Source organism: Rummeliibacillus stabekisii, from assembly GCF_007988965.1.
Lineage (GTDB): Bacteria > Bacillota > Bacilli > Bacillales_A > Planococcaceae > Rummeliibacillus > Rummeliibacillus stabekisii.
The window spans coordinates 1-90,744 of the sequence record NZ_BJVD01000010.1 but is presented as its reverse complement, the minus strand read 5'-3'; the positions used below and the strand labels follow the sequence as shown (position 1 = coordinate 90,744).

Below are 90,744 nucleotides of genomic sequence, written 5' to 3'. Positions count from 1 at the left end.
CGTTGCGTCGTCATCTTAACGACTTAATTAGTATATAATACTATTAAAAGATTGTCAACGCTTTTTTAGAATTATTTTTTCAATATAATTCATTGCTTTTTAGAGGCAACTTAAATAGAATACGCCAAATAGATATCAAAGTCAACTCTTTTTTAAAAAAGGTAATTAATATCTCTGTTCACTGAGTAAGAATGTGTAACTCGATCTAAAGAATTGGATTTAGACAAGTGTTTTATAGACATGGCCATACAAAAAGAACTGCAATCAAACTTAGTATAGTTTAACTGCAGTTCTATGTTTTTCAATAGCTATGTTTATTTAATTAGATTCATTAATTATTTAAAATTAAACGTTCAATATATATATTTCTATTTTTAGATAGATCAATAATTTGTTCTGTTTCATGCAACTTAATGACAGGCCTTACTGGTGACGTTTTATTAGCAAAGATAATGGTCCCTTCTTCACCATTTGATAATTCTACACTTGTGCCAAGAGAAAGGTTTGCTACACAAGTATTAAGAGCCTGTACAACTTCTATATTAAACTTTCCAAAGTCATTTTCTCGGATCATTTCTAACACTTTGAATGGAGATTCTTTGGAACGGTAAATTCTTTCACATGTCATTGCATGGAAAACATCTGCAACCGCAATGATATGGGAGTGAATTAACACCTTACTACCTTTTTCTCCTTTTGGATAGCCGCTGCCATCTAACCTCTCATGATGTTGGTAGATCGCTAGTTTCATTTCTTTCTTTAAGGTAGATATATGATTTACCATCTGAAGACTGTAATATGGGTGCTCTTGAATTTCCTTAAACTCATATTCTGACAGTGGACCATTCTTTTCACGAATTTTTTTATTAATTTTTGCCATACCAGCATCCGCTACTGCCGCTGCAATTGCTATTTGTGTGATATCTCCTTTAGAGTAATTCATTTTTTGAGCAATAACCGCACTAATTAAACTGATTGCAATTGAATGATGGTAAAAATAGTCCTTTGTTGTCGAATATTCATTTAGGATAAATATCTTTTCTTTATTCAACAATACTTCATCAATTAATGGCAATATGCTTTCACGAACTTTTGAAATATTTACATTGCTACCAGCATCCCAATTTAAAAATTCCTGTTTAAATTTTGCTACTGATTCATTGTATTTTCTTTCAAAGGAATTTTTAAACGTTTCTTTTATGGTTTCAATGGATGATGACACACTTTGAACTTGCTGTGCTTTATCTGCTTCTTTTATATCAACGATAGGTATCTTTTCAATCTGAAAAGCCTTTAATACTGGAAAGTGTTCTCCTGTAATCTTTGTATTTTTGTACAGAATAGGATATTGTGTGTTAGCCATAATATCTTTAGCAACCATAGCGCCTAACTGTAGATCAGACAACTTAACTAATTGGTAATCCACTTGTAAACCCCCTTGCATTCAAATGAGTTTCTCTCCCGTTTCTTATGAAGAAATTGAATCTATAGTTATTTTATCTCAATTTTTTTGTCCAAGGTAAACTTTTTTATAATTTTCCATAAAAAAAGCCCCAGATTATTTCTGGGACCTTTTTCTCTTATTCTATTGTGTCATCAGCAGGAGATTCAGTTGAATCAGTATTTTCTTCCTCTTCGCTGATTACCTCTGCTTCAATTGCTTCTTCTTTCTTAACTTTCGCCACTGTTGCTACATGTTCATCTTCCGCTAGGCGGATTAAACGAACACCTTGTGTGCTACGACCAGTAACCGAGATATCCTCAATATCCATCCGTATCAGCATACCATTTACTGTGATAAGCATAACATCTTCTGATCCATCAACTGCCTTAACAGCAACAAGAGGACCGTTCTTATCAGTGATTTGGCATGTTTTGATACCAATGCCTCCTCGGTTTTGTAAGCGATACTCTACTTCAGGTGTACGTTTTCCATAACCTTTTTCAGTAACAACGAGGATTTCTTGATTTGGTTCAATAATCTCCATACCTACTACATAGTCATCTTCTCTTAAACGAATGCCACGTACGCCCGTAGCGGTACGGCCCATTGACCGAATATCATTTTCATTAAAGCGAACGAGCATACCTGTATGAGTACCAATAATGATTTCTTGTTGTCCATTTGTAAGTCGGACTGATATCAGTTCATCGTCTTCTTTTAAGGAAATTGCAATTAAACCGTTTGTTCTTATATTCGCAAAGTTGGATAGCGGTGTACGTTTCGCCACTCCAGTACGTGTGGTAAAGATAAAGTAAGCATCTTCTTCGTATGAAGCTACACGAATGACAGCCGTTACCTTTTCACCTTTATCTACATTCAGTAAGTTAACAATAGGAAGCCCTTTTGCTGTACGACCAAACTCAGGGATTTCATAACCTTTTGCTTTAAATACCTTCCCTTTTGAAGTAAAGAAAAGAATGGTGTCATGTGTTGATGTGTATAGAAGATGTTCTACAAAGTCATCTTCATGCGTTCCCATACCTTGTACGCCTCTGCCGCCTCGACGTTGACTTCTATATGTGTTAGCTGGTAGACGTTTAATATACCCATTATGTGTAAGGGTAATAACTGAGTTTTCACGAGGAATTAAATCTTCGTCCTCAATCATTTCCATGCCACCCGCTGTAATATCTGTACGACGAGCATCATTGAAGCGTTCTTTAATCTCAAGAAGCTCATCATGAATAATTTTTCTTATTTTTGATTCATCTGCCAAAATATCTTTGAGCTCTTGAATTAATTGAAGCAATTCTTGGTACTCTGCTTCAATCTTATCACGCTCCAAACCTGTCAAACGTTGCAAGCGCATATCTAAAATAGCTTGAGATTGGCGTTCACTCAAATTAAAGCGTTCCATTAAGCCATTTTTCGCATCTTCAGCTGTTTGAGAAGCTCTAATCAAACTAATAATCTCATCGATATGATCAAGAGCAATACGCAAACCTTCTAAAATGTGAGCACGTTTTTCAGCTTTGCTTAATTCAAATTTAGTTCGTCTCGTAATAACGATCTTTTGATGTTCCAAGTAATGGAATAAAGCTTCTTTTAAGCTTAAAACTTTTGGCTGCCCACCAACAAGAGCCAACATGTTAATACCGAAGCTAGTTTGCATAGCAGTTTGTTTATATAAATTGTTTAGGACTACATTTGCATTGGCATCTTTTCGTACATCAATGGTAACCCTCATACCATTTCGATCTGATTCATCGCGAATGTTGGTAATGCCATCAATCCGTTTATCTCGTACTAATTCTGCAATTTTTTCAATTAAGCGGGCTTTATTGACTTGGTAAGGAAGTTCATTAATTACGATAACTTCTTTTCCGCTAGACTTTGTTTCAATTTCCACGCGTGAACGAATGACAATTGAACCGCGCCCTGTTTCATATGCACGGCGAATGCCGCTTCTACCCAAAATCAAACCACCAGTAGGGAAATCAGGACCTGGAATAATCTCCATCAACTCTTCCGTTGTAATGGCTGGATTATCAGAAATAGCCAAAACGCCGTCAATTACTTCACCCAATTGGTGTGGGGGAATATTTGTAGCCATACCAACAGCGATCCCTGAAGCCCCATTCACTAGCAGGTTTGGATAGCGAGCAGGCAATACAACTGGCTCTTTTTCATTGCCGTCATAGTTGTTTGTATAATCAATTGTATCTTTATTGATATCTCTAAGCATTTCCATGGCGATTTTAGACATGCGGGATTCCGTATATCGCATCGCCGCAGCCCCATCTCCATCGACAGAACCAAAGTTACCGTGGCCGTCAACAAGCATATACCGGTAGCTAAAATCCTGTGCCATGCGGACCATTGCTTCGTAAATAGAAGAGTCACCATGTGGATGGTATTTCCCCATTACATCCCCTACTATACGAGCTGACTTCTTATATGGCTTATCCGAAGTACTTCCCAATTCCTGCATTCCATATAGAATACGCCGTTGAACTGGTTTTAGGCCATCTCGAACATCAGGCAATGCCCGGGAAACAATTACACTCATCGCATAATCTAAAAATGAGGTTTTGATTGTTTTTGTTATATTAACTCCTTTAACGCCAGAGTTATTTGTTTCAGCCAAAGTGTGGAACCCCCTTCAAAAGGAACTAAATATCTAAGTTTTCTACATAAACAGCATTTTCATGAATAAATTGGCGTCTTGGTTCTACATTATCGCCCATTAATTGCTCAAAAGTACGATCTGCTTCAATCGCATCGTCCAATTCGACTTGCAATAAAACACGATTATCCGGGTCCATTGTAGTATCCCACAATTGCTCCGCATCCATTTCACCAAGACCTTTATAACGTTGGATACCAGGCTTTGGTTGGCTTGGTAAACGCTCTAAAATTTCCTGTAATTCTTTATCGCTATAGCAATATTCGACATGCTTACCTTGCTGTATTTTGAATAGCGGCGGCTGTGCAATGTACACATAGCCTGCTTCGATTAACGGCCGCATAAAACGGAAGAAGAATGTCAATAATAACGTTCGTATATGAGCGCCATCGACATCGGCATCCGTCATGATAACGATTTTATGATAACGTGCCTTCTCTAAATTGAACTCTTCACCGATACCTGTACCGACAGCTGTGATCATGGCACGGATTTCTTCATTCGACAAAATGCGATCTAGACGGGCTTTTTCGACATTTAAGATTTTACCGCGAAGTGGAAGGATAGCTTGGAAGTGACGGTCACGTCCAGACTTCGCCGAACCGCCGGCAGAGTCACCTTCAACGATGTATACTTCACACTCTTCAGGATGGCGAGAAGAACAATCAGCCAACTTCCCTGGCAAACTTGAAATCTCTAACGCAGATTTACGACGTGTCATCTCTCTAGCTTTCTTTGCTGCAACACGTGCACGTGATGCAATTAAACCTTTATCGACTATTGTTCTAGCAACTGTTGGGTTTTCTAATAAAAAGCGTTCAAAGCGTTCGGAGAACAGAGAATTCGTAATGGAACTAACCTCTGAATTACCAAGCTTTGTTTTTGTTTGACCTTCAAATTGTGGGTCTGGATGCTTTATAGAAACAATTGCTACAAGACCTTCACGTACGTCTTCTCCGGATAAATTGGCATCAGAATCCTTAAGCAGGTTATTCTTTCGGGCATAGTCATTGATCACACGCGTCAACGCTGTTTTAAAGCCCGATTCATGAGTCCCACCCTCATACGTATTGATATTATTTGCGAATGACAAAATAGTAGAGGCAAAACCTGAATTATACTGCATGGCAATTTCAATGGAAATTCCATCTTTTTCGCCTTTTAAATCAATCGCTTCATGCAATGGCTCTTTATTTTCATTAAGCTGTTCTACATAAGATTTAATACCACCTTCATAGTGATAGACATCTTTACGAATTTCTTCATTTCGCTCATCCATAATTATAATCGTAATACCGCGGTTTAAATAAGCTAATTCGCGGATACGGTGTGCTAGAATGTCATATTCATAAACAGTGGTTTCTTTAAAAATGGTTGGATCTGCTTTAAAACGGGTAGTAGTACCATTATGGTCCGTATCACCAATGATGGTAAGCGGCTGGATTGTTCTGCCGCGTTCAAATTTAATTTCATGGATGTGTCCGTCACGGTGTACTTGCACGTCTGTTTCAATCGAAAGCGCATTTACAACAGATGCACCTACTCCGTGCAAACCTCCTGATACTTTATATCCGCCGCCGCCGAATTTACCACCAGCATGCAAAACAGTCATGATAACTTCTACTGCCGGCTTGCCGACCTTCTCTTGAGTATCAACAGGGATGCCTCGTCCGTTATCTTCTACTCTGATCCAGTTGTCCTTTTCAATCGCAACAGTGATTTCAGTACAATAACCAGCTAATGCTTCGTCAATACTGTTGTCGACGATTTCCCATACAAGATGGTGCAGCCCCTTGGAACTTGTCGAACCAATATACATACCCGGACGTTTACGTACTGCTTCTAGTCCCTCTAATACTTGTATCTGGTCTGCATCATAAGCTGCAGGGCTTTTATCTTCAATCGCCATTATTGTTCCACCTACTCTTTCATGGCATTAGTATGCATTATTTGTAAATTTCTTAAACCTTGAAATTTGCGTCTTAAAGCGCAGAATACCTGGCTTTCAATGCAATTAATTAGCAAGGTCAGAATTCCCATATTAATAAAATCCGCAAATACTAAGATCACTCAGTATCCACGGAGCCTTGTTTCACATGAAACATTTCTGACTCGCGAATGGTTTCATGTTCTATGCCTTCCACACTTGTCGTTGTGACAAATGTTTGGACTTCACCTTTTATCGTGTTAAGCAAATGAGATTGCCGATAATCATCTAATTCTGAAAGAACGTCATCAAGCAAAAGAATAGGCGTATCATTCACTTCTTGTTTGATCAACTCTATTTCTGCTAGCTTTAATGACAGTGCAGTCGTTCTTTGTTGTCCTTGAGAACCATATGTTTGGACATCATAGCCATTCACAATGAATTGCAAATCGTCACGATGTGGACCAACCAATGTTACGCCTCTTTCCAACTCTCTTCGAGACTGTTCCTTTATTTTTGCAGCCAAGTGATCTGCCATTTGTTCAGCAGACCAATCTACATCCATACCGCTGACAGGGCGATAACGAATCTCCATATTTTCAAGTTCTCGTGAAATTGAATAATGAATTGGCCCTGCCCAGGCTTGAAGTAATTCCATAAAGTGGAATCTTTTTTGGATTACTTTGACTGCTGCTTCAATATACTGCTCTGTATAAACATCAAACATTACATCATTGAATGTTTTTTTTCCTTGATTTTGTTTAAGTAAATGATTCCGCTGTTTTAATAGCTTCTGAAAGGTTAACAGATCATGCAAGTAGACTGGGGAAATCTGGCCAATCTCCATATCTAAAAAACGCCTTCTCGCCTGAGGACTACCTTTTACTACGTTTAAATCTTCCGGAGCAAACATAACAACATTCATTTGCCCTATATAATCGCTTAATCGGCTCTGCTCCAAATGATTTACTTTAGCTTTTTTACCTTTCTTGGAAATAGTTAATTCCATTGGCAAGCGACCATATCTATTTTGGATGTCCCCTTCTATTTTAGCATATTCTTGCCCCCACCGTATCAATTCTTTCTCACTTGATGTACGATGCGATTTTGCCATAGCTAGGACATAGATTGATTCCATTACATTTGTCTTCCCTTGTGCATTTTCGCCAATAAACACATTGATTTTTGGAGAAAAGGACAAATCAAGAGATTCGTAATTACGATAGTCTTTAAGCTTTAGTTGCTCAATATGCATGCTACTCCTCGCTTTGTGGCTCTACAAGGTTAAATCTCCCGCAACCAGGTATATTAATCAGGTCGCCAGCATAGAGTTTACGGCCACGTCTGCGATCTACTTCACCGTTCACATATACATCATTTTCTTGTAAAAACCATTTAGCCATTCCTCCTGAGCTAATAGCATCGGCTATTTTCAAAAACTGTCCAAGTGTAACAAATTCACTTTCTAAAATGATATTCTTCACTTCACTTCATCCTATCTGCTCTTATCTTATTCTATTTTACCGAACTTTTGTTCATAAGTAAAAAGGATAGTCGTGCATTTGACTATCCTTTTCGTACAAAAAGACATTTTTAGTACCTGGTACTAATATATTTGGGAAATAATTTTTACCGGAAGTTATAGTAAAAAAATATTAATATGTGCGAACAGGTAAAATTAGTTGCAATATCGCATCATCATGGATTGAACGGATAGTGAAAGGTCGCATAGCACCCGTAAATTGAATTACAACTTCTTGACCGTCAATGGCTTTTAAAGCATCCATCATATACTTCGCACTAAAAGAAATTTTAAGTTCTTCCCCTTCAAAAGAGTCGATTTGAATTTCTTCTTCCACCTTACCAATTTCAGGTGAATTGGATGATATCTCTACTGTGCCACTATCAATTGTTGAGAAACGTACAACGTTATTCCGATCTTCTCTTGCAAGGAGTGAAGCACGATCAATACCTTGCAATAAAGCTTTCCCATTAATTGTAACAATAGTAGATGATTCTTCCGGAATAAGGCGTGATGTATCCGGATAGTTACCTTCCAACAATCGAGAGAAAAATAAAACATCAGGTGTTTTGAATAAAACTTGCTGATTTGTCATAAAGATATCTACAGGGTGTGGTGAATCACTAAGGATTTTACTTAATTCAGTTAAGCTTTTCCCTGGAATGACAACATTCATTTCTTCAGATGGCAATTGTTCAAGCGTTACTTTCCTTTGAGCTAGACGGTGACTATCTGTTGCAATACAGACTAAACTGTTATCTTTAATTTCCCACTTTACACCTGTCAACACGGGGCGACTTTCAGTGGTTGATACAGCGAATACAGTTTCGCGAATAATCGTTTTCAATAAATCAGCAGGTAGTGTAATCTGACGGTCCGCAGAAATATCAGGCAACAAAGGATATTCAGATGCATCCGAGCCAATAAGGTGGAAATCCGATTTACCAGATTGGATACGTGTTTGTAATTGTTCACTAACCTCTACTACTACTTCGTTTGTTGGTAGTTTACGAATAATTTCGTTAAACATCCGTGCTTGTAGAACAATTGAACCTGGTTCTTTTACTTGGACGATTTCTTTTCCATCTTCTTCAACAGGAATAAAGGTTTGGATTGTGATATCTGCATCACTACCTGTTAAAGTCACTCCTTCAGAAGAAATATCAATTTTGATTCCAGTTAAAATTGGAATGGTTGTTTTTGAACTTACAGCTTTCATTACATCATTCAATCCATCTAACAAACGGTCCCTCATGATACTAAATTTCATTGTTACAAACCTCGCTTATATATTATTTATTATTTATTAAATATTAATAGATATAGTAATAGGGCCTGTGGATTTGTGGATAAGCCCTCTCTAGCCAAATAAAATCAGTCTATCCACATGTAGATAGACTGTGTATAAGTTTGTTGTTAACATTTCGTGTTATCCACAAATAGATTACTTGCCTAGCATACTTTTTATTTGTTTAATATCTTGCTGTAAACCCTGATCACTTTTCAAAAGAGTAGAGATTTTTTCATGCGCATGGATAACGGTCGTATGGTCTCGGCCGCCAAACTCATCGCCAATCTTAGGAAGTGAACAATCTGTCATTTCACGCGATAAGTACATAGCGACTTGTCTTGGAAATGCAATCGACTTTGTTCGCTTTTTTGCAGAAAAATCTTCGAGTTTAATGTGAAAATGCTCACCAACAGCTTTTTGAATGTCGAGAATAGTCAAGGTGCGTGGAGAGGCATTCGGTATGATATTTTTTAATGCTTGTGCAGCCAATTCTGCAGTGATGTCCTCATTAACGAGTGAGGAATAAGCGACAACACGAATAAGCGCGCCCTCTAGCTCGCGTATGTTGGAATCTATTTGGTTAGCAATATAAAGCATCACTTCGTTTGGTATATCAAGATTATCTGCTTTAGCCTTTTTACGTAATATAGCGATCCGCGTTTCAAGATCTGGAGGAGCAATATCAGTAATTAAACCCCACTCAAAGCGTGAACGTAAGCGGTCTTCCAGCGTTGGAATTTCTTTAGGCGGACGGTCGCTGGAAATAACAATTTGTTTAAATTCTTCATGTAACGTGTTGAATGTATGGAAAAATTCCTCTTGTGTTGATTCTTTTCCAGCCAAAAATTGAATATCGTCAATCAATAGGACATCAACGCTCCGGTATTTATTGCGAAATTCCTCTGCTCGGTTATCACGAATTGAATTAATAAATTCATTTGTAAATTTTTCAGATGACAAGTATACAACTTTCGCTTTTGGATTATGCTCTAATACATAATGGCCAATCGCATGCATCAGGTGAGTTTTTCCTAGACCCACTCCTCCATAGATAAATAATGGATTATAAGCTTTGGCCGGCGCTTCTGCTACGGCCAAGGATGCAGCGTGTGCAAAGCGGTTGCCCGAACCAATTACAAATGTATCAAATGTGTTTTTTAAATTCAGCATTCCAGAAGGTGTTTCGGATTGCTCTTTTGAATTCCCTGAAATGGGAGGTGTCGGGATATCAAAGTTCTCTGAGTTCGAATCTTGCTGAACAACAAAGCGAATATGCAAATCTTTCCCTGTCAGTTCAGCTAAAATAGCCGCTATTAGGTGTACGTAGTGATTTTCAAGCCACTCGCGGCCGAATGAATTGGGCGCTGAGATTGTCACAGTATCACCGTTATAAGCCAATAGTTTCGTTGACTTCAACCAAGTTTCAAAGCTTGGTTTGGATATTTTTTGTTTCGCTTCAGAGAGTACTTTGTCCCATAATTCTTCAATATGTTCCAAGGCGCTTCTCCTTTTCTAAAATACTGGTCTATGATTTTTTTCATTTTTTCAAGATAGTAGTTTGTCTATGAATTAAAAATAATAACGAATTAAGTAGATTAATGATATATTAATCACAGTAAACACATCCTGTGGATAAACACTGTCCTGATAGCGTGGATATCATTATCCACAGGTTATTAACATTTGTGGATAAAATCTGAAGCTATAAATTTATCGACAGAATGAAGCACAACAATTGTAGCAAGAAAAATGTTGTCTGACAAGTGTTTCTGAGATGTTATCCACACAATGCATAATTATGCAAATCACTTTATCCACACGGTTTGAACTTGTGCAAAAGTTGTCAGCAAGTGTTGTGGATAAAATTTAGCGAAAAAAATATGTTCACAGGTTTATTTGAGAGAAGAGGGATAGATCTGTGGATAATTTTAAGCAGAGAAATAAAACAGTTGAGATTAAGTATTTACAGAAGACAGTTGACAAAGTTGGCTGCTAATAGCTATAATATGCAAGACTGTCTGTAGTATTGAATTAATAGACTTTCATCAGGAGGTGTCATATAATGAAACGCACATACCAACCAAAAAAACGTAAGCATAGTAAAGTACATGGCTTCCGCGCACGTATGGCTACTAAAAACGGTCGTAAAGTGATCGCTGCTCGTCGCCGTAAAGGAAGAAAAGTATTATCAGCATAACCATGAGTCCACTGAATAAACTCAGTGGTCTTTTTTTCTTTTATTATACGGAGGAGAAGAAAAAGAGGAATAAGCAGGTGAAAAATGAAAAAACGCCGCAGAATTAAAAAGAATGAAGACTTTCAAAAGGTATTCAAAAAAGGAAAGTCATTCGCCAATCGGCAGTTTGTCGTTTACTTCCTTGAAAAGGAGAAGCAAACTGAGTTTAGGATTGGTTTATCCATTAATAAAAAAGTAGCAAAGGCAGTCACAAGAAACCAAATTAAACGTTATGTCCGCCAAAGTTTTTTAGAACTAGATGGTGAATTGCAGCAGCATATGGACTACGTCATTATCGCCAGGAACCCGGCGGCCGATTTAGATTTTCACGAAACAAAGAAAAGCCTAATGCATGTATTAAAAATTGCAAAGGTAATGAAGAGAAGCAGTAGAGACCAAAAGAAACCGCATGGTAGAATAAAGTAAATCATTCAATTTTGCAGGGATTTCTGCTAATGGCCACATGGCGAAGAGCCATGCTAATGAGCTTTTAGCACATCAAACAAAGCCTGCGAAGAGGAGGAGCCCAGATATGAAACAGGTTACGCAAACAGGCGCAACTGTAGAGGAAGCACTTTTGCTTGCCTTGCATGAGCTTAACCTTACCCGTAAACAAGTAGATGTTGAAATTCTCCAAGAAGCAAAAAAAGGTTTTTTAGGTTTTGGTTCTAAAAAGGCGCAGATCCGAGTCACAGAAAAGCAAGCACAAAAACCCTTTGCTGTACAAGAGGCTGCAGAACCGCTTCAAGAAAAAGCAGAGCCGGTTGAGAATGGTCAATCTGAAGTGGCAGAACCGCAGATTGGCAGTAGTTTAAGTACTATTGAAGAAAATCTCGAAATACAAACAACCAGCGAAAATGCTGAAGTTCCGTTTGAACGCAATGATTATGAACTAGCTATTTCTAAAGTAGAGGAATATCTATCCGATATTTCCAAGCAGCTTTCCATCTCTGATCTCCATATAGAGACAGTACAACAAGGTAAAGTGATACAATTTAATCTATCAACCAACTCAGCTGCATTGCTTATTGGTAAAAGAGGTAACACATTAAATGCTCTACAGGAATTGGCACAATTAGTTGCCCACCAGTATGTCAAACGCTTCATTATGGTGAAACTGGATGTAGGGAATTACCGTGAAAAAAGAAAGCAATCATTAGAAGTATTGGCGAACAAAATGGCCGATAAAGCAGTCTATACAGGCAAAAAGGTAGAACTAGAGCCAATGCCTTCAAATGAGCGTAAAATTATACACCATATTTTGGCAGACCGTTTAGACGTTGAAACCTACTCAAAAGGCGAAGACACCAAGAGGCATTTAGTCATTGAACCTATACGAGCTTAACTTAAGGATTGTGAAAGAGTCCTTCTCCCCAGACGAGAAGGACTTATTTTTTTGCACTTTTATGGTAAGATTAAGTGCTAGAATAGAAAAATAAAATTATCCACATGTGGATAATTTTTATTGAGCTAAATATTGAACTGTTCAACTAATACGCTGTGGAAAACACAATCCACAGATTAAAGTTTTATTATATATAGGAGGTTTGTTCACTAATGGAATTTGATACTATTGCAGCGATTTCGACTCCGATGGGAGAAGGAGCGATCGCCATTGTTCGATTAAGCGGTGACCAAGCGGTAGAAATTGCAGACCGGATTTTCAGTTTGCCAAGTGGTAAAAAATTATCCTCAAAAAAATCCCATACCATTCATTATGGGCATTTAAAAGAGGTAGAAACGGGTGAGGTAGTAGAAGAAGTTATGGTCTCGCTCATGAGAGGGCCAAAAACCTTTACACGTGAAGATGTAGTAGAAATTAATTGCCATGGCGGATTAGTCTCTGTCAATCGAGTACTGCAGCTTGTCCTACGTAATGGTGCAAGAATGGCAGAGCCAGGCGAGTTTACAAAACGGGCATTTTTAAATGGCCGTATCGATTTATCGCAAGCAGAAGCTGTGATGGATTTAATTCGTGCTAAAACAGACAGAGCGATGAACGTAGCGCTAAATCAAATGGATGGTAAATTGTCACGATTAATTAACCAATTAAGACAAGCATTGATTGAGGTATTAGCACAGGTAGAAGTAAATATTGATTATCCCGAATACGATGATGTAGAAGAAATGACCATTCCACTAATGTTAGAAAAGGCCACATGGGTAAAGAGCGAAGTCGAGAAACTTCTTCAAACTTCGTCACAAGGCAAAATTTTGCGTGAGGGTTTATCGACCGTTATATTAGGGCGTCCAAATGTGGGAAAATCTTCTCTCTTAAATAGTTTAGTACAAGAAAATAAAGCTATTGTCACTGATGTTGCAGGAACAACACGTGATATTATAGAAGAATACGTCAATGTACGCGGCGTTCCATTACGCTTGGTAGATACAGCGGGGATACGTGAAACAGAAGATATTGTCGAACGTATCGGAGTAGAAAGATCGAGACAAGTTTTAAAAGAGGCAGATCTTATATTGCTCGTTGTCAACTACCATGAGGAATTGACCGAAGAAGATAGACGTTTATTTGATACTATTCAAAACATGGATTATATTGTTGTAGTCAATAAAACAGATTTGACTCAAAAAATAGATATAGATGAAGTAAAACAACTTGCAGGAGAAAGAAGAGTTGTGACGACTTCATTGTTGCAAGAAGAGGGTGTAGCAGAACTAGAGGAAGCAATTGCAGCACTATTCTTCGAAGGTTCTGTTGAAGCAAATGACTTAACGTATGTATCGAATGCTCGCCATATTGCATTGTTGCATCAAGCACTTGATCGTATTCAAGATGCGATTACTGCAGCGGAAGCAGGCGTGCCTGTCGATATGATTCAAATAGATGTAACACGTGCATGGGAGATTCTCGGCGAAATTGTCGGGGATACGGTGCAAGATAGCCTTATTAATCAGCTTTTCTCTCAATTCTGCTTAGGAAAATAACTCCCTAGCAAAGAGAAAGCATCAAACTAATTCTTACTATAGAAAGGAAGTAACGAGCATGCCAACAAATTATGAAGCAGGCACGTTCGATGTTATCGTCATAGGCGCTGGTCATGCAGGTGTTGAAGCAGCATACGCTTCCGCTCGCATGGGCGCTAAAACATTAGTGTTAACGATCAACTTAGATATGATAGCCTTTATGCCATGCAACCCATCAGTAGGAGGACCGGCAAAAGGTATTGTTGTCCGTGAAATCGACGCAATGGGCGGAGCAATGGGCAAAGTAATTGATAAAACGCATATTCAAATGCGTATGCTCAATACCGGTAAAGGTCCTGCTGTTCGTGCATTACGTGCACAAGCAGACAAAGTCTTATACCAACAAGAAATGAAAAAGCTATTAGAGGAACAAGAAAATCTGACAATTCACCAAGCTATGGTTGATGAACTGATTATTGAAGATGATGAAGTAAAGGGTGTTATTACACAAGTAGGTGGAATTTATCGCGCTTCGACTGTCATTATTACAACAGGAACTTTCTTGCGCGGTGAAATTATCATTGGCGACTTAAAATACTCAAGCGGACCGAACAACCAACAACCATCTATCAAACTTGCGGATAACTTGCGAGAAATCGGTTTTGAAATGGTACGATTTAAAACAGGTACGCCACCGCGTGTGAACAGCAAGACCATTGATTACAGTAAAACGGAAATCCAACCTGGAGATCCTGAACCACGTGCATTCAGCTATGAAACGACAGAATTCATCACAGATCAAATTCCATGCTGGTTAACCTATACAAGTCCAGAAACGCATCAAATCATTAATGATAATTTAGAACAATCACCAATGTTTACTGGCGTGATTACAGGGACAGGCCCACGTTATTGTCCGTCAATTGAAACGAAGATTGTACGCTTCAATGACAAACCACGCCACCAATTATTCTTGGAGCCAGAAGGACGCAATACACAAGAAGTCTATGTACAAGGACTATCAACAAGCTTACCTGAACATATCCAACGCAAAATGCTTGAAACCATACCAGGGCTTGAAAAAGCAGAAATGATGCGCGCTGGTTATGCGATTGAATATGATGCGATTGTACCAACACAATTATGGCCAACGCTTGAAACAAAGCGCATCCAAAATCTGTACACTGCTGGCCAAATTAACGGTACATCTGGATATGAGGAAGCAGCAGGTCAAGGTTTAATGGCTGGCATTAATGCAGCTGCAAAAGCTCTTGATAAGGAAGAAATGATTCTAGGTCGCGCAGATGCTTATATTGGCGTACTTATAGATGACTTAGTGACAAAAGGGACAAATGAACCTTATCGTCTTCTTACATCACGCGCGGAATATAGATTGCTGCTTCGCCATGATAATGCTGACATTCGTTTATCAGAACGTGCTTATCAAGCAGGTCTTATCTCACAAGAACGCTATGAACGCTTCTTAGTTAAAAAAGAACAAGTGGAGAATGAGATTGCAAGATTGCACGATATCATTATAAAACCAAATGAGCAAACACAAGCTGCTCTTGCAGAAATAGGCAGCAGTCCATTAAAAGATGGCATCCGAGGAACAGATTTATTAAAACGTCCAGAAGCAAATTATGCATTCGTTTCAGCCTTCGCACCATCTGAAGTGGAACTGAATGAAGAAGTAAAGGAACAAGTTGAAATTCAAGTAAAATATGAAGGATATATTGAGAAAGCTCTTCAACAAGTCGAAAAGCTGAAGAAAATGGAAGGCAAAAAGATTCCTGAGAACATCGATTATGATGCCATTTCAGGGATTGCAACAGAAGCAAAAGAAAAACTTAAAGAAGTCCGTCCGCTTTCAGTTGCCCAAGCTTCACGTATTTCAGGAGTAAATCCTGCCGATATATCAATTTTACTAGTGTATATAGAACATGGTAAGATAGCAAAAGTATAGATAATAAATCCTAGACATGCATGCCTACTTGGCAGTGCATGTCTACTATTAATTAGATGAGAGCCTTCGCAGCACTATGAAAGGGGAATAACATGAACGAAGAACAGTTTATGCAATCATTAAAAGAGCAAGGAATAGAGTTATCAGAGAAGCAAGTACAGCAATTCCATTTATATTTTGAAACATTAGTCGAATGGAACGAAAAAATGAATTTAACTGCGATCACTGATCAACCTTCTGTTTATTTAAAGCATTTTTATGACTCGATTAGTGCTGCTTTTTATATAAACTTTAACGATATCGAATCACTCTGCGATGTAGGAGCTGGCGCTGGGTTTCCGAGTATTCCGATTAAAATTTGCTTCCCACATTTAAAGGTGACGATTGTTGATTCATTAAATAAAAGGATTCAATTTTTACATCACTTAAGCGATGTATTAGAACTAGAAAATATGCAATTTGTTCATTCTCGTGCTGAAGACTTTGGACAAATGGCGCAATACCGTGAAAAGTTTGATCTAGTAACTGCACGCGCAGTCGCACGGCTATCTGTATTGTCAGAGTTGTGCGCACCACTTGTAAAGAATGATGGCATCTTTGTTGCGATGAAAGCTGCCAGTGGTGAGGAAGAATTAACGGATGCTAAAAAGGCAATTCAAGTACTTGGCACTAAACTGATGGATCAATATAAATTTTCACTCCCAATAGAAAATAGCGAACGTACAATATATGTATTCAAAAAGATAAAAAGCACACCAAAAAAATATCCACGTAAGGCCGGTATGCCTAATAAATCTCCAATTCACTAGAAATGTTTCACATGAAACGAAAAAGGAATCTATCGTTTTTGATTAAAAGACACTATAATATAATTGGACATACTTACTTTTTGTATAATGTTAGAAAATATATATAGATAGATAGTCGCCTCTATTCTTCATCCATAATGGATTAAAGAAGGAAATATTGCTAAAAGGTGGTGCCAAGGGATGAAAAGTGCTTTTTCACGTTTTTTTGGAAGTGGTGAGAAAGTAGAAAATACCTCAAAAACCGAGGGTAGGGATAAAGAGACAGTTTCCAATATCCCCATTGATAAGATTAGCCCCAATCGATATCAACCCCGCACAATTTTTGATGATGCCAAGATTGAGGAATTAGCCCGGACAATTCATACGCATGGGGTAATTCAGCCAATAGTTGTTCGTAAATACGAAGAAGATAAATATGAGATTATCGCCGGCGAACGACGCTACCGCGCGATGAAATCATTAAACTGGTTAGAAGTGCCTGCTATTATTCGCGATATGAATGACAAGGAAACTGCTTCGGTTGCTTTAATTGAAAACTTGCAGCGAGAAGAACTGACTTCTATTGAAGAAGCTCAGGCTTACCAAAGACTTTTGGAGCTTCATGAGCTGACGCAGGAAGCGCTTGCTCAAAGATTAGGTAAAGGTCAATCAACGATTGCCAATAAACTGCGCCTATTAAAGCTGCCTCATTCGATTCAAGAGGCCATTTTAAAACGAGACATTTCCGAAAGGCATGCAAGAGCACTGGTGCCCATTAAAGATGAAGAATTGCAGCTTCAATTATTGGAAGAAATAATTGAAAAAGGATATAACGTGAGGCAGCTGGAACAAAGAATTGTTGAAATTGCCAATCCGGTTGAAAAGGTAAAAAAACCTAAACCAAAACGTAAAGCGATTAGCAAAGATATCCGAATCGCCCTTAATACAATTCGACAATCTTTAACAATGGTAAATAAAACGGGGATTTCCGTGGAAACGGAAGAAGAAGAACACGACGAATTTTATCAAATTACTGTAAAGATACCAAAAAAGAAGCAATAGCCCATCTAAAACTCTTACTCTAGCAATAGAATAAGGGTTTTTGATTATTTAAGCGTTCTTTTACATAGTGAACTCAAACAATAGATTGCAGCCAAGTCAAACAGCATATTCCCTTAAAATTTTGCTATGAAAAATCCAGATAATGATTAACTGAGCCTTTTAAATTTTTGCATTTTACTCTTTTAAATTGGAGCCGAACACGTATTTTTTTGATAGAATGTAGAAAAAGGTATGTTTGTTACACTCAATAATGTTATTGAAAGCAGGTGCACCATGGGAAGAACAATAGCAATTGCAAATCAAAAAGGCGGCGTTGGCAAAACAACAACATCTGTAAATTTAAGCGCGTGCCTTGCTGAATTAGGAAAAAAGGTATTATTAATCGATATGGATCCGCAAGGAAATGCAACAAGTGGTGTAGGAGTCAATAAAGGGGAAGTAGAAAAGTGCATTTACGACGTACTTATTGATGATGAGCCTATACATGAAGCTATTACCCAAACAAAAATGGAAAATCTCTATGTTGTACCAGCTACGATAGCGCTTGCTGGGGCAGAAATTGAGTTGGTTTCTACAATCTCTAGAGAAGTGCGTTTAAAGCATGCCATTGATCAACTGAAAAAAGAATATGATTTTATTATTATAGATTGTCCACCTTCTTTAGGTTTATTAACAATTAACTCACTTACAGCAGCAGATGCAATCTTAATCCCAGTGCAATGTGAATACTATGCACTAGAAGGCTTAAGCCAATTGTTGTCTACTATACGTTTAGTCCAAAAGCATTTGAATAACAAGCTTGTCATTGATGGTGTTTTGCTGACAATGCTAGATGCCCGTACGAATTTGGGACTTCAAGTAATTGAAGAAGTAAAAAAGTATTTTCAAGACAAAGTATACAAAACAATCGTGCCAAGGAATGTACGTTTAAGTGAAGCTCCGAGCCATGGTGAACCTATCATTATATATGATCGCAAATCACGTGGAGCGGAAGTTTATATGGAGTTGGCGAGAGAGGTGATTAAGAATGGCTAAAGGATTAGGCAAAGGTTTGGGCGCGCTTTTTCAAGAACAAGATTTATCTGAAAGAGATCAAGTAACGCAAATCGCTATCAAAGATATCAAAGCAAATCCTTTTCAGCCTCGTAAGATATTTAATCAATCCGCATTAGAGGAGCTAGCTCAATCAATAAAGGAACATGGTATTCTACAGCCGATTATAGTAAGGAAGAAAAGAGTTAAATACGAAATTGTTGTAGGCGAACGACGCTTCCGTGCAGCACAATTAGCGGGACTGATAGAGGTGCCGGCTGTTATCCGTGAATTAGATGATGCGCAAATGATGGAGTTGGCCATTTTAGAGAATCTTCAACGAGAAGATTTATCGCCAATTGAAGAAGCAGAAGCGTACCAAAGTTTATTGGAGGCTCTAAAGCTGACACAAGATCAGTTGTCTCAACGATTGGGAAAAAGCCGTCCTCATATTGCCAATCATATACGATTGTTGTCACTACCAAAAGATATTCAGCAATATATCAATGATGGTGCCTTAACAATGGGACATGGAAGAACGTTATTAGGATTGAAAAATAAAAAGCAAATACCTCTTGTGGCAGAAAAGGTCATAAAGCAACATCTTAATGTCCGCCAAGTGGAAGAACTTGTTCAATCTCTTAATGAGGATGTTTCACGTGAAACAAAGAACAAAGGAAAGAAAGATATATTCTTAGAAGAAAAAGAATCGCAGCTACGGGATTATTTTGGCACGAATGTTTTAATCAAAAAAACAAAAAATAAAGGTAAAATTGAAATTGAGTTCTTCTCAGAAGATGATTTAGAACGCATATTAGAATTACTAGAGGATTGAGAGGATGTTCATTGGTATTATTAGGTACATTAGTGGATGCGCTATTAATCATTGTAGGAACAATCATTGGTAGGTTCCTGCAAGGCATCCCTGATAAAATGAAAGAAGCTGTCATGCAAGTAATAGGGCTATCGGTAATACTGATGGGCATTCAAATGGGAATTAAAAGTAACAACTTTATTATTGTTATTGTTAGTCTTGTTATTGGCACGTTATTGGGCGAGTGGATTGACCTGGACTTGCAGTTAAATCGATTCGGAAGATGGATCGAAAGCAAAATCAGCAAAAAAGGCGATAATGGAGATATCGCCCAAGCATTTATAACAAGTACATTAATCTTCGCGATAGGCTCTATGTCTATCTTAGGGGCGCTCGACAGTGGATTAAGAAACGATCATTCTGTTCTAGTAACAAAGGGAATTATTGACGGATTTACTGCGATATTCCTAGCATCCACGTTAGGTATCGGTGTGATTTTGGGTGCCGTGTCAGTCTTTATATACGAAGGAGTCATCGCCGTATTTGCTGGCCAAATTAGCCGCTTTGTACCCCCTGACGTTTTAGATACATTTGTTCAACAGCTCACAGCTACTGGGGGAGCTATGATTATAGCCATTGGATTAAGCATGATGGGACTTGCTAAAATTCGCATTGCCAATATGCTTCCGGCTATTTTAATTGTGGCTCTCATAGTGACGCTGATGCACTTTTTTTAATGAATGGCGATGCCATGCAAGATACAAGGCACGGGCAATTCGGTTGCTCATTTCATAGGTGATATTGAGTCTTGTTGTTTGCAATATAGTGTGTTCCATGAAGCCGCCAAAGTTGACGATTCCCTTAATTGAGACGTCTCCTATTGGTGGCAATTCTTTTTTTACAGCCTTTCCAGGAAGCAAAGGTCCAGGTTGGAAAAGAATTTCGCCGATTCGCTTTTGATCACCAAGGCATGCATCAATTGCTACTACAAAAGGTGGTACTTTGTGATTTTCAAATGAATCTACTGTTTGAGATAAATTCAGTGCGTGAAGCGGTTCTTCTAATGAACCAATGATTTTGTAAGGAAATGATACAAAGTTTGACAGGATACTGCCGGTTAAAGGGCCTAATGCATCTCCTGTAGAACGATCAGATCCGATACAGCAAAATACGAGATTTTCATGATGGAATGGTATATGCTCTAATAGAAATGAACTTAACCGCCAAGTGGCGCCAGAGTCTTCATAATGCAATGCGTATGAGAATGCCGAATTAGATATAGGGAGTGTCATAGGTAATCTCACTTTCTCTTTTTTCAGCAGTATACGTATATTCGAAACTTTTTATACTAAAGGAGACATATAATTGAGTTTACAAAAGTTTTTTAGTAACCCCACAGAAGAGTTAACCAAGCTTTTGCATAATGAGGAATTTTGGGAAAACATAGGATGGGGCACAATTAGAATTGTTACAATCGCTATCTTATCCATGATACTTGTGCGAATTGCTAAAATAGCCATAACTAAGTTTTTCAACCTACGTATAAATGGTCCTATTGCTTTAAATCCTACAGCAGAACGAAGATATAGAACCATTTTACGGCTATTACAAAGCATCATCTCATATGCTGTATACTTTTCAGCTATTATAGCTATTCTCTCAGTTATGCATATTAAAGTAGCTGGTTTGCTGGCAGGTGCTGGGATCGTCGGTTTAGCAGTAGGGTTTGGCGCACAGAGTTTGGTAAAGGATGTTATCACCGGATTCTTCATTATATTTGAGGACCAATTCGGCGTTGGCGACTATATCAAAATTTCAGCTGTTGAAGGTACCGTCATAGAAATTGGGTTGAGGACAACAAAGATTAAGGGTGGCGCTGGCGAAATCAATATTATACCGAATGGGACTATTTCAGAGGTTGTGAATTATTCTATCAATAATTCAGTGGCTGTAATTGATGTCAGCATTGCTTATAATAATGATATAGCCAAGGCGGAAAGTTTAATAGAAGAATACTTGAGCAAACTGCCTTCCAATCACGAAGAAATTGTGACTGAGCCCACACTGCTAGGGGTCCAAAATGTAGCAGGTGGTGAAGTGACTTTGCGAATTACAGTAGAAACGTTACCAATGCAGCATTTTGCTGTATCCCGAATGATTCGAAGAGATATTAAAGAAATATTTGATACGTATCATATAGAAATTCCTTTCCCTAAAATGATGGTTTATGAAAGGAATATGAATAGAACGGAGGAAGGTGAGTAAGAGTGGAAAAAAAGCTATACGAGATGAATGATATAGTAGAAATGAAAAAACAGCATCCTTGCGGGACAAATAGATGGAAGATTATCCGAATGGGCGCAGATATTCGCGTGAAGTGTGAAGGCTGTCAGCACAGCGTCATGATTCCACGGCGTGAATTTGAGAAAAAGATGAAAAAGGTATTAGTTCAGGCGAATCCAACAGAAGCCTATGAAAATTAGACATTTGATAAATGAATATCTATAATAGACAGGTTGAATATGAATTTTTGAACGTATAGGGAAAGGTAGTGGGAAAATGGCTTTAACAGCAGGGATTGTAGGATTGCCAAACGTAGGAAAATCCACTTTATTTAATGCGATTACAAAAGCAGGAGCACTTGCAGCAAACTATCCATTCGCAACGATTGACCCGAACGTAGGGATTGTAGAAGTGCCAGATGCGCGTCTTGATGAATTAACGAAATTAGTCCAACCAAAGAAAACAGTACCCACAGCATTTGAATTCACTGATATAGCAGGTATTGTAAAAGGTGCCAGCAAAGGTGAAGGCCTAGGAAATAAATTCTTGGCACATATCCGTGAAGTGGATGCAATTACGCAAGTAGTTCGCTGTTTCGAAGATGAAAATATTACACATGTTGCTGGAAAGGTAGATCCTATCAGCGATATTGAAGTAATTAATCTAGAGCTTATTCTTGCTGACTTAGAATCGGTTGATAAACGATATGCAAAAGTAGAAAAATTAGCTCGTCAAAAAGATAAAGAAGCAATGGTGGAAGCGCCGGTTTTAGAAAAAGTTAAAGAAGCTTTCGCAAACGAAAAACCTGCACGTTCAGTTGATTTATCAGATGAAGAATTAAAAATTATCAAAAGTTTAAATCTACTAACGCTAAAACCAATGCTTTACGTAGCTAACGTTTCAGAAGATGAAGTAGCGGATGTAAGCAACAATCAATACGTACAAACAGTACGTGATTATGCTGCAAAAGAAGGTGCAGAGGTAATCGTCGTTTGTGCTAAAATTGAAGAAGAAATTGCTGTATTGGACGATGAAGAAAAAGCTATGTTTTTAGAAGAACTAGGCATTGAAGAATCTGGTCTAGATCAGTTAATCAAAGCTTCTTATAGCTTGCTAGGCCTAGCCACTTACTTTACAGCAGGTGTCCAAGAAGTAAGAGCTTGGACTTTCCGCAAAGGTATGAAAGCTCCTCAATGTGCGGGCGTCATCCACTCAGACTTCGAGCGTGGATTTATCCGTGCTGAAACTGTTTCTTACGATGATTTAATGCAATACGGTTCTATGAGTGCAGCAAAAGAAGCTGGCCGTGTCCGTCTTGAAGGAAAAGAGTATGTTGTACAAGATGGCGACATTATGCTATTCCGCTTTAATGTATAGTTGATAATTAGAACCATGTGATGATATTAGGCATCACATGGTTTTTTATTTACTTAATCTATGGAGACATGAAATATACAATAATTCAATTCAATAGTTGTCCAAAGCAATCTCTTGTGGTACAATATATTGATGTGAGTAGTAAATATTACTAACTCCTTGCCAAGTGACATTCATTTGGCCAAAGTCCATAAGGAGGTGCTTATAAATGAGAGCATATGAATTAATGTACATTATCCGTCCAAACATCGAAGAAGAAGCTAAAAAGGCTTTAGTTGAACGTTTCGACGAAATCCTAACTTCTAACGGAGCAGAAATCATCGAATCTAAAGAGTGGGGCAAACGCCGTCTTGCTTATGAAATCGAAGACTTCCGTGAAGGTTACTATCAAATCGTAAAAGCTAACGCTGATACAAAAGCGATCGACGAATACACTCGTTTAGCTAACATCAGCGAAGATATCATTCGCCATATCGCAGTTCGCGAAGAAGAAAAATAATTAATTATAAATAAAAAAGCAGAGAAGGGGGTTGAATTCTGATGATTAACCGCGTCGTATTAGTCGGAAGGCTAACAAAAGATCCGGAACTTCGCTACACACCAAATGGTGTAGCAGTTGCTCGTTTTACATTAGCTGTGAATAGAACATTTTCTAATCAACAAGGTGAAAAGCAAGCCGACTTCATCAACTGTGTTGTTTGGCGCAAACAAGCTGAAAATACTGCAAACTTCTTGCATAAAGGAAGCCTTGCAGGGATTGAAGGCCGCATCCAAACAGGCAGTTTTGAAGGTCAAGACGGCAAGCGTGTATACACAACAGAAGTGGTGGCAGATAGTGTCCAATTCTTAGAACCACGAAGTGCAACTGGAGATCGTCCGGCACCAAGCCAATCGTATGGCGGCCAACCGTCTTACGGTGGTGGCAGCCAATATGGCAGTGCTTCTCAAGAAGGGAATTATCAACAGCCATCATATCAACAGAATCACTCACCTAATCAGCAAAACTATACACGTGTAGATGAAGATCCATTTGCGCCAATGAATAACAATGGCGGAGGGAAAGTCGACGTAACAGAAGACGACCTTCCATTCTAGCAGGAGATTACCACACGTTAATACAAAATGATTATGAGGAGGGACTACACAATGGCACCACGTAGAGGAGGCCGCAAACGCCGTAAAGTTTGCTATTTCACTTCTAATAACATCAAACACATCGATTATAAAGATGTTGATTTGCTAAAAAAATTCATCTCTGAGCGCGGAAAAATTCTTCCACGCCGTGTGACTGGTACAAGCGCTAAATATCAACGTAAACTTACATCAGCAATCAAAGTTGCTCGTGTAATGGCTTTACTACCATTCACTGCAGAAGATAAATAATAAATGTTAAAAGACTAGCTTATGCTAGTCTTTTTTTATCGATATAAAGCTTAATTTCTTTATTTGTTTAAGCCATCTAAGTAGTGCTAGCAAGCCGCTAAAAAAACTTTGGGTTATTTATCCGGCTGGGGAACAAGAGGATTCTTACATTTTTTATAAGAGTAATGATTGCTGTTTCAATCAAGTTTGGTGGAGAGCTAGATACCCCTTGAGCTTTTGTTTGCAACCACGAAACATGGTACAATAGTAAGATGAAATAGTAGATTGTCTATAAGAAAAGGAAGGTTATAAATGCCGGAAAACAAGACAAGAAGATTGACACAGGGCGCAATGATGATTGCGTTATTTACAATATTATTAGCTATTTCAACCTACGTGCCTCTCATCAATATTGTAACAGTTTGGTTCGTGCCACTGCCTTTAGCATGGTATGCAGCAAAGTACGAAAGTAAATTTTCGTTAGCTGCTATTGCAATCAGTATTATTCTGTCCCTTTTAATTGGCGGCCTCTTAGCGCTTCCTCAGGCTATTTTATTTGGCATTGTTGCTTTTATAGTGGGATATGGCATACGCAAACAGAAGAGCAAAGGATTCTTATTTTTATCAACTTCTTTAGCATCGTTAGTTGTAATTTCCGTTGAATATGTGATTGCTGTACGCTTTTTTCATATGGATTTTATAAAACAAATGATTGAAACTGCAAGAAAAAGCTATGAAAAGTCAAATGAATTGACTAAGGCAATGACCGGACAAGCACCGCTTTCCAGTGAACAGATCGAAACGATGATTAATACAATACAGATAAGCATGCCTACACTAATCATCTTGTGCGTATTTGCATTTGCTTGGTTAATGATTTCGGTTCAGTTACCTTTATTGCGTAGATTGGGCTTAAATGCACCCAAATTTAAGCCGTTCAAAGACTTGCGTTTACCTCGAGCTATGTTGTGGTATTATCTTGCTGTCTTAGCAATAACATTGTTTATCAAGCCAGCAGAAGGAACATTTCTTTATGTCATAATACTGAATCTATCCTTTCTTCTAACCATTTTGTTTTTGATTCAAGGAATATCCTTTATCCATTTCATCATAAATCAAAAAGGTTGGCCGAAGTGGACAGCAGTTGTCGCTACAATATTGGCTTTTCCGTTAAGTTCATTTGTCACTTTGATAGGAATTGCTGATTTAGGCTTTCAACTGCGCGAGCTAATAAGTGACATGACAAGAAAATAAGGAGTTGGGATTTATGGGTTCTCTTTTTAGAAAAAGACCAATACGTTATCCTCTTTTAATGCTGTCGCTGCTTGGCTTAGCAAGTATAGTTATTTGCTTAATGTGGAATGCATTGATCGGCATCCTTTATGGTTTAATCCTTATCCTTGTATTTATCCTTGCTTGGAAGGCTGAAATGGATACCTATAAGGAAACGGAAAAGCATATTGAGATGCTTTCATACCGCTTGAAAAAAGTGGGCGAAGAGGCGTTGCTTGAGATGCCAATCGGGATTGTACTGGTTGGGGATGAGTATGAGATAGAATGGTGCAACCCGTATATGCACGAAATTTTAAATAAAGAGTCATTGATTGGAGAAGATTTGTTTTCCTTATCAGATGATTTTTATACATTAATCAAGCATGAGGACTCTAACGAATTAAATTTAACGCTAAATGAACGCAAATACAGGGCTTACTATAGATCAGAGGAAAAACTAATTTACTTCTTTGATATTACGGAACAAGTAGAAATCGAAGAGTTATATAATGAAGATCGAACAGTGATCGCCATCCTGTTTGTTGATAACTATGACGAAATTACACAAGGGATGGATGACCAAACGCGTAGCCAGACAAATTCTCTTGTGACTTCGCTAGTTAATAACTGGAGCAATGCGAACGGCATTTTCCTGAAAAGAATTGCTGCGGACCGTTTTATAGCTATATTGAATGAGTCCATTTTGCAAGAACTAGAGAAAAAACGTTTTTCAATTCTTGATGATATACGAGAAATTACAGCTCAGCAAAATTTGTCGTTAACGTTAAGTATTGGAGTAGGGGCAAGCTCGACATCACTTATAGAATTAGGAGAGTTAGCGCAGTCCAGTTTAGACCTAGTTTTAGGTCGCGGTGGCGACCAGGTAGCAATTAAAGAAGCGAATGGTAAAGTAAGATTCTATGGCGGTAAGACGAATCCCGTTGAAAAACGCACGAGAGTCCGTGCAAGGGTTATTTCACATGCTTTGCGTGATTTAATCCAAGGCAGTGACCAAATTTTCGTTATGGGTCACAAGATGCCCGATATGGATGCGATTGGCGCGGCTATCGGTGTGAGAAAGATGGCTGATATGAACGGGGTTAAAGGATATGTTGTCGTTGATTTTGACAATATAGACAATAGCATTAATCGTCTTATGCAGTTGGTAAAAGAGAAATCAGACTTATATAACCGTTTTATTACACCAGAGCTTGCGATTGATAAAATGACAGAGAAGTCTCTGCTTATTATAGTGGATACACATAAGCCAAGCATGACGATAGAGGCAAAGCTATTAAATAAAACAGATAAAGTCGTTGTGATTGACCATCACCGTCGGGGCGAAGAATTTGTTAAAAGCCCGATGCTAGTCTACATGGAGCCATATGCATCTTCTACTGCAGAGCTAGTGACCGAATTACTAGAATATCAGCCGAAAGATGATAAAATATCTATGTTGGAGGCGACAGCCTTATTAGCTGGCATTATAGTCGATACCAAGAGCTTTACATTGCGTACAGGTGCTAGAACTTTTGAGGCAGCTTCGTACTTGCGTACAAATGGGGCAGATACGGTACTCGTCCAACGATTATTAAAAGAAGATATTACAACCTATATTGAACGCTCCAAAATCGTGCAGACAGCAGAGTTTTACCATGAAGGATTGGCGATTGCTCGTGGTGATGATGATCAAATCTATAACTCTGTATTAATTGCGCAGACAGCGGATATTTTGTTGACGATGAAAGATATTTCAGCCTCATTCGTTATTGCACATCGTAGTGATGGCAGAATTGGCATTAGCGCCCGCTCGTTAGGTGAAATGAATGTTCAGCTAGTAATGGAAGAACTCGGTGGAGGCGGACATCTGACGAACGCAGCATGCCAATTAGAAGCAGATACGATTGATGAAGCAATTGAACGACTAAAAGTAGCTATAGATAAAGTAATAGAAGGGGGAAAAGAATCATGAAAGTGATCTTTTTAAAAGATGTAAAAGGGCAAGGAAAAAAAGGTGAAACAAAAGAAGTGTCAGATGGTTATGCACGTAACGTACTTTTGAAGCAAAAAAGTGCTGTTGAAGCAACTCCAGCTGCACTAGCTCAATTGAATGCACAAAATAAACGTGCTGCCCTTGATGCAGCCCAAGAATTAGAAGACGCAAAAGCATTAAAGGAAAAATTAGAGGGCTTAACAGTTGAATTAACAGCTAAACCAGGAAAAGATGGCCGATTATTTGGTTCTATTACGTCTAAACAAATTGTAGAACAGCTACAAAAAGACTTTGGCATCAAAATTGATAAAAGAAAAATGGAAATGAAAGATGCGATTCGTACATTAGGCGTAACGAAAGTTCCTGTTAAGCTTCATCATGAAGTATCTGCTGCATTGAAAGTACATGTTGCAGAACAAGAATAAGGGAGAGACAGTATGAACGATCCACAATTGGACCGTATTCCACCGCACAATCAAGAAGCTGAACAATCCGTAATTGGCGCTATTTTTCTTGAGCCGCAAGCTTTGATTACCGCTTCAGAAGTACTGTTACCAGAAGATTTTTATCGTACGGCACACCAAATGATTTTCCAAACAATGTTGCGCTTAAGCGACCAAGGAAAAGCGATTGATGTTATTACGGTAACGGAAGAGTTATCTTCGCATAATGAGCTTGAGGATATTGGCGGTATTTCTTATATTACGGAAATTGCGAATGCTGTCCCAACAGCAGCTAATGTCAGCTACTACGCTCATATCGTTTCAGAAAAGGCGTTGCTTCGCCGTTTAATACGTGTGGCAACAAAAATAGTCGAAGATGGCTATACGCGTGAAGATGAAGTAGACGCACTTCTTGCTGAAGCAGAGAGCAAAGTAATGGAAGTAGCCAATCGAAAGAATGCCGGTGACTTCAAACATGTCAAAGACGTGCTTGTTGAGACATATGCCAATGTGGAGAAACTTCAAAATCGCCAAGGTGATATCACGGGAATCCCAACAGGTTTCCGTGATTTAGACCGTCTAACAGCAGGATTCCAGCGAGGAGATTTAATCATCGTTGCTGCGCGTCCTTCAGTAGGGAAAACCGCCTTTGCGCTGAATGTGGCACAAGCTGTTGGTACCTTAACAGAGGAGAATGTTGCTATTTTCTCTTTGGAAATGGGTGCTGAACAGCTTGTCATGCGTATGCTGTGTGCTGAGGGTAATATCGACGCACAAGTCTTACGGACAGGCGCTCTCAATTCAGAAGACTGGCGAAAGCTTACGATGGCGACAGGTACATTATCCAGAGCAGGCATCTATATCGATGATGCAGCTGGTGTACGTGTAAGTGAAATACGTGCCAAATGTCGTCGTCTTAAACAAGAACAAGGACTTGGCATGATTTTGATCGACTACTTACAATTGATTCAAGGCAGCGGTGGAGCAGGTCAAAATAGACAACAAGAAGTATCAGAAATATCTCGTTCACTAAAAGCATTGGCACGTGAGTTGGAAGTGCCTGTTATTGCGCTATCCCAATTATCTCGTGGTGTTGAACAGCGACAAGATAAACGTCCAATGATGAGTGATTTGCGGGAGTCTGGAAGTATTGAGCAGGATGCTGATATCGTAGCATTCCTATACCGTGAAGATTATTATGATAAAGAGACAGAAGACGCCAATACAATTGAAATTATTGTTGCCAAACAGCGTAATGGCCCGACAGATACGGTGAAGTTGGCATTTAAAAAAGAATACAATAAATTTGTTAGCGTAGATTGGACAGCAGACGTACCTGCTGGCTTTTAGTTGTGAGAGCATTACATTTAATGCTCTTTTTTTTATTGCCAGAATGGGCAGTTAATCTTGGAGCAAGAAAAGGAAGGAATTCTATGCAAAACGGAACTAACACTCTATTGAGGTAATATTACCCAAAGTCTATAACTTTATTATTAAAAAAACGAACATTGTAGTCTGACTTCTATTACATGTTCGTATATTTTAGCCATCTTGTATTGACTTGGCCTATTTTCGTTGTTACAATAAGTCTGTTTGAATCAGGGTGCAATGAATGTGCCTGACGGAGGTGCTGATTATGACATCAGTTGTAGTAGTAGGAACACAATGGGGAGACGAAGGAAAAGGGAAAATTACCGACTTCTTATCGAAAGAAGCTGAAGCCATCGCCCGCTATTCTGGTGGTGATAATGCAGGCCATACAATCCAATTTGAAGGGGAAACGTATAAATTGCATTTAATCCCTTCAGGCATTTTTTATAAAGAAAAAATGTCCATTATGGGGAATGGTATGGTAATCAACCCCAAATCACTTGTTGAAGAATTAAAAGGACTACAAGAAAGAGGCGTAAGCACAGAGAATTTACGCATCTCAAATCGAGCTCACGTTATTCTGCCGTATCATATTTACCAAGATAAAGTAGATGAGGAAGCCCGCGGTGACCAAAAAATTGGAACAACCTGCAAAGGAATTGGCCCATGTTATATTGATAAGGTACAGCGAATTGGTATCCGTATCGCAGATCTACTAGATAAAAAAGTATTCGAAGAAAAGCTACGTACAAACTTAGAAATGAAAAACCGTCTTTTTGAAAAATACTATGGTGTAGAACCTTTGAAATTTGAAGATATTTTTGAAGCATTTTACCAATATGGTCAAGAAATTGCTCAGTATGTAACAGATACATCTAAGATTCTTAGTGATGTGCTAGAAGAGGGCAATAAGGTACTATTTGAGGGTGCGCAAGGCGTTATGCTGGATGTAGACCATGGCACATATCCATATGTCACTTCATCCAATCCAGTTGCTGGTGGCGTTGCAACAGGTGCTGGCGTAGGCCCATCACAAGTAAACCGTGTGATCGGTGTAAGTAAAGCTTATACTTCACGCGTAGGAGATGGACCGTTCCCAACTGAATTATTTGATGAAATTGGCCAACAAATTCGTGAAGTTGGACGAGAATATGGTACAACAACAGGCCGTCCACGCCGAGTAGGCTGGTTTGACTCCGTAGTTGTCCGCCATTCTCGCCGCGTATCAGGTATTACAGATTTAGCATTAAACTCAATCGATGTGTTAACTGGTCTTGAAACTGTAAAGATCTGTACAGCGTATGAATATAATGGTGAAATTATTACAGAATACCCTGCGACTCTTCACGCAATTGAAGGCTGCAAACCAATCTACGAAGAGCTTCCTGGATGGACAGAGGATGTCACAGGATGCAAAACGCTAGATGAGTTGCCTGAGAACGCAAGAAACTATGTAAAACGTGTAAGTGAGCTAACTGGTATCCGCATTGCAACATTCTCAGTGGGACCAGATCGTGATCAAACTAATGTACTGCTTAATGTGTGGGACGCGTAATTCTAACCCCATCATATAAAAGTCAAAAGGCAATCCCCTCTTTTCGAGGGATTGCCTTTTATTAATGGATATCCTTCTTCTTAAAACGTCCTCCACGCACTTCAGCAATATTGCCAATGGCAAGAAAGGCATGTTCGTCAAGTTCGCTAACAATCGTTGTGAGCTTTGATTCTTCTAAACGCGTGATCACTGTGAAGATCACTTTCTTCGTGTCTCCCGTATAAGCACCCTCACCATTTAGATAGGTAACGCCACGGCCCAAACGGTCAATAATTGCTTGCCCGATTTCATCGTATTCATCACTGATAATATAAACCGCCTTCGATTCGTCGAGACCCTGAATGGTAATATCAATCATTTTGTAAGCAATAAAATAAGCTAGCCCTGAATACATTGCTTGTTCCCATGTGAATACAAATCCAGCTACTGTGAAGATAATGAGGTTAAAAAACATGATGATTTCGCCTACGGAGAATGGGAGTTTTTTATTAAAAAGTATAGCTAATACCTCTGTACCATCAAGTGAACCGCCTGATCGAATGACAAGGCCAACTCCGATACCAAGGATGATTCCTCCGAAAACAGTGGATAACAGCAAATCTTGGGTAACGGGTTTTACATGTTCCAAGAGAAGTGTTGCGACAGATAAAGTAGTAATACCGAGTGCAGTTGATAATGCGAATGTTTTCCCAATTTGCTTATAACCGAGGAAAATAAAAGGGATATTAAGGAGGAAAATAAATACGCCTAGTGGCAGATGAGTTAAATGGGAAATAATTATAGAAACGCCGACAATGCCTCCGTCTAAAATGTTGTTGGGAACGAGGAACAGGCTAAGGGCAATAGCAGTTATGCATGCCCCAACGATGACCATAATAGTTCTTTGTGCCAGCCTCTTTTTAGACTGTGTTTTCTTCAGTTTATTTACTTCTATGCCCTTTGGCAAAACCGGCTGCTGTTTCTGTCGGTTTGCATCACTCATAAAATCTCTCCAATCTTTTTGTAGAATAATAGTTTAACCAGACTTACAAATAGAAAGATCCTTGGCGAAGAATTAGCTAATCACAATTTTAAGCCATAGACCTATTCATCCGTAAAGCCCAATTAGTTCCACTAATAACCAAATGAGATGAATTATCATCCTTTTAGCAAAGTGTCACCCTATATCTCTATAATATCGGAAAATTCGGTTTTTAAGAAGTGAAAAGCATGGCTTTGTTAAAACTTTTAAAAAGAAATGCATATTATAGGAGAAATGTAGGGGATAAAATAAGCCCTTATGACCGTTCTAAATCTCAATGAAAATAGCTGAAGTATGGTAAAATTAAATAGGACATATAGTCGATGTGTCGATTCATAGCGAAATTATTCCCCAGGAAATGTCGAAGGGGGTTTTTAAAGATGCAACGCAAACTTAAGAATGGTAGAGTATTGATAGAATAGAAAAAGACCGGAGTAAGGAAGGGGAATATATATTGGATAAGACGATTTTAGTAGTGGACGATGAAAAGCCAATCGCAGATATACTGCAATTTAATTTAATTAAGGAAGGCTATAAAGTTGTCTGTGCATATGATGGAGATGAAGCATTAAAAAAGGTAGAGGAAATTAAACCTGATTTAATGCTTTTAGATATTATGTTGCCAAAAAGAGATGGTATGGAAGTATGCCGTGAAGTACGAAAAAAATATGACTTGCCTATCATTATGCTGACAGCGAAAGATTCAGAGATTGATAAGGTGCTAGGTTTAGAGCTTGGCGCTGATGATTATGTGACTAAACCTTTTAGCACACGAGAATTGATTGCAAGGGTGAAAGCAAATATGCGTAGACACCAAACTGTGGCAGTAGCTGAAGAAACAGTTGAAGAGAACAATGATATCGTAGTAGGATCGCTTGTCATTCAGCCAGATGCATATCTTGTATTAAAAAGAGATGAAGCAATTGAATTAACACACCGTGAGTTTGAGTTACTTCATTACTTGGCTAAGCATATCGGACAAGTTATGACGCGCGAGCACTTACTACAAACTGTTTGGGGCTATGATTACTTTGGAGACGTCCGCACAGTAGATGTGACCATTCGTCGACTTCGTGAAAAAATTGAAGATAACCCGAGTCATCCAGCATGGATTGTCACTCGCCGAGGCGTTGGCTATTATTTAAGAAATCCTGAACAGGAGTAAAAGAACATGCAAAAGGTCCGTTTTTTTAAATCAGTCCAAGTTAAACTAGTACTGATTTATGTATTACTCATCCTTATTGCAATGCAAATTATAGGGCTTTATTTTGCAAAGGAATTGGAACAAAACCTAAAGAAGAGCTTTGAAACTTCAGTTACTGATCGTTTGACGCTTGTTAACTTTAGCGTTAAAGAAGAATTGTTAAAAGAACGAACGGATAGTGATCCAACGCTTGAACAAAGCTTAAAAAGTATTGTAGATTTATCCTCCGATGATATTAAAGAAATTAGAGTCATAGATCCGCGTTACCGAATCCTTGCTTCCTCTGATAAGAGCAATCAGTCTATTGTCGGGCAACGAGAAATGGATTCACTTGTAAGGCAATCTATTACAACACAAACGCGCTATGCCAAAATTGCATTAGATGAAAAGACACGCAAAAGAATTTGGGTAGTGGCCACTCCCATCATGTCAAATGGAAAGGCTAATGGCAAAGAAATTGGAACCGTTTATGTAAAGGCAAACATTGAACGGATTTTTGAGCAAATGAATGATATTAATCAAATCCTTGCAGCCGGTACAGCATTAGCATTAGCCATAACAATTGTGCTTGGCATTTTTATTGCCAGAACTATTACAAAACCAATTTCCGATATGCGAAGACAAGCGCAAGCAATGGCCAGAGGGAATTTCTCAAGGAAGGTTAAAGTTTATGGCAACGATGAAATAGGTCAATTAGCTATTGCCTTCAACCATCTGACCAATCGTCTTCAAGAAGCGCAGTCAACTACTGAAGGTGAGAGAAGAAAGCTTGCCTCCATCCTTACAAATATGACGGATGGCGTTATTGCGACTGATCGGAAGGGGAAAATTATATTAATCAATTCACCAGCTGAAAAACTGTTAAATAGCGGCCATAATGAGCTAATGGGAAGACCATTGGTTTCTGTATTAGGTTTGGAGAAACAACATACATTTGAGGATTTAATCCACATGAAGGATGCAATCAACCTTGATTTTAGTTCCTCAGAGCGTCCTTATATTTGGCGTGCTAATTTCTCTGTAATACAGAAGGAAACTGGCTTTGTGAACGGTTTGATTACAGTTCTGCATGATATTACAGAACAAGAAAAGATTGATATGGAACGGCGCGAGTTTGTGTCTAATGTATCTCATGAATTGCGTACGCCACTTACAACGATGCGCAGTTACTTAGAAGCATTGACAGAAGGGGCTTGGCAAAACAAAGAGATTGCCCCGCACTTTTTACATGTCACACAAACTGAGACGGAGCGAATGATTCGTCTGGTAACAGACTTATTACAGCTTTCCCATATGGATAGCAGAGAATATGAAATCAATGCTGATATTGTGGATTTTAATCGATTCTTCAACAGCATTATTGACCGTTTTGAAATGGCAAAATCAAAGAACGTTGAATTTATACGATTATTGCCTTCTGTTTCATACTATGTAGAAATCGATACAGATAAGATTACTCAAGTTATTGATAATATTATCTCCAATGCATTGAAATATTCGCCGGATGGCGGCAATATTCGCTTTGGCATGAAAGCAAATGATGGTATTTTAACCGTCATGATTTCAGATGATGGAATGGGTATTCCAAAAGATAATGTTGACCGTATTTTTGACCGTTTTTATCGTGTAGATCGGGCACGGGCACGATCTATGGGTGGAACAGGGCTTGGTCTTGCTATTTCTCGGGAAATGATTGTAGCGCATGGCGGGAAAATATGGGCAGAGAGTGAAGAGGGAGTAGGCACAACCATTTTCTTCACATTGCCATATGAAGAGGATGAGGCAGGTGAGTGGGATTGAAATATATCGAGCAGATTAAATCACTTTTACTCTTCGTCTTAGTCTTTTTAAGCATTACATTGACGTTTTCCATTTGGACATACAAACCAGACTATGACCCACTTGAAAAGCAAAAACCGCCGCTGAATGTTTCTTTTGAAAAGAAACAACAGCTGGCTGATGTCGTTAAACCATATCGTATGGTCTTCCACGAGAAGAATTCGTGGCGCGGCACAGATCGGTATGAAGAAATGAAAAACATGCTGAATCGAATGCATCGTTGGCGTATCTCTAATATGACTTTAGTAAGCAAAAATGCGAATGCCTATAAGGTGAATCAATTAATGAGAGATGCAGATAACTTCACGCTATTTTTCCCTGCTGAGGTGCCCTATGCCATCTTCCAAAATATTTTGCCGTCCGTCGATGAGCAGCCTAAAAATCTTTCATTTAATAAAATGGTTTTAGATTGGGAGCGCATAGACGACTCAGATGAACTTATTGTTTTCTTCGCCAATACTGCTAATGGTCAGCTTTACAAAGCAAAGGTACATGTAGATAGCCAAGATGACTTTTATAAACATATTATAGACAAATCTCATTCTCTTGAACGTTATATTGCGTACGCAAGGGAAAGAGGAAATACACTGTATTTACCTGCACAAGAGGAGAAGGTTATGCAGTATACGTATTTAAGCTCTTCTTCATCTATTGATAAGTTTAAAAATGCATTATTTACAATGCCTAAAAGAGTTAAAAGCAGTATTGATGATACAAACTTTAAAGAGAATTATACGGATGGCGTTTCCATGATGACTGTTAATACAAGTAAAAAAACATTGGATTATGTTGATGCCAATGCTGTAGACAACTTAGAAAAGACAAATAAATCTAGCCTTATCTTGAATACATTTAATTTTATTAATGAACATGGTGGATGGACAGGCGATTTCCGCTATGAAGATGTTGATACTTCAAACAACAAAATTATGTATCAGCTATATGTGAAAGACTATATGGTATATACTGACCCATCTGTCACCTCTACAGCGATTGAGACTGTATGGGGAGAAACCCGTATTGCTCGTTATATACGTCCTTATTACAAGCTTGTCTCTGTCCCTGAAAACGAAACCGTTATGATAGAGAGTGGCGAAAGAGCCATTGAGGAAATAAGCAAACAAGATGGTGTCGATATAAATGATGTGGAAGAAATAAGGCCGGGTTATTATTTATCTACGAATGAACGTCCGAATGTCTTTATACTGAAGCCTACTTGGTTTTACTTTATCAATGGCAAGTGGAAGTCTCTACCTCTAGTGCCGAGTGCAGGAGGTGAGCAAGTTGGATTGGAATAAAGCCAAAACCATCTTTATCATTGTATTTTCTATTTTAAATATATTTTTGTATTATATGTACGTAAATCGTTATAATGAAGCGCAAAGTGTTCCTGTTATTGGCGATACAGATTTTTCTACACGTTTAAAAGATGAAAACATAACGATTAAAAATAAGCCTGCTGCAACGATTAACGTCTCCTATATTTCAGGCAAAATTAAAAAATTTAATATGTTGGAGCTTGCCCAATTGAAAAATCAAAAGCTCCATATCGGTAATAATGACACAGAAATTGTATCAAAGATTACCAAGCCGATGCCTTTGACAAGTTTATCAGCTAATAATATAACGCAATTTGTTGAGAAGAATGTTTATAAAGGAAGATCGTATAGGCTTTGGAAGATAGACAAGTTAAACAAAGTAGCAACATTCTTCCAAGTTTCAGATAATCGAACGATTTATTACAATCAGAATGCAGCTGTAAAAGTACATTGGAATGACGCAAATGAAATCACAAACTATGAACAGAGGATGTTTGATTCACTGAAAAGTTTTGGCGAAAAAGGAACGTTGATTGAACCAGAAAAAGCTATTAAGGCTATTCTAAACAAAGGCTATTTAATGCCGAACTCTACTATTACAAAAATAGAGCTTGGCTATTCAACACTTGTACCTTTAACGCAAATCCAAGTACTGGCACCAACATGGTATATACATGTAGAGTTGCCAAAGGATAAAAAAGGGATTAAGAATGAAGTGGATTACTTTGTAAACGCAGATGGGACAATCGTAGATATTGAACATAACGCCAAAGAAAGGGAATTACAGCAACAGTAAGGAGTTTTAGCCATGCAGTTTAGTGTGTTAGCTAGTGGCAGTACTGGCAACTCCATCTTTGTAGAGAGCGGCGAACATTCATTAATCGTCGATGCTGGGTTGACTGGCAAAAAGATGGAACAGCTTTTTGAAAAAGTAGGCCGTGATATAAAAAGTTTAAACGGGATATTGGTTACACATGAGCATTCTGACCATATTAAAGGTGTGGGAGTGCTGGCGAGAAAATATCAAATACCTGTATTTGCAAATGAAAAAACATGGAAGGCAATGGATGGGCTAGTCGGAACAATTCCAACAGACCTTCGTTTTCAATTTGATATGGAAACGGTCAAAACCTTTGGCTCATTAAATGTTGAGTCCTTCGCTGTTTCACATGATGCAAGTGATCCTATGTTTTATTGCTTCCATGATGGTCAAAGAAAGCTAGTGGTCATCACAGATACAGGCTATGTTAGCGATCGGATGAAAGGCATTATAAGAAGTGCTGATTCATTTGTTTTTGAAAGCAACCATGATGTTGGCATGCTGCAGATGGGACGTTATCCTTGGTCAGTCAAACGCCGAATTTTGAGCGACTTAGGGCACGTTAGCAATGAGGATGCAGCTGTTGCAATGAGTGAAGTGATAGATCAGAAGCCAACGCGCATCTATTTATCACACTTAAGTAAAGACAATAATATGAAAGATTTAGCACGCATGAGCGTTTCTCAAACATTGCAATCATGTGGCATTATGCCTGGTGAATTCGTCCAATTGTATGATACGGATGCGAATGAACCAACAGAACTGGTCACAGTCTAAATATATAGAAATCCCCCTTTATGAAAGGGCTCTGTCCGTTATATTGATAACGAACGAGATTAGAGTCAGTTTAATAAAAGGGGATTTTTTTATGCCGAAATGGGGAAGTTAAGATTAGGAAAACTTTGAGGTGATTTTAAACTTGTTTTCATCTTATTTTAATGTTGGTCAGATATTGTATTACTAACGAAGCAGATAATTGAAGAAAGGGTGAAATATATGGGATATTACGATCAAGATGAAACAAAAACACGTAGAAAAGATGGCAGCAAGGCAGGCTATTTTTTGAGCGGAATTATCGGTGTCATTGTAGGAGCACTTCTTGTATGGCTCTTATTGCCGTCCATGGTGGATTACCTGCCGAATAATAATAGTGCGAGAGTATCGAGCAGCGGCAGTTCCACAGCCAATAAAACATCAACTCCACAGGTGTCTACAGAGGTTTCAACGAATGTAACAGATGCTGTTGCGAAGACAAAGGATGCAGTCGTGGGCATTACAAATATTCAACAAACGCAAACTGACTTATGGGGCGACTTACCATTCCAAGATGGTGGCGGCATCACTGGAGGTAATGGCAAAAACGATCAGGATTCTAGTGAGCCAGTTGGTAGTGGTTCTGGTGTCATTTATAAAAAAGTAGGTAACAAAGCATATATCGTCACCAATAACCATGTTGTTGAAGGAGCTAAAACGTTAGAAGTTACATTTTCAGACGGCTCTAAAGAACAAGCTAAGCTAGTCGGTACAGATATATGGACAGATTTAGCGGTTATTTCTATCTCAAGTAAAAAGGTAAAAACGGTGGCTACTTTTGGTGACTCTGATAAATTAAAACAAGGTGAAACTGCAATTGCTATTGGTAACCCTCTAGGATTAGACTTCTATGGTTCTGTTACAACTGGCGTTATCTCAGGAACTGATCGTACTGTGCCGGTTGATTTAAATGAAGACGGTACGGAGGATTGGCAAGAAGAAGTATTGCAAACAGATGCAGCAATCAACCCAGGGAATAGTGGCGGTGCATTAATCAATTTGGCAGGTCAAGTCATTGGTATTAACTCAATGAAGATTTCTGAATCTGCTGTAGAAGGATTAGGTTTTGCCATACCAATCAATTCAGCTATTCCTGTAATAGACGAATTGCAACAAACAGGGAAAGTAGTAAGACCTTCAATGGGCGTATCACTAATCGACTTAACAGATGTACCAGCTTACCACCAAAGCCAAACATTAAAATTGCCTCCTGAAGTAACAGCTGGTATCGTTGTTAGCCAAGTTGTAAAAAATTCTTCAGCTGAAAAAGCAGGTATTCAAAAATATGATGTCATAGTCGAAATGGATGGAGAGAAAGTAGACAATTCTATCGACCTCCGTAAGATACTTTACAACAAGAAACATGTTGGAGATCACATCAAATTGAAAGTGTATCGTGATGGCAAGTTGGTTCAAAAAACATTAACATTAGAAGACAGCTCAAAACTAAAACAATAATTTAGTTTGTGGATAAGTAATGGAAAAGAATTAAATTATAAACAAGCGAGCAAGGAAAGAAAATCCCCTTCTTTCCAGCTCGCTTTTTGTTTGATACAATGAGTTGTGGATAAAAAAAGGCAAATTGTGCATAACTCTGTGGAAATCTAAAAGCAAGAAAGGAATAAATATTTTGACAATATATAGCTGTGAAACCCATATAGGACATGCTTTAGACATGTTTGTTGCAACTGAAAAAAAGATACCGTTAATGGAAAATATCAGTGAGGAAGAAAAGTTATCCACAAAGTGCGAGTACTGTGAAGAGCGTGCAACATATATTGTGGCGAACAAATGAACGCCCACAATATATTGAAATGAATTGTGGATATGTGTATAACTTTTGGGGATAAGTTGTTTGTAAATAAAAAAGGTAGGTGGATAACTTGTGGGTATAACAATTATTAGTGTCGGTAAATTGAAGGAAAAGTATTTAAAAATGGGCATTGAGGAGTATGTCAAACGCTTAAATGGTTATACAAAAATGGAAATTATCGAAGTTCCTGACGAAAAAGCGCCTGAACAATTGAGTGATGCTGAAATGGAAATCGTTAAAAAGAAGGAAGGAGAAAGGATTCTCGCTAAACTAACCCCTGATCATTATGTCATCGCCCTTGCTATCAATGGTAAGATGCGCAGCTCCGAGGAACTCTCAAAAGATATTGAAAGTCTCATGACATATGGCCAAAGCAAAATTGCTTTCGTCATTGGTGGTTCGCTCGGCCTTCATGATGATGTGTTACATAGAGCCAACGAAAAACTTTCCTTTGGAAAAATGACCTTGCCACATCAGCTAATGAAGCTAGTATTAGTGGAGCAAGTGTATCGAAGTTTTCGGATTATGAAGGGCGAACCCTATCACAAGTAAGTGCGGTCTATGGAAAGAGCTTAAAGGACATGAAGTATTCATGTTCTCTAAGCTCCTTTTTATACGGTAAATGGGTTATTTATTAGCTGTAAAATTGTTTCTGCGACATCCTCTTTTGGGATTTGTTTTGAAGCATATTGATGTACTTCATTGTCACCTACACATACACTATACACTGCTTTTTCGAATAAACATTGGTCGTTGTTGTCATTTCCGAATGCAATAAAGTCATGTACATTTAGTCTTTCAAGACCAGCGACTTTATTGATACCTAATGGACTTATGTCGATTGCATTTTCATTTTTGTAAGCTGTTATGGAAACAGGTAATTGTTCAAGTAAAGTAGTTACCTGTTGGGTAGGGTCAAATAGGACTAGTTTACATATTTTCTTAAGTTCTGTGATCGTTAAATTTCTTGCAGAGCTTTGGTCAATATTTTTATAGATAGGATGCCCCAAACTACCAGTATAGGCATAATCCCATTCGCCATCAGCTAAATAAGTAAGTTGGTGAGTTTGAATAATATTATGTAACTGGACTAGAAAATTAGGTGAAAAGACATTTGCAGAAACAAAGCCATTTTCTGATGTGAAACAACCGTTACCACCGACCAATTTACCTTTTCTAAATTGAGCTGGAATAACGGGAACTAAATCACGAATCGGGCGTGCAGATGCAAAAATAATTTCATGTCCTGCATGGAATAATTTGGCTAAAGCATCTATAATTGAGCTCTCAATAAGTTTACCATCAAAGCAAAGTGTACCATCAATATCAAAAACAAAGTTCATTCGAATCGCCTCCTGTAAATAGTATAATAATTACATATGGCTGCGGAAAGGACAGGTGTCTTTGTGATGGATTTAGAAAAATTTGCTCAACATTATCTATATAAATTTCCAAACGAGGTCATAAAGGAACTTCAACTAAAAACGTACCAACGAAATGAATCTATATTAAAAACTGGCAATGAAATTGATGGATTATATTTTTTAATAGAGGGTCAATATTATGTCTCAAGCATTGAAATTACAGGTAGAGAATTGTTATTGAGGTATTGTAAAAAGCCTGCCATATTAGGGGACATTGAATTAATTGAACGATGCATTATTCAATCAAATTGTATTGCGGCGGAAACTTGCGAATTTCTATTTATACCGCTTCACACATATAAAAAATATTTACAGTATGATGCCGATTTTACACAGCTCATTTTAAAAGGACTTGCTTATAAATTAAAAACCTGTACGATTTCTTCGAGAGTAAATGCTCTATCTTCTGTAGCTACACGTTTAGCAGCCTATTATTGTACATTGGAATCTGTTGAGACAAGTAGTGAGTATATTGAAACAAGAACGCTAAATGAAGTCGCTTCATTGATTGGCACAACAAAAAGACATTTAAATCGTATATTGAAAAAGTGGAGTGAAGAAGAAATTATTGTTCGAAATGGAGATACACTTCAAATTTTAAATTGGGAAAGAATTAAACAATATTCAAATGATGTGAGATTTGAATGATAATTAAAACTGCATTTAGCTCTATTATGGTGAACCCTATCACAAGTAAGTGCGGTTTTTGAATTACATAGAACAGGCTACGAATTAAAGTAGGCTGTTCTTTATTTATTGACATGGAGTTAACTCCATCTTTTAAAGTGTATATATTAAAAGAATGGAGTGATGTAAATGGCTAGTGTGACGTATATATTGAGTGGATTATATGCTTTTTTAATGGCAGTAGCAGGCATCCAACAATGGAAAAAAGAAGGATATCATGTACGAGCCTTATTATTCATTATTGTATCAACAGGAATTATTTTAACCTTATTTATACCAAGTAAAGACTTGCTGTTTCTATTACTAATTCTCTCATTTGTTTTTCTACACATATTGACGATTATACAAGGGATAGTAACAAATGGCCGCATTAAGTACAGCCATCATATCAGTCGTTTTATTTTCCATAGTATAATTATTCTAATGGTTTATAAATTTATAAAATAGTAGGTGGTAGTGGTGAAAATTGGAGAATTTGCAGAGCGTACCGGTATTAGTAAAGATACTATTCGATACTATGAAAAAATAGGTTTATTACAGCCAGAAATTATAAACAAATATCGTGAATATAACAATAATGACGTCATTCTAATTGAAACCATTATTAAACTAAAACAAACGGGATTTTCACTATTGGAAGTTAAGATGCTTTTTGATTGGTCGAAAAATACGGATCATAATAAAAAATTAACACAAGAAGAAATTCAAAATGTCCTTCAAATAAAAGAGATATTTCAAAATAAATATACACAAATGGTGCAAAAGGAAAATAACATTAAACAAATAAAACGTGTATTACTAAACGCAGATTATAAAATTGAACAACTATTAGAAAGAAATAAGTGTTAGAGTTTTTAACTTTTATATAGATGTCCTTTAAGCATATCATCCATAGTGCATCTTTCTTTGAAAGAGGCACTATGGATTTAATTCTAATGAGATTGTCCCTTTAGTGTGGCTTAATTCAATGATAACTCTACTTTAATTTAATATTCCGTACCTTTTACCATTCTTTTGGTTCATAGTTTAATTCTCTAAATAATTGAGTTCGCTCTTTCTTAGATAAATCTCTCCATTGTCCAGGTGGGAGGTTACCTAAATGAATATTCATGATTCGGGTTCTTTGTAATCGGTAGACGTCGTATCCTAATTCAGCACACATGCGGCGAATTTGACGATTTAGTCCCTGTGTCAAAATGATTTGAAAATCAAATTTTGATAATTGTACTACTTCACAAGGAAGTGTTTTGGTGCCTAATATTTTGACTCCCTCTGACATCTTCTTTAAGAATTCAGGAGTAATTGGCTTGTCTACAGAAACGATATACTCTTTTTCATGCTTATTTTCAGAACGCAGAATTTCGTTAACAATGTCGCCGTCGTTCGTAAGAAGAATTAAGCCCTCCGAATCTTTATCCAGGCGTCCAATATTAAATATTCTTAATGGGTGGTTGACCAAATCAACAATATTCCCTTTTACACCTTTTTCGGTTGTACTCGTAATGCCTACAGGTTTATTTAAGGCAATATAGACATTATTCCTTGCTACAAAGATTGGATTTCCATCTACTTGGACGTCATCCCCAGCTTCAACTTGGCTACCTATAGTTGCACGTTTACCATTGATTGTAACTCTTCCATCAGTAATTAATTTATCTGCACCTCGTCTAGATGCTTTTCCAGCTTCACTTATATATTTATTAATACGCATGTTGGCACATCCTTAATCAGGGATTGTTTTATTAAATACTAACTATACTTTATTTTAAGGCTGAATCACATACTATTATTCAGATATAAGGGATAAAAGTTCATGGCAATTGAAATATATATCGCCATCATAGGAGTATTTTCTTTTGTATTTATAAGGAAAGTAGAGAAAGGTACTCTTTGTAGGGCTTAGAGGGTCCATCTATAAAAAAAGTGGGGGTCAGGCCCCCACTTTTAGCATAACTAGCATATAAACAGAAGATAGGATAGTTATGAGTGCAATCATTATTTTTAAACGGTTGATAGGGACCTTATTAGCAAGACGAGTACCTGTAATAATCCCTATAATGGTTCCAATTAAACTAGCGATAATTAACATTGGGATGGTTTTCATATTGGCATGGGCAAAGTAGCCGAATATGGAGGGAATAGCGATAAACACAGAATTTAAAAGACTTACCCCTACTGCCACCCGAATATTGATTCCGAGGCTAACTAGTAACGGTACTAATAAAATGGGACCACCTGCCCCTGTTAATGCGCAAATGGTTGCTGTTAGAAAACCAAGAAGGATAATGATTGATGAATGATTCAATAGTATTGATCGATTTACTTTAGTATCATCCTTGTTTTTCTTAAGCATAGATAGCCCAGCTAGCAGGATAAAGATATAGAGAAGAAGCTTTGCTAGGAAATCAGAAATGAGTACATTGATTTGAACTCCCAAAAACGCACCTGGAAGACTGCCGAGGCTTAAAAACAGCGCTAGTTTTAAATCCATGTTTTTTGATTTCCAATAAGAATAGGCACCAATTATACCCGAAACAGCAAAGGATAAAAAACTTAGTGCAAGAGAATCATGCACAGGTATATCTAAAAAGCCTACGTATATTAGAGGGAGAAGAAATCCTGCAATTCCGGACATCCCTAATAAAATGCCAATAATTAAATTGGAACATGCGACAATACTAAAAAGAAATAAATTTGTAAACATTTATCAGACCTCAATTATTCCATACCCATGAATTAGAGTAGGGTTATATGTTTGCTCGAATAGAAAGTTCCTTCATTGCAAGCTTACTTTCATATTTTATTTTTTCTTCATCCAATGTAAGTACTTCCCTGTTTTTCATTAATATTTTGCCATCGACAATACAATCGGTTATATCATTACTGTTAACAGATTCGATTAGGGTATTTAGCAAGTTATGTGTCGGAGAAATATGCGGCTGGTCAATGTTAATTAAAATCATGTCCGCTTTTTTACCAACCTCTAATGTCCCTAGCTGATGCTCTCGTAACATGGCTTTAGCGCCACCTAATGTCGCCATTTCTAAGATGTTCTTTGAAGGCATGACAACTGGATCAAAAATAGGAACTCCCAAAAAGGCTCGCATTAATGATTTAAACACTTTCATCTGGTCAAATAAACTCAATCCAGAGTGACCAGCTCCATCTGTTCCAAAACCAACACTTATACCCTTTTGCAGTAGGCTAGGCGTCTTAGGAATTCCCTTGCCTGAATTACTAATGGGACAATGAACAACCTTACTATTATAAGTTTTAATAATATCCATTTCATTTTCAGAAAGTAGAATACTATGTGCACCTAGGAAATTTTGATCCAAGACACCTATAGACTCAAGATATTCAAACGGACGCATTTTAAAGTTTTCCAAGCAATAACTAATTTCATTTGGATATTCATTCATATGAGATTGTACACCTGTGGAACATTCCTTTGCGGCTGCAAAAACTTCCTGAATTAAATCAGGTGTACAAGTAATAATAGATCTCAGTGAAAACCATACATCTAATCTTCCGTCACCTGTTCCATGAAATTGGTTATATAATTGCCGGTTTTCACTAATATTTCTCTCTATACTAGATTTCATTATATCAGGAATATCCTTGCCGGTATCCATAGTGGAACATGTAATAGCCCCTCGTAGACCAGATTCCAAAATAGATTCTGCTACCTTATGCATATGTCTTCCACCTGCATCAATAAAGGCTGTTGTTCCCGACTTGATCATTTCAAGGCAGCTTAACTGAGAGCTTATGTATACATCTTTTTCTTGCAGGTTACTTTCAAATGGAACCATTATGCGTGTCCAGATCATAGGGTATTCATCTGCAATTCTTCCACGTAGAAGCTGCTGACATGAATGGGTATGTGCATCAATTAAGCCGGGCATCAGTAATTTTCCATTTCCACATAGCATTTCTTTTGATTTGTAGGATTTTGATAAGAGGATATTATCACCAATATCTATGATGGTATGGTTTTTTATAACAAGACATTGGTTATTTAGTACGTTTAAATCTGGGGTTAATATAGAACAGTTTGTAATCATTAAATCAGCATTATACTCTCTATTTTCCATAACAATTCTCCTTAGATGGCTTTAGGAAACAGGATGGCAGTCGCCTTCCTACCTCATTTGTATTTAGAATGAATCTAACGTATCAGTTAAGTTTAAGAACACTTGAGCAAAAATGGCTTGTATAAGAAATGTACCGGTAAAAACTAAGATTGCTACGATGACCATTTTCCAACTTTGGCTGATAAAGGATTTAAAATTAAGACCAATTCCAGCAAGGGTCCCAACAATTGTTATTGGAGCCATAAAGGATATTTTGGCTGTGTAATCAATGATTGGCTGGGAGATGGGGGAAATAGGACTTGCAACAAGTAATCCTGTAAGAATTACATAAACAATGGCTGGTATTCTTAAAGGAATTAATTTTCCTAAAAATATCCCAATGAAAGCTATAGCTGATAAAATCATTACACCTGGAATGGATTCTGCAATGGACATATGATTTCCAATTAGGTTAGCCACAAGGGTTGTAATAACAGAAGTGAATAAAAGAGAAATAGTCCAATCGCGCATATTCATTGTCATATTAACTACCAACCTTCATATTTTTTGTTTCTCGTGTATGTTTTGGGCTGATTCTTGGTTCAAGCCAGTAATACATTTTCCTTGTAAGAGGAAGTGAAATGAATAAAGTGAAGTAAATTCCAACAATTGCAGCCAACATATCACTTGCGCCTGCTAGCATTACAATCTGATCAGCATATTCTGGATAGATGGTTGCCAGTGTGCTAGATGCAGCCGCCATCATTACACCACTACCAACACCACTGGCCATGGCTAGCGCTAAGGGATGGAAAATGTTCATGGATGCTACCAAACTTGCCAAAAAACCGATATAAATTGTACCGATTAAAAAACCGATGATGTAAATAGACAGGGCGCCTCTTGCTTCTGGTGAATTGGCTCCATATAGATGACAAATCAGTCCATAATCCTTATCACGGCATGTAGAGCTAGTTGCACCGATGGCTTCTTTCTTAATCCCTAATAATATTGCGACTGGTAAGGCTAGAAAAATCGTTCCGACATGTCCAAGCTCCTGGAAAGCTAATCCTGGACCTACATCAACTAGTTTTGGAAGATTCGCACCGGCTAGTACACCTACTTTTGCCATAAAAGGAGTAATGGCCACGAGAACAAGTGATGAGGCATTTTTTGATTCCTTTTCTTTAAAAAATCGAAAAATATCAGGTCCAAGTAAGACACTTATCAAAATCGCAAAAAGCATTGGATATATGATAATTAAAGCAGATCCTATTTGAAGCTTTTTTAACCCAATTAATTCAGCAACGAGAACGATGACTAGAGCAGCCAGATATAAACGATAATTCTCCTTGATTATTTTTCCTATTGATTGATATTGTTCTTTGTTTTTCATTCTCTTTTTCCTCTCCAGTTGATTTTCTCTTTTTAGAATAGTTTCGTATAAATATGAGTGAAAAAAGAAAAACTCTAGTTAAAATAACTAGAGTTTGACATACAGAAAAAACAAAAAACGAGAAATAGCCTGAATAATGAATGGTTTGATCAGTGCTGATAACGTGCCGTTTTCTGTCATTCCTCATAGTCAAACTATTTACGGTAGTTTGGTAGAGACTTTTGGACCTTATTTCCAAGTTTATACGAAGAATCAAAAAGACGAATATTGAATTGTATATAGTTAATATTTGTTCGTGTATTTAACAATTTATATCATTTTTTTTAGAATGTCAAATTTTTTTAGGAAGTTTTTCGACATAAGAAGACATTTTTTTTGATTGAAATGTACATAGTCATAACAACAATAAGTATATGTATATCTGTTATTGTGCTAAATTAAAATAAAAACATTTTTAAAGAGGTACATAACCGTGAATTCGGATTTGACAGCTAATATAACTCTAGTTTGTACATCAAGTGTGCTAAATTTGTATTTATGCATATACGTTTTCGTTAAGCAATTTAATTATACGAAAATCGCCAATCTATTTATTCTTTATACTGCGTTTACATCTGTTTATTGTATTGCTTCCGCATTTGGGTTATTGTCTACAAATCTTGAACAAGTACAATTTTGGACTATCGTTCAATATATAGGGATGCCATTTTCACCGCCTTTAGGGTTACTATTTATCATGCAGTATTTAGGGATGAAGATAACTAAAAAAGGTTGTGTAGCGCTTCTTCTTATACCTTGTATTAGTTTGATGCTAGTTGCTACGAATAATTTCCACCATCTGTATTATAGAGTATTTGAAATTGATACAGCTTTAGGAGCCCCTTATGTTCATCTGGAGTTAGGTATATGGTATATGATTCAAGGCGTTTTCACATTTGCCAGCATGTTTGTGGCCTTTCTTCTAGTACTCTCTCGTTGGAAAGAAACAGCTAGGGCTTACCGTTTGCAATTAATCGCATTAATGTGCGGTCAATTAGTGCCTATAATCACAGCTTTTATATATTTAATAGGGGTGACTCCTCCAGGAATTGACCCTGTACCAATGGTTTTATGGCTTTCTTCACTTTTATATTTATGGTCTATTAGCTCATCACGTATGTTTACGATTATGCCTGTTGCTAAAGATGTGATATTTAATAGTATTAATGATGGTGTTATCGTATTGGATGAATCTAACCGATTAATCGAGTTTAACCAAGCATGTCAGAGCATGTTTCCGAAATTGCATAAATCAATGTTTGGAATGGACTTTGCTAAAGTATGGGTTGAATTGTCAGGAAATGCATTTCCTTTTGATTTGAAGAAGACTGCATTTAACCAAGAACTACAGCTTAGAGCAGCAAATCATTCAGAGAATACTTATCAAGTTCGTATGTCACCACTACAGCATGCTAATACTAATAAAGGTCTGTTAATTATATTTACTGATATTACAGATCTAAAAAGATTGCAGGTCCAACTGGAATATCAAGCTTTTTATGATGAACTTACACAAATTTATAACCGACGTGCATTTTTTCAGAAGTGTAATCAAGAGTTTTCAGAGTTAAAGAATACTTCATTGGCCTTCTCGGTGATTTTGATGGATATTGATTATTTTAAAAGAGTTAATGATACGTACGGGCATTTTGTTGGTGATCAGTTGCTTCAGCATGTAGTAAATATTTGTCGAGCTCAGTTGAACAAAGGGGAACTCTTTGCCCGATATGGCGGCGAGGAGTTTGTTCTTGCATTGAAGGGATATACGGTGTTAGAAGCCGAAGTATTAGCTAATCAGATACGCAGCCATGTAGAAACAAACCCACTCATCACAAATGATGGAATTATTTCTGTTACTCTAAGTCTTGGAGTAGCTGAAGCGACGAAAGAGAAAGAGGAGACACTATATCAGCTTCTGAATAAAGCGGATAAAGCATTATATTCGGCCAAACAAGAAGGACGTAACCAAGTGTACGTTTATACAGAGGAAAGAAATGTATAATATACTTTGTATAAAAGACTAGAACAATACCAGCTACAAGAGGATCATCGCTACACATGCTTACCATGAATTTTGTTATTTCAAAATAATAATAATATGAGTTATAAAAAAGGACGGATGTAATGAAGTATAATAAAACAACTATGTTAAAGCTTATCAATGAACATCGAGTGTTACATGATGAATTAAAAAGGCTAAAATCAGAAATGGGATTAGAGAAAAATTTTGCAGTAAAGGCATTGTACCATTCATATGTAGCAGAGGATGGTCCTTATATCAAAGAGTATCAGGATTTAGAGCGTTTATAAAAAATATATGGGTGTTCCTAATTAAAACACTAAAAGATGAACCGTATATAATTTTATACGGTTCTAGTTTTATAATCTTTTGCTTCTGACAGGGCTTAGAGAAATCATTCATATTATAATATACGACTTCTCTGTCAGTTCATTAAGCATTCATAAAGCTGAAAGTAGAACATCAGGACCGAGGTACCTATTTTATTAGTAAGTAGCTTATTATAGAGATAGAGAGGTGTTTGGGATGATTGTTTTGAAAGATATTGGGAGGTTTAAAGAACTGCCGGAAATCGCCATGTTCATTTATCAAGGAGATATTCCTGCTTTACAAGCATTAATAACAGAAGGCTGGGATATTGAGCAGGGCATCGTACTTAATAAGCGTATTACATTAAGCCCATTGGATCTGGCGCTTGTATCACAGAAATTTGAGGTGGTAAAGCTGCTGGTAGAGCATGGGGCCAATCTAAATGCAAAGCATAATCCTGCATTTTTAAAAGCCGTCCGCTATTGTAAGGAAGACATCGTTAGGTATATTGCTGGACAAGGAGCCAAGTTAGATATGCTTAATCAAATAGGATCTGACGCTTATTCACAGGCCTACTATGGCAATAAAAGTAATATTCCGCTTATACATGAACTGGGATTAAATATAAAGCTTTATGGCGGTGCTGTATTGAGAGAAGCCGTTTCAGACCATGACATGAAGACACTCAATTATTTGCTCAATCAAGGGGTGGACATCAATTATAATAAACCGGATAAAGTCTATCCTTATCAAGCGACTCCGTTAACGGTTGCTGTACGTATGGGGAATACGACTATGGTTAAATTTTTGATTGAACACGGGGCGGACGTGACTTTAGCAGAAAAGAACGGTGAGAGGCCTTACACGATTGCCGTTAGTAATAAGCATAGTGACTTAGCTGGTTATTTAAAGTCACTAGAGCCGACTGAAATGCATAATTTAGAAAATAAAAAGCATGAACTGAAAAAATATAAATTACCAGATGAACTGGTAATCTTTCTTACAGGAGACAAGCCCCGTCTTGAATTGGCGCAAAATGAATTTGACATTGGCTATATCGATTTTTTCGCATTGACCGATACGTTTGAAATGAAACTTGGCAAACAAGAGATGTTGCGCCTATCAGCTGAAATAGATAATTATTCTGATTTGCAGCTAGTTTGGAATCCAAATAACAGAGGTCAGATAGGCTGTTATGACGAAGAGCATCAGAACTATGCGGACCTATGCAGTTTTACAGATTTCCTTGCACAGCCTGAAATATACCTCATTAAGTTTCTTGAGGGAGAGGTGTAATGAAGAACTATACGAATATTTTAGTGGAGAGAACAGACTGTATTCTTTATTATGCAGTACCATGTTCTTCGAATGAACATGGTACTGGTTGGATAGGCGGGAATGCACCTGATTTCTTTGATGAGCAAGCAAACCTTATCCATCAAACTAATCAAAGCTATTATTTTTATTTAAGCATTATTCATCCATTCCAATCTGAGAGCATGATTTCAATCTTCATTCCAGAGGACTATGAGGTATATTTGGACAACAACATTTATCCGAGTTGTTCAATAAAGGTGCTTGAGCATCCAATTTCAAAGGAAAGCGTCAAAGATCTCTTTACTAATCCAGGTCTTATAAAACATGTAATTTCAGATGGAGAAATCACCGATGACAAAAAGTCTAAGGAGTCACCCTTTTTAATTAAACTAGGTGGGAACCCAAGACTTATTCAAGAGGAAGACTATTACTTTACCAAACTAAAGGAAGAATCACTTTCTTTTTTCTTTCAAGTAGATGAAGATGGTTACCCTGAAACGTTGCTTCATCCAGAGGACAATTACCCATTTGGTTTTGGTTCCCTATATATTTTCGCCAACATAGGGCTCACTGAGATTCAACATCCAGTAGCAGGCTTTTGGCAATTCTCTTAATACAACGAAGGGTTGATGATGAAAGTAAGTTTAATATTCTGTAGCTAATCACAAGAAAATGAGTTGTGGTATACTCAGGAATATAATGGATGTAGTTTATTTTATATCGAAGGAGAAGTCTAGATGCTATCGGAAAAAGTAATCAATTATTGCAAAAGCAAGAACTGGTGGTTTGAAGATATTACAGACGAGTATGAATGTGCATTAGTTAAGCTAGGCATCGATTTAGAGTCAGATTTTGCATCGTTTTATCTGCATGCAGAGGATGGACCAACTTTCTTCAATAGACGCCGTGAAATCTATCAGATTTGTTGGTTTATGATTAATTCTTCTGATTATATGTTAGGTATGGGGAGAACTCATAGCGTTTTAAACCTGCCTGAAGAATACATTCCTTTGGATAACTTTGAAGGGGAGTTCGGCTTTTTTTATAATAAGAGCACAGATGAAGTATTAGGCTTGGGATTGGGACAGCAGATGGAGGATTTTTTTGCTGGTAATTTGAAACCGCAATGGAAAAGCTTTAACTGCTTCCTAGAATGGTATTTTGAACTAACAGATTCCTCTGTGACTATATAGAAAAAGCCCCGTCAATTATTGTGAAGTTATAAATGAAACTAATGTTAAATGCTTAGATGAAATATTAATATTTGTTATATTCAGTTTTTTCGCCATTATTAAATTAGAGTGATATAAAAGGGGGAAAGCACATGTCGAAATCTGAAATGATGGATAAGTATCTTGATGCCTACGAGGGTAAAATTAGTGGTACTGTGATTTGTGAGGCTGTTGATTCAGCATTTGGAATAGATTTAGATAAGGCACCAATACTAAAAGATAATGCTATAGAAGGATCTACATCTGCTCCTGGCAAATTGTCTTCTAGAGAAGTGATCGATTTGTATCTACAGCAGTCTGATGAGAAACAAACAGGACCGGTTATTCGCCAGCTAATCAATAAAATTTTTGGAGTTAATTTAGAAGGGATCTCAGCCTTAGAAGGCGCAAAGATATCCTTATACTCTAAAGATCAATGGATTGTTCACCATGAAAAAGACTTATTTGTCGTCCATACTGGGATAGGTGATATTGATGTGAAAATTTATCCTACCACTTACTTTATAGAAAAGACAGGATCAGCGGCACTTCCTGAGGACCTACAGCAATTATTATTACAACTAGGTTATACATATAATGAGGAAATCGGTAGTTATTATTATAGTAATCCTACAGGTGAAGCGGTTCCTGATAGTTTTAAAGGGAAAACCATGCAAGCCATTGGTAAGGTAGTAACAGAGTCCTTCGCAACTTTATAAGATATTTTAGTTTAATAATTCAAAAAGCCATATAAAAGGGAAACTTCCCATATTATATGGCTTTTTGGTTTTTCTTGAAAACTATTCTAGAATATTATTTTCCGAAAGAAGATAAAAACTTCACTCGATCGCCCACTGGAGGAGTATTATTATCGACTAAAGCTATTTCTAAAACAGCAGGTCCCTTTAAATTCTTGAAGTTATTCAGTAAGTCTTCGTTAAGATCCTGCATGTCATCTACTCTATAAGCTGGGATATTCATGGCTGTAGCAAGAGCGCTAATATTGATTGCTTCTTGCTCAAATGATGGGTGTGTACGTTTAAATTGCATTGAATGTCCATGATATACCATGCCTAGACGAGCATTATTCATTACAACAAATAGGATTGGTAAATTGTATTCTTTGGCAGTCAAAATTTCCATACCATGCATGAAGAAGCAACCATCTCCTGTAATGCATACAGTAGGGCGATCTGGATTTGCTAATTGTGAACCAATCGCAGTACCAATACCGCTTCCCATAGCACCAAAATGTACATTAATATCAAATGTTGAATAATCCAGAACCTTCATATGGTGGATGACATAAGACATAAACTCACCAATATCAATTGTATATCTAGTGGAAGCTGGTAAATATTTTTGTAGGCTTAGAAGTACATTGATTGTATTATATTCCTCTGTCATTTCCTCAAAGCCTACTTTATTTGGAACAACCAAATCAGCAGTGTTTCTTGTAAGACCAGCAGCTCTTAATTCCTCAATTAAATATGATAGGCTTAAGTTGATATCACCTAGAACAGGTAAGTTAATCGGATATTTTCGATTAAATACAGATTGGTCAAAGTCCATTTGGATAGTAAAACGGTTCTTCGTAAGATTCACATTATAATTATTTGTAGCTGTTTCACCTAAGCTTGATCCAACAATTAATAATACCTCTCCATTTCCTTCATTGATTAAAGAGGAAGGCTCTTCATGACCAGCAAAGCCGAAAATACCTTTTAGAAGAGGGTGGTTTTCTGGGATGAATCCTTTTGCCACCGGAGTTGTTAGAATTGGCCAATTAAGCATTTCTGCTAACTCAATGATTTGATCTGTAGAGTAACGGGAGCCTTGTCCGATGAAAATATAGCCCGTTTTTCTAGTTAATAATTCCTGAGCTACATTTTTGATTACGCTGAGATCTGGAACCATAGCTTTTCTCTTGGCAGGAGTCGGTATATGAGTGTTAACCGCCTCTTCATGCTGTAGATCAAGTGGAATCGCTACATGAACGGGTCCCGGAACATCACTTAACGCAATTTCGCATGCTTTCACAATTTCTTTTAAAATATCTTTTGAGTCTTTAACTAATACACTGTATTTTGTAACTGGTGCAAAGATAGGCGCAGCATCCAGCTCTTGAGAAGAATTTAACCCCATTGTATTTAATGGAACAGATCCAGTAATAAATAAAACCGGTAAGTGTTCACGCATTGCATTTGCAGCACCTGTCACGAGATTTGTTGCACCAGGGCCACTGCAACCGATACTTACAGCTAACTCATTCGTATATTTTGCATATGCTGCAGCCATATATGAAGCTGCACCCTCATGTTTTGTTACAATTGGCGTAATCTCTGGTACTTCATTAAGTTCGTCAAAAAAAGCATTAACTGAACCTGCTGGAATGCCAAAAATATACTTTACTCCGGTCTCTTTTAAATATTCAAGTACAAGTCGAGCTGTTTTCATATTCATTCTCCTTATAGACTAAATAGATTTATATGGAAAGTATTTTTTCAATAGATGATCAGCTGTTAATGGCTTACTGAAAAAATAACCTTGCATCAAATAACAATTTTGAGAAGATAAAAATTCTACTTGTTCTAATGTCTCGACACCTTCAGCAATGACTTCAAGATTTAAATTGTGAGCTAGTGTGATGATTGTATTGGTAATCGCAGCCTCGTCTTCTGTCATTTCTTGCACGAAGGTTTTATCGATTTTTAATGTAGAAATTGGCAATTTTTTTAAGTAACCTAAAGAAGAGTAACCAGTGCCAAAGTCATCAATGGCTAAGTTAATACCTAATCCATTTAATTGTTTCATTGTTTTTAAAGTTAACTCTGTATTTTTAACAATAAGATTCTCTGTGAGCTCTAGATGCAAATACTCAGGTGATAGCTTAACTTTTTCTAATACATTTTTGACAATAGAGAATAAATTATTTTGCTCGAACTGAAGAACAGATAGATTGACAGACACACTTTTTAATTGGAAACCTTGATTATGCCATGCCTTGATCTGCTTACAAGCTTCAGTAAGAACCCATTCACCGATGGGCACAATCAGACCTGTTTCTTCAGCAATAGGAATAAATTTTTCTGGCGGAATCATACCGTGTTCTGGATGATTCCATCTTACTAAGGCTTCTACTCCCTCTAACTGATTCGTTTTATAGTTGATTTGAGGTTGATAGAGGAGAACAAGCTCATCTTTTTCTAAAGCTTTGTATAAAGCATTTTCTAACTTAATGTTTTCAAAGGTTCTTACATCCATGCTTTCACTAAAGAAATGATAACCACTGCCTGTTGTCTCTTTTGATTTGTACATGGCCGTATCTGCATTTTTAATTAATGTTTCTGTTGTATCCCCGTTATCAGGAAATAAACTAATACCGATGCTCGCTTTAATAAATATTTCATTGTCTAGCAAATTAAAAGGCTTTGTAAAAGTCGAGATAATATCATCAACCACTTTTAAGACATCATCTTTACTGTGGATATGGGGTAAACAAATGGCAAATTCGTCTCCACCTTGACGAGATAATGTTGCTGTGTGCGGAACACAATGGCGTAAACGATTGGCAACATCTCGAAGTAAACGATCTCCAAAGCTATGGCCAAGTGAGTCATTCACATATTTAAAACGATCCAAATCTAAGTACAATACGGCTAATTTTTCTCCATTCTCTTTTGAATGGATGATGCCTTGCGTTAATCTATCATTTAAGAGAACTCTGTTGGGCAAATCTGTTAAGCTATCATAATATGCATGGTAGGTAATCTCTTCTTCTAATTGTTTTCGTTCTGTAATATCTTTAAACGTGACAACTTCCCCAACAATTTTACCCCGCTCTTCTATTTGAGAGATGACATACTCAACGGGAAGACTCGAATGATCTTTTCTATAAAATTCGCCTTCTTTTAATCCGTATTTCGGGTTTTCTTCTAAATTAGATGCCACACTATTTAATCGGCTTATTTCTGTATTGTTAAAGATAACATTTACTGTTTTTCCAATTAATTCGTCCTCTGTTTTATAACCTAACATGTGTGCACCTGCTGGATTACAAAAGGTAATATTTCGGTCAAGGTCTAATCCAAAGATCCCCTCGCCTGCAGAGTTGAGAATCAACTCCTTTTCCCGACTAAGTTGCTGTAATTCTGCTATAACTCTTTCAAGTTCTTGATTTTTATCTGTTACTTCAGATGTTCTTTCTTCAATAATGACCTCTTGCTTTTCCATATATAAAAGATTTGATAATGTGGCGGCTGTCGCATCTATAATAGATTGGGCTAATTGTATTTTATTTTCTGAATAAGAGACTTTCTCTTCGCCAAGATTTACAATTGAGATTTGTCCTAAAATCTCGCCCATTGAAATTAAAGGAAACATGAGTAGACCTTTAATGCCAAAATTACGACAAACTTCGTGATTTGGTCGATTATCTTTAAATACATCGGGAATGAATATAGCTTTTCTTGTTTCAAAAACTTCTTGCATTACCAGGTCATTACTTTGATCCATTTGAAATTTATTATGTGTTTTGAGCCATTCTGATTCAGTCCAGTCACTCCTATTGCTTAACTTGGCGGGTTTAATCTTTTTCTCAGCTATCGGATCTAATAAGTGAACCCCTGTATTATACGTATCTAAAACTTGGGCTAAATAGAAAAAGCATTTATCAAGACTTTCTTGCATAGAAGAACACATCGATAAATCTCGTGTCGCATCAAGCAAAAGCTGCTTTTCTTTAATGAGTCGTTCTTTATACGTTAGATTATTCGCATTTTGTATGGCAACAGCAGCCATATTGACATATGCCTCGACTGTTTGTATTTCTTCATCTGTTAGATTCATCGGTATGCCATAATCGAATAAAAAGACCAGTCCAAATAGCTCATCTTCAAAAGAAATGGGCAGACCTAATAAAGACTTGATTTGAAATCCTGCAACAGCCCGTGGGTCAGGACGATTATCTTTTGATGTATCAGGAATGTATATGGCTTTCTTGGTTTCAATCACTTCTTTTGCGAGTAAATCGTAATCCGTATCAATGACATGCATATCTAAGGTCCATCCATTTAGATATTCCGGTTTTCCTACAAAGCCTCTAAACGATCCATCTTCTTGAGGTAAGTATATGCCGACAGAATTACATCGGACTATTTCCTCTGATATTGCAATGGTTACTTGTTCCAATACTTCGCGTAATTCGAGCTTCATATTGATAACTTTAGTTATATTAGCAAGACGTGAGTATCTTGTTTGTTCTTTACTCATGTATTATCCATTCCTTTTTAGAAAGATATAGTACTTAAGATTATACCTTATAGTAATTTAAGAAAATAAAACTTTGAACCACTTTTAGTAAAAAGAAGCTGTAAATATTTAGATAAACGAATTGCATAAAACTAAATATATAAACTGAAGTCAAAATAACTTAGAATGTTTGAGCTATTGGTTGAGGTCTTTTTTCTTTCGCAACTTATTTACAAATCTATAAAAATAGATATAATGGTGGTATGGAACCTTTACTAATTTATAAAGCATTATCAAATGAGACAAGACAACAAATTTTATTGTGGTTAAAAGACCCAGAAATTTATTTTGATGAAGAGCCTTATTTAAAACAGGGGATTAGTTTTCAAGTTGGCGTATGTGTAGGAGAGATTCAATTAAAAACTGGGATGGCCCAATCAGTTATTTCTAGTTATTTATTAACAATGAAAAAGGCAGGATTATTAGAATCCGAACGAATTGGGAAGTGGACGTATTATCGTCGGAATGAAAAAACAATCAAAGAATTTGCCGATTATGTTCAAACTAAATTATAAAAAGAGGGGAGGGTTTCTTTTTTTAAGCTAATACATCTATTTTTTTAGATATATAGATGAATAAATTTATAATTAAGAATGGAGTTTGATATTCATGAAGAAAATAAGCCCTCTGCTTATCATTACATTGGCATTAGGTGTATTTGGAATCATTACAACAGAAATGAGTATTGTCGGGGTGTTACCACAAATAGCGAAAAAATTTGCAATTTCCACTTCACAGGCGGGCTTATTAGTAAGTATATTTGCGCTAGTTGTTGCAATCTCTGGGCCATTTCTTATAGTAATAGTCTCTGGAATTAACCGTAAGTTACTTTTACTGACAGCCATATTTATGTTCGTTATTTCTAATGTTATTTATGCTTTTACAACCCAGTTTGAAATTATGCTCATTTTTCGTATTCTACCTGCAGCGCTTCACCCCCTGTTCTTTTCGATAGCACTTGTTACTGCCGCTTCTCTTGTCCCACCTGAAAAAAGTGGACAAGCCATCACGAAGGTTTTCATGGGAATTACCGTTGGTTTTGCTTTTGGTGTACCATTAACATCTTATCTTGCAGAACAGTTTTCATTAGAAGTTGCTTTTTTGTTTGGAGCAATTGTAAACGCTCTTGCTTTTATAGGAATAGCTACTTTGCTTCCTTCTATGCCAGTTACAAAAAAAATGTCCTTTGGAAAACAGATAGGTATATTACGTAAGCCTGGATTGTGGTTAAACATAATAGCAGTTGTATTTATTTTTGCAGCCATGTTTTCAGTTTATAGTTACTTTGCTGAGTACCTTGCAAGAGTATCAAACATGAATGGTTCTCTAATCAGTATCATGTTACTCATATTTGGGTTAATTATGATTGTTGGCAATCATTTATTCGGAGTATTTTTACAAAGAAGTATTGTGAATACCATCGTATCATTCCTAGGTGCATATTTAATTATTTATATATTGCTATATTATTTAGGCTCTTATTTAGTTCCCATGATTTTTATGATATTTATTTGGGGGATCATTCATTCTGGTGGATTAATCGTAAGCCAAGCTTGGTTAATGAATGAAGCAAAGGAATCGCCGGAATTTGGAAACAGTTTATTCGTCTCGTTTTCAAACCTTGGAATTACTTTAGGAACGACTATTGGAGGCTGGTTTATTTCTAAATTAGGAATTCACCAGCTGATTTGGAGTGGCTTCCTATTCACGCTTCTTTCTTTATTATTGATAACAATAAAAATAAAGTACTTCAGAATTAATTTACCAGCAGAATAAGAAGCTAAGAGCTAGGCTATGTACAAATCATTTACTCATAAATTGAACATTTATCTAGTATGAATTCCTAAAAATGAAAGATAAGAACAACTTGCTTTGCAGGACTTCTAACAAATAATCTTGAAGTCTTACATAAGATAGACCGATCTTGTTTTGCAGGCTAAGGCTAATCTAGGGGAGGGCAAAATGAGGAAGTTCAAAAATTGGGGAATTGTAGCGGTAATATTTCTGCTTGTTGGGCTAGCACTTTGGTGGTTTGCTTTAGAGATTAAGGAGCGACAGGTATTACTTAATCAATTTGATGCGTTTGTATACGATGATAACGATGTCCTTTCTTGGTTTGAACTGACTAGTCGAAATGGAAAAGTGAAAGGTGAATATCATCAACAGAAAATCAAAGAAAAAGAAACATTCTCTGTCACTGGAAAGGAAACCGAAGAAGGGTTTGAATTGAAGGTGAATAAATATGGGAATGTTCTGGTGTTTGATATAAAGCCTTCTAAATCTAATCTGCTGGTACAAAAAAGAGGCGAAAAGAGTAGCCATTTATACAGGGGTGTTAGCCAAGAGGAGCTTGCTACATCTGTAGAGGCAAATAGGGAATATAATACGGAATATGTGGAAAAGACGCGTTGGAAACAATTTACGGTTGCACTGAAACGAAATTATGGCTATCTTTATGCTGAGGAACATGGAACATATCAGCTCTTTCTAAAAGTTGATGAGGTACTATCTGGAGGAGAATTGTCTGGGTCACTTCTTGTTATGAATGCTAATGGTGACTCTAATAAACCCTATAAGGAAACCCGTTATGTGATGAATGGGATAACAGACGGAAAAATGGTTGAGTTCTTTCCTAAAGTAAACGGAAAATATACAAAACTGGATGGGTATTTTCTTAAGGATGCAACTGGCTTAGACCTTTTATTTTGGATAACCGGTGAACAACTGCGATTTCATGCTGTAACTGAAAAAGAATTTAAACAGAGTTATGAGAAGTTTAAATTGCTTAAAGAATAAATAACAACTATTAAATAACACTAACTATATAGAGATCTTTAAGCTGATTTGAGAAGGAAAATAAGCATTGGATTATCTCCTTTGCTTATTTTTTTTATGAATTGTTTATTTCTAGTTTTCGGTATAAAAGCGCGAGTATCATAGCAGGGATAGTACAAACAATCATGCCGAGAAAGGCATATCTTGGCTCAATTTCGTATAAATAACCGCCAAATACAGTAAATACAGCAGTACTCCAACTAAGGGCTAAAGCTGAATAAATGCCTTGAGCTTTCGAAATCATTGTAGGTGAAATGTTTTTTATTTGGTATTTCATAAACGCATAATGCGCCATAGCAAATGAAAAAGCATGCAGAGCCTGTGCAATACTAAAAACGATTACATTTGGAAAGACAAATACGAATACCCAACGAATGGTAGAACCCACCGCTGCTATAGCTAATAACGAACCCACTGAGAATGTTTGAAACTTTCGATCAGCTATGGAAAAAAAGATGACTTCTGCTATAACGGAGATATTAATAATAGTACCTATTAAAAACTTGGGTGCATGTATTTCTTGTAAAAAGAGATAACCATAACTGTAATAGGATGCATGTGCTGCTTGCAGTAAGATGACGATAATTAGTACTAAACTAAAGTACTTAATACGGAATAATTTTAGCATTCCACCCTTTTGCATTAGATCTACCGTTGGCTTTACAGATAGAATTGCGGGAGCACGTGTGAAACCAAGACATATCAATACCACAGCACCAAGTAAGAATCCCCATAAAATAACTTTATCTCCAAGTGACCCTGTAAAGACAGATAAAAGCATGCCAGCCAAGATAAAGGCAATAGATCCCCACTGACGGCTCTTTCCATAATCTTTTAACTGATTACTTTGTATAAGCACGCCAGCAGCGCTATCCAAGGTAGGCATCAAAGCTGGATAAAAGAAGTGAAATATTAATGTAACTATAAGTAAGCTTGTAAAGGAGCTGGATGGAATATAAAACAGTATGGCAATCAGTGTTCCAATCCCTGCTCCATTTAATAAGGTTTTAATACTATATTTCTCTGACAAATAAGGAAATGCAAATAGTGTAGAAAGGCCTCTGGCAACTAGACCCACACTCATAATCAAACTAGCTTGAGGGATGGTCATTCCTTTGGCATGAATCAACCATCCCGTCCAATAGGGCAGAAAAATCCCCCATGTCATGAAAAAACTAAAATATTGCATGCTCATCCAGCGATGTGTGTGATGTGTGTTCATTTTATTTCCCTCCATTGTTTGCATGGTATCATGGAGTGAAGAGAGAATAATATGAGATATCTCATATTTTTGAGGTGCAAGATGGAAACTTACAAGGATGAGAAAAAACAACAATATATGAGGAAGTACTCAATTGCGCATTTGTTTTCCTTTCCAGTGGAGGAGTTTATTGAGGTACACCAGTATGAGCGAGATGAATGGATAATACAAGAAGGAACGAGATCCAATTTTCTGTTTTATGTTATTGAAGGAAAGGGCAAAATTTATGTAACACATCAAAATGGGAAAGTATCCTTAATTAATTTTATCAACACTCATGATTATATTGGAGAAATGGAATTATTAAACGAGGTGTACTATACAAAAGGGATTCAGGCCTTAACTAAGACCATTTGTTTTGCTATTCCCATTCATCATTGTGGTACCCAATTGTTAGAAGACGCAAAGTTTCTACGTGAATTAACCAAGTTTTTAAGTATTAAGGCAACTATTATGGCAACGAGGTATTCACAGAGCCTGGCTTTTCCGCTTGAAAATAGACTAGCAGATTTCATTTTACAAACAGCTGATGAAGGGATATATAAAGAGAGGCACATAACAGTTTGTGATTATTTAGGTGTATCCTATCGTCACTTATTGCATGTATTAACACAATTCTGTGATAAAGGCTATTTACAAAAGCGTGGAAGACACTACCAAATTACCAGGCCTCAATCTTTATATAATCTTGCAGGTATGTTAAAAAATATGTAATAAACATTTCATACAGTCCCAGTAAATTGCTTGGACTGTATTTTTATTAATTGAATTATCCAGTACAATGGTTAAATAGAGGTTAAATGGGAAATTTCACTAGATATTTAAAGTGTACTCGTTAAAATGAAAATAGGAAAAGTAGAAAGGAAGCGCTTGTTATGCATAATGTGATGAATCGAAATAATGTGAAGGTTATAGGGCAGGGAGAGCAAACGATTATTCTTGCACACGGATTTGGTTGTGACCAGAGCATGTGGCAATATGTAACTCCAAACCTGGCTGATCGTTATCGAATTGTTTTATTTGATTATGTAGGATCAGGAAACTCGGATATCACTGCTTATAAATCAGAAAAATATAGCACGCTCCATGGATATAAACGGGATGTTCTAGACATCATTGAAGAAATGAATCTTCAACATGTATTATTTATTGGACATTCAATTAGTTCAATGATTGGCATGCTGGCTGCAATTGAGCGACCAGATTACTTCGATAAACTGATTATGATTGCGCCTTCTCCTTGTTATTTAAATGATTCAGACGGATATATTGGTGGATTTGAACGAAGTGATATTAATGAAATACTTGCGATGATGGAAATGAATTTTGCTGGCTGGGCAAGCTATATGGCTCCTTTAGCTATGGATCAGTCGAATGATTCAGAGCTAACTAAAGAACTGGAAAGTAGCTTTGTTTCAACGAATTCACGTGTAGCGAGGGAGTTTGCAGAGGTTACATTCTATTCAGATTACCGTTCTAGCTTAGACTTATTAGATGTACCTACATTAATTATTCAATGCTCTGAGGATAGCATTGTACCAAAAGAAGTAGGCGAATATTTAAATCAACATTTGCCAAATAGTACGCTTAAAATTATAGATGCAAAAGGTCATTACCCACATATTAGTCAACCGTTAGAAACAACTAAGATGATTATGGAGTATCTAGAGAATTAATTTATCAGAGGGGATTAATTATGAATGAAAGATTAAGAGAAGCACCTTGTGGGTTTATATCGATTGACCGTAATGGTTATATAACAGAGGTTAATAATACCTTTCTTGAATGGATGGGGTTCAAGCAAGAAAATTTAATAGGGGAGCACTTTGAATCGCTCTTATCGACGGGGAATAAGTTAATCTTTCATTCTTATTTTTACCCAAATATTAATTTACATGGATATGTAGAAGAATTATTCATCAATCTTAGAAATCAAAACGGCGAATCTATTCCTTATTTAATGAATGCAAGACATGTGGAACAAGATAGTGTTGAAATGATTGACTGTATATTTGTTCAAATGAAAAAGCGGATTGATTATGAACTAGAATTACGTAAGACTAAAAAGCAAATGGAAGAGGCCTATATAGAAAAGAACGAAGCTTTTGCAAAACTAGAACAAATTTATCGTGAAATAGAAAAGAAACAGATTGAATTAATGGAGATTAATTCAGGATTAGTTGAAATATCAAATACAGATAAGCTTACAGGCATTCCTAACAGAAGATTCTTTCAGCAAAAACTGGAGGAGCAGATTGACTGTTACCACAAAGAACAAAAAGTATTCTCCCTACTTATTATTGATATTGATCATTTTAAAAAGGTGAATGATACGTATGGACACCATATAGGTGATATGGTACTTATAAAACTAGCAAATATCCTAAAAAGCCAGGTGAGAACCGCAGATATTCCTGCTCGTTTTGGCGGTGAAGAATTTACAATCATTCTGCCAAATACGGATGTAGTAGAAGCGATAAGTATTTCTCGGAATATGAATCAAAAGGTTGAACAAGCGGAGTGGAAAGAGGTTGGGAGTTTAACAATCAGTATTGGAGCAGCCACCTTTACTAATAAGGATACAGAAGAATCGATCATAGAAAATGCAGACCAAGCTCTCTATTCTTCTAAGAAAATGGGGCGAAACCGAGCGACTCATTATAGGGATTTATCTTAATGTGGTAAAAACATTAGGTGAGACATAACACCAATTATTAAAGGTATATGGAATTTTTCATATACCTTTTTATTATTCTAAAAAACTTACCTATATAAAGCATTGCGTGTTTTTTACGAATTTATATTTTGTTTATATTTGCGATATATACAGTTTAGAACTAATGTCCATACTGAGTATAAGAAAACGATAAGGGAGAGAATACTTTATGAATAACAAATTCAAATTCACTACACTTGCTATTCTTAGCTCAGTTACATTATTAGCAGCATGCAATGATACAACTAAAAATGAGACCAACAAATCAGCGGTACAAAATGAGCAGGCGGAAGCCAAAAACGCTGAACAGCCACTTTCAAAGGGGCAAGAAATGGCGAGCATATTAAGTAGTACAAATTGGCAAGGTACTCGTGTTTATGATAAAGATAAAAATGACTTAACTAAGGAGAATTCGGGTTTTATTGGTTTAGCAAAATACGATGCAGAGAAAGGACGTTACGAGTTTTTTGATGCGAAAACAGGCAAAACACGAGGCGACGAGGGTACATTCTTTGTCACAAATGATGGCCAGAAACGCATTTTAATTTCAGATACGATGAAATATCAAGCCGTTGTTGAAATAACTGAATTAGATCAGAAGATTTTCACGTACAAACGTATGGGCAAAGATACGAAAGGTAATGATATAGAAGTATTTGTAGAGCATATACCATATGATAAAAATGATTTAGCGTTCTCTAAAGCAGATCAAAAGCTAACTACTTCTATTGGAGATATTAATACTCGTATAGATGGGGATAAAATTCTTGGTGAAACGTTATGGCAAGGAACTAAGGTGCTTGATGAGGATGGAAATGATGTCTCAAAGTATAATACGAACTTTTTAAGTGTGGCAAAGTTTGAAGAGGACACGAACAAATATGAATTCTTTAATAAAGAAACAGGAGAAAGTCGTGGAGACTACGGTTACTTTGATGTCATTAACCATAATAAAATCCGTGCGCATGTATCAATAGGCGATAATAAATACGGTGCTGCCTTAGAACTTACTGAATTAAATGATGGCAAGTTTACTTATAAGCGTGCAGGTAAAGATGCAAATGGCAAAGATATCACCATCTTTGTGGAGCATGAGCCATATAAGGGAGATTTAAACCCATCATTTAGTTTTTAACTATAGCTCCTTCCTTGAAAAAGGGAGGAATCTCCTTTATAAATTGAGGAAAGGAGATGGATAATGACAATAAAAAGTAGATTTTTAACTTCATATATTGGCGGTATTGTGATTGCGAGTGTCACAATTCTCTCTATTCTATGCATTGTCTTTTATGTCACAACAGGATCTATTCCCACACCTAAAACATTGTACCAGACTTTTACGAAGCAGCGTTCTTTGAGTCCGGATGAGGGGCTTGCTTATGTAGAACTACGGAATATTGCTAAGATGGATCCAGACAATCTTTTAGAGCAGGATATCCAAAAAAGATTGCAACAGATTGAGCTGAAGTCACTTGGCGTTGTCATCCGGCATGAAAAGGAAATAGTATATTATTCAAGGGGACTAGTAGAAAGGTCTCTTGTTGTACATTTCCCGTCTTTTGATAAGAATAATATTGAGACAAAGGGCACAATAGATAATGCAGGTGGACTCTACCGTTATATTAAGTATGATTTTTTTTATAGCGATAAGTCGAAGGGCAGCGTTTTAGTGTTAAAGAAAGAAAATAGCTTTTTAGATTTCCTGACAAAATGGGGAATTATTATTATTCTCTTCATCTTTCTTGTAGCTATCACGGCAATGCTCTTTTTAAATCAGTTTTTAAATAAGACAATTATTAAGCCACTAGAAAATTTAGGACGGACCATGTCTGAAATTCGAGAAGGAGATTTAATGATTGAGGCACCAGCATTACCTCCAAAGACAGCAAAGGAGGTACATGAACTGACCTCCAACTTTGAGAGTATGCGGTTAGCACTTTTAGATTCTATCCAGGAGCAGCGTAATCTTGAAAAAAATCGTAAAGACCTAATAGCCAGTATTTCTCATGATTTAAAAACACCGATTACCACCATTATTGGTTATGTTGAAGGTTTACAGGAGGGTGTTGCTGAAACACCTGAAAAAGCGAGAAAAGTATTTGAGGACCATCCATTCTAAATCAATTGCATTGAATAGATTAATTGAAGAACTTTTCCTTTATTCAAAGTTTGATGCAGAGGCCATTCAGTTCTACTTTGAGCGTATACAGCTTACAAAGTTCCTTACACATATCGTGGAGGAGTTCCAGCTATATAATCAAGAAGTTCATTTAGAGTTGAACGTAGAGGAGGATGTGTATGTTTATATTGATCGAATGCAGATGAATCGGGCCATTATTAATTTAATAGAAAATAGTATGAAATTTAAAAAGCAAAATGAACTATTATATATAATTTTAGAAGTAATAGTCGTGGATGATCTAGTTGAAATTAAAGTAAGGGATAACGGGCAAGGAATTCCGGAATCCAAGCTCCCATATGTATTTGATCATTTTTATCGTGGTGAAGAAGCACGTACCTCAACGACAGGCGGAAGTGGTCTGGGGCTTGCCATTGTAAAGCAGATCGTTGCCAAGCACAATGGCCGTGTAAAAATTCAAAGCAAGCTAGATTATGGTACAACAGTGACAATAATCTTGAAAAAGGCTTAAAGGAAGTGTCAATGACTCGTGCCAACTCGTATATTAATCATCGAGGATGATATCAGTATTGCAGAATTACAGAGAGATTATTTAGAAATTAATCAAATACAAGCAGATATCGTGACAGACGGTTTTGAGGGGATGAATCGAGCATTAAACGAGCCTTTTGATTTAGTTGTCGTTGATTTGATGCTCCCCTCTATGAATGGTTTTGAAATTTGTCGACGTATTCGTGAAAAGAAAGATATACCACTTATAATTGTGTCTGCAAAAAAGGAAGATATTGATAAGATCAGGGGGCTTGGTTTAGGCGCTGATGATTATATAACGAAACCATTCAGCCCGAGCGAGTTTGTCGCGCGTGTACAAGCTCATAGTAAACGTTATAAGCAGTTGACAGGTACTGGACAAACACAGGATTATTTAGAGATGAAAAATATTATAGTTGATAAAGCTGCACGGAAAGTATTTGTGTTAGATCAGGAAGTTATTTTTACAACGAAGGAATTTGATTTGCTCGCGTTCTTTATGGACCATCCAAATCGCGTTTGGACAAAGGAACAGCTTTTCCGTCAATTATGGTATATGGACGATTTAGATGGAGATGTTTTTACAGTTGTTGTCCATGTTGGACGAATACGAGATAAATTGAAAAAAGCGAAACTATCCGAGCTGCCGATCGAGACAATTTGGGGCAGCGGATATCGCTTTAATAGTTGAAAATATTGTTGTATTCAAGAAAATAAAAAACTGCCCACTAAGTATGAGAGGCAGTTTTTTATTATCAGATAATAATGTGAAATATTTTTCATTTTCACAAGTTAAATTTTCGTTGTTCCGGCATTTTTTCGCGTAAATAGGATACCGATTATTATAGCTAAAATTAATAGAATAATGGTTAACAGCAAGGTTTTTATATAATATTCATTATGCGTATCAGATAGTAACTGTACGCTGTAATTTGCTAATTTCCATGGTGAGAAATGCCAGTATTGGCCAATCAATGAATCGATCATAACACCAAATGGGATGACAATAATGGTGAAGGTTGTTGCGAACGCTGTCTTAAATATAGCGCTAAACATTAGCGCAACAGCTGTGGCAAATACAATCCATACACAATAGGACATAACCATTTGAATAAAGGACATAGTATCAACTGATCCATATAAAATAGCTGTATAGTACATACTGCCAGCATAGCCTAAGCTAACACTTAGAATGCCTAGTAAGCTTCCTACAACCCATTTACTCATAAATAAAGCAAAAAAAGAAATAGGTCTCACGTATATAAGGGTTGCTGTACCGTTTTGTCTTTCACGGTTAATCATCCCTGCTATTGTAATGACAAACACGATAAGGCCTATCGATTGGAATTGACCAGTAGAAGCCATCAGAATATCAATTGGTACAAAGTCTGGTAGTGAAAGAGAGAATCCATCGGGCATATTGCCGACAGCATTTAAAATGTCTTCCATATAATAATTTGTTAATGGATCTGTAATTCCTAGCAAAATAAATAGTAGCGGCATCCACAAGAACTTGAAGCTTCTCCAGCTTTCACGAAATTCTTTTTGAAGTAGTATAATGAAAGTCTTCATTGTCCAACCACCTTCATAAAAATTTCCTCTAATGTCATCGTCACTCGTTCCACTTTTAATATAGAAAATGGCAGAACAATAAGTTGGGACATGAGCTCTTGCATCGTTGGAAAGCCATCTTTTATTTCTATAAAAGCATAAGATTCCTCTACTGTGGTTGGTAGCTGTGATTGTGTGGCAAAGAGTGATGCCTCTTCTTTACTTGTAAATTGAATCTTATAACGGAATGAATCAAATTTCGTACGTATATCCTTCAAGGAACCTTGCTCTACTAATTGCCCCTTTTTTAAGAAGAGCAGCTGGTCTGTCATTTCCTCTGCATCATTTAAGATGTGAGTAGAATACAAAATCGTTGAATGTTGCTGCAATTGTTTTAATAGATTTATAACTTCCCGTCTCCCAACCGGATCAAGAGCGGATACAGGTTCGTCTAATATGAGGAGCTTTGGTTTGTGGACGATGGCTTGAGCAATACCAAGCCGTTGTTTCATACCACCTGAAAATGTGGACGTTTTCTTTGATCTATCGTTCGTTAATCCAACGAAATCCAACACTCTTTCTGCCTGTTTTTTTGCATCCCTAGATGGTACACCGTTTAGCTTTCCAGTCATCTCGGTAAACTCTAATGCCGTTAACCAAGGATAAAAGTTAGGGTATTGAGGCAAAAAGCCAATTTCTTTTCGGATATCTTGGGTATCATTCATTCTAATAGATCCATTGGTTGGTTTTAGTAAGCCCGTGAGCATGGATAAAGTAGTCGTTTTTCCAGCTCCATTTGGACCAATTAATGCAGTGGAAGTCCCTGCTTCAAGTACGAAAGACAAATCATCTACTACTTTTTCTCCACCAAAAACCTTCGTAAGATGTTCAATTCTAATCATGAAGTTTTTCTCCCAAAAATAAAGTAACAGATTGGTCCAATCGTATTGAGGAATATGATGACAATAGCCCAAACCCATTTTGGACCGTTCGTCTCATGAATGCGTATCAAATCAATTAATGCAACAATAAATAATATAAACTGAATAACAAGGAGTGGGGCGACTAACGCCCAATTAATATCTATCACTATAAATTCACCTCTACTTTTTAAATTAGGAATTAATTATAGATCCCCTAAATTAAAGTATCATTCGAATCCATTAAAAATTCCTTTTTTGGGGCTTTTGCTGACTTTACATATTGTTCTTCTAATTGGATAATAACAGAATATTTGAACGTATTGTATCTATTAAATCAGTTTGATAGGTAGGGGAATGTAAATGTAGAATTATTTGCTCTAAATCACAAAACAAAAGAGAGGATTAAGCTTATTTAAGTCGTTTACGAGCAGAGTTCTGGCTTTCAGAAACAGAGATATGTTTTAATGCCTTTCCTAATCCATAGAGAGGCATATTTCCATAAATCGACTCATAGTTACCACTACATACTCTATATGTTTCATGATAAATTCCCACTGCATCATTGTTTCCGACTTTTTGATTGAAATTTTTCCATGCTTTTAGATGTAGATTGTTTTTTGAATAAGAAAGTAAATCATCAATAGAGCGCCAATACTGGACCATAATGGTTGTTCTAAGGCCAAAATAGGTTTCCATTGAAAGAAAACCTAATTCTTCTTTGTTCACATACAGCTCTTTAACCATCCCAGGCATAGCCTTAAATACAGGAAGCCATTTGTGAAAGGCTAATCGCTTGTTGACCCTCATGCCAATAATAAAAACAACAATATCCTCGTCATTTGCCGTTGTATAACGCCCTGTATAAATTTTCTTAGCCATTTTATTCCCCCTAAACTGATATTTGATTAAGAGTGGAGGTGCACCACTCAATGGCGGCCATTGTTATCCTTTTTCCGTAATCTAATGTAAACAGCCAATATTGAGAAGCATCATTGTTGTAGGTAGAAATGGTATGTTCAATATTTTTATATGTTTCATAACGAGCCTCTAATTTTTGCTTATACTCTTCGATTAGGGAAATAGTAGATTCTTTTGATTGATAACTTCCAAAAAACAGTTTAAGTAAAATCTCATTTCGTTCAACCGGAATTTGTTCAACCGGCTCTTCCAACCAAGTTTTTAAAGCATTCCTTCCTTTTGGCGTAAGGAAATATTCATTACGATCAGGCTTGCCTTTTTGAGTCGACGTATGGACTTCTGCTAATCCATCTTGGACAATCATCTTTAATGTCGGATAGATTTGGCCATAACTAATTTTCCAAAAGTGGTTTAAACTCTCGTCAATTAGCTGCTTAATAGCATAGCCAGTACGGCATTCTGTAGTTAAAATTCCAAGAATGGAATAGGTTGTATGATTGTAATTTTTCAATGTGACCATCCTAACTAAAAGATATATATCATTTTGATATATGATACTTTACTTTATGAAAAGAATCCACTCCATATGAAGTGTCTTTGTAGAGAACATGTATGTATTTTTAGGAACTTTAAAGATCTTACTAGCTTTGGGGACCAAAAAATCTGAAAAAACATGCCGTAACAGCGAGAGAGTGCCTCTCGTATATTTCTGCAAATTTTCCCTTGTGTAAACGAATGGAGCACTTTCTTAGGATGCTGTAAGGGCAGGGTTAGACTCTAACTGAAAAAGAATTATATAAAGCTATCAGTCATTTAATTCAAAGACTACTGAATAATTAATGGTTAGGAGAAAGGAATTTCTTAATTTAATTACTCAGCAGCCTAGTGATTTATTTTACGGAATAATTATGAAACATCCCCCAATTTTCTTGTCTGGCAAATGGGGGATAGGCTGACACAAAGTTAACCACTATGGTTGCTTGATCAAGTATGGGGTAGTTCTGAAAAAGAAGATTGTCGCCATAACGAATAGCGGTTAATGCAAGGGGCAATTCACGTCTAAATACTTCATAGCGTTTCGCTGAGATAAGTTGATTAAATGGCTCTTGGTCAATATAAACATACACACAATAGTATAAGAAACTACTATTTTCTTTCCATTCACCCAATACTTCATCTCGCATAGAGGTGACCTTATCCCATGCATAATGATTACCAATGGTTAAAAATAGATCTCCAGTTAAATCCGAGTGAGTTAGCGTATAACGTCTTGAAATTAGGGGCTCCACAGATGTTATCGCATCTCTGTATTCTACGGATAATTTTTCAGGAGAAAATTTGGTCAAAGTAGTCAACTCCCATTGTTTTTTATCATTTTATGCAGTTTTTATAGTGTTGTTATTCCAAATACAAATGATTAAGTCGTTGTGGAGCAGAATGACGATATTCAGAAACAGGTATATGTTTTAACGCATTCCCCAAACCAAAAGAGGCAAATTCCCATAAATTGATTTATAATTTCCACTACTTACTTAAGAAGAATTAGGGTTTATTTCCATGGAAACCTATTTTGGTTTTAGAACGACCATCATGGGTCAGTATTGGCGTTCTATGGAAGGTTTACTTTCTTAAACAGCCAATGTTGAGAAACATCCAAAAGTGGTTTAAACTTTCGTCAATGCGTTGCTTAATCGTTTAGCCAGTTCGACATTTCGTCGTAAACCCATTATGGAAGTATTGGTAGCAGATTGGAAAGGGTGGCAGGCGTACGCTACCTTTTTCTTTGGAGGTCCTTATATGATGAAGACTTATAAAATGTATTACAAATCACCAATTGGATTAATTGAAATAATTGGCACGAATGAAGCGATCTATTCCATTTTATTTTCTGAAGAGGATATCACAGAAAAATTTTTATTAGAGGAAACACCATCTGTTGTAAAAGCTTGCTACACCCAGTTAGATGAGTATTTTAAAGGATATCGTCGGAATTTTTCTTTTCCCTATGCATTAGAAGGAACTGACTTTCAAAGGACAGTATGGGAGGCGCTAAAAGAAATTCCCTATGCAGAAAAAAGATCCTACAAGTATATTGCCATATCCATAGGGAATGAAAAAGCTACTCGCGCTGTAGGAAACGCAAATGGAAAAAATAGGCTAAGTATTGTCCTTCCTTGTCACAGAGTGATCGGTTCTAATGGGAAATTAACTGGTTATGCAGGAGGGCAATGGAGAAAAGAATGGCTGCTTCAGCATGAGCACACTTATTTTGAAGAACAGGGAAATAATGAATAAAGAGATATTTGATTAATAGAAAGAAGGGTTCCTTCTGTTAAAGAAACCCTTCCAAAACCAATACCATTAAACTACTTTAAGAGTTACCTCAATATTGCCTCTTGTAGCATTAGAATAAGGACAAACTTGATGAGCTGCCTCTACAAGTTTTTGAGCTGTTTCTTTATCGACACCCTCAACTTCAGCCTCTAATTCCACTGCAAGTTTAAATCCATTGTTTTCACCTTTGAAAATGGAAACATTTGCTGTGACTGCCGTTGATGTTACCTCTTTTACTCTTTGTGTTTTGATGACAAGGTTTAATGCTGAATCAAAGCAAGCTGAGTAACCAGCCGCAAATAATTGTTCAGGATTTGTACCATAACCGCCTGGTCCACCTAGCTCTTTTGGTGTCTTTAAATCTAGGTCTAATACATTGTCTGATGAAACTACTCTTCCTAATCTACCGCCTACTGCTGTTGCGCTTGCTGTGTATAAAACTGTCATTTACATTCCCACCTTTTGTTTAAATTTAAATCGTGTACGATTAAATCTTATAAGATTTAAATGAAAGAGTCAACAATTACATCTTTTTTGATTAAAATTTGTATTTTACCTTGATACCCTCAAATAAAGCGCCTAAACTTAATCGCAGACGTTAAAATTTTTAGTATCTCTTGATAAGGTACATAATAGTAAAGTATAAGTTTTTGTTATTTAGGAATGGGAAGAGAAAAAATAATATTATTGTATATAAAGGAATGAGCATGTTGGATGATTTTTTTACTTTAGAAAACCAACTTTGTTTTTCAATCTACGAAGCGAGCAGCCAATTTAACAAATTATATGCAAAGGTGCTTCAGCCATTTGGCCTTACCTATCCTCAATACTTAGCCTTATTAGTGCTATGGGAAAAAGATGGTCTTACGGCAAAGGAACTGGGCAATCGGTTAAATTTAGGTACAGGTACTTTAACGCCAATGATTAAAAGGATGGAAGCGAATGATTGGGTAAGAAGAGAGCGTTCAACAGTAGACGAACGAAAAGTCTCTATATACCTGCAACCAAAAGCTCTCAAAGAAAAACAAGCCATTATCACGAAAATCTCGGCTGACGTTAAACCATGTAATATTGAATTTGAAGAGTATGAAGAATTGATGAATCAATTAAACCTTCTTCAAAAGAAATTAAAGCAACAAAATGAATCGCTTAGGAAATAATAAAAAGCAAAGATGAATTCAACCACGCTATAGGAAGAAAAATGCCAGCACCTCTAATCATGTAGAGGTGCTATTTGTTTGAATTGTCTATTTAGGCTTATGTTAATATATAAAAGAAATTATGAGATAAAGTAGTACATAGGCGATAATTGATAAAAGTGTGAAGCTGGGGGATTATTTTGTGACTAGGACAACATTAACCAATATGTGTATGATTTATGATAAAGAGAATAATAAAGTTTTAGTTCTTGATCGGATTAAGTCTTGGAAGGGAATTTCTTTTCCTGGTGGAAAGGTTCAGGACGGCGAAAGTTTAATTGATTCAACGATTAGAGAAATAAAAGAGGAAACAGGATTAACCATCTCTAATTTAGAAGCCTGTGGAATTATATATTTGTATAACGATGAAACAGGCGAAAAGTATTTTGTTTTTAATTATAGAACAGAGGATTTTAGCGGAACTTTGCTAGATAGAACAGATGAAGGCCGTATTTTTTGGGTAGATACGGAGGAGTTACCAAAACTGAATTTTGCTGAAGGAATGAAAGAAAGGTTACCAATGTTTTTAGAGAAAAAGTATTCAGAAGGATTTGGGGTTTGGAATGAACAGGAATCAAGACAAGTAAAGTGGCAGTGAATATAACACTTATTGAAAGATAGGTATATTCAAACAAAGGAGAAACCCTTATTGAACTTCAAAAGAATATCTTTACAGACGAAAATATTTGGCCTCGTATTTGCCTTAGGGCTGTTGTTAATTTTGCTGTTAACTGTGTTTTATAGCTATATGGAAAGTAAACAGATAGAGGATAATAAAGGAAGAATGGCCTTAGAGTTATCTAAAACAGTCTCTTTTATGCCGAATATTATTACTGCTTTACAAATAAAAAATCCATCCAATGAAATACAACCCATTGCAGAAAAAATCCGTAAAGAAACAGGTGCTGAATTTATTGTTGTGGGAGATAAGAATGGGGTCAGATACTCTCACCCTCTACAAGCAATGATTGGTAAAAAAATGAAGGGCGGAGATAACGAAAAAGCTCTTCAGGGTGGGAAATACTATGTATCAAAATCAAAAGGATCGCTCGGCCCTTCTATTAGAGGGAAATCGCCCATTTACAATAAAAAAGGAGAAATTATTGGAATTGTATCAGTAGGTTTTTTACTTGAAGATGTTCATGAGCAGTCAAAGAAAAACATTATTAAAGTTCTATATGTCTCTCTCATTGCGTTAATTATATCCTTGATTGGCAGTTCATTACTCGGTCGTAACATTCGCAAGGATACCATGGGTCTAGAACCATATGAAATCGCTCGGCTTTATAGAGAGCAGGAGGCCATATTACATGCTGTGAAAGAAGGGATTCTGGCCATTGACCAGGAGGGGTTCATTACCACGATGAATCAAACTGCTAAAAACCTCTTGAACATTCAAGGATCTGTCATTGATTTTAAGGTAGATGACCTTTTTCCTTCTGAATATCTGTATGAAGTAATCAGAACAGGAACACCTCAAATAGATAAAGAAATAGTGTGGAAGGAAAAAACAATCATTGTGAATTGTACACCTCTTTATAATAAAAAGGGGAATCTTGGAGTAGTTGCCTCTTTCCGAGATAAAACGGAAATTGAACAAATGGTCAACACAATATCTGAAGTAAAGAGTTATTCAGAGGATCTTCGTGCACAAACCCACGAATTTACTAATAAATTATACGTATTGATGGGATTGCTAGAGCTAGGAGAGTATGAGGAAGCGATTGATATGCTCCATCAAGAAACGCAGATGCTTCAAACTCAAAATTCTATTGTCTTTAAACAAATTAAAGATACAAAAGTTCAGGCTATCCTCCTAGGCAAACTAGGAAAGGCATCGGAAAAGAAGATTACGTTTGATATAGCCCAAGATAGCTATTTAGATTCCCTTCCTTCTCATATAAAACTGTCAAATTTAATAATTATCCTAGGAAATTTAATTGAAAATGCTTTTGAAGCTGTGTTGGATTCTGACATTCCAACTGTAAAATTCTTCACTACTGACATTGGAAGTGATATTATCTTTGAAATTGCTGACAATGGAAAGGGAATTAAAGAAGAAAATTTAACATATCTTTTCCAAAAAGGATTCACTACGAAAGATTCAGATAGGATGGAAACAAGAGGATATGGACTTTCAAATGCAGAAAAGGCTGTTACAGAGATGAATGGCATGATTGAGGTTCAAAGTACGCTAGAAACCGGAACGATATTTACCGTCTATCTTCCTAAATATTTGTAAAGGGGAGAAAACATGAACAGAATAAAAGCAGTTATTGCAGAAGATGATTTCCGAATTGCAGATATACATGAAAAATACTTATCAACATTTGATGAAATAGATGTAGTTGGAAAGGCGTTAAACGGTGAACAAACCCTTGAATTAATTAAGTTAAAGCAGCCGGATTTATTAATTTTAGATGTATTTTTTCCCGATATGATGGGCACGGATTTACTTCCTCTTATCCGAAAGGACTTCCCTAAGGTAGATATTATTATGATTACGGCTGCTACTGATAAAGTATTTATTGAAACGGCACTAAATTACGGAGTAATCCATTATTTAATTAAACCAGTGAATAGGGAACGCTTTGATGAAGTTATCTCAGAATATATAAAAAGACATTCCATACTTCTGTCGAATCAGGAGATAAACCAAACGTATGTAGATCTTCTTTTTGGCAAAAGTTTCGATCAAAAGATGAAGAAAAATTCAGGACTTCCAAAGGGAATAGATGAAATAACCTTAGAGAAGGTCCAGGCTGTTCTTCTTACAAAGCGAATGGGACTTTCAGCAGAGGAAGTAGCAAAAGAAATTGGGGCTTCACGAATTACAGCGCGCCGATATTTGGAGTATCTTTCATCGATAAATGAAGCCAAAGCTGAGGTTGTATATGGAATCGTTGGAAGACCGGAAAGAAAATATTATCCTGTTTAAAGAGGGCTATTAAATATAGCCTTCTTTTTTTATGCTTCATGAACAGTATGAACAAAATATAGCATTATGTACAATAATAACTTTAATTTGAAAACGTTTTCAGTAAACAGAAAATTATATATTATTAATTTACTTATAAAAGGGGTGAAGAATAATGCTTGCAACATTAGGATTTTTAATGATTATAACATTCATGGTGCTCATTATGACCAGACGCTTATCTGCAATGATTGCTCTGATAGTGGTTCCAATTGTTTTTGCCTTATTTGGGGGATTCGGCAAAGATATGGGTCCTATGGCATTAGAGGGGATCAAGAGTGTGGCACCTACTGGGATTATGATTTTATTTGCTATTCTCTTTTTTGGCATTATGATTGATGCAGGGGTATTCGATCCTATTATTAATACAATTTTAAAGGTTGTTAAAGGTGATCCTGTAAAAATCGCAATTGGTACAGCTGTACTTGCCTTGTTAATCTCACTTGATGGAGATGGAACTACCACATATATGATTACTATTTCAGCAATGCTACCACTTTACAAACGTATTGGAATGAAACCATTAGTACTTGCGGGGATTGCAGTTTCAGCTTCTGGTGTAATGAATCTTCTTCCGTGGGGAGGCCCTACAGCCAGAGCGATGACGGCATTGAATTTGGAGATGGGGGATATCTTCACACCAGTCATCCCAAGTATGATTGGCGGAGTATTGTTTGTTTTGTTTATGGCTTACACCCTTGGTAAAAAGGAACGTAAAAGAACGGGTGTATTAGAAATTAACTATGGTACAGAAGCGATGGCAGCAGCAACGACGGCTGATGAAAGTCTAAAGAGACCGAAACTTATACTGATCAACTACTTACTGACAATCATCCTGTTAGTAGCACTGATTCGTGAAGTTTTGCCAACTACTGTCTTGTTTATGATTGGTTTTGCTATTGCTATTACAATGAATTATCCTAATTTAAAAGAACAAAAAGAAAGAGTCATGCACTACGCAGATAATGCATTGTCCGTAGTTTCCATGGTATTTGCAGCTGGCGTATTCACAGGAATACTTTCCGGAACAAAGATGGTTGATGCTATGGCTAATGTGGTTATTACGCATATTCCAGATGCCTTGGGGTCACACTTTGCCATAATTACTGCCATCATTAGTGCACCCTTTACATTCTTTATGTCCAATGATGCCTTTTACTATGGGGTATTACCGTTACTCGCAAAAGCAGCAAGCGGTTATGGAATTGATCCAGCTATGATTGGCCGGGCGTCATTATTAGGGTTGCCGGTACACTTATTAAGTCCTCTTGTGCCATCCACGTACTTATTAGTAGGAATGGTTGGCGAAGATTTTGGTAGTCTACAACGTACCTTCTTGAAATGGGCATGTGGGGCTACAGCTGTAATGATTTTAGTAGCCCTTATTTTCTCCATTATCCCTATCTAACGATTGATTCCAAAAACTCTCTATATTGAGTTTTTGGAATTTCATGTTTAAATGGATATTAAATTTACCGTTCTTTAACCGACGCCTTATATTTAATTTGAGGAGGTATTTATGGCTATATTTTTTGAGATTTTAGTAAACGTCATACTGCCCATATTTATCTTAATTGGGCTCGGGGGTTATCTCCATCGTAAGTTTTTATTTGATATGAACACTCTATCTAAATTGAATACCTATTTACTAATGCCTGCAGTCAGTTTCACTAATATTTATGAAAATAAAATTGGCGGCGAAACATTATTGCACATTCTGGGGTTTTTAATTATACAAAGTATAATCTTAATCCTCTTAAGCGGAGGCATTGCGAAAGTTGCAAAATTCGATAGAGGAGTATCCTCTGTATTTAAAAATAGTGTGGTTTTAGTTAACTCTGGGAATTTCGGTTTGCCAGTCAGCCAGCTTGTGTTTCAACACAATCCATTAGGGGCATCTATTCAAATTGTTGTGATGATTTATCAGAATTTGCTTACCTATACCTATGGGTTGTTTAACTCAGTTTCAATAGATAAAACCAAGGGGAAAGCACTGAACGGCTTTTTAAAAAACCCAGTGATTTATGCCTTCTTGCTAGGCTTGCTTCTTCATACTTTACATATAAAGATTCCTTCTTTTTTGTGGGAACCTATTAAAAATTCTTCTAATGCTTTCCTTGCTGTAGCTCTAATTACATTGGGCGCTCAAAGTGCATTTCTTCAACTTAAGCAGTTTTCGCTGTCTTTACTTATGAGTTTAGTAGGACGACTAATTTTATCTCCTGCAGTAGCATTGCTGATTATTTTTATTTTGAAATTGGATGGGGTGACGGCGCAGGCTTTGTTCATCGCAAGTTCCTTCCCAACCTCAAGAAATAGCGCACTTTTTGCTTTGGAATATGATAACCATCCTGAGTATGCGGCACAAGTTGTTTTAATGTCGACCATTTTTAGCATGGTCACTGTGACAACTGTTATTTATTTATCTACGATTTTGTTTTAATAATAATCAGTGTTAAATGGAAGGGAAACCGAAATAACGGTTTCCCTTTTTGTATCTTGAAAAGATTGACAGTTATATCGACTGCTGATATAGTTTATATCAACAGACGATATAACGATTGGCGGTGTAATGATGGAAGAGAATGCGCCTTTAACAGAAGGGGTTTATTATATCCTTTTAGCTCTGTATAAACCAAGGCACGGATATGGGATTATGCAATTTGTTTCGGAACTTAGCAATGGACGTGTAGAGCTTGGTCCAGGCACGATTTATGGAGCAATAAAGACATTGGTGAAGCGAAAATGGATTGTTCCTTTAGATGATGATGGACGGAAAAAAGAATATGTAATTACGGAAGCTGGAAAGTTGTTGATTGAAGCTGAAATAAAACGACTTGATGAGTTGCATCACAATGGGTTACTCATTACAAAGGAGGAGAGACAGCAATGAAGAAGGTAAAGTTTCGCTTTTATTTAGATTTTGAGAAAGAAGAAAAGTGGATTAATGAAATGGCGCAAAATGGTTGGCATCTGGAAAAGTTTTTCTTGGGTCGATTTACTTTTACAAAGGGAGAGCCAGGTGACAGTATTTATCGTAATGAATTTATTACTGGGATGTCTGTCCTGGAAAAGAAGGAGTACTTTGAATTTCTGAAGGACAGCGGAATTACCATCGTTCACGAGTCTGGCGGCTGGGTCTACATGAAAAAGGCGGCAGCAGAGGGACCCTTTGAAATATATACAGATACAAAATCAAAAATTGATTATTATAAGCGTATTTTAAACATTTTTCTAGTACTCTTTTTTGTGAATTTATCCCTGGGTATAATGAATGTGAACATTTATACTGATAATTCAAGTATAGAGATAGCTAATGCCTCTATTGGCGTAATAAACATAGCTGTTGCATTACTTATAGCCGTCCCAATTGTAAAAATAATAAAAAGAAAAAAAGGATTAGAGGAAGAACAGCAATTTTTTGAGTAAGGCTATCTAAATTTATTCTGAGATTGTAATATCCTTTCTATATGTGTTGAGAAAATTTCTTAACAATCGTTTGTAGTTGTTGCTTGTTTTGCATAAATTGTTTTTTTCGGTGGCCGTTAGCTCCAGAAGGATGAGGGAATCCAAAAAGACATCTTTCCATAGGGATCTCTCCTTGTTTCGCTAAGTCGGAGATGACTTCTGTTACAGCTTTACCTAAGGGAACGAGAAGATAGTCTTGTTTAATTTCTTTTAGCTCATGAAGAAATATATGATATGCATAATTGGTTAATAGGGGAGAACGGCCAATTTTTGGCGTATGCCCTGTATAATTCTTTTCCTTCACAAAGACAGGGTACTTAATCACAGAAGTGGTATGTAGAAGGTTAAAATGTTTCTCGAATAATTGCCGAGTTGACGAAAGCCCAAATGCTTTATTCATTTCACATTCATCAAGCATCTCAATTAAGTTTTCCCTCATTGTACCCGCAAAACCGGCTGCTCTTTTTGATTGTTCTAAAATTTGGTCGGTTGAAGCACCTTCACGTAAACAAATTTTGGCTTGTAGTAGGGCAGCCTTCATCTGTGTCCACCCAGGAGTAATGCCTACTATAACTACTTTGGCATCTCGATTAATGTACTCATTGTGAGGGGCATAGTACATTTCAATATTGTTGTCTTTTTCAATGAGAAAGTTGCTATTCAATACGTCATCTGGAGTGATTATATTAGATTCAGGCAAGCTATTGATATATGGCAGGTAATGCTCCAATTTAATTTCGTTTAGCATCGCGTTATACATCCTTTCGAGAGAAATGGAGTAGGAATAATTTCATCATAGTCATTTTGTATAATACATTCCAGTAGCAGGAACTAGCAAAAGCAATGTTTCACGTGAAACAGAATGAAAACCCAACCCCACTAAGAACTCAGAAGGATTGGGCTTTAAGCTTTAATTTTCAGATTGCGAGTGTAACCAACCCATGGCAACATTCGCGTGTAAAGCTGCTCCATATTTAAAAATATCTTCATTTTGGAACATACGTGGATTATGAACAGGTGGGGCTCCTTCTTCTCCTGTACCTAACACAACAAAAGCAGAAGGGACTTCCTGAGAAATGTAAGAAAAATCTTCCGAACCACTCATAACGCCATTGTCCACAATATTTTCATCGCCCATTACTTCTTGAAGTAGGGGAGTTATTTCGTCAACAAATTTAGGGTTATTATAAGTTGTTGGCGTATGGAAATCTGTTATTGAATATTCTCCGCGCCATGCTTTTACAACATAATCAATCATTTCAGGAATTCGTTCACATAGATAATCACGTGTTTTTTGATCATAGCTACGCATATTGCCGCTAAGTACGCCCTTATCAGGGATAACATTGGTTACTGTACCGCCATTCATTGCTCCGATTGAAAACGTTACGTTTTGGTCGGGCGCCGCCTCACGTGTGAAGAGAAGATTTAAACTTGTATAAAGCTGATTCATAATCATATTCGCGTCGACTGTTTTATGTGGCTGTGAGCTATGACCACCATTCCCTTTGATGTCTACAATGTATGTATCCATTGCTTGTGTTAAAGTCCCTTTACTAACAGACAGAGTTCCCGCTTGTTGATCTGGCATGATATGAATGCCAAATGCTACATCGACTTTTGGATTTTCAAGTGCTCCGTCATCAATCATTAGTTTAGACCCAAAACCCCATTCTTCTCCAGGCTGGAAGAAAAGTTTCACAGTCCCTTTTAAGTCTTCTTCATGATTCTTCAAAAGCTGTGCAGCTCCTAGTAGCATCGCTACATGAGAATCGTGGCCGCACGCATGCATTTTGTTTTCAAGCTGTGATTTAAAATCAACTTCAACTTCTTCTTGGATGGGTAAAGCATCCATATCGGCACGAAGTAGAATACAGGGAGTTCCATGACCAATCGTTGCTATGACGCCCGTACAATTCTCTTGTGAACTAAATCCTGCTTTGATATATTTTTCTCTGACCTCATCTGGCACAGTCCCGCACGATGTATAGGGTATTTCCATTTCATCTAACCGTTCTTGAATATATTTTTGTGTATGTGGAAGATCAAAACCAACTTCAGGGTGTTTATGTAAATGTCGGCGATCCTTAATAATTTGTTCTTCATAATTCTTTGCTTCCTCAAAAAAATTAATCATTCTAGCATCCTCCTTTAATTAATACAAGTGTAATAGAAGATCATTAATTAGGACCCAACCCGATGGAATTAGCGATAATGATTAAGATGAATGCCGCAAAATGTAGCAATAGGAATAATTTTAATGAGAATTTTACCCAATCAGAGTAACTTACATTAGACATGCCAAGAGCTGCCATTAAGCCCCCAGAGGTTGGCCATAAATAATTTGTAAAACCATCTCCAAATTGGTAAACGACAACCATTATTTGTTGATTGATACCTAATATTTTTCCAAGAGGGCCCATGATCGGCATTAAAATCATCGCTTTTCCGCTTCCTGAAACCACAAAGAAATTAAAGAAAATCACTACAATAAATAAGACAAGCAGGGTAATGATTGACCCCGTGTGACTAAGCATGCCAGACAATGCGTGGACAGCTGTATCAATTATTTTTGCTTGATCCATCAGTATCATCACAGAACGTGCGAACCCTATAGCTAGTCCCGTAGGTAGTAGACGAGCAGCGCCTATACCAAATGTTTCAGCAGCATCACTTGGATTTAATCGCAATACGATAATTAAGAAGATTGCATAAATAGCATAGATGGAGGATAGCTCAGGCATTCCCCATCCAAGGTGTATAGCTCCAAAGGCACTGCCTATTAAAACAGCGACAAGCCCGATTAATGCCACTTTCCTTGGCCATGTAAATGCTTCTTCTTCATATTCAGCTTTTTTAGTATGATCCAGCTGCTCTAAATATTCATTAAATACAATACTTTTTGTAGCATCTGCTTTTGTTTTATTGGCATATCGCAGTATATATATTGCAGAAATAATCAAAAAGACAATCAATGAAACAATTCGAAAAATGAGCCCTGAATAGATTGGCAAGCCAACAATTGTTTGGCTAACGCCAGTAGTATAAAAATTAACTACGCCTGATGTAAAACCAATGGCTAAACCAATTGTCGACGTAGCGAAAGCCGTAATTCGGTCATAACCCATTCCCATGATGACAGCCATTGCGAGAGGGATAAAAGGTATGCCACCCTCACCAAAGCCAATTGTTCCTAGGATAGAAAATAAAGCAAGCAATGCAATAATGATTAGCTTTTCCTTGCCCTCTGCAATCTGCAACAGCTTATGAATACCCGCAGCGATAGCTCCGGATTTTTCAAGGATATAAAGTGCTCCGCTAGCAAAGAGCAACATCACTATAATATCCGCCGACTGTACAACTCCATTATGTAATGCTGTAAAGAAGTCCATAAACGAAATAGGATTTTTGTTTTGGATATAATGAAATACATCCGTATTGAGTTTGGTAATACCGGTTTTTGGATCTACAGTACGTTCATACTCGCTGCTTGGTACAATCCATGAAAGGATGACTACTAGCAACATGACGAGCAAAAACATAATATAAACATGTGGAAAGCTAAACCCCTTTTTTTCCCCTTTTTTAAACATACATTGTCCTCCCAATTCCCTAGGTAGCTTTTCAGAAAAAGCATACTAGCTTGTAGATCAAATGCTATCAGCCCTAATCCCCATTAGGCGTCGCCGTTTGATTTTAACCATGAGCTATACCCATAAATAGTTCTACTCCTGTTTCTATTAGTTCATCTCGGAAATCATATTCATGTGTATGAACTTGAGGATAATCCTCACCATTACCGATAAAGCAATACGAGCCTTTTGTAAGCTTTGTAAAATGGCCGAAATCTTCGGATCCACGGAATGCTTCTTCTAATTCAATTAATTTCATCCCTTTTGCTTTGGCTGCAGTTCGTATTTTTTCTGCGCTCTCATTATGATTAGCGGTTTCTGGAAACTCATCATTATACTCGAAAGCTACTTCCAATCCATATTCTTTGGCCTGTTCTTCAGCGAAGTTCACGAGATTTTGTTGAAGCTGGTCTAATTCTTTTTCATATAAAGCGCGTATTGTTAACCGAATGACCCCTTTGGAGGCAGCAATCCCAAATGCTTTTTCACCGATATCAACTTGAACAACTGTACATAAAATTAAGCCATCGTTCTTTTGTGGTGAAATGAATGTCGGAATTTCTCTTACGATATTGGCAATTGCAATAGAAGGATTGGTTCCTTCTTCTGGTTGACTAGCATGTGCTGGCAACCCTTTAAAATATATGGACATACCTTTGGAAGCACAAAGCATAGTACCGTCTATGATATTGACCGATTGATAGGGAAGGCCACTCATATTATGATAGGCAAAAATCTCATCAATATTATTTTCTACAATAAAATCAACACATTGAATGGCACCATCGCCCGTTTCTTCAGCAGGTTGGAAGAGAAAATATATATTATTCTCAGCTCCATTCTGATCAATTTCAAGGGCAAATCCCGCCAACGTAGCAGAATGTCCATCATGACCGCATTTATGCGCCTTCCCTGGAAACTTTGAAGCCCATGGAACATCAATGACTTCGTCCATAGGCAATGCGTCAAAGTCAGCTCTAAAGGCAATATTCTGTTTATCTTCCCCAGCATGGAAAGCAGCATAAAACCAATTTCCTTTATCAACAATCTCAAGGTTATTTGTATGCGCTTTCAAGAATTGGATTAAATGTTGCTTTGTCCAATGCTCTTCATTGGATAGTTCAGGATGCTGGTGCAATTCATGCCTTAATTTCTTTGCGGCTTCATAGTTTTGTATATTCATTTGCAAACCTCCTATAAAGTATATTGTATATTGTACATTATATTTTATGTTTTTCAATAAAAAATAATTCGAAAAGTCCAACTATTGTTGGTCCCTTCGAATGAGGAAACTAAGTATAAGAAATGTATTAACAGAATGAGAATTGCATAATAGGGTGATTTTTAAAATTTAGGATAGATTTTTTTTTGAAACAACGGAAAGGTGAAAGTGAATAGAAAGGATGATAATGAAGAAGGAAATCTGTACGTTTATAAAACATTTACAGGGCATATATAGATTATCTTTATCTAATCATCTATATTACACGCAGCTTCCCACTTCGGCGGAGGAAGTGGGGGTCACTTCAAGAGATAGCGAATAATAGAAGAGTTGAATAAATACCCACAATCCTATAAGGGAATAATATCAATCTTATCTGAATTCCAATGAACATCTCTCATGTGTTTTTCTAATACGTCGATATCTCCAGCTCTGAATAATTCGATCATCTTTTTGTGTTCATTATTTGTCTGTCTAAGCTTTTCCTTTGTGAATTCAACATTCTCTAGATTGTACATATTTTTTAAGAATTTCTTTTCTAATTGGTGAAGCAAGCCTACAATACTTTTGTTTGGACAAATGGAAAGGTATACGTTGTGAAATTCCTCTTGCATTTTATGATACATATTGAAGTTTTCCGTATTAATTGCCAGATCGATGCTTTGCACATAAAACTCCATTTCTTTTAGATGTTTCTCATTAAGTAATGGTGCTGTAAGAGATGCGGCTAGTCCATCGAGCGTTCCAATAATCAAGAAGGTTTCTTTTGCTTCTTCCTTTGTTAATCCCTTTATCACAAAACCTTTTCTTGGAACATATTCTAACAATCCATCTGAGGATAGTTGAATTAAAGCCTCTCTAACAGGTGTTCTGCTCACATTTAAACTTTCGCTAATTGCACTCTCATTGACTTTGCTGCCGCTAAGAAGTTCGTTATTGTTAATTTGTTCTACAATATAATTATAAACATGGTCTTTCAATAACAAGTATTGACTCATTTAAAATACCTCCGTTATTTATTTGGTTAACATTAATTTAAAATATATACAAAGTATCTGACTGTCGTTCTATTCATTATAAAACGAACTCTATCTAACTGGAAGAGCTGGTATTTTCTAAAATGTTCTTTGTAGTCAGTAGTCGTCACAATTTAAAAGGTGTACCTCTTTCCATGAGGTACACCTTACTAGAATAAAGAGATATAGTTATGCTATTTTTCTATTCTTTCCTTTTTTCTTTCCTCTAATTGTTCTATATACTCTTGGTATTCCTTTTCTACTTCTGAAGTAGATGGAAGAAATGCTTCATTATTAAAGTCAACCCGTTTCCCATAGCGGAGCATTTCATAGATAATCATGCCATTATTGGGCTTAGAGTTAGTGGTGATCATTGGAATGATATCGAACATTACATAATAAATAGCGTAAAAAACAAATCGATCTAAAAAAGTCTTATACTCCTCTCCCCATCCATGTGCTACAGAAAAATTAATCAAAAAAGCTACAGTTAGATTGGCTATAATAGGGCCTGCATAGATGCAGACATATGCAAAGTTGCTCTTCCGTTTGATCCCATCATAGGAAAACCAGCTATACAAATGATAATATTTACGAATATCAATCATGCCAATTTTAAAGATCCGGGGACCAGTACCAATGGTTACTCTTGGATTTATAACCCCAAATAACCAGCTGACAATAAGATATCCGGATTCTCTAATTAACAAGACTACAGGCAAGATAATAAAGGCTGAGATGACAAGAGACAAAAGATCTTTTAGTCCAAACATAAGTAACCATTGCCAAAGGAACGTTTTTATAAACGTCCATATTATGGTTATTTAATAGTCTTAAAACTAAACATAAGCATCCTTTTAGCCAGAATCTTTAGGACATAGTATACTTAAAAAATATTGTAACAAGGAGCTGGTATGATGACACAATCATTAAAAGGCAAAATAGCATTTATTACGGGTGGTGCTCGCGGCATCGGCAAAGCAACAGCTATCGCTTTAGCTAAGGAAGGCGTAAATGTAGGATTGCTTGCCAGAACAGAAGAGACTTTAAAAGAAGTAGTAAAAGAAATTGAAAGCATAGGTGTAAAAGCAGCTTATGCAGTTGCTGATGTAGCCAATAAACAGCAGGTTGAAGAGGCTGTTGAAGCTTTGACAAATCAATTAGGACAAGCAGACATTTTGATTAACAGTGCAGGTGTTGCAACATTCGCGAGTGTTCTAGAAATGGATCCAGAAGAATGGAAACGCATCATTGATACTAATTTAATGGGCACATATTATGTAACTCGTGCTGTATTGCCACAATTAATTGAGAAAAATGGCGGAGACATTATCAATATTTCTTCTACAAGCGGCTTGGGCGGCGCAGCAACATCAAGTGCATATAGTGCATCCAAATTTGCTGTGATTGGTTTCACAGAATCGCTTGCACAAGAAGTACGCCGTAATAATATTCGTGTATCTGCATTAACCCCAAGTACAGTAGCGACAGATTTGGCGCTTGATCTAAGCTTGATTAAAGACAATGACGAATCTAAATTTATTCAGGCTGAAGATCTTGCTGAATTCATTGTAAGTCAATTGAAATTAAATTCACGCATGTACATTAAAACAGCTAGCTTTATTGCAACAAATCCATTTTAATGAAAAAGGAGTTGGTGATTTTTTTATCATCAACTCCTTTATTATTTATATTAACCTACTGAATAGGTAGACGAACAATAAACTTGCTTCCTTTATCTAGTTCACTTTTCACTTGAATTGTGCCGTCATGAGACTGCACAATCCACTTGGCAATGGAGAGGCCGAGGCCATAACCACCGAGTTCACGAGAGCGAGCCTGGTCTGCGCGATAGAAGCGCTCAAAAATCCGGTTATAATTAGCTGGATCAATCCCTATGCCTGTATCTTTCACTGTCATACACAGCTCTTTATCACTTATGGAGAGGGAAAGACTTGTCTCTCCACCACTTCGATTATACTTAATCGCATTATCCAATAAAATATAAAGAAGTTGGGTTAATCTTTGGGGATCTCCTGTAAGGATTAATTGATTAGGCGTGTCATAATGAAGGTTGACTTCCTTAGCTTCTGCAAGTGGACAAACAGAGTTTATGACTTCTTCGACAATAGGTTGAAGATCAAATGTTTCTTTTTTAAGTTCAATAGCATCACTGCCCGAACGTGCCAGTGTTAGTAAATCACTCACCAATCCAGTCATTCTTTTTACTTCTTTCTTCATTCCTAAAATAATCTTTTTTTCGTAGGACTCTTCTTCTAAATCTATAACTAATTCTAAAGCGTTGATAGATGATAGCATCACACTTAAGGGCGTACGCAACTCATGCGAAGCATCTGCAGTGAACTCTTGTTGTCTTGAAAAGGCATACGTTATTGGAATCATAGCTTTTTTCGACATATAGTGGCTAATAATAAGGGCAATCACTGAAAAGAGTAGAACTAATCCTAATAATATGATTAAGAGCCATTTGAATATCTGGTGTACAACTGAGATATCTTTGCCAATATATAAGGTGCCGATCGTTTCACCATGGTAGTTAATAGAGTGTTTAGCAATGAGTAAGCGGATGTTGTTTGTTGTTTTGATTGGTTGAAAGGCATCTTTATTATCGGTAAACTGACCCCTTTTTGGAAACTCTGCCTGAACTGTTTCTTGGTACATATTTTCTTGATTCTCTTGTTTTTTAGTAAGAGTTTTAAGTAAGTTATCACGCATACTAGGTATGACTTCATTACCTAGTACTAACTCTCCTGAATTATCCATAATGTAATAAAAAAATTGATCTGCATCATTCATAAGAGAATCTTGATATTTAAAGCGCAACTGCCCTTTATTGTTGTGTGATTGAAGATAGGATTCGATATTTCTAGCTTCATGATTCAAGTTTCCTTGGAGATTACGTTCTTGATTCTTAAAAATGGTTGTATACAACAAAAAGTAAACAACAGCTGTAAAGAGAAGGAGGAAGAGCATAAGCAATCCACTGTATAATGCAGTTAAACGAAATTGAGTCTGTTCAAATATATTTCTTTTACGGAATAAGCGGGAGAATGGTAGTTTAGCAATTTTCAAGTGTATAGCCAACTCCTCTTATGCTCTTAAGCAAATCATATTGATCAACCATTTCTAATTTTTTTCGTAGCAATTTTACAGTTGCATCTATCGTTTTCATCGAAACCTCTGCATCAAAACCCCATACACGTTCTAATATGATATCTCGTGTTAGCACCTGCCCTTTATTTTGTACTAGTAAATCGAGTAGCTGAAATTCTCTCGGGCTTAGCTGTATATTTTTTTTACCTTTAACGATCGTCTGGTTTGTTCGATTCAACAGAAGGTCCTGTATCCATATTTTATCTTCTATAAGTGGGGCAAAGTTGCGCCGAGAAAGTGCCCTTAAACGTGCTAAAAGTTCATCAATTTCAAACGGCTTTATAAGGTAATCATCAGCCCCGGCATCTAAACCATTAATTCGATCTTTGACTGTATCCTTAGCTGTAAGCATTAAAATTGCACCGGTATATCCATCACTTCTTAGCTTTTGGCAAATCGAAATTCCATCCCCATGGGGCATCATCCAATCTAAAATAATGAGATCATAATAGGAGGTGGTGGCATATACGTAAGCATCTTCGCCTTCCTTGACCCAATCTACTTTATAGCCACCTTTCTTTTTCAACATAAAGCTAGTTAATTCGCCAAGCTGCAAATCATCTTCAGCTAAAAGAATATTCAAATCTGGCACACCCCATTTCCATAGTGTAATGTCTTTTTTCTTATAGTACTTCTTTCTTTTACGGTAGAAAAGAATTCTTTAAAAAAACTCGTACCACCACAACTAAGTTGTAGTGGTACGAGCACTGAAATATCTTCTGAATGTGATAATTAGCGTTTTGAATCAAGCTTTTGTATTTCTTCTTGGGCTTGATCAATTAGTTTTTGTGCTTTTTGTTTCGTCTTTTCATCTAACTTATCCAAGCTCTTTTCTAATTCTTTATTTCCTCTTTTTTTCGGGTGATCAGGAAAATTGACACCT

Annotated in this window: 91 protein-coding genes and 1 riboswitch; of the genes, 58 read left to right on the top strand and 33 right to left on the bottom strand. The window is 36.8% G+C overall.

From position 1 onward, the window contains the following. Nucleotides 1-331: 331 nt before the first annotated feature. From RST01_RS13825 to dnaA, 7 genes are all read right to left on the bottom strand, one after another. Nucleotides 332-1,426: an HD-GYP domain-containing protein gene (locus tag RST01_RS13825; RefSeq protein WP_147197640.1), complete on the bottom strand. Its 1,095-nt coding sequence runs from the start codon at nt 1,424-1,426 to the stop codon at nt 332-334. A 154-nt stretch (nt 1,427-1,580) separates the two neighbouring features. Further along, on the bottom strand, nt 1,581-4,091 hold the full coding sequence (gene gyrA / locus RST01_RS13820; RefSeq protein ID WP_147197638.1) for a DNA gyrase subunit A: 2,511 nt from the start codon (nt 4,089-4,091) through the stop codon (nt 1,581-1,583). A 25-nt stretch (nt 4,092-4,116) separates the two neighbouring features. Next, nucleotides 4,117-6,039, bottom strand: coding sequence for a DNA topoisomerase (ATP-hydrolyzing) subunit B (gene gyrB / locus RST01_RS13815; RefSeq protein WP_147197635.1), 1,923 nt, complete (start codon nt 6,037-6,039; stop codon nt 4,117-4,119). Nucleotides 6,040-6,196: 157 nt separating this feature from the next. Then, nucleotides 6,197-7,312 (bottom strand): DNA replication/repair protein RecF, encoded by a 1,116-nt coding sequence (gene recF, locus RST01_RS13810; RefSeq protein WP_147197633.1) that lies wholly within the window; start codon nt 7,310-7,312, stop codon nt 6,197-6,199. 1 nt (nt 7,313) lies between these two features. Next, entirely contained in the window at nt 7,314-7,541 is a 228-nt protein-coding gene (gene yaaA / locus RST01_RS13805; RefSeq protein ID WP_066791207.1) for a S4 domain-containing protein YaaA, read from the bottom strand. A 171-nt stretch (nt 7,542-7,712) separates the two neighbouring features. Further along, nucleotides 7,713-8,849: a DNA polymerase III subunit beta gene (gene dnaN, locus RST01_RS13800; protein WP_147197631.1), complete on the bottom strand. Its 1,137-nt coding sequence runs from the start codon at nt 8,847-8,849 to the stop codon at nt 7,713-7,715. A 174-nt stretch (nt 8,850-9,023) separates the two neighbouring features. Continuing rightward, nucleotides 9,024-10,367 (bottom strand): chromosomal replication initiator protein DnaA, encoded by a 1,344-nt coding sequence (dnaA, locus tag RST01_RS13795; RefSeq protein WP_066791203.1) that lies wholly within the window; start codon nt 10,365-10,367, stop codon nt 9,024-9,026. 565 nt (nt 10,368-10,932) lie between these two features. Between dnaA and rpmH the strand changes: the two genes are divergently transcribed. From rpmH to RST01_RS13745, 10 genes are all read left to right on the top strand, one after another. Beyond that, on the top strand, nt 10,933-11,067 hold the full coding sequence (gene rpmH, locus RST01_RS13790; RefSeq protein WP_066791201.1) for a 50S ribosomal protein L34: 135 nt from the start codon (nt 10,933-10,935) through the stop codon (nt 11,065-11,067). An 84-nt stretch (nt 11,068-11,151) separates the two neighbouring features. Further along, nucleotides 11,152-11,532, top strand: a complete 381-nt coding sequence (rnpA, locus tag RST01_RS13785; protein WP_066791199.1) for a ribonuclease P protein component — start codon at nt 11,152-11,154, stop codon at nt 11,530-11,532. 106 nt (nt 11,533-11,638) lie between these two features. Then, nucleotides 11,639-12,451, top strand: a complete 813-nt coding sequence (gene jag / locus RST01_RS13780) for an RNA-binding cell elongation regulator Jag/EloR (protein WP_147197629.1) — start codon at nt 11,639-11,641, stop codon at nt 12,449-12,451. A gap of 212 nt (nt 12,452-12,663) precedes the next feature. Then, on the top strand, nt 12,664-14,049 hold the full coding sequence (mnmE, locus tag RST01_RS13775) for a tRNA uridine-5-carboxymethylaminomethyl(34) synthesis GTPase MnmE (protein ID WP_066791195.1): 1,386 nt from the start codon (nt 12,664-12,666) through the stop codon (nt 14,047-14,049). Between the two features lie 58 nt (nt 14,050-14,107). Beyond that, a complete protein-coding gene (gene mnmG / locus RST01_RS13770) occupies nt 14,108-15,994 on the top strand; it encodes a tRNA uridine-5-carboxymethylaminomethyl(34) synthesis enzyme MnmG (RefSeq protein ID WP_147197627.1) in 1,887 nt (628 codons plus the stop codon). A gap of 92 nt (nt 15,995-16,086) precedes the next feature. After that, on the top strand, nt 16,087-16,803 hold the full coding sequence (rsmG, locus tag RST01_RS13765) for a 16S rRNA (guanine(527)-N(7))-methyltransferase RsmG (protein WP_066791191.1): 717 nt from the start codon (nt 16,087-16,089) through the stop codon (nt 16,801-16,803). Between the two features lie 180 nt (nt 16,804-16,983). Beyond that, entirely contained in the window at nt 16,984-17,844 is an 861-nt protein-coding gene (gene noc / locus RST01_RS13760; protein ID WP_147197625.1) for a nucleoid occlusion protein, read from the top strand. A 273-nt stretch (nt 17,845-18,117) separates the two neighbouring features. Further along, complete coding sequence (locus tag RST01_RS13755) at nt 18,118-18,879, top strand: ParA family protein (RefSeq protein WP_147197623.1); 762 nt, start codon at nt 18,118-18,120, stop codon at nt 18,877-18,879. Next, nucleotides 18,872-19,711 (top strand): ParB/RepB/Spo0J family partition protein, encoded by an 840-nt coding sequence (locus RST01_RS13750; RefSeq protein WP_147197621.1) that lies wholly within the window; start codon nt 18,872-18,874, stop codon nt 19,709-19,711. Before RST01_RS13755 ends, RST01_RS13750 begins: the two co-directional genes overlap by 8 nt. Before the next feature lie 11 nt (nt 19,712-19,722). After that, nucleotides 19,723-20,427, top strand: a complete 705-nt coding sequence (locus tag RST01_RS13745; protein ID WP_147197619.1) for a DUF554 domain-containing protein — start codon at nt 19,723-19,725, stop codon at nt 20,425-20,427. Here RST01_RS13745 and yyaC read toward each other — a convergent pair. Continuing rightward, nucleotides 20,386-20,982, bottom strand: coding sequence for a spore protease YyaC (gene yyaC / locus RST01_RS13740; RefSeq protein ID WP_147197617.1), 597 nt, complete (start codon nt 20,980-20,982; stop codon nt 20,386-20,388). The genes RST01_RS13745 and yyaC overlap by 42 nt on opposite strands. A gap of 73 nt (nt 20,983-21,055) precedes the next feature. Between yyaC and RST01_RS13735 the strand changes: the two genes are divergently transcribed. From RST01_RS13735 to RST01_RS13685, 11 genes are all read left to right on the top strand, one after another. Beyond that, nucleotides 21,056-21,955 carry a mechanosensitive ion channel family protein gene (locus tag RST01_RS13735; protein WP_223823615.1) on the top strand — a complete coding sequence of 300 codons (900 nt, stop codon included), beginning with the start codon at nt 21,056-21,058 and terminating at the stop codon, nt 21,953-21,955. Nucleotides 21,956-21,957: 2 nt separating this feature from the next. Further along, the gene (locus tag RST01_RS13730) at nt 21,958-22,173 is read left to right on the top strand and encodes a DUF951 domain-containing protein (protein ID WP_066791180.1); all 216 of its coding nucleotides are present in this window, start codon (nt 21,958-21,960) and stop codon (nt 22,171-22,173) included. A 76-nt stretch (nt 22,174-22,249) separates the two neighbouring features. Further along, nucleotides 22,250-23,350, top strand: coding sequence for a redox-regulated ATPase YchF (ychF, locus tag RST01_RS13725; protein WP_147197615.1), 1,101 nt, complete (start codon nt 22,250-22,252; stop codon nt 23,348-23,350). Nucleotides 23,351-23,558: 208 nt separating this feature from the next. Beyond that, entirely contained in the window at nt 23,559-23,849 is a 291-nt protein-coding gene (gene rpsF / locus RST01_RS13720; RefSeq protein ID WP_147197613.1) for a 30S ribosomal protein S6, read from the top strand. Nucleotides 23,850-23,890: 41 nt separating this feature from the next. Next, nucleotides 23,891-24,445: a single-stranded DNA-binding protein gene (ssb, locus tag RST01_RS13715; protein ID WP_066791172.1), complete on the top strand. Its 555-nt coding sequence runs from the start codon at nt 23,891-23,893 to the stop codon at nt 24,443-24,445. A gap of 51 nt (nt 24,446-24,496) precedes the next feature. Next, nucleotides 24,497-24,733 (top strand): 30S ribosomal protein S18, encoded by a 237-nt coding sequence (gene rpsR, locus RST01_RS13710; protein WP_066791170.1) that lies wholly within the window; start codon nt 24,497-24,499, stop codon nt 24,731-24,733. Between the two features lie 291 nt (nt 24,734-25,024). Further along, entirely contained in the window at nt 25,025-25,966 is a 942-nt protein-coding gene (locus tag RST01_RS13705) for a YybS family protein (protein WP_147197611.1), read from the top strand. Between the two features lie 13 nt (nt 25,967-25,979). Then, complete coding sequence (locus RST01_RS13700) at nt 25,980-27,956, top strand: DHH family phosphoesterase (RefSeq protein ID WP_147197609.1); 1,977 nt, start codon at nt 25,980-25,982, stop codon at nt 27,954-27,956. Further along, entirely contained in the window at nt 27,953-28,402 is a 450-nt protein-coding gene (gene rplI, locus RST01_RS13695) for a 50S ribosomal protein L9 (protein WP_066791164.1), read from the top strand. The genes RST01_RS13700 and rplI overlap by 4 nt, the downstream gene beginning before the upstream one ends. 12 nt (nt 28,403-28,414) lie before the next feature. After that, nucleotides 28,415-29,770 (top strand): replicative DNA helicase, encoded by a 1,356-nt coding sequence (gene dnaB, locus RST01_RS13690; protein ID WP_066791160.1) that lies wholly within the window; start codon nt 28,415-28,417, stop codon nt 29,768-29,770. 286 nt (nt 29,771-30,056) lie between these two features. Next, nucleotides 30,057-31,346, top strand: a complete 1,290-nt coding sequence (locus tag RST01_RS13685) for an adenylosuccinate synthase (RefSeq protein WP_147197607.1) — start codon at nt 30,057-30,059, stop codon at nt 31,344-31,346. Nucleotides 31,347-31,407: 61 nt separating this feature from the next. On the opposite strand, the gene RST01_RS13680 is transcribed toward RST01_RS13685, so the two are convergent. Then, on the bottom strand, nt 31,408-32,328 hold the full coding sequence (locus RST01_RS13680) for a YitT family protein (protein WP_147197605.1): 921 nt from the start codon (nt 32,326-32,328) through the stop codon (nt 31,408-31,410). Between the two features lie 493 nt (nt 32,329-32,821). On the opposite strand from RST01_RS13680, the gene yycF reads away from it, so the two are divergent. The 8 genes from yycF (at nt 32,822) to rlmH (ending at nt 40,727) form a co-directional block, all read left to right on the top strand. After that, complete coding sequence (gene yycF / locus RST01_RS13675) at nt 32,822-33,532, top strand: response regulator YycF (protein ID WP_147197603.1); 711 nt, start codon at nt 32,822-32,824, stop codon at nt 33,530-33,532. Nucleotides 33,533-33,538: 6 nt separating this feature from the next. Beyond that, a complete protein-coding gene (gene walK, locus RST01_RS13670; protein ID WP_066791154.1) occupies nt 33,539-35,371 on the top strand; it encodes a cell wall metabolism sensor histidine kinase WalK in 1,833 nt (610 codons plus the stop codon). Further along, nucleotides 35,362-36,708, top strand: coding sequence for a YycH family regulatory protein (locus RST01_RS13665; RefSeq protein WP_147197596.1), 1,347 nt, complete (start codon nt 35,362-35,364; stop codon nt 36,706-36,708). Before walK ends, RST01_RS13665 begins: the two co-directional genes overlap by 10 nt. After that, nucleotides 36,695-37,525: a two-component system regulatory protein YycI gene (locus RST01_RS13660; RefSeq protein WP_147197594.1), complete on the top strand. Its 831-nt coding sequence runs from the start codon at nt 36,695-36,697 to the stop codon at nt 37,523-37,525. Before RST01_RS13665 ends, RST01_RS13660 begins: the two co-directional genes overlap by 14 nt. Nucleotides 37,526-37,537: 12 nt before the next feature. Continuing rightward, nucleotides 37,538-38,326 (top strand): MBL fold metallo-hydrolase, encoded by a 789-nt coding sequence (locus RST01_RS13655; protein WP_147197592.1) that lies wholly within the window; start codon nt 37,538-37,540, stop codon nt 38,324-38,326. 219 nt (nt 38,327-38,545) lie between these two features. Continuing rightward, a complete protein-coding gene (locus tag RST01_RS13650) occupies nt 38,546-39,820 on the top strand; it encodes a S1C family serine protease (protein WP_066791147.1) in 1,275 nt (424 codons plus the stop codon). A gap of 172 nt (nt 39,821-39,992) precedes the next feature. Further along, nucleotides 39,993-40,157: a CxxH/CxxC protein gene (locus RST01_RS13645; protein WP_147197590.1), complete on the top strand. Its 165-nt coding sequence runs from the start codon at nt 39,993-39,995 to the stop codon at nt 40,155-40,157. Nucleotides 40,158-40,247: 90 nt separating this feature from the next. Then, nucleotides 40,248-40,727 (top strand): 23S rRNA (pseudouridine(1915)-N(3))-methyltransferase RlmH, encoded by a 480-nt coding sequence (rlmH, locus tag RST01_RS13640; protein ID WP_147197588.1) that lies wholly within the window; start codon nt 40,248-40,250, stop codon nt 40,725-40,727. 59 nt (nt 40,728-40,786) lie between these two features. Here the strand turns inward: rlmH and RST01_RS13635 are convergent, their stop codons facing one another. Next, nucleotides 40,787-41,518 carry an HAD hydrolase family protein gene (locus RST01_RS13635; RefSeq protein ID WP_147197586.1) on the bottom strand — a complete coding sequence of 244 codons (732 nt, stop codon included), beginning with the start codon at nt 41,516-41,518 and terminating at the stop codon, nt 40,787-40,789. Nucleotides 41,519-41,584: 66 nt separating this feature from the next. Here RST01_RS13635 and RST01_RS13630 point away from each other — a divergent pair, with 66 nt between their 5' ends. The 3 genes from RST01_RS13630 (at nt 41,585) to RST01_RS13620 (ending at nt 43,135) form a co-directional block, all read left to right on the top strand. Continuing rightward, nucleotides 41,585-42,247 carry a Crp/Fnr family transcriptional regulator gene (locus RST01_RS13630; protein ID WP_147197584.1) on the top strand — a complete coding sequence of 221 codons (663 nt, stop codon included), beginning with the start codon at nt 41,585-41,587 and terminating at the stop codon, nt 42,245-42,247. Nucleotides 42,248-42,415: 168 nt separating this feature from the next. Beyond that, nucleotides 42,416-42,733, top strand: a complete 318-nt coding sequence (locus RST01_RS13625) for a hypothetical protein (protein WP_147197583.1) — start codon at nt 42,416-42,418, stop codon at nt 42,731-42,733. 12 nt (nt 42,734-42,745) lie between these two features. After that, on the top strand, nt 42,746-43,135 hold the full coding sequence (locus tag RST01_RS13620) for a MerR family transcriptional regulator (RefSeq protein WP_184117588.1): 390 nt from the start codon (nt 42,746-42,748) through the stop codon (nt 43,133-43,135). A 154-nt stretch (nt 43,136-43,289) separates the two neighbouring features. On the opposite strand, the gene rluF is transcribed toward RST01_RS13620, so the two are convergent. From rluF to RST01_RS13595, 5 genes are all read right to left on the bottom strand, one after another. Next, complete coding sequence (rluF, locus tag RST01_RS13615; protein WP_147197579.1) at nt 43,290-43,997, bottom strand: 23S rRNA pseudouridine(2604) synthase RluF; 708 nt, start codon at nt 43,995-43,997, stop codon at nt 43,290-43,292. A 219-nt stretch (nt 43,998-44,216) separates the two neighbouring features. Next, entirely contained in the window at nt 44,217-44,990 is a 774-nt protein-coding gene (locus tag RST01_RS13610) for a sulfite exporter TauE/SafE family protein (RefSeq protein WP_147197577.1), read from the bottom strand. Nucleotides 44,991-45,033: 43 nt separating this feature from the next. After that, nucleotides 45,034-46,383 carry an amidohydrolase family protein gene (locus RST01_RS13605; protein WP_147197575.1) on the bottom strand — a complete coding sequence of 450 codons (1,350 nt, stop codon included), beginning with the start codon at nt 46,381-46,383 and terminating at the stop codon, nt 45,034-45,036. Between the two features lie 63 nt (nt 46,384-46,446). After that, nucleotides 46,447-46,905, bottom strand: coding sequence for a hypothetical protein (locus RST01_RS13600; protein WP_066791133.1), 459 nt, complete (start codon nt 46,903-46,905; stop codon nt 46,447-46,449). 1 nt (nt 46,906) lies between these two features. Continuing rightward, nucleotides 46,907-47,758, bottom strand: coding sequence for a DUF3100 domain-containing protein (locus tag RST01_RS13595; protein WP_147197573.1), 852 nt, complete (start codon nt 47,756-47,758; stop codon nt 46,907-46,909). Between the two features lie 166 nt (nt 47,759-47,924). Then, nucleotides 47,925-48,026, bottom strand: a riboswitch (purine riboswitch). A gap of 204 nt (nt 48,027-48,230) precedes the next feature. On the opposite strand from RST01_RS13595, the gene RST01_RS13590 reads away from it, so the two are divergent. The 6 genes from RST01_RS13590 to RST01_RS13565 all read left to right on the top strand — a co-directional run bounded on the left by RST01_RS13590 (nt 48,231) and on the right by RST01_RS13565 (nt 53,373). Further along, nucleotides 48,231-49,799, top strand: coding sequence for a histidine kinase N-terminal 7TM domain-containing diguanylate cyclase (locus RST01_RS13590; RefSeq protein ID WP_147197571.1), 1,569 nt, complete (start codon nt 48,231-48,233; stop codon nt 49,797-49,799). Between the two features lie 122 nt (nt 49,800-49,921). Beyond that, the gene (locus tag RST01_RS13585) at nt 49,922-50,107 is read left to right on the top strand and encodes a hypothetical protein (protein WP_147197569.1); all 186 of its coding nucleotides are present in this window, start codon (nt 49,922-49,924) and stop codon (nt 50,105-50,107) included. A gap of 235 nt (nt 50,108-50,342) precedes the next feature. After that, nucleotides 50,343-51,422 carry an ankyrin repeat domain-containing protein gene (locus RST01_RS13580; RefSeq protein ID WP_147197567.1) on the top strand — a complete coding sequence of 360 codons (1,080 nt, stop codon included), beginning with the start codon at nt 50,343-50,345 and terminating at the stop codon, nt 51,420-51,422. Next, nucleotides 51,422-52,057: a hypothetical protein gene (locus tag RST01_RS13575; RefSeq protein ID WP_147197566.1), complete on the top strand. Its 636-nt coding sequence runs from the start codon at nt 51,422-51,424 to the stop codon at nt 52,055-52,057. Before RST01_RS13580 ends, RST01_RS13575 begins: the two co-directional genes overlap by 1 nt. 123 nt (nt 52,058-52,180) lie before the next feature. Next, the gene (locus RST01_RS13570) at nt 52,181-52,636 is read left to right on the top strand and encodes a hypothetical protein (RefSeq protein WP_147197564.1); all 456 of its coding nucleotides are present in this window, start codon (nt 52,181-52,183) and stop codon (nt 52,634-52,636) included. A gap of 131 nt (nt 52,637-52,767) precedes the next feature. Beyond that, nucleotides 52,768-53,373, top strand: coding sequence for a hypothetical protein (locus tag RST01_RS13565; RefSeq protein ID WP_147197562.1), 606 nt, complete (start codon nt 52,768-52,770; stop codon nt 53,371-53,373). Nucleotides 53,374-53,467: 94 nt separating this feature from the next. Here RST01_RS13565 and RST01_RS13560 read toward each other — a convergent pair whose 3' ends face one another. Together RST01_RS13560 and RST01_RS13555 are read right to left on the bottom strand one after the other, a co-directional pair. Further along, complete coding sequence (locus RST01_RS13560) at nt 53,468-55,111, bottom strand: thiamine pyrophosphate-binding protein (RefSeq protein WP_184117589.1); 1,644 nt, start codon at nt 55,109-55,111, stop codon at nt 53,468-53,470. Between the two features lie 18 nt (nt 55,112-55,129). Next, entirely contained in the window at nt 55,130-57,925 is a 2,796-nt protein-coding gene (locus RST01_RS13555; RefSeq protein ID WP_147197558.1) for a bifunctional diguanylate cyclase/phosphodiesterase, read from the bottom strand. A 242-nt stretch (nt 57,926-58,167) separates the two neighbouring features. On the opposite strand from RST01_RS13555, the gene RST01_RS13550 reads away from it, so the two are divergent. The 3 genes from RST01_RS13550 (at nt 58,168) to RST01_RS13540 (ending at nt 60,760) form a co-directional block, all read left to right on the top strand. Further along, nucleotides 58,168-58,479 (top strand): ArsR/SmtB family transcription factor, encoded by a 312-nt coding sequence (locus RST01_RS13550; RefSeq protein WP_147197556.1) that lies wholly within the window; start codon nt 58,168-58,170, stop codon nt 58,477-58,479. Between the two features lie 94 nt (nt 58,480-58,573). Then, nucleotides 58,574-59,740, top strand: a complete 1,167-nt coding sequence (locus RST01_RS13545) for an MFS transporter (protein ID WP_147197554.1) — start codon at nt 58,574-58,576, stop codon at nt 59,738-59,740. Between the two features lie 186 nt (nt 59,741-59,926). Further along, nucleotides 59,927-60,760 carry a hypothetical protein gene (locus RST01_RS13540; RefSeq protein WP_147197552.1) on the top strand — a complete coding sequence of 278 codons (834 nt, stop codon included), beginning with the start codon at nt 59,927-59,929 and terminating at the stop codon, nt 60,758-60,760. A gap of 94 nt (nt 60,761-60,854) precedes the next feature. Here the strand turns inward: RST01_RS13540 and RST01_RS13535 are convergent, their stop codons facing one another. Then, nucleotides 60,855-62,021: an MFS transporter gene (locus tag RST01_RS13535; protein ID WP_147197550.1), complete on the bottom strand. Its 1,167-nt coding sequence runs from the start codon at nt 62,019-62,021 to the stop codon at nt 60,855-60,857. Between the two features lie 81 nt (nt 62,022-62,102). On the opposite strand from RST01_RS13535, the gene yeiL reads away from it, so the two are divergent. From yeiL to RST01_RS13505, 7 genes are all read left to right on the top strand, one after another. Then, a complete protein-coding gene (yeiL, locus tag RST01_RS13530) occupies nt 62,103-62,774 on the top strand; it encodes a transcriptional regulator YeiL (protein ID WP_147197548.1) in 672 nt (223 codons plus the stop codon). Nucleotides 62,775-62,935: 161 nt separating this feature from the next. Then, complete coding sequence (locus RST01_RS13525) at nt 62,936-63,736, top strand: alpha/beta fold hydrolase (protein ID WP_147197546.1); 801 nt, start codon at nt 62,936-62,938, stop codon at nt 63,734-63,736. 20 nt (nt 63,737-63,756) lie between these two features. Continuing rightward, nucleotides 63,757-64,737: a sensor domain-containing diguanylate cyclase gene (locus RST01_RS13520; protein WP_147197544.1), complete on the top strand. Its 981-nt coding sequence runs from the start codon at nt 63,757-63,759 to the stop codon at nt 64,735-64,737. 208 nt (nt 64,738-64,945) lie between these two features. Beyond that, nucleotides 64,946-65,911: a DUF4822 domain-containing protein gene (locus tag RST01_RS13515; RefSeq protein WP_147197542.1), complete on the top strand. Its 966-nt coding sequence runs from the start codon at nt 64,946-64,948 to the stop codon at nt 65,909-65,911. 63 nt (nt 65,912-65,974) lie between these two features. Next, complete coding sequence (locus RST01_RS16135; RefSeq protein ID WP_221298010.1) at nt 65,975-66,895, top strand: histidine kinase dimerization/phospho-acceptor domain-containing protein; 921 nt, start codon at nt 65,975-65,977, stop codon at nt 66,893-66,895. After that, a complete protein-coding gene (locus tag RST01_RS16130; RefSeq protein ID WP_221298011.1) occupies nt 66,876-67,427 on the top strand; it encodes a sensor histidine kinase in 552 nt (183 codons plus the stop codon). Before RST01_RS16135 ends, RST01_RS16130 begins: the two co-directional genes overlap by 20 nt. Nucleotides 67,428-67,445: 18 nt before the next feature. Next, nucleotides 67,446-68,138, top strand: a complete 693-nt coding sequence (locus tag RST01_RS13505) for a response regulator transcription factor (protein WP_147197540.1) — start codon at nt 67,446-67,448, stop codon at nt 68,136-68,138. Between the two features lie 101 nt (nt 68,139-68,239). On the opposite strand, the gene RST01_RS13500 is transcribed toward RST01_RS13505, so the two are convergent. From RST01_RS13500 to RST01_RS13475, 6 genes are all read right to left on the bottom strand, one after another. Continuing rightward, a complete protein-coding gene (locus tag RST01_RS13500) occupies nt 68,240-69,019 on the bottom strand; it encodes an ABC transporter permease (protein ID WP_147197538.1) in 780 nt (259 codons plus the stop codon). After that, on the bottom strand, nt 69,016-69,900 hold the full coding sequence (locus tag RST01_RS13495; RefSeq protein WP_147197537.1) for an ABC transporter ATP-binding protein: 885 nt from the start codon (nt 69,898-69,900) through the stop codon (nt 69,016-69,018). The genes RST01_RS13500 and RST01_RS13495 overlap by 4 nt, the downstream gene beginning before the upstream one ends. Further along, a complete protein-coding gene (locus tag RST01_RS13490; protein ID WP_184117590.1) occupies nt 69,897-70,088 on the bottom strand; it encodes a PLD nuclease N-terminal domain-containing protein in 192 nt (63 codons plus the stop codon). Before RST01_RS13490 ends, RST01_RS13495 begins: the two co-directional genes overlap by 4 nt. Before the next feature lie 241 nt (nt 70,089-70,329). After that, entirely contained in the window at nt 70,330-70,800 is a 471-nt protein-coding gene (locus RST01_RS13485) for a DUF4188 domain-containing protein (RefSeq protein ID WP_147197535.1), read from the bottom strand. Between the two features lie 10 nt (nt 70,801-70,810). After that, complete coding sequence (locus tag RST01_RS13480; protein ID WP_147197533.1) at nt 70,811-71,350, bottom strand: PadR family transcriptional regulator; 540 nt, start codon at nt 71,348-71,350, stop codon at nt 70,811-70,813. A gap of 379 nt (nt 71,351-71,729) precedes the next feature. Continuing rightward, nucleotides 71,730-72,185 (bottom strand): staygreen family protein, encoded by a 456-nt coding sequence (locus RST01_RS13475; RefSeq protein WP_147197531.1) that lies wholly within the window; start codon nt 72,183-72,185, stop codon nt 71,730-71,732. Between the two features lie 451 nt (nt 72,186-72,636). On the opposite strand from RST01_RS13475, the gene RST01_RS13465 reads away from it, so the two are divergent. After that, entirely contained in the window at nt 72,637-73,134 is a 498-nt protein-coding gene (locus tag RST01_RS13465; protein WP_147197529.1) for a methylated-DNA--[protein]-cysteine S-methyltransferase, read from the top strand. A gap of 66 nt (nt 73,135-73,200) precedes the next feature. Here RST01_RS13465 and RST01_RS13460 read toward each other — a convergent pair whose 3' ends face one another. Continuing rightward, nucleotides 73,201-73,620, bottom strand: coding sequence for an organic hydroperoxide resistance protein (locus tag RST01_RS13460; RefSeq protein WP_066791091.1), 420 nt, complete (start codon nt 73,618-73,620; stop codon nt 73,201-73,203). 260 nt (nt 73,621-73,880) lie between these two features. On the opposite strand from RST01_RS13460, the gene RST01_RS13455 reads away from it, so the two are divergent. The 8 genes from RST01_RS13455 (at nt 73,881) to RST01_RS13420 (ending at nt 80,778) form a co-directional block, all read left to right on the top strand. After that, nucleotides 73,881-74,333, top strand: coding sequence for a MarR family winged helix-turn-helix transcriptional regulator (locus tag RST01_RS13455; RefSeq protein WP_201787691.1), 453 nt, complete (start codon nt 73,881-73,883; stop codon nt 74,331-74,333). Between the two features lie 181 nt (nt 74,334-74,514). After that, on the top strand, nt 74,515-74,970 hold the full coding sequence (locus RST01_RS13450) for an 8-oxo-dGTP diphosphatase (RefSeq protein WP_147197527.1): 456 nt from the start codon (nt 74,515-74,517) through the stop codon (nt 74,968-74,970). A gap of 51 nt (nt 74,971-75,021) precedes the next feature. Continuing rightward, nucleotides 75,022-76,614, top strand: coding sequence for an ATP-binding protein (locus RST01_RS13445; RefSeq protein ID WP_147197525.1), 1,593 nt, complete (start codon nt 75,022-75,024; stop codon nt 76,612-76,614). A gap of 12 nt (nt 76,615-76,626) precedes the next feature. Continuing rightward, nucleotides 76,627-77,310 (top strand): response regulator, encoded by a 684-nt coding sequence (locus RST01_RS13440; RefSeq protein WP_147197523.1) that lies wholly within the window; start codon nt 76,627-76,629, stop codon nt 77,308-77,310. Between the two features lie 154 nt (nt 77,311-77,464). Continuing rightward, the gene (locus RST01_RS13435) at nt 77,465-78,757 is read left to right on the top strand and encodes a CitMHS family transporter (protein ID WP_147197521.1); all 1,293 of its coding nucleotides are present in this window, start codon (nt 77,465-77,467) and stop codon (nt 78,755-78,757) included. Between the two features lie 111 nt (nt 78,758-78,868). Next, nucleotides 78,869-79,792, top strand: coding sequence for an AEC family transporter (locus tag RST01_RS13430; protein WP_147197519.1), 924 nt, complete (start codon nt 78,869-78,871; stop codon nt 79,790-79,792). A gap of 129 nt (nt 79,793-79,921) precedes the next feature. Next, nucleotides 79,922-80,242 carry a PadR family transcriptional regulator gene (locus RST01_RS13425; protein ID WP_147197517.1) on the top strand — a complete coding sequence of 107 codons (321 nt, stop codon included), beginning with the start codon at nt 79,922-79,924 and terminating at the stop codon, nt 80,240-80,242. Continuing rightward, on the top strand, nt 80,239-80,778 hold the full coding sequence (locus RST01_RS13420; RefSeq protein ID WP_147197515.1) for a DUF2812 domain-containing protein: 540 nt from the start codon (nt 80,239-80,241) through the stop codon (nt 80,776-80,778). Before RST01_RS13425 ends, RST01_RS13420 begins: the two co-directional genes overlap by 4 nt. 37 nt (nt 80,779-80,815) lie before the next feature. Here RST01_RS13420 and RST01_RS13415 read toward each other — a convergent pair whose 3' ends face one another. From RST01_RS13415 to RST01_RS13390, 6 genes are all read right to left on the bottom strand, one after another. Continuing rightward, entirely contained in the window at nt 80,816-81,565 is a 750-nt protein-coding gene (locus RST01_RS13415; protein WP_147197513.1) for a hypothetical protein, read from the bottom strand. 162 nt (nt 81,566-81,727) lie between these two features. Next, nucleotides 81,728-82,954, bottom strand: a complete 1,227-nt coding sequence (locus RST01_RS13410; protein WP_147197511.1) for a M20 metallopeptidase family protein — start codon at nt 82,952-82,954, stop codon at nt 81,728-81,730. A 43-nt stretch (nt 82,955-82,997) separates the two neighbouring features. Continuing rightward, nucleotides 82,998-84,410: a YfcC family protein gene (locus RST01_RS13405; RefSeq protein ID WP_147197509.1), complete on the bottom strand. Its 1,413-nt coding sequence runs from the start codon at nt 84,408-84,410 to the stop codon at nt 82,998-83,000. 103 nt (nt 84,411-84,513) lie between these two features. After that, complete coding sequence (locus RST01_RS13400; protein ID WP_147197507.1) at nt 84,514-85,632, bottom strand: M20 metallopeptidase family protein; 1,119 nt, start codon at nt 85,630-85,632, stop codon at nt 84,514-84,516. Nucleotides 85,633-86,021: 389 nt separating this feature from the next. Further along, nucleotides 86,022-86,669 (bottom strand): GntR family transcriptional regulator, encoded by a 648-nt coding sequence (locus RST01_RS13395; protein ID WP_147197505.1) that lies wholly within the window; start codon nt 86,667-86,669, stop codon nt 86,022-86,024. 212 nt (nt 86,670-86,881) lie between these two features. After that, nucleotides 86,882-87,460, bottom strand: a complete 579-nt coding sequence (locus tag RST01_RS13390; protein ID WP_147197502.1) for a hypothetical protein — start codon at nt 87,458-87,460, stop codon at nt 86,882-86,884. Between the two features lie 144 nt (nt 87,461-87,604). On the opposite strand from RST01_RS13390, the gene RST01_RS13385 reads away from it, so the two are divergent. Beyond that, nucleotides 87,605-88,330 carry a 3-ketoacyl-ACP reductase gene (locus RST01_RS13385; RefSeq protein ID WP_147197500.1) on the top strand — a complete coding sequence of 242 codons (726 nt, stop codon included), beginning with the start codon at nt 87,605-87,607 and terminating at the stop codon, nt 88,328-88,330. Nucleotides 88,331-88,385: 55 nt separating this feature from the next. On the opposite strand, the gene RST01_RS13380 is transcribed toward RST01_RS13385, so the two are convergent. Together RST01_RS13380 and RST01_RS13375 are read right to left on the bottom strand one after the other, a co-directional pair. Beyond that, entirely contained in the window at nt 88,386-89,780 is a 1,395-nt protein-coding gene (locus RST01_RS13380) for a sensor histidine kinase (protein WP_147197498.1), read from the bottom strand. After that, nucleotides 89,767-90,444: a response regulator transcription factor gene (locus tag RST01_RS13375; protein ID WP_147197496.1), complete on the bottom strand. Its 678-nt coding sequence runs from the start codon at nt 90,442-90,444 to the stop codon at nt 89,767-89,769. The genes RST01_RS13380 and RST01_RS13375 overlap by 14 nt, the downstream gene beginning before the upstream one ends. Nucleotides 90,445-90,744: the final 300 nt, after the last annotated feature.

What these genes read in the sequence shown, in the direction of transcription:
- RST01_RS13705 (WP_147197611.1), top strand. Translation starts at nt 25,025, where the DNA reads ATGCCGGAAAACAAGACAAGAAGATTGACACAGGGCGCAATGATGATT.
- RST01_RS13400 (WP_147197507.1), bottom strand. Translation starts at nt 85,632, where the DNA reads ATGAATATACAAAACTATGAAGCCGCAAAGAAATTAAGGCATGAATTG.
- RST01_RS13680 (WP_147197605.1), bottom strand. Translation starts at nt 32,328, where the DNA reads ATGAGTGATGCAAACCGACAGAAACAGCAGCCGGTTTTGCCAAAGGGC.
- RST01_RS13635 (WP_147197586.1), bottom strand. Translation starts at nt 41,518, where the DNA reads ATGAACTTTGTTTTTGATATTGATGGTACACTTTGCTTTGATGGTAAA.
- RST01_RS13575 (WP_147197566.1), top strand. Translation starts at nt 51,422, where the DNA reads ATGAAGAACTATACGAATATTTTAGTGGAGAGAACAGACTGTATTCTT.
- RST01_RS13535 (WP_147197550.1), bottom strand. Translation starts at nt 62,021, where the DNA reads ATGAACACACATCACACACATCGCTGGATGAGCATGCAATATTTTAGT.
- rnpA (WP_066791199.1), top strand. Translation starts at nt 11,152, where the DNA reads ATGAAAAAACGCCGCAGAATTAAAAAGAATGAAGACTTTCAAAAGGTA.
- RST01_RS13750 (WP_147197621.1), top strand. Translation starts at nt 18,872, where the DNA reads ATGGCTAAAGGATTAGGCAAAGGTTTGGGCGCGCTTTTTCAAGAACAA.
- RST01_RS13415 (WP_147197513.1), bottom strand. Translation starts at nt 81,565, where the DNA reads ATGCTAAACGAAATTAAATTGGAGCATTACCTGCCATATATCAATAGC.
- rpsF (WP_147197613.1), top strand. Translation starts at nt 23,559, where the DNA reads ATGAGAGCATATGAATTAATGTACATTATCCGTCCAAACATCGAAGAA.
- RST01_RS13570 (WP_147197564.1), top strand. Translation starts at nt 52,181, where the DNA reads ATGCTATCGGAAAAAGTAATCAATTATTGCAAAAGCAAGAACTGGTGG.
- RST01_RS13540 (WP_147197552.1), top strand. Translation starts at nt 59,927, where the DNA reads ATGAGGAAGTTCAAAAATTGGGGAATTGTAGCGGTAATATTTCTGCTT.
- RST01_RS13630 (WP_147197584.1), top strand. Translation starts at nt 41,585, where the DNA reads ATGGATTTAGAAAAATTTGCTCAACATTATCTATATAAATTTCCAAAC.
- RST01_RS13390 (WP_147197502.1), bottom strand. Translation starts at nt 87,460, where the DNA reads ATGTTTGGACTAAAAGATCTTTTGTCTCTTGTCATCTCAGCCTTTATT.
- rplI (WP_066791164.1), top strand. Translation starts at nt 27,953, where the DNA reads ATGAAAGTGATCTTTTTAAAAGATGTAAAAGGGCAAGGAAAAAAAGGT.
- mnmE (WP_066791195.1), top strand. Translation starts at nt 12,664, where the DNA reads ATGGAATTTGATACTATTGCAGCGATTTCGACTCCGATGGGAGAAGGA.
- mnmG (WP_147197627.1), top strand. Translation starts at nt 14,108, where the DNA reads ATGCCAACAAATTATGAAGCAGGCACGTTCGATGTTATCGTCATAGGC.
- RST01_RS13525 (WP_147197546.1), top strand. Translation starts at nt 62,936, where the DNA reads ATGCATAATGTGATGAATCGAAATAATGTGAAGGTTATAGGGCAGGGA.
- rpmH (WP_066791201.1), top strand. Translation starts at nt 10,933, where the DNA reads ATGAAACGCACATACCAACCAAAAAAACGTAAGCATAGTAAAGTACAT.
- jag (WP_147197629.1), top strand. Translation starts at nt 11,639, where the DNA reads ATGAAACAGGTTACGCAAACAGGCGCAACTGTAGAGGAAGCACTTTTG.
- RST01_RS13485 (WP_147197535.1), bottom strand. Translation starts at nt 70,800, where the DNA reads ATGGCTAAGAAAATTTATACAGGGCGTTATACAACGGCAAATGACGAG.
- gyrB (WP_147197635.1), bottom strand. Translation starts at nt 6,039, where the DNA reads ATGGCGATTGAAGATAAAAGCCCTGCAGCTTATGATGCAGACCAGATA.
- RST01_RS13465 (WP_147197529.1), top strand. Translation starts at nt 72,637, where the DNA reads ATGATGAAGACTTATAAAATGTATTACAAATCACCAATTGGATTAATT.
- RST01_RS13755 (WP_147197623.1), top strand. Translation starts at nt 18,118, where the DNA reads ATGGGAAGAACAATAGCAATTGCAAATCAAAAAGGCGGCGTTGGCAAA.
- RST01_RS13435 (WP_147197521.1), top strand. Translation starts at nt 77,465, where the DNA reads ATGCTTGCAACATTAGGATTTTTAATGATTATAACATTCATGGTGCTC.
- RST01_RS13700 (WP_147197609.1), top strand. Translation starts at nt 25,980, where the DNA reads ATGGGTTCTCTTTTTAGAAAAAGACCAATACGTTATCCTCTTTTAATG.
- RST01_RS13500 (WP_147197538.1), bottom strand. Translation starts at nt 69,019, where the DNA reads ATGAAGACTTTCATTATACTACTTCAAAAAGAATTTCGTGAAAGCTGG.
- RST01_RS13425 (WP_147197517.1), top strand. Translation starts at nt 79,922, where the DNA reads ATGATGGAAGAGAATGCGCCTTTAACAGAAGGGGTTTATTATATCCTT.
- ychF (WP_147197615.1), top strand. Translation starts at nt 22,250, where the DNA reads ATGGCTTTAACAGCAGGGATTGTAGGATTGCCAAACGTAGGAAAATCC.
- noc (WP_147197625.1), top strand. Translation starts at nt 16,984, where the DNA reads ATGAAAAGTGCTTTTTCACGTTTTTTTGGAAGTGGTGAGAAAGTAGAA.
- RST01_RS13410 (WP_147197511.1), bottom strand. Translation starts at nt 82,954, where the DNA reads ATGATTAATTTTTTTGAGGAAGCAAAGAATTATGAAGAACAAATTATT.
- RST01_RS16135 (WP_221298010.1), top strand. Translation starts at nt 65,975, where the DNA reads ATGACAATAAAAAGTAGATTTTTAACTTCATATATTGGCGGTATTGTG.
- RST01_RS13565 (WP_147197562.1), top strand. Translation starts at nt 52,768, where the DNA reads ATGTCGAAATCTGAAATGATGGATAAGTATCTTGATGCCTACGAGGGT.
- RST01_RS13405 (WP_147197509.1), bottom strand. Translation starts at nt 84,410, where the DNA reads ATGTTTAAAAAAGGGGAAAAAAAGGGGTTTAGCTTTCCACATGTTTAT.
- recF (WP_147197633.1), bottom strand. Translation starts at nt 7,312, where the DNA reads ATGCATATTGAGCAACTAAAGCTTAAAGACTATCGTAATTACGAATCT.
- dnaN (WP_147197631.1), bottom strand. Translation starts at nt 8,849, where the DNA reads ATGAAATTTAGTATCATGAGGGACCGTTTGTTAGATGGATTGAATGAT.
- RST01_RS13685 (WP_147197607.1), top strand. Translation starts at nt 30,057, where the DNA reads ATGACATCAGTTGTAGTAGTAGGAACACAATGGGGAGACGAAGGAAAA.
- RST01_RS13580 (WP_147197567.1), top strand. Translation starts at nt 50,343, where the DNA reads ATGATTGTTTTGAAAGATATTGGGAGGTTTAAAGAACTGCCGGAAATC.
- RST01_RS13385 (WP_147197500.1), top strand. Translation starts at nt 87,605, where the DNA reads ATGACACAATCATTAAAAGGCAAAATAGCATTTATTACGGGTGGTGCT.
- RST01_RS13545 (WP_147197554.1), top strand. Translation starts at nt 58,574, where the DNA reads ATGAAGAAAATAAGCCCTCTGCTTATCATTACATTGGCATTAGGTGTA.
- RST01_RS13655 (WP_147197592.1), top strand. Translation starts at nt 37,538, where the DNA reads ATGCAGTTTAGTGTGTTAGCTAGTGGCAGTACTGGCAACTCCATCTTT.
- RST01_RS13550 (WP_147197556.1), top strand. Translation starts at nt 58,168, where the DNA reads ATGGAACCTTTACTAATTTATAAAGCATTATCAAATGAGACAAGACAA.
- RST01_RS13610 (WP_147197577.1), bottom strand. Translation starts at nt 44,990, where the DNA reads ATGTTTACAAATTTATTTCTTTTTAGTATTGTCGCATGTTCCAATTTA.
- yyaC (WP_147197617.1), bottom strand. Translation starts at nt 20,982, where the DNA reads ATGACACTCCCTATATCTAATTCGGCATTCTCATACGCATTGCATTAT.
- dnaB (WP_066791160.1), top strand. Translation starts at nt 28,415, where the DNA reads ATGAACGATCCACAATTGGACCGTATTCCACCGCACAATCAAGAAGCT.
- yeiL (WP_147197548.1), top strand. Translation starts at nt 62,103, where the DNA reads ATGGAAACTTACAAGGATGAGAAAAAACAACAATATATGAGGAAGTAC.
- RST01_RS13605 (WP_147197575.1), bottom strand. Translation starts at nt 46,383, where the DNA reads ATGGAAAATAGAGAGTATAATGCTGATTTAATGATTACAAACTGTTCT.
- RST01_RS13600 (WP_066791133.1), bottom strand. Translation starts at nt 46,905, where the DNA reads ATGACAATGAATATGCGCGATTGGACTATTTCTCTTTTATTCACTTCT.
- rsmG (WP_066791191.1), top strand. Translation starts at nt 16,087, where the DNA reads ATGAACGAAGAACAGTTTATGCAATCATTAAAAGAGCAAGGAATAGAG.
- RST01_RS13560 (WP_184117589.1), bottom strand. Translation starts at nt 55,111, where the DNA reads ATGAAAACAGCTCGACTTGTACTTGAATATTTAAAAGAGACCGGAGTA.
- RST01_RS13555 (WP_147197558.1), bottom strand. Translation starts at nt 57,925, where the DNA reads ATGAGTAAAGAACAAACAAGATACTCACGTCTTGCTAATATAACTAAA.
- RST01_RS13395 (WP_147197505.1), bottom strand. Translation starts at nt 86,669, where the DNA reads ATGAGTCAATACTTGTTATTGAAAGACCATGTTTATAATTATATTGTA.
- RST01_RS13515 (WP_147197542.1), top strand. Translation starts at nt 64,946, where the DNA reads ATGAATAACAAATTCAAATTCACTACACTTGCTATTCTTAGCTCAGTT.
- RST01_RS13440 (WP_147197523.1), top strand. Translation starts at nt 76,627, where the DNA reads ATGAACAGAATAAAAGCAGTTATTGCAGAAGATGATTTCCGAATTGCA.
- rpsR (WP_066791170.1), top strand. Translation starts at nt 24,497, where the DNA reads ATGGCACCACGTAGAGGAGGCCGCAAACGCCGTAAAGTTTGCTATTTC.
- RST01_RS13460 (WP_066791091.1), bottom strand. Translation starts at nt 73,620, where the DNA reads ATGACAGTTTTATACACAGCAAGCGCAACAGCAGTAGGCGGTAGATTA.
- RST01_RS13650 (WP_066791147.1), top strand. Translation starts at nt 38,546, where the DNA reads ATGGGATATTACGATCAAGATGAAACAAAAACACGTAGAAAAGATGGC.
- RST01_RS13455 (WP_201787691.1), top strand. Translation starts at nt 73,881, where the DNA reads ATGTTGGATGATTTTTTTACTTTAGAAAACCAACTTTGTTTTTCAATC.
- RST01_RS13585 (WP_147197569.1), top strand. Translation starts at nt 49,922, where the DNA reads ATGAAGTATAATAAAACAACTATGTTAAAGCTTATCAATGAACATCGA.
- rluF (WP_147197579.1), bottom strand. Translation starts at nt 43,997, where the DNA reads ATGCGTATTAATAAATATATAAGTGAAGCTGGAAAAGCATCTAGACGA.
- RST01_RS13520 (WP_147197544.1), top strand. Translation starts at nt 63,757, where the DNA reads ATGAATGAAAGATTAAGAGAAGCACCTTGTGGGTTTATATCGATTGAC.
- walK (WP_066791154.1), top strand. Translation starts at nt 33,539, where the DNA reads ATGCAAAAGGTCCGTTTTTTTAAATCAGTCCAAGTTAAACTAGTACTG.
- RST01_RS13625 (WP_147197583.1), top strand. Translation starts at nt 42,416, where the DNA reads ATGGCTAGTGTGACGTATATATTGAGTGGATTATATGCTTTTTTAATG.
- RST01_RS13595 (WP_147197573.1), bottom strand. Translation starts at nt 47,758, where the DNA reads ATGAAAAACAAAGAACAATATCAATCAATAGGAAAAATAATCAAGGAG.
- RST01_RS13495 (WP_147197537.1), bottom strand. Translation starts at nt 69,900, where the DNA reads ATGATTAGAATTGAACATCTTACGAAGGTTTTTGGTGGAGAAAAAGTA.
- ssb (WP_066791172.1), top strand. Translation starts at nt 23,891, where the DNA reads ATGATTAACCGCGTCGTATTAGTCGGAAGGCTAACAAAAGATCCGGAA.
- RST01_RS13430 (WP_147197519.1), top strand. Translation starts at nt 78,869, where the DNA reads ATGGCTATATTTTTTGAGATTTTAGTAAACGTCATACTGCCCATATTT.
- RST01_RS13420 (WP_147197515.1), top strand. Translation starts at nt 80,239, where the DNA reads ATGAAGAAGGTAAAGTTTCGCTTTTATTTAGATTTTGAGAAAGAAGAA.